Annotated in this window: 106 protein-coding genes, 3 rRNA genes and 2 pseudogenes (1 of these 111 running past the window's edge); 94 read left to right on the forward strand and 17 right to left on the reverse strand. The window is 70.6% G+C overall.

What is annotated here, in order from left to right; translation table 11 throughout:
• Positions 1-186: pseudogene (locus QN141_09185) on the reverse strand (integrase core domain-containing protein).
• Between the two features lie 118 nt (positions 187-304).
• Here QN141_09185 and QN141_09190 point away from each other — a divergent pair.
• The 8 genes from QN141_09190 to QN141_09225 all read left to right on the forward strand — a co-directional run bounded on the left by QN141_09190 (position 305) and on the right by QN141_09225 (position 8947).
• Positions 305-1339 carry an LLM class flavin-dependent oxidoreductase gene (locus QN141_09190; protein ID MDR7558651.1) on the forward strand — a complete coding sequence of 345 codons (1035 nt, stop codon included), beginning with the start codon at positions 305-307 and terminating at the stop codon, positions 1337-1339.
• The gene (locus QN141_09195) at positions 1336-2346 is read left to right on the forward strand and encodes a TIGR03619 family F420-dependent LLM class oxidoreductase (protein ID MDR7558652.1); all 1011 of its coding nucleotides are present in this window, start codon (positions 1336-1338) and stop codon (positions 2344-2346) included. Before QN141_09190 ends, QN141_09195 begins: the two co-directional genes overlap by 4 nt.
• A 2-nt stretch (positions 2347-2348) precedes the next feature.
• Positions 2349-3542, forward strand: a complete 1194-nt coding sequence (locus tag QN141_09200; protein MDR7558653.1) for a Xaa-Pro peptidase family protein — start codon at positions 2349-2351, stop codon at positions 3540-3542.
• Positions 3542-4789: a pyridoxal-phosphate dependent enzyme gene (locus QN141_09205; protein MDR7558654.1), complete on the forward strand. Its 1248-nt coding sequence runs from the start codon at positions 3542-3544 to the stop codon at positions 4787-4789. Before QN141_09200 ends, QN141_09205 begins: the two co-directional genes overlap by 1 nt.
• Before the next feature lie 65 nt (positions 4790-4854).
• The gene (locus QN141_09210) at positions 4855-6393 is read left to right on the forward strand and encodes an ABC transporter substrate-binding protein (GenBank protein MDR7558655.1); all 1539 of its coding nucleotides are present in this window, start codon (positions 4855-4857) and stop codon (positions 6391-6393) included.
• A 13-nt stretch (positions 6394-6406) separates the two neighbouring features.
• Complete coding sequence (locus tag QN141_09215) at positions 6407-7324, forward strand: ABC transporter permease (protein ID MDR7558656.1); 918 nt, start codon at positions 6407-6409, stop codon at positions 7322-7324.
• Positions 7290-8222: an ABC transporter permease gene (locus QN141_09220; protein ID MDR7558657.1), complete on the forward strand. Its 933-nt coding sequence runs from the start codon at positions 7290-7292 to the stop codon at positions 8220-8222. The genes QN141_09215 and QN141_09220 overlap by 35 nt, the downstream gene beginning before the upstream one ends.
• A 2-nt stretch (positions 8223-8224) precedes the next feature.
• Positions 8225-8947, forward strand: a complete 723-nt coding sequence (locus QN141_09225; GenBank protein MDR7558658.1) for a GntR family transcriptional regulator — start codon at positions 8225-8227, stop codon at positions 8945-8947.
• Positions 8948-8981: 34 nt separating this feature from the next.
• Here QN141_09225 and QN141_09230 read toward each other — a convergent pair whose 3' ends face one another.
• The gene (locus QN141_09230; protein MDR7558659.1) at positions 8982-9551 is read right to left on the reverse strand and encodes a YSC84-related protein; all 570 of its coding nucleotides are present in this window, start codon (positions 9549-9551) and stop codon (positions 8982-8984) included.
• Between the two features lie 246 nt (positions 9552-9797).
• Here QN141_09230 and purD point away from each other — a divergent pair, with 246 nt between their 5' ends.
• The 12 genes from purD (at position 9798) to purH (ending at position 23032) form a co-directional block, all read left to right on the forward strand.
• The gene (gene purD, locus QN141_09235) at positions 9798-11072 is read left to right on the forward strand and encodes a phosphoribosylamine--glycine ligase (GenBank protein MDR7558660.1); all 1275 of its coding nucleotides are present in this window, start codon (positions 9798-9800) and stop codon (positions 11070-11072) included.
• Positions 11072-11575, forward strand: a complete 504-nt coding sequence (purE, locus tag QN141_09240) for a 5-(carboxyamino)imidazole ribonucleotide mutase (protein MDR7558661.1) — start codon at positions 11072-11074, stop codon at positions 11573-11575. The genes purD and purE overlap by 1 nt, the downstream gene beginning before the upstream one ends.
• Before the next feature lie 25 nt (positions 11576-11600).
• Complete coding sequence (locus QN141_09245) at positions 11601-12872, forward strand: adenylosuccinate synthase (protein ID MDR7558662.1); 1272 nt, start codon at positions 11601-11603, stop codon at positions 12870-12872.
• Positions 12869-14179 (forward strand): adenylosuccinate lyase, encoded by a 1311-nt coding sequence (purB, locus tag QN141_09250; GenBank protein ID MDR7558663.1) that lies wholly within the window; start codon positions 12869-12871, stop codon positions 14177-14179. Before QN141_09245 ends, purB begins: the two co-directional genes overlap by 4 nt.
• A complete protein-coding gene (locus QN141_09255; protein ID MDR7558664.1) occupies positions 14176-15099 on the forward strand; it encodes a phosphoribosylaminoimidazolesuccinocarboxamide synthase in 924 nt (307 codons plus the stop codon). The genes purB and QN141_09255 overlap by 4 nt, the downstream gene beginning before the upstream one ends.
• Positions 15096-15431 (forward strand): phosphoribosylformylglycinamidine synthase subunit PurS, encoded by a 336-nt coding sequence (purS, locus tag QN141_09260; protein MDR7558665.1) that lies wholly within the window; start codon positions 15096-15098, stop codon positions 15429-15431. Before QN141_09255 ends, purS begins: the two co-directional genes overlap by 4 nt.
• Complete coding sequence (purQ, locus tag QN141_09265) at positions 15431-16144, forward strand: phosphoribosylformylglycinamidine synthase subunit PurQ (protein ID MDR7558666.1); 714 nt, start codon at positions 15431-15433, stop codon at positions 16142-16144. Before purS ends, purQ begins: the two co-directional genes overlap by 1 nt.
• A complete protein-coding gene (gene purL, locus QN141_09270) occupies positions 16141-18360 on the forward strand; it encodes a phosphoribosylformylglycinamidine synthase subunit PurL (GenBank protein MDR7558667.1) in 2220 nt (739 codons plus the stop codon). The genes purQ and purL overlap by 4 nt, the downstream gene beginning before the upstream one ends.
• Positions 18357-19781: an amidophosphoribosyltransferase gene (gene purF / locus QN141_09275; GenBank protein MDR7558668.1), complete on the forward strand. Its 1425-nt coding sequence runs from the start codon at positions 18357-18359 to the stop codon at positions 19779-19781. The genes purL and purF overlap by 4 nt, the downstream gene beginning before the upstream one ends.
• Positions 19774-20802, forward strand: a complete 1029-nt coding sequence (gene purM, locus QN141_09280) for a phosphoribosylformylglycinamidine cyclo-ligase (GenBank protein ID MDR7558669.1) — start codon at positions 19774-19776, stop codon at positions 20800-20802. Before purF ends, purM begins: the two co-directional genes overlap by 8 nt.
• Positions 20799-21443, forward strand: coding sequence for a phosphoribosylglycinamide formyltransferase (gene purN, locus QN141_09285; GenBank protein MDR7558670.1), 645 nt, complete (start codon positions 20799-20801; stop codon positions 21441-21443). The genes purM and purN overlap by 4 nt, the downstream gene beginning before the upstream one ends.
• Positions 21444-21508: 65 nt before the next feature.
• Positions 21509-23032 carry a bifunctional phosphoribosylaminoimidazolecarboxamide formyltransferase/IMP cyclohydrolase gene (gene purH / locus QN141_09290; protein ID MDR7558671.1) on the forward strand — a complete coding sequence of 508 codons (1524 nt, stop codon included), beginning with the start codon at positions 21509-21511 and terminating at the stop codon, positions 23030-23032.
• Positions 23033-23079: 47 nt separating this feature from the next.
• Here the strand turns inward: purH and QN141_09295 are convergent, their stop codons facing one another.
• From QN141_09295 to QN141_09305, 3 genes are all read right to left on the reverse strand, one after another.
• Positions 23080-23340 carry an AAA family ATPase gene (locus QN141_09295; protein ID MDR7558672.1) on the reverse strand — a complete coding sequence of 87 codons (261 nt, stop codon included), beginning with the start codon at positions 23338-23340 and terminating at the stop codon, positions 23080-23082.
• Between the two features lie 65 nt (positions 23341-23405).
• Positions 23406-24266: a response regulator transcription factor gene (locus tag QN141_09300; protein ID MDR7558673.1), complete on the reverse strand. Its 861-nt coding sequence runs from the start codon at positions 24264-24266 to the stop codon at positions 23406-23408.
• The gene (locus tag QN141_09305; GenBank protein ID MDR7558674.1) at positions 24263-25792 is read right to left on the reverse strand and encodes a hypothetical protein; all 1530 of its coding nucleotides are present in this window, start codon (positions 25790-25792) and stop codon (positions 24263-24265) included. Before QN141_09305 ends, QN141_09300 begins: the two co-directional genes overlap by 4 nt.
• 287 nt (positions 25793-26079) lie before the next feature.
• On the opposite strand from QN141_09305, the gene QN141_09310 reads away from it, so the two are divergent.
• The 8 genes from QN141_09310 (at position 26080) to QN141_09345 (ending at position 33626) form a co-directional block, all read left to right on the forward strand.
• Positions 26080-26463 (forward strand): cupredoxin domain-containing protein, encoded by a 384-nt coding sequence (locus QN141_09310; protein ID MDR7558675.1) that lies wholly within the window; start codon positions 26080-26082, stop codon positions 26461-26463.
• 96 nt (positions 26464-26559) lie between these two features.
• The gene (locus tag QN141_09315) at positions 26560-26742 is read left to right on the forward strand and encodes a hypothetical protein (protein MDR7558676.1); all 183 of its coding nucleotides are present in this window, start codon (positions 26560-26562) and stop codon (positions 26740-26742) included.
• A 214-nt stretch (positions 26743-26956) separates the two neighbouring features.
• Positions 26957-27490 carry a (2Fe-2S)-binding protein gene (locus QN141_09320; GenBank protein MDR7558677.1) on the forward strand — a complete coding sequence of 178 codons (534 nt, stop codon included), beginning with the start codon at positions 26957-26959 and terminating at the stop codon, positions 27488-27490.
• Between the two features lies 1 nt (position 27491).
• On the forward strand, positions 27492-29864 hold the full coding sequence (locus QN141_09325; GenBank protein ID MDR7558678.1) for a molybdopterin-dependent oxidoreductase: 2373 nt from the start codon (positions 27492-27494) through the stop codon (positions 29862-29864).
• Positions 29861-30736: a xanthine dehydrogenase family protein subunit M gene (locus QN141_09330; protein ID MDR7558679.1), complete on the forward strand. Its 876-nt coding sequence runs from the start codon at positions 29861-29863 to the stop codon at positions 30734-30736. Before QN141_09325 ends, QN141_09330 begins: the two co-directional genes overlap by 4 nt.
• 120 nt (positions 30737-30856) lie before the next feature.
• Positions 30857-32449 (forward strand): PAS domain S-box protein, encoded by a 1593-nt coding sequence (locus QN141_09335; protein MDR7558680.1) that lies wholly within the window; start codon positions 30857-30859, stop codon positions 32447-32449.
• Entirely contained in the window at positions 32437-33225 is a 789-nt protein-coding gene (locus QN141_09340; protein MDR7558681.1) for a GAF domain-containing protein, read from the forward strand. The genes QN141_09335 and QN141_09340 overlap by 13 nt, the downstream gene beginning before the upstream one ends.
• The gene (locus QN141_09345) at positions 33153-33626 is read left to right on the forward strand and encodes an HD-GYP domain-containing protein (protein MDR7558682.1); all 474 of its coding nucleotides are present in this window, start codon (positions 33153-33155) and stop codon (positions 33624-33626) included. Before QN141_09340 ends, QN141_09345 begins: the two co-directional genes overlap by 73 nt.
• On the opposite strand, the gene QN141_09350 is transcribed toward QN141_09345, so the two are convergent.
• Positions 33615-34304 (reverse strand): DUF92 domain-containing protein, encoded by a 690-nt coding sequence (locus tag QN141_09350; GenBank protein ID MDR7558683.1) that lies wholly within the window; start codon positions 34302-34304, stop codon positions 33615-33617. The two genes, QN141_09345 and QN141_09350, sit on opposite strands and share 12 nt — an antisense overlap.
• A gap of 288 nt (positions 34305-34592) precedes the next feature.
• Between QN141_09350 and QN141_09355 the strand changes: the two genes are divergently transcribed.
• The 4 genes from QN141_09355 (at position 34593) to QN141_09370 (ending at position 38354) form a co-directional block, all read left to right on the forward strand.
• Positions 34593-36134, forward strand: a 16S ribosomal RNA gene (locus tag QN141_09355).
• 266 nt (positions 36135-36400) lie between these two features.
• Positions 36401-37000 carry a GNAT family N-acetyltransferase gene (locus QN141_09360; protein MDR7558684.1) on the forward strand — a complete coding sequence of 200 codons (600 nt, stop codon included), beginning with the start codon at positions 36401-36403 and terminating at the stop codon, positions 36998-37000.
• Positions 37001-37022: 22 nt separating this feature from the next.
• The gene (locus tag QN141_09365; GenBank protein ID MDR7558685.1) at positions 37023-37844 is read left to right on the forward strand and encodes a formate/nitrite transporter family protein; all 822 of its coding nucleotides are present in this window, start codon (positions 37023-37025) and stop codon (positions 37842-37844) included.
• A gap of 51 nt (positions 37845-37895) precedes the next feature.
• Positions 37896-38354: a nitroreductase family deazaflavin-dependent oxidoreductase gene (locus QN141_09370; GenBank protein MDR7558686.1), complete on the forward strand. Its 459-nt coding sequence runs from the start codon at positions 37896-37898 to the stop codon at positions 38352-38354.
• A gap of 29 nt (positions 38355-38383) precedes the next feature.
• Here QN141_09370 and QN141_09375 read toward each other — a convergent pair whose 3' ends face one another.
• Entirely contained in the window at positions 38384-39079 is a 696-nt protein-coding gene (locus QN141_09375; GenBank protein MDR7558687.1) for a DUF5666 domain-containing protein, read from the reverse strand.
• 174 nt (positions 39080-39253) lie between these two features.
• On the opposite strand from QN141_09375, the gene msrA reads away from it, so the two are divergent.
• The gene (gene msrA / locus QN141_09380) at positions 39254-39796 is read left to right on the forward strand and encodes a peptide-methionine (S)-S-oxide reductase MsrA (GenBank protein ID MDR7558688.1); all 543 of its coding nucleotides are present in this window, start codon (positions 39254-39256) and stop codon (positions 39794-39796) included.
• Positions 39797-39827: 31 nt separating this feature from the next.
• Here msrA and QN141_09385 read toward each other — a convergent pair whose 3' ends face one another.
• The gene (locus QN141_09385) at positions 39828-40184 is read right to left on the reverse strand and encodes a hypothetical protein (GenBank protein MDR7558689.1); all 357 of its coding nucleotides are present in this window, start codon (positions 40182-40184) and stop codon (positions 39828-39830) included.
• Positions 40185-40353: 169 nt separating this feature from the next.
• Between QN141_09385 and QN141_09390 the strand changes: the two genes are divergently transcribed.
• The 5 genes from QN141_09390 to QN141_09410 all read left to right on the forward strand — a co-directional run bounded on the left by QN141_09390 (position 40354) and on the right by QN141_09410 (position 48072).
• Complete coding sequence (locus QN141_09390) at positions 40354-40854, forward strand: PaaI family thioesterase (GenBank protein ID MDR7558690.1); 501 nt, start codon at positions 40354-40356, stop codon at positions 40852-40854.
• Positions 40855-40917: 63 nt separating this feature from the next.
• Positions 40918-42219 carry a homoserine dehydrogenase gene (locus QN141_09395; protein ID MDR7558691.1) on the forward strand — a complete coding sequence of 434 codons (1302 nt, stop codon included), beginning with the start codon at positions 40918-40920 and terminating at the stop codon, positions 42217-42219.
• Between the two features lie 381 nt (positions 42220-42600).
• A 23S ribosomal RNA gene (locus tag QN141_09400) occupies positions 42601-47070 on the forward strand.
• A 159-nt stretch (positions 47071-47229) separates the two neighbouring features.
• Positions 47230-47346: ribosomal RNA gene (gene rrf / locus QN141_09405) — 5S ribosomal RNA — on the forward strand.
• 267 nt (positions 47347-47613) lie between these two features.
• A complete protein-coding gene (locus tag QN141_09410; protein ID MDR7558692.1) occupies positions 47614-48072 on the forward strand; it encodes a single-stranded DNA-binding protein in 459 nt (152 codons plus the stop codon).
• 34 nt (positions 48073-48106) lie between these two features.
• On the opposite strand, the gene QN141_09415 is transcribed toward QN141_09410, so the two are convergent.
• Entirely contained in the window at positions 48107-49183 is a 1077-nt protein-coding gene (locus tag QN141_09415) for a serine protease (GenBank protein ID MDR7558693.1), read from the reverse strand.
• Between the two features lie 144 nt (positions 49184-49327).
• Between QN141_09415 and QN141_09420 the strand changes: the two genes are divergently transcribed.
• Genes QN141_09420 through QN141_09430 form a run of 3 tightly spaced genes read left to right on the forward strand, consistent with a single transcriptional unit; the run spans position 49328 to position 50837 of the window.
• Positions 49328-50062, forward strand: a complete 735-nt coding sequence (locus QN141_09420) for an alpha/beta fold hydrolase (protein MDR7558694.1) — start codon at positions 49328-49330, stop codon at positions 50060-50062.
• Between the two features lie 11 nt (positions 50063-50073).
• The gene (locus QN141_09425; protein MDR7558695.1) at positions 50074-50640 is read left to right on the forward strand and encodes a hypothetical protein; all 567 of its coding nucleotides are present in this window, start codon (positions 50074-50076) and stop codon (positions 50638-50640) included.
• Entirely contained in the window at positions 50637-50837 is a 201-nt protein-coding gene (locus QN141_09430) for a hypothetical protein (protein ID MDR7558696.1), read from the forward strand. The genes QN141_09425 and QN141_09430 overlap by 4 nt, the downstream gene beginning before the upstream one ends.
• Before the next feature lie 10 nt (positions 50838-50847).
• Here QN141_09430 and QN141_09435 read toward each other — a convergent pair whose 3' ends face one another.
• The 4 genes from QN141_09435 to QN141_09450 form a co-directional block, all read right to left on the reverse strand.
• A complete protein-coding gene (locus QN141_09435; GenBank protein ID MDR7558697.1) occupies positions 50848-51627 on the reverse strand; it encodes a hypothetical protein in 780 nt (259 codons plus the stop codon).
• A gap of 15 nt (positions 51628-51642) precedes the next feature.
• Positions 51643-53412 (reverse strand): long-chain fatty acid--CoA ligase, encoded by a 1770-nt coding sequence (locus tag QN141_09440; protein ID MDR7558698.1) that lies wholly within the window; start codon positions 53410-53412, stop codon positions 51643-51645.
• A gap of 136 nt (positions 53413-53548) precedes the next feature.
• Positions 53549-54229, reverse strand: coding sequence for a response regulator transcription factor (locus tag QN141_09445; GenBank protein ID MDR7558699.1), 681 nt, complete (start codon positions 54227-54229; stop codon positions 53549-53551).
• Complete coding sequence (locus QN141_09450) at positions 54229-55332, reverse strand: sensor histidine kinase (GenBank protein ID MDR7558700.1); 1104 nt, start codon at positions 55330-55332, stop codon at positions 54229-54231. Before QN141_09450 ends, QN141_09445 begins: the two co-directional genes overlap by 1 nt.
• A gap of 85 nt (positions 55333-55417) precedes the next feature.
• Here QN141_09450 and QN141_09455 point away from each other — a divergent pair, with 85 nt between their 5' ends.
• From QN141_09455 to QN141_09615, 33 genes and pseudogenes are all read left to right on the forward strand, one after another.
• The gene (locus QN141_09455) at positions 55418-56413 is read left to right on the forward strand and encodes an ornithine cyclodeaminase family protein (protein ID MDR7558701.1); all 996 of its coding nucleotides are present in this window, start codon (positions 55418-55420) and stop codon (positions 56411-56413) included.
• Positions 56410-57555, forward strand: a complete 1146-nt coding sequence (locus tag QN141_09460) for an FAD/NAD(P)-binding oxidoreductase (protein MDR7558702.1) — start codon at positions 56410-56412, stop codon at positions 57553-57555. The genes QN141_09455 and QN141_09460 overlap by 4 nt, the downstream gene beginning before the upstream one ends.
• 206 nt (positions 57556-57761) lie before the next feature.
• Positions 57762-58193, forward strand: coding sequence for a division/cell wall cluster transcriptional repressor MraZ (gene mraZ / locus QN141_09465; GenBank protein ID MDR7558703.1), 432 nt, complete (start codon positions 57762-57764; stop codon positions 58191-58193).
• A gap of 33 nt (positions 58194-58226) precedes the next feature.
• Positions 58227-59144, forward strand: a pseudogene (gene rsmH, locus QN141_09470) (16S rRNA (cytosine(1402)-N(4))-methyltransferase RsmH).
• Between the two features lie 184 nt (positions 59145-59328).
• Positions 59329-59793, forward strand: a complete 465-nt coding sequence (locus QN141_09475; GenBank protein MDR7558704.1) for a cell division protein FtsL — start codon at positions 59329-59331, stop codon at positions 59791-59793.
• A gap of 25 nt (positions 59794-59818) precedes the next feature.
• Complete coding sequence (locus QN141_09480; protein ID MDR7558705.1) at positions 59819-59992, forward strand: hypothetical protein; 174 nt, start codon at positions 59819-59821, stop codon at positions 59990-59992.
• 59 nt (positions 59993-60051) lie between these two features.
• Complete coding sequence (locus QN141_09485) at positions 60052-61689, forward strand: penicillin-binding transpeptidase domain-containing protein (GenBank protein ID MDR7558706.1); 1638 nt, start codon at positions 60052-60054, stop codon at positions 61687-61689.
• A 35-nt stretch (positions 61690-61724) separates the two neighbouring features.
• Positions 61725-63194 (forward strand): UDP-N-acetylmuramoyl-L-alanyl-D-glutamate--2,6-diaminopimelate ligase, encoded by a 1470-nt coding sequence (locus QN141_09490; GenBank protein ID MDR7558707.1) that lies wholly within the window; start codon positions 61725-61727, stop codon positions 63192-63194.
• Positions 63194-64579 carry a UDP-N-acetylmuramoyl-tripeptide--D-alanyl-D-alanine ligase gene (gene murF / locus QN141_09495; GenBank protein MDR7558708.1) on the forward strand — a complete coding sequence of 462 codons (1386 nt, stop codon included), beginning with the start codon at positions 63194-63196 and terminating at the stop codon, positions 64577-64579. Before QN141_09490 ends, murF begins: the two co-directional genes overlap by 1 nt.
• Entirely contained in the window at positions 64576-65535 is a 960-nt protein-coding gene (mraY, locus tag QN141_09500; protein MDR7558709.1) for a phospho-N-acetylmuramoyl-pentapeptide-transferase, read from the forward strand. Before murF ends, mraY begins: the two co-directional genes overlap by 4 nt.
• Positions 65532-66983, forward strand: coding sequence for a UDP-N-acetylmuramoyl-L-alanine--D-glutamate ligase (gene murD / locus QN141_09505; GenBank protein MDR7558710.1), 1452 nt, complete (start codon positions 65532-65534; stop codon positions 66981-66983). Before mraY ends, murD begins: the two co-directional genes overlap by 4 nt.
• Before the next feature lie 52 nt (positions 66984-67035).
• A complete protein-coding gene (gene ftsW, locus QN141_09510; protein MDR7558711.1) occupies positions 67036-68211 on the forward strand; it encodes a putative lipid II flippase FtsW in 1176 nt (391 codons plus the stop codon).
• A gap of 4 nt (positions 68212-68215) precedes the next feature.
• Positions 68216-69310 carry an undecaprenyldiphospho-muramoylpentapeptide beta-N-acetylglucosaminyltransferase gene (gene murG / locus QN141_09515; protein MDR7558712.1) on the forward strand — a complete coding sequence of 365 codons (1095 nt, stop codon included), beginning with the start codon at positions 68216-68218 and terminating at the stop codon, positions 69308-69310.
• Positions 69307-70761 carry a UDP-N-acetylmuramate--L-alanine ligase gene (gene murC / locus QN141_09520; GenBank protein MDR7558713.1) on the forward strand — a complete coding sequence of 485 codons (1455 nt, stop codon included), beginning with the start codon at positions 69307-69309 and terminating at the stop codon, positions 70759-70761. The genes murG and murC overlap by 4 nt, the downstream gene beginning before the upstream one ends.
• Positions 70762-70768: 7 nt before the next feature.
• Positions 70769-71680: a UDP-N-acetylmuramate dehydrogenase gene (gene murB, locus QN141_09525; protein ID MDR7558714.1), complete on the forward strand. Its 912-nt coding sequence runs from the start codon at positions 70769-70771 to the stop codon at positions 71678-71680.
• A 65-nt stretch (positions 71681-71745) separates the two neighbouring features.
• Positions 71746-72564, forward strand: a complete 819-nt coding sequence (locus QN141_09530; GenBank protein ID MDR7558715.1) for an FtsQ-type POTRA domain-containing protein — start codon at positions 71746-71748, stop codon at positions 72562-72564.
• Positions 72565-72659: 95 nt separating this feature from the next.
• Positions 72660-73898, forward strand: a complete 1239-nt coding sequence (gene ftsA, locus QN141_09535) for a cell division protein FtsA (GenBank protein ID MDR7558716.1) — start codon at positions 72660-72662, stop codon at positions 73896-73898.
• Positions 73899-73961: 63 nt separating this feature from the next.
• Positions 73962-75020 carry a cell division protein FtsZ gene (gene ftsZ, locus QN141_09540; GenBank protein MDR7558717.1) on the forward strand — a complete coding sequence of 353 codons (1059 nt, stop codon included), beginning with the start codon at positions 73962-73964 and terminating at the stop codon, positions 75018-75020.
• A gap of 90 nt (positions 75021-75110) precedes the next feature.
• Positions 75111-76169: a site-2 protease family protein gene (locus tag QN141_09545; GenBank protein ID MDR7558718.1), complete on the forward strand. Its 1059-nt coding sequence runs from the start codon at positions 75111-75113 to the stop codon at positions 76167-76169.
• Entirely contained in the window at positions 76166-77407 is a 1242-nt protein-coding gene (locus QN141_09550; protein MDR7558719.1) for an ABC transporter permease subunit, read from the forward strand. Before QN141_09545 ends, QN141_09550 begins: the two co-directional genes overlap by 4 nt.
• Positions 77408-77552: 145 nt before the next feature.
• Positions 77553-78080 carry a transcriptional regulator NrdR gene (nrdR, locus tag QN141_09555; GenBank protein ID MDR7558720.1) on the forward strand — a complete coding sequence of 176 codons (528 nt, stop codon included), beginning with the start codon at positions 77553-77555 and terminating at the stop codon, positions 78078-78080.
• Positions 78081-78149: 69 nt separating this feature from the next.
• On the forward strand, positions 78150-80642 hold the full coding sequence (locus QN141_09560; GenBank protein MDR7558721.1) for an adenosylcobalamin-dependent ribonucleoside-diphosphate reductase: 2493 nt from the start codon (positions 78150-78152) through the stop codon (positions 80640-80642).
• A gap of 78 nt (positions 80643-80720) precedes the next feature.
• Entirely contained in the window at positions 80721-81581 is an 861-nt protein-coding gene (locus QN141_09565; protein ID MDR7558722.1) for a VOC family protein, read from the forward strand.
• 76 nt (positions 81582-81657) lie between these two features.
• The gene (locus tag QN141_09570) at positions 81658-82830 is read left to right on the forward strand and encodes a citrate/2-methylcitrate synthase (protein ID MDR7558723.1); all 1173 of its coding nucleotides are present in this window, start codon (positions 81658-81660) and stop codon (positions 82828-82830) included.
• Between the two features lie 84 nt (positions 82831-82914).
• The gene (locus tag QN141_09575) at positions 82915-83910 is read left to right on the forward strand and encodes a phosphate/phosphite/phosphonate ABC transporter substrate-binding protein (protein MDR7558724.1); all 996 of its coding nucleotides are present in this window, start codon (positions 82915-82917) and stop codon (positions 83908-83910) included.
• Between the two features lie 91 nt (positions 83911-84001).
• Complete coding sequence (gene phnC / locus QN141_09580; protein MDR7558725.1) at positions 84002-84772, forward strand: phosphonate ABC transporter ATP-binding protein; 771 nt, start codon at positions 84002-84004, stop codon at positions 84770-84772.
• Positions 84769-85956, forward strand: a complete 1188-nt coding sequence (gene phnE, locus QN141_09585; GenBank protein MDR7558726.1) for a phosphonate ABC transporter, permease protein PhnE — start codon at positions 84769-84771, stop codon at positions 85954-85956. Before phnC ends, phnE begins: the two co-directional genes overlap by 4 nt.
• Positions 85957-85975: 19 nt before the next feature.
• Positions 85976-86749, forward strand: a complete 774-nt coding sequence (gene pgeF, locus QN141_09590; GenBank protein ID MDR7558727.1) for a peptidoglycan editing factor PgeF — start codon at positions 85976-85978, stop codon at positions 86747-86749.
• The gene (locus QN141_09595) at positions 86727-87428 is read left to right on the forward strand and encodes a YggS family pyridoxal phosphate-dependent enzyme (GenBank protein MDR7558728.1); all 702 of its coding nucleotides are present in this window, start codon (positions 86727-86729) and stop codon (positions 87426-87428) included. The genes pgeF and QN141_09595 overlap by 23 nt, the downstream gene beginning before the upstream one ends.
• Positions 87429-87494: 66 nt before the next feature.
• Entirely contained in the window at positions 87495-87896 is a 402-nt protein-coding gene (gene sepF, locus QN141_09600; GenBank protein ID MDR7558729.1) for a cell division protein SepF, read from the forward strand.
• Positions 87897-87918: 22 nt separating this feature from the next.
• Positions 87919-88176 (forward strand): DUF167 domain-containing protein, encoded by a 258-nt coding sequence (locus tag QN141_09605; GenBank protein MDR7558730.1) that lies wholly within the window; start codon positions 87919-87921, stop codon positions 88174-88176.
• Between the two features lie 29 nt (positions 88177-88205).
• The gene (mtnA, locus tag QN141_09610; protein ID MDR7558731.1) at positions 88206-89246 is read left to right on the forward strand and encodes an S-methyl-5-thioribose-1-phosphate isomerase; all 1041 of its coding nucleotides are present in this window, start codon (positions 88206-88208) and stop codon (positions 89244-89246) included.
• Positions 89247-89250: 4 nt separating this feature from the next.
• Entirely contained in the window at positions 89251-90597 is a 1347-nt protein-coding gene (locus QN141_09615) for a glycosyltransferase family 2 protein (protein MDR7558732.1), read from the forward strand.
• Here QN141_09615 and QN141_09620 read toward each other — a convergent pair.
• The 3 genes from QN141_09620 to QN141_09630 are packed head-to-tail and all read right to left on the reverse strand — an operon-like array spanning position 90594 to position 94027.
• Positions 90594-91580, reverse strand: coding sequence for a glycosyltransferase (locus QN141_09620; protein ID MDR7558733.1), 987 nt, complete (start codon positions 91578-91580; stop codon positions 90594-90596). The genes QN141_09615 and QN141_09620 overlap by 4 nt on opposite strands.
• A 34-nt stretch (positions 91581-91614) precedes the next feature.
• The gene (gene thiI, locus QN141_09625; GenBank protein MDR7558734.1) at positions 91615-92856 is read right to left on the reverse strand and encodes a tRNA uracil 4-sulfurtransferase ThiI; all 1242 of its coding nucleotides are present in this window, start codon (positions 92854-92856) and stop codon (positions 91615-91617) included.
• A gap of 4 nt (positions 92857-92860) precedes the next feature.
• Positions 92861-94027 carry a cysteine desulfurase family protein gene (locus tag QN141_09630; protein MDR7558735.1) on the reverse strand — a complete coding sequence of 389 codons (1167 nt, stop codon included), beginning with the start codon at positions 94025-94027 and terminating at the stop codon, positions 92861-92863.
• A gap of 312 nt (positions 94028-94339) precedes the next feature.
• Between QN141_09630 and QN141_09635 the strand changes: the two genes are divergently transcribed.
• The 9 genes from QN141_09635 (at position 94340) to pyrR (ending at position 103801) form a co-directional block, all read left to right on the forward strand.
• Complete coding sequence (locus tag QN141_09635) at positions 94340-95623, forward strand: ammonium transporter (GenBank protein MDR7558736.1); 1284 nt, start codon at positions 94340-94342, stop codon at positions 95621-95623.
• Positions 95620-95976, forward strand: a complete 357-nt coding sequence (locus QN141_09640; GenBank protein MDR7558737.1) for a P-II family nitrogen regulator — start codon at positions 95620-95622, stop codon at positions 95974-95976. Before QN141_09635 ends, QN141_09640 begins: the two co-directional genes overlap by 4 nt.
• Before the next feature lie 399 nt (positions 95977-96375).
• Positions 96376-99663, forward strand: coding sequence for a class I tRNA ligase family protein (locus QN141_09645; GenBank protein MDR7558738.1), 3288 nt, complete (start codon positions 96376-96378; stop codon positions 99661-99663).
• A gap of 92 nt (positions 99664-99755) precedes the next feature.
• The gene (locus QN141_09650; GenBank protein ID MDR7558739.1) at positions 99756-100889 is read left to right on the forward strand and encodes an amino acid racemase; all 1134 of its coding nucleotides are present in this window, start codon (positions 99756-99758) and stop codon (positions 100887-100889) included.
• Complete coding sequence (locus QN141_09655) at positions 100831-101097, forward strand: TraR/DksA family transcriptional regulator (GenBank protein MDR7558740.1); 267 nt, start codon at positions 100831-100833, stop codon at positions 101095-101097. The genes QN141_09650 and QN141_09655 overlap by 59 nt, the downstream gene beginning before the upstream one ends.
• Before the next feature lie 20 nt (positions 101098-101117).
• The gene (gene lspA, locus QN141_09660; protein ID MDR7558741.1) at positions 101118-101519 is read left to right on the forward strand and encodes a signal peptidase II; all 402 of its coding nucleotides are present in this window, start codon (positions 101118-101120) and stop codon (positions 101517-101519) included.
• A complete protein-coding gene (locus tag QN141_09665) occupies positions 101516-102298 on the forward strand; it encodes a prolipoprotein diacylglyceryl transferase (GenBank protein ID MDR7558742.1) in 783 nt (260 codons plus the stop codon). The genes lspA and QN141_09665 overlap by 4 nt, the downstream gene beginning before the upstream one ends.
• Before the next feature lie 34 nt (positions 102299-102332).
• A complete protein-coding gene (locus QN141_09670) occupies positions 102333-103259 on the forward strand; it encodes an RluA family pseudouridine synthase (protein MDR7558743.1) in 927 nt (308 codons plus the stop codon).
• The gene (pyrR, locus tag QN141_09675) at positions 103256-103801 is read left to right on the forward strand and encodes a bifunctional pyr operon transcriptional regulator/uracil phosphoribosyltransferase PyrR (GenBank protein ID MDR7558744.1); all 546 of its coding nucleotides are present in this window, start codon (positions 103256-103258) and stop codon (positions 103799-103801) included. Before QN141_09670 ends, pyrR begins: the two co-directional genes overlap by 4 nt.
• Before the next feature lie 6 nt (positions 103802-103807).
• Here pyrR and QN141_09680 read toward each other — a convergent pair whose 3' ends face one another.
• Entirely contained in the window at positions 103808-105490 is a 1683-nt protein-coding gene (locus QN141_09680) for an NFACT family protein (protein ID MDR7558745.1), read from the reverse strand.
• A gap of 61 nt (positions 105491-105551) precedes the next feature.
• On the opposite strand from QN141_09680, the gene QN141_09685 reads away from it, so the two are divergent.
• The 11 genes in view from QN141_09685 to QN141_09735 are tightly spaced (at most 24 nt apart) and all read left to right on the forward strand, a layout consistent with a single transcriptional unit that may run on beyond the window.
• Positions 105552-106433, forward strand: a complete 882-nt coding sequence (locus QN141_09685) for a YicC/YloC family endoribonuclease (GenBank protein ID MDR7558746.1) — start codon at positions 105552-105554, stop codon at positions 106431-106433.
• The gene (locus tag QN141_09690; protein MDR7558747.1) at positions 106423-106692 is read left to right on the forward strand and encodes a DUF370 domain-containing protein; all 270 of its coding nucleotides are present in this window, start codon (positions 106423-106425) and stop codon (positions 106690-106692) included. The genes QN141_09685 and QN141_09690 overlap by 11 nt, the downstream gene beginning before the upstream one ends.
• Before the next feature lie 13 nt (positions 106693-106705).
• On the forward strand, positions 106706-107242 hold the full coding sequence (locus QN141_09695; protein MDR7558748.1) for an AAA family ATPase: 537 nt from the start codon (positions 106706-106708) through the stop codon (positions 107240-107242).
• Positions 107239-107799, forward strand: a complete 561-nt coding sequence (locus QN141_09700; protein ID MDR7558749.1) for a flavoprotein — start codon at positions 107239-107241, stop codon at positions 107797-107799. Before QN141_09695 ends, QN141_09700 begins: the two co-directional genes overlap by 4 nt.
• A 19-nt stretch (positions 107800-107818) precedes the next feature.
• Positions 107819-109768 carry a primosomal protein N' gene (gene priA / locus QN141_09705; protein MDR7558750.1) on the forward strand — a complete coding sequence of 650 codons (1950 nt, stop codon included), beginning with the start codon at positions 107819-107821 and terminating at the stop codon, positions 109766-109768.
• 1 nt (position 109769) lies between these two features.
• Complete coding sequence (gene def, locus QN141_09710) at positions 109770-110297, forward strand: peptide deformylase (protein ID MDR7558751.1); 528 nt, start codon at positions 109770-109772, stop codon at positions 110295-110297.
• Positions 110294-111271: a methionyl-tRNA formyltransferase gene (gene fmt, locus QN141_09715; protein ID MDR7558752.1), complete on the forward strand. Its 978-nt coding sequence runs from the start codon at positions 110294-110296 to the stop codon at positions 111269-111271. Before def ends, fmt begins: the two co-directional genes overlap by 4 nt.
• A gap of 24 nt (positions 111272-111295) precedes the next feature.
• Positions 111296-111979 carry a zinc metallopeptidase gene (locus QN141_09720; GenBank protein MDR7558753.1) on the forward strand — a complete coding sequence of 228 codons (684 nt, stop codon included), beginning with the start codon at positions 111296-111298 and terminating at the stop codon, positions 111977-111979.
• 15 nt (positions 111980-111994) lie between these two features.
• Positions 111995-113374: a 16S rRNA (cytosine(967)-C(5))-methyltransferase RsmB gene (gene rsmB / locus QN141_09725; GenBank protein ID MDR7558754.1), complete on the forward strand. Its 1380-nt coding sequence runs from the start codon at positions 111995-111997 to the stop codon at positions 113372-113374.
• Positions 113375-113376: 2 nt separating this feature from the next.
• Positions 113377-114528, forward strand: coding sequence for a 23S rRNA (adenine(2503)-C(2))-methyltransferase RlmN (rlmN, locus tag QN141_09730; protein MDR7558755.1), 1152 nt, complete (start codon positions 113377-113379; stop codon positions 114526-114528).
• Positions 114525-115343: the 5' portion of a protein kinase gene (locus QN141_09735; GenBank protein MDR7558756.1), read on the forward strand. The gene runs 1071 nt beyond the window's last position; the window shows 819 of its 1890 coding nt (coding positions 1-819); the start codon lies at positions 114525-114527; its stop codon lies beyond the right edge, outside the window. The genes rlmN and QN141_09735 overlap by 4 nt, the downstream gene beginning before the upstream one ends.

Below are 115343 nucleotides of genomic sequence, written 5' to 3' on the forward strand. Positions count from 1 at the left end.
GGTGAACCAGTGCCCGTTCAAGCACTCATCGCGTAGCTTTCCGGCGAAGCTCTCCACATAGGCGTTCTGGACCGGCTTGCCTGGCTCGATGAAGTGGAGCTTGATCCCGTGCTCGTAAGCCCACTGATCCAGGAGACGTCCGGCAAACTCTGGCCCACTATCGATCACAATGAGCTCCGGTTTCCCGTATGGGGAAGCGGTTCGTCGATTCGTTGACACGCAGAGGGAGATGCGGGTAGGAGCAGGAGCTTGGTGGATTCCGGGCGAAAAGGGGCTGTCAAACGTCTGACAAGTTTGCGTCCTGATGCGGTTCAGCCTGCTCATCCTGGGCGAACACCCGCCGCAGCCTCTGGCCGGCCTGGTCCGTCAGGCCGAGGCGGCGGGCTGTGACATCTTCTGGTACGCCGACGAGAAGTTCTACCGGGATCCGTTCGTCGGGCTGACCCTGGCGGCGCAGGCGTCGACCCGGATCCGTCTCGGGACCGGCGTGACGGAACCCTACGCCCGCCATCCCGCGCTGCTGGCGATGGCGGTGGCCTCCCTGGACGAGGTGGCCGGGGGGCGGGCGGTGCTGGGGATCGGCGCCGGAGGCAGCGGGTTTCCCCCGATGGGCGTCGAGCGTCGCTCTCCGGCCCGGGCCATCCCCGAGGCGGTGGCCATCATCCGCGGCCTGCTCCGGGGGGAGACGGTCGAGTTCTCCGGCCGGGTGTTCTCCTTCCGGCGGGGGCGCCTGAACTTTCCGGCCCGCCCTGGCATCCCCATCTACGTGGCCGCGCGCGGCCGCGCGATGTTGCGGGCGGCGGGAGCGGTCGCCGACGGGGTGATCATCGCCCCGTACGCATCGCCGCGCGGTCTGCGCTTCGCCATCGACCGGGTGGCCGAAGGGGCGGCAGGTTCCGGGCGCGCTCTCCAGGAGCTCGACCTGGTTGCCCGGGTCGACGTCTGCATCGCCGCTGACCGCGCCGCGGCCAGGCAGGCCGTGCGCTCTGCGGTGGCGCTTCCCATGTGGATCAGTTACCCCAACCTCTCCTATCTCGATCCGCTGGGCCTTCCGCCGCCTCCTGAAGACCTCGTCGCGGTCCTGGCGCGCAGGGACTACGCCCTCATCAGCCAGGCCGCCGCCCTGGTGCCCGACGCCTACCTGGATCATCTCGCCGTGGCCGGCACCCTCGAGGACGTCGTGGCGCAGCTGGATCAGATCCGACGTGCCGGCATCGCCCACATCACCCTGCGGCCCGTCCCGCCTCCCGGCGGCACCGTCCAGGGGGTCGTCGAGGCGCTGGCGCGGGATGTGATGCCGCGCTTTGGGGCCGAGGCCCCGGCGGAGAGGCGGCGGTGAGGTTCGGCGTCGGCCTGCCCACCTGCACCGAGGGGATGATGTATCCCGTGCCCTTCGCCTCTCCGGCCGAGGTGATCCGGATCGCCCGGGAGGCCGAGGCCCTGGGCTACTTTGCCGTCATGGGCAACGACCACATGACCACCCAGCGCTACGTCCGCGCCGAGTTCCCCTCCCCGCCGAACTTCTACGAACCGCTGGTGACCTATGGCGCCGTGGCCACGGCCACCAGCCGGATCAAACTCATGACCGGCGTCATCGTGCTCCCGCTGCGCCATCCGGTGGTCCTGGCCAAGCAGGTCGCCACCCTGGATCAGTTCAGCGGCGGGCGCGTCATCCTGGGGGTCGGGGTGGGCGCCTACCGGGAGGAGTTCGAGGCGTTGTTCCCGGGGTTCGGCGGCGCGCGGCGGGGCGAGATGGTCAGCGAAGGCGTGCAGGCGCTGCGGCTGCTGTTCTCGGAGCGCCGGGCCTCCTTCCGTGGCCGCTACGTGCGTTTTGAGGACGTGGAGATGTTCCCCAAGCCCCGCCAGACGCCGCTGCCGATCTACATCGGCGGCAACGCCCCGGAAGGACTCCGTCGGGTCGCCGCGCACGGCGACGGATGGCTGCCCGCCCTGCTGACCCCCGAGGAGATCCGGCGGGGGCTGCAAGAGATCCGGGACCACGCGAGGGCCCTCGGTCGCGACGTCGCGGCCCTGGATGTGGCGCCGCAGTTCGTGGTGAGCATCGCTCCGACGGTGGAGGAGGCCACGGAGAAGTTCCTGCGGTCGCAGCTGTACAAGCATCTCCTTTCCCTGCAGCGATCGACGCTGCGCGGCCAGACCGTCGAATCCTTCCAGGAACGCAACCTGCTGGGCAGCCCGGAGGTCATCCGCCGGAGGATCAGGGCCTACGCGCAGGCGGGCGTCACCCACCTCTCGGGGCTGCTGTTCGTGGCCAACACGGTGGCTGAGTTCGTGGACAGCATGCGGTTGTTCGCCGAGGACGTCATGCCGGAGTTCGCCGGCTAGGCATGGGCGGCGTCCTTCACCTCCCGCGGGCGCTGGCGGTGATGGAAGAGCGGGGCTGGGACGCCCTGCTGGCCACCTCCCACGAGAACGTCTACTACCTCAGCGGCTTCCGCAGCTTCGGCCAGCCGCTGATCCGCGGCACGCAGGTGTACGCCCTGGCGCGGCGCGACCGGCTCGATGCGCCCGTTGTGGTCGCCCCGGTGGGCGAGATGGACATGGCCGCCCAGTTTCCTCCGCGGGGCGCAGTGATCCCCTACGGGACCTTTCACATCGCGGCGCCGGAAGAGCCGGTGTCGGGCAGCGACGCCCTGCTGGTGCGGTGGGGCATCGATGAGCCCCCCAGGCCGTCGGCGATGGAGGCGCTGCGGGACGCCCTGGGCCGGCTGGACCTGACCGGCGGCGTCATCGGCGTGGACGAGCGGGGTCTGTTGCCCGCCCTCTGGCAGAGCCTGCCGGAACGACTGCCCGACGGGCTCCGGCCCGCGCCGGCGGCCGACGCCTTCCAGGTGATCCGGGCCGTGAAGACCGACCGGGAGATCGAGGTGCTGCACCGGTCGGCCTCGGTGGTCGAGCAGGCCATGGAGCAGGCCCTGGCCTCGGCGGAGGAGGGTGTGCAGGAGCAGGAGATGGCCCGGGTCTTCGAAGGCGCCCTCGTCGCCCTGGGGGCGCGGCCGCTGTTCAGCGTCATCGCCTTCGGCCCGCACGCCGCCTATCCCAACGCGGTCCCGGGGGAGCGGCGGCTGCGGCGGGGAGACCTCATCCGCTTCGACATCGGCTGTCTCTATCAGGGGTACTGCTCGGACATCGCGCGGACGGCGGTCTTCGGCGACCCCACGCCGCGCCAGCGGGACTACTACCGGGCCATCGTGGCCGGCGAAGAGGCGGCGCTGTCCGTGCTGCGGCCGGGAATCGCCGCCTCCGCGGTGTTTGAGGCGGCGGTGGAGGCCACGCGAAGGGCCGGGATTCCCCACTACCGGCGCCACCACGTGGGCCACGGCATCGGGCTGGAGATCTACGATCTGCCGCTGCTGGCGCCGGGCGCTGAGATGAGGCTGGAGGCGGGGATGGTCCTGGAGGTCGAGACGCCGTACTACGAAGTCGGGTTCGGCGGACTGCAGGTCGAGGACACGGTCGTGGTGACCGGCGCCGGCTGCCGCCTGCTCACCGCCTCCGACCGCACGCTGCGGGTGGTGTGATGTCCTCCCTGGTGGGGCTGCGGTGTCTGCGGTGCGGCGCCGACTATCCGCCCGCGGAGATGTTCGCCGGCTGCCCGCGCTGTCTGCGGGACGGACGGCCGGCCAACGTCACATCGGTCTACCGGTACGACGGCATGCCGGTCGGCCGCGAGATGTTTCGAGGACGACGGCGGTCGATGTGGCGATACCGGGAGCTTTTGCCCGTTGCAGGCGAGCCCGTCACGCTGGAAGAGGGCGGCACGCCTCTGGTGGCCCTCCCGCGGCTGGGCGCGCGGTGGGGGGTCCCGGACCTCTACATCAAAGATGAGTCGCGCAACCCCACGGGGTCGTTCAAGGACCGGATGGCGTCGGTGATCGTCACCCGGGCCAAAGAGGCGGGCTACCGGACCGTCGCCATCGCCTCCTCGGGGAACGCGGGGGCGGCTTTGGCGGCCTACGCCGCCCGCGCCGGGCTGACCTGCGTCGTCCTGACCACGGCGGGCGCGCCGGCGGCGCTCGTGGCGCAGATGCAGGCCCTGGGCGCCAGGTTGCTGGCCACCAGGACGGCCGAGGACCGCTGGACCCTGTTGCGGCTGGGTGTGGAGCAGCTGGGGTGGTACGCGGCCGGGAACTACCTGCAGCCGCCGGTGGGCAGCAATCCGTACGGGGTCGACGGCTACAAGACCATCGCCTTCGAAATCCTGGAAGCGCTGGACTGGAAGGTTCCGTCCGCGGTGGCGCTCCCCGTCTGTTACGGCGACGGGTTGTGGGGCGTGACCAAGGGGTTTGCGGAGGCGCGCCAGCTGGGGCTGGTCGAGCGCGCCCCGGATCTCCTCGCCGGTGAGGTCTTCGGACCGCTGGCGCACGCGCTGACCCACCATCTGGACGAGGTGCGCCCCGTCCCCGCGGGCCGTTCGGTGGCCGTCTCCATCGCCGCCGGGATCAGCACCTACCAGGCCCTCCATGCGCTGCGCACCGGCGGGGGCGCGGCCGTCGTCGTCGACGACGAGGAGCTGCTGGCCGTGCAGGGGGAGCTGGGCGCGCAGGAGGGGCTTTTTGCGGAAGTGTCGGCGGTGGCCGCGCTGGCGGCCCTGCGCCGCCGCGCCCAAGACGGCGACCGGCCGGCCGGACCGGTGGTGGCCGTGGTCACGGCGACCGGACTGAAGGATCCCGGGGCGGCGCCGCCGCGGTCCCGGCTCCCGGTGATCGAGCCCACCCTGGATGCCCTGCGGCAGACGCTCCGTGAGGCCTACGGGATGACGGTCTGAGAGCCGGCAGGGTGATGGAGAGCAGGGGCGACGGAGAGCAACGCGCTGAATGCCCGGAGGGGGTGATGCACGTGGCTGGATGGAGGTGGAGGTGTGTCGCGCTGGCGGCGGTGATGCTCATCGCCGGATCGCTGTGGCGCCCGGAGGCGGGTGGTGCACAGCCGCGGGCGACGCGGCTGGTGATCGGGATCGGGTCGCTGCCCAATACGCCCGATCCGCACCTGGACAGCACCGCCAACGCCCTGCCGGCCTACGCGGCGATGTTCGAGAAGCTCGTGGCCTCGGACGGCAAGGGCGGCATCGTGCCGGTGCTGGCGAAGTCGTGGCGGCTGGTGGACCCCCAGACGTGGGAGTTTGAGCTGCAGCAGGGCGTGCGGTTCCACAACGGCGTGTCGCTGTCCGCCGAGGACGTCAAGTTTACCATCGAGCGCGTGCTCGCGCCGGCGACGCGCTCGCCGTGGCTGGGCCGCATCTCGGCGATCGATCGCGTCGAGGTCGTGGATCCCACGCGGATACGCATTGTGACCAAAGCTCCCTTTGCCCCGCTGCTGCAGGGGCTTACAGTCGTCGACATCATCCCCGCCCGCTATTTCCAGGAGCGCGGCCCGGCAGGGTTCGCCGCCGCGCCGGTGGGGACCGGCCCCTTCGTGTTCAAGGAGTGGGTGCGGGCCGACCGCATGGTGTTCACGGCCAACCCGGGCTACTGGCGGGGCGCCCCGAAGGTCGGCGAGGTCGTCTTCCGCGCCATCCCGGAGGATTCCACCAGGGTGGCCGGACTGGAGACCGGCGATCTGGACGTCGCCCTGCTCATCCCCCCTGAGCAGGTCGACCGGCTGAAGGCACGGGGGCTGGAGGTGCGCGCGGTGAACCTGGGGCAGGGGATGGTGGTGAACCTGCGCTCCAACGCCGGCGGGCCCCTCGCCAACCGCAAGGTCCGCCAGGCGCTGAACTACGCCGTGGACAAGGACGCCATCTTCAAAACCCTGTTGCGCGGGTTCGGCCGCATTCTGGACGGCCAGGTGGTGGGTCCGGATGCCTTCGGGTACAATCCCACGCTTCGGCCGTACCCCTACGATCCGCAGCGCGCCAAGCAGCTGCTGGCCGAGGCGGGCTTCCCGCAAGGGTTTGACCTGGTCTTCAACGGCACGATCGGCCGCTACACCAAGGACAAGGAGATCGACGAGTTCATCGTGGGCCAGCTGGCCGAGGTCGGGGTCCGGGCCCGGCTGGAGGTCGTGGAAGGCGGCGTCTACATCCAGCGATTCATCGCCCGCCAGTTCGAAGGCGCATGGATCTGGGCCTGGCAGTACTTCCCGGCGATGGACGCCGACCTGCCGTTGAACTTCTTCGGGTGCCAGGCCGTGGGCAACTTCTTCTGCAGCCCGGCATTCGACGCCCTCTTCGCCCAGGGCCGCGCCAGCACCAGCCCGGACAAACGCGCCGAGATCCTGCGCCGTGCGGCGCGCATCGTGCGCGAGGAAGCCCCGGTGATCTTCCTGGTGCAGACGCCGGGGATCTACGGGGTGCAGCCCAGGGTCCGGGGGCTGGTGTGGGGAGCCGACTACCTGATGAACCTGCACAAAGTCGAGGTCGTCGCCCGGTAGACGGGGGTCAGCGGTGGTCGGCTACCTCGGCAGGCGACTGGTTGATCTGTTGGCGGCCGTCCTCGGCGTGTCCACGATCGCCTTTCTGGCCCTGAGGCTCTCCGGAGACCCCGTGGCGCTGCTGATCACCGAGTACGCGACGGAGGCGGAGATCGCCCGCGTCCGGGCGCTGCTGGGGCTGGATCAGCCCCTGTGGGTGCAGTACGGCCGCTTCCTCTCCGACGTCCTGCGCGGGGAGTTCGGGGAGTCGTTGCGCTTCATCAAGCCCGCGGCGACGGTGGTCTGGGAGACGCTGCCCGCCACGATGACCCTGGCCGTTGCCGCCGTGGCCATCGCCACGGTCGTCGCGGTGCCCCTGGGCATCCTGGCCGCCGTGCGGAGAGGGACGGTGCTCGACGGCGCGGCCACGGTCCTGGCCACCCTCGGCCAGTCCATGCCCTACTTCTGGCTGGGCATCCTGCTCATTCTCGTCTTCGCCGTTCATCTGCGGGTGTTGCCGCCCTTCGGCAGCGGCACCTGGCGCCACCTCGTCCTGCCGGCGGTGACGCTGTCCATGACGCCGCTGGCGCGCACAATGCGGCTGGTCCGTTCCGGGATGGTGGAGGTCCTGGGCCAGGACTACATCCGCACGGCCTGGGCCAAGGGACTGGGCTGGCGGCGCGTCCTGTTCCGCCACGCCCTGCACAACGCCGCGATCCCGGTCGTCACCATCCTGGGGCTGGACTTCGGGACATTGCTGGGCGGCGCCGTGGTGACCGAGACGATCTTTGCCTGGCCGGGCGTGGGGCGGCTGATCGTGCAGGCCATCCAGAGCCGCGACTACCCGGTGGTGCAGGCCGCCGTCTTCTACCTGGCCCTGGTGTTCGTGCTGATCAACCTGCTCGTGGATGTCGTCTATGCGCACCTGGACCCGCGTATCAAATACCAGTGACCGGCCGGCGGAGGCTCCTCTGCCCGCCGAGGGACAGGGTGCGCTTCCGCCGGCGCGGCCGCGCCGGCGACTGCGCCGATACCCGGTGGCGGCGGCGGCGCTGGTCGCGCTGGCCGCCGTGGTCCTGGTCGCCGCCGGCGCGGACTGGGTCGCTCCCTACCCGCCGCTGAAGCAGGAGATCGCCGGCCGGCTCGCGCCGCCCTCCTGGCTGCCGGGAGGGCGCGCCGGGCACCTGTTCGGCACCGACCAGCTGGGCCGCGATATCCTCAGTCGCGTCATCTTCGGGGCGCGGATCTCGCTGACGGTCGCCGTCCTGGCCGTGGGTCTGGCGGCGTCGGTCGGCATCGTGCTGGGGGTGGTGTCCGGCTACTACGGAGGGTGGGCGGACCGCGTCCTGGCCCGTCTGGCCGACATCCAGCTGGCCTTTCCCACGATGCTGCTGGTCATCACGCTGATCGCCATGGTGGGGCCGAGTTTGGTCAACCTGATCGCGGCGCTGGGGATCGGCGGGTGGGCCTCCTACTTCCGCATGGCCCGGGCGCAGGTGTTGACGCTGCGGGAGACGGAGTATGTCCTGGCGGCGCGGTGCGTGGGGGTGCCGGACCTGGCCATCGCCTTCCGGCACGTCCTCCCCAATGCGCTGTCTCCGCTGATCGTGCTGGCCTCCTTCTCCATGGCGCAGGTGATCATCCTGGAGTCGGCGCTCAGCTTCCTGGGATTGGGCGTGCAGCCGCCCACCCCGACGTGGGGCGGCATGCTGAGCGACAGCCGCGACTATCTCTCCCTGGCCTGGTGGCTGGCGGCCTTTCCGGGGGCGGCGCTGACGGTGACCGTGCTGGCCATCAACGTCCTGGGGGACTGGCTGCGCGACATGCTGGATCCCCGCCTGGTGGTGTGACGATGCCCCGGCCGCCGCTCTCCCGCCAGCTCGTGGACGACCTGCGGCGCGAGATCCTGCGGGGACAGTTCGTCGCCGCGGGTCGGCTGCCGTCGGAGGCGGCCCTGGCCCGGCGCTACGATGTCAGCCGACCGACGGTGCGGGAAGCTCTGCAGGTGCTGGAGACCGAAGGACTGATCCGGCGTCGGCGTGGGCGCGGGACGTTCCTCACCTCCAGGCCGGCCGCCGTCACCGCGGGCATCGAGCGCCTGGAGAGCTTTACGGAGACGATCCGGCGCGCCGGGTTTGAGGCGAAGGACGAGGTGCTGGAGATCCGCCCGGTCCGCCTCTTGGCGGCCGTGGCCGGGATGCTGGGCCGGACGGCGGGGGCCGCGGGGATCCTGGTGCGCAGCCTCCGCTACGCCGACGGCATTCCGGTGATCTACTGCGAGGACATCATCCCCGGCGCGCTCGTCGGCGACCCTCGCCTGCTGGAGCGGAGACGGGAGCGGGAGTCGCTGCTGGACTTCTTCACCAACGACCTGCGCATCGAGGTCCGCTACGCCCTCCTCTCCGTGGCCGCCGTCCGACCGCCACGGGGTGTCCGCGCCGCGCTGGCCCTGGCGGGACGGGCGCCGCTGATCCTGCTGCGGGGCACCGCCTACGACGGCGCGGACCGACCGCTCTACGCCTCCTTCAATTACGTGCGCAGCGACCGGTACCAGTTCACGCTCGTCCGCCGGTGAGGGGCGGACCGGGGACGGGAGAGGACGCCCTCGGTTACTTGTTGAGCTTCGTGATCTTCGAGCCCTCGAGGGTCAGGTTGACCATCAACCCCTTCTGGCCGACGACGAAGCCCACAATGGGCTGGTTGATCTTCGCAGAGTCAACGGAGGCGTTGGCGCCGGCATCGACCAGGACGATCGAGCCGTCCACGCCGACCTGCCAGCCCTCGTTGGGGCCCCTGGCCTGGAAGCGGCGGAGGGCGTCGTCGGCCAGGAAGAGGATGATGATGTCCTTCTTCTGGAATCCGACCTGCAGGCCCACCGAGGCGGAGGCGAAACTGTAGTAGGCCACGCTGCGGCCGCCGACCCGCAGCACGCCTTCGCCGTACTCGCCGCCGATCCCGACGCCGACCTTGACGACGTCGGAAAAGATGAGGACGCCTCTGGCCCGCCTGAGGAGGTCGGAGGCGCCTCTGATCTGCTGCTGGAACCGCGCCAGGGCGGCGTCCGCGCCGGCGTTGATCTGCTCGACGGTCCTGGCCTGGGCGGGGCCTGTCAGAGCGAGGGCGGCGGCCAGCGACAGCGCCACCGCGGCAAGCCTTCGCGCTTTCTTCGGTCGACCCATGTGAGCCTCCGTGTTGCGTCGGCTCTAGAGTTCGGCCGGTGCGGGCGTTTTCCCCCAAAGAGGCGTTTTCCTCCGAAGACTCGAGGTGTCGGCGAAGCGCCCCGAGGGGCGCATAAGAGCAAGAAAATACGAACATTGTTGCGCAACTCCACCAACTTCCTTTATAGTACCGTTGCATCCAAACCGATTTTGTCGCATCTCCTGCGGGTGGTAGGCCAAAAGACGAACGTTTGCTGAGGGTAGCGGTTGCGCGCGCTGGTCGTCGGATCTGGGGGTAGGGAGCACGTTCTGGCCTGGAAGCTCACCCGGGACGAGGCCTCGTGCAACCTGCACGCCGCCCCCGGCAACCCCGGGATCGCCCTGCTGGGAACCTGTCACGCGGTCGCCGCCACCGACATCCCGGCCCTGGCGGCATTGGCCGAGGATCTCCGGGCGGATCTGACCGTCGTCGGACCCGAGGCGCCGCTGGCCGACGGGATCGTTGACGCCTTCCGGGCCCGGGGACTGCGTATCTTCGGTCCGACGCAGGCCGCCGCCCGGCTGGAGAGCAGCAAGGCGTTTACGAAGATCCTCCTGCGCGCCCGCCGGATTCCCACGGCAAACTTCCAGATCTTCACCACGCCGGTGGAGGCGCTGACCTACATCCGGCGCCAGAACCGCCCGCTGGTGGTGAAAGCCGACGGCCTCGCCGCGGGGAAGGGGGTCGTCGTGGCCGAGGATCCCCGCCAGGCGGAGCAGGCCGTCCTGGACCTCATGGTCCGGCGCGTGCACGGCGATGCGGGCCGCCGCATCGTGATCGAGGACCGTCTCGAGGGCCCGGAGGTGAGCGTGCTCGCCTTCGTCCACGGTCGCCGGGTCTACCCGCTGCTCCCCGCGCGCGACTACAAGCGCGCGCTCGACGGAGACCGCGGCCCCAACACCGGAGGAATGGGGGCCCTCGCGCCGGCGCGGGCGCCGCTGGCCGACCTGGCGCAGGTGGTGGACGAGATCCTCGAGCCGGTGGCCTCCGCGATGGTGGACGCGGGCTGCCCGTACACCGGCGTGCTGTACGCGGGCCTGATGCTCACCGCAGACGGCCCGCAGGTGCTGGAGTTCAACTGCCGCTTCGGCGATCCCGAGGCGCAGGTGATCCTGCCGCTGCTGGAGGGCCCCCTGGCCGAGGCGATGATCGCGACCATGGACGGAGGCGTTCCCGACCTCCGCTGGTGGGACGGCGCCGCGGTGTGCGTCGTCGCCGCCTCCGGTGGCTATCCGGGCTCCTTCGGGACCGGCTTTCCGATCCACGGTCTGGAGGCCGTCCCCCAGGACGTGCTCGTGTTCCACGCCGGCACCGCGGTCCGGGACGGCCGGATCGTCACCGCCGGCGGGCGGGTGCTCAATGTCGTCGGCACGGGGGCGTCGCTGGCACAGGCGCGGGCGAAGGCCTACGACGGCCTGGCCAGGATCGCCTTTGACGGCATGCAGTTTCGCACGGATATCGGCGCCGCGGTCGAGCCGGCGCGGGAAGGGGTCAGCGTGTGATGAGTCGGCCCGTCGTCGGCATCGTCCTGGGGTCGGAGTCCGATCGGCCGCTGATGGAGGAGGCGACACGCACCCTGGCGGAGTTCGACCTCCCCTGCGAGGTGGTCGTGGCGTCCGCCCATCGGGCGCCCGATCTGGTTGATCACTACGCCCGAGCGGCCGAAGAGCGCGGCCTCCGCGTCCTGATCGCCGCCGCGGGCGGAGCGGCGCATCTGGCCGGAGTGATCGCCGCCCGCACGGTGCTGCCGGTGATCGCCGTGCCCCTTGCGGCGACCCCCCTGGGGGGGCTCGATGCGCTGCTCTCCGCGGTCCAGATGCCGCCGGGCGTCCCCGTGGCCACGGTCTCCATTGGGGCGTGGGGAGCGCGCAACGCCGCGCTCCTGGCCGTCGAGATGCTGGCCCTCTCGGATGCGGCGCTGCGCGCGCGTCTGCGGGAGTTCAAAGCCGCCATGGCCCGCAAGATCGAGGCCGCGTCCGGCTTCAGCCCGGGCGTCACGCGGTAGCGGCGCGCCGGAGAAGGGAGGGGGCATGGCGGTCACGGCGGTGGTCGGCGGGCACTGGGGAGACGAGGGGAAAGGCAAGGTCGTCGATGCCCTCGCCGCCCGGGCCGACATGGTGATCCGCTACAACGGCGGCAACAACGCCGGCCACACCATCGTGGGCGGGCAGGGGGTGCTGCGGCTGCACCTGGTGCCTTCGGGGATCGCCCATCCGGCGGTCGATTGCCTCATCGGTCCCGGGGTCGTCGTCAACCCGATCGCCTTGCTGGAGGAGCTCGACGCCCTGGAGCGCGCCGGCATCTCGACGGCCCGGCTGCGCATCTCCACCCGCGCGCACCTGGTCTTCCCCTTCCACATCGAGCTCGACGCCAGGATGGAGGAGGCGCGCGGCGGGCGGGCCCACGGGACGACGCGGCGCGGGATCTGGCCGGTCTACGCGGACAAGGCGGCGCGCGTGGGCGTCCGGGCGGGCGACCTCCTCGAACCGGCGTTTCTGCGGGAGCGGCTGGAGGAGATCGCCGGTCGCGCCTCGGCGGCCCTGGGCCGGACGGTGGATCCCGAGGAGCTGGAGGTTCAGGCCCGGGCCTGGGCCGAGCGTCTGGGTCCGATGATCGTCGATACGCACCCCATCGTGCGGGAGGCCCTGCGGCGGAACGCGCGCATCATCCTGGAGGGCCACCTGGGCGTGATGCGGGATCTGGATTGGGGAGTGTACCCCTACGTCACCTCGTCGACGTGTCTGGCGGGCGGGGCGTGTGCCGGGGCGGGGATCCCGCCGCAGCGCATCACGCGGGTGATCGGCGTCGTCAAGGCCTACACCACCGCGGTGGGAGCCGGGCCCTTCCCGACCGAGCTGCCGCACGCTGTCGCCGAACTGCTGCGGGAGCGTGGACAGGAGTACGGCACGTCCACGCGGCGGCCGCGACGGTGCGGCTGGTTCGACGGGGTGGCGGCCCGCTTTGCCGCCGAGGTCTCGGGGTTCACCGACCTGGCCGTGATGAAGCTCGACGTGCTGGACGGGTTCGAGACGGTGAAGATCTGCGTCGCCTACCGCGACGGCGGACGGGTCCTCGAGACCGTCCCGCACACGGCGGTGATGGAGCGCGTCGAGCCGGTCTATGAGGAGCTGCCCGGATGGGAGCGGACCTCGGACGTCCGCGCCCTGGAGGACCTGCCGGACGCGGCGCGGGCGTTCCTGGAGCGGATCGAGCAGGTGACCGGCGTGCCGGTGTCCATGGTCGGGGTCGGCCGGGAGCGGGAAGCGCTCGTTCCGATCCCGGTGGTGGGAGGCGTGGTGTGATCGACCGCTATACCACGCCCGAAATGGCGCGCCTGTGGGCGCCCGAGACGAAGTTCGGACTGTGGCTGGAGATTGAACTGCTGGTCTGCGAGGCGCAGGCGCAATCCGGCCACGTGCCCCGGGAGGTTGCCGAGCGTCTGCGCCGGACGGCCAAGGTCGGGACGCCGGCCCGGATCGACGAGATCGAGCGGACGCAGACGCAGCACGACGTCGTGGCCTTCCTGCGCTCGGTGGCCGAGGAGACCGGACCGGACGCGCGCTATCTGCACCTGGGGCTGGGCTCCTCCGATGTGGTGGACACGGCGCTGTCCGTCCTCCTGGTGCGCGCCGCCGACCTGCTGCTGACGGAGCTGCAGAAGGTCGGCGAGGCCCTGGCCCGCCTGGCCGCGGCGCACCGCCACACGCTGATGGCCGGGCGCACCCACGGGATGCACGCCGAGCCGACGACCTTCGGGTTGAAGGCCGCGCTGTGGTACGACGAGATCCGCCGGGCCGGCGAGCGGCTGAGCCGGGCGCGGGAGCAGGTCCGCGTCGGGAAGATCTCGGGCGAAGTCGGCACCTACGCCCACCTCGATCCCGCCGTGGAGGCCTACGTGTGCGAGCGCCTGGGGCTGCGGCCCGCGCCCGTCTCCTCGCAAATCCTGTCGCGGGACCGCCACGCCGAGTTCCTGGCCGCCGTGGCCATCGCCGGCGGGACGCTGGAGGAGATCGCGACCGAGATCCGCGGCCTGAGCCGCACCGAGATCGGCGAGGTGGAGGAGCCGTTTCTGGCCGGCCAGACCGGCTCGTCGGCCATGCCGCACAAACGCAACCCGATTCTCTGCGAGCGCATCACGGGGCTGGCCCGGATCCTGCGCGGGTACGCCCAGGCGGCGATGGAGGACCAGGCGCTGTGGGGCGAGCGCGATATCTCCCACTCCTCCGTGGAACGGATCGCCGTGCCGGGGGCGACCGGCCTGCTGCACTACATGCTGCGGAAGATGGCCGTCGTGCTGGAGGGCCTGCGGGTGTATCCGGACCGCATGCGCGCCAACCTGGAGCGGTCCGGAGGGCTGGTATTCAGCCACCGGGCGCTGCTGGCGCTGCTCCGGCGGGGCCTGACACGCGAGGACGCCTATCAGGTGGTCCAGCGGGCGGCTACGGCGGCGCTGGAAGGCCGGGCCTCCTTCCGCGACGAGCTGCGGCGCAGCGGGCACTTCGACGAGGCCGAGCTTGAGGCGCTCTTCGACCACGCCGCCTATCTGCGGCACGTGGACCATGTGTTGGCCCGCCTGGGGATCGGCCGGACCGCGGAGGTGAGACGATGACGACGGCGGCGACACTGACGGAGAGCCGGCTCCCGCTGCCGCTCCACACGCGGGGCAAGGTGCGGGACGTGTATGCCGCGGAGGACCGCCTGCTCATCGTGGCCACCGACCGCCTCTCCGCCTTCGACCACGTCCTGCCCACCCCGATCCCGGACAAAGGGCGGGTGCTGACGCAGCTGTCGGCCTTCTGGTTCACCAAGACCGCCGATCTGGTCCGCAACCACCTGTTGACCGTCCGGCCGGAGGAGATCGTCCGACAGCTCCCCGCGCTGCAGGCGGTCCCCCGCGACCTGCTCGACGGTCGGGTCATGCTGGTGGAGCGGTGCGCGCGGATCGACGTGGAGTGCGTCGTCCGCGGCTACCTCACCGGGTCCGCCCTCGAGGAGTACGCGCGGGACGGGACGGTCGCCGGCGTGCCCCTGCCGCCGGGGTTGCGCAACGGCGACCGGCTGCCGGAGCCCGTCTTCACGCCGGCGACGAAAGCGGCGGTGGGGCACGACGAGACCATCACCTTCGCCGCATTGCAGGAGGTTGTGGGACGCGAACTGGCCGATGCCCTGCGCACCATCAGCCTGTCTCTCTATCGACGCGCCGCGAACCACGCCGCGGCGCGCGGACTGATCCTGGCCGACACGAAGTTCGAGTTCGGGATGCGGGACGGCGAGGTCGTCCTCATCGACGAAGCCCTCACCCCCGACTCGTCGCGTTACTGGGACGCCGCCCACTACCCCGGCGCGCTGGTCGCCTTCGACAAACAGGTCGTCCGCGACTATCTCACCCGCATCGGGTGGAACCGCGAGCCGCCGGCGCCGGCGCTGCCGGCGGACGTGGTCGCCGCCACGCGGGCGCGTTACCTGGAGACCTATACCCGGCTCACCGGGCAGTCGCTGCCGGAGAGGACGACCACCGAGGAGGCATGATGGGGACGATCCGCATCATCGTCACGCTGAAGCCGGGCATCCTGGACGCCGCAGGGCAGGCCGTCCGGCGGGGGTTGCAGGCCCTGGGCTACGATCAGGTCGGCGAGGTCCGCGTCGGCCGCTACATCGAGGTTACCGTGTCCGACGGCACCAGGCCCGAGGAGATCCGGCAGATGTGCGAGCGGTTCCTGGCCAACCCGCTCATCGAGCAGTGGCGCCTCGAGCGCCACGAGCCGGCCGCCGGGCCCGCCCGGGGCCGCCCGGCGCGCGGTCCCCGCCAGGACGCCGTCCGGACGTCCGGACGCAAGACCGACCGCCCGGGAGTCCACTGATGACGATCGGCGTGGTCGTCTTTCCCGGCAGTAACTGCGACCGGGACTGCGTCCATGTGCTCCGCCACGTGCTCGGACAGCACGTCGTCGTGGTCTGGCACGAGGAGACCAGCGTGGCAGGTCTGGACGCGGTGATCCTCCCCGGCGGGTTTGCCTACGGCGACTATCTGCGCGCCGGCGCCGTGGCCGCCACCAGCCCCATCATGGCCGCCGTCCGGGCGTTCGCCGCCGGGGGCGGGCCGGTGCTCGGCATCTGCAACGGGTTCCAGGTGCTCCTCGAGGCCGGGGTGCTGCCCGGGGCGATGCTGCGCAACCGCGGCCTGCAGTTCCTGTGCCGGCCGGTACATCTCCGTGTCGAGTCCACCCGTACCCCGTTTACCCGGACCCTGAGGGAAGGCCAGGTCCTGCGCCTGCCCATCGCCCACGGGGAGGGCAACTACTACGCTCCGCCGGCGCTGCTCGAGACCGTGGAAGCGGAAAAGCAGGTCGTCTTCCGCTACTGCGATCCGGACGGGCGCATCTCGGCGGAGGCCAACCCGAACGGCTCGCTGCGCAACATCGCCGGGATCTGCAGCCCCCGGGGAAACGTCCTGGGCCTGATGCCGCACCCTGAGCGTGCGGCGGAAGAGATCCTGGGGTCGGTCGACGGCCGGCTGATCTTCGAGTCGCTGCTGGCCTCTCTGCACTCCCGCGCGCCGGTGACGGCCGGATGAGCACGACCCTGCCCCGCCTCGACCCCGCCGCCGTCGGCCTCACGCCCTCCGAATACGAAGAGATCCGCCGCCGGCTCGGCCGTGAGCCGACCGCGCTGGAGCTCCAGTTGTTCGGGGTGATGTGGTCCGAGCACTGCGGGTACAAGCACAGCAGGCTGACGCTCCGCGCGCTGCCCGCCGGCGGCCCCGGCGTGCTGCGCGGCCCGGGGGAGAACGCCGGCGTGGTGGAGATCGGCGAGGGCTGGGCGGTGGCCTTCAAGGTGGAGAGCCACAACCATCCCAGCGCCGTCGATCCGTACAACGGCGCGGCCACCGGGGTGGGGGGAATCATCCGCGACGTGCTGGCGATGGGCGCGCGGCCCATCGCCTTGCTGGATTCGCTCCGCTTCGGCCCCCTGGACGAACCCCGGGCCCGGCGCCTCGCCACCGGCGTGGTCGCGGGGATCGCCGGTTACGGCAACTGCATCGGCGTGCCCACCGTGGGCGGGGAGATCCACGTCGACCCGCGCTACCGGGGGAACCCCCTGGTCAACGTCGTCTGCCTGGGTCTGGTGCGCCGCGACCGCGTGGCCCGCGCCCGGGCCAGTGGACCGGGCAACGTGGTGATGTACGTCGGGGCCCGCACCGGTCGCGACGGGATCGGCGGCGCCGCCTTCGCCTCCGGAGAGCTCGACGAGCGCTCCGAAGGGGAGGACCGGGCCTCCGTGCAGATCGGCGATCCCTTCACCGGCAAACTGCTGATCGAGGCTACCCTGGAAGCGCTGGAGGCCGGCGGGGTGGTCGCGCTGCAGGACATGGGCGCCGCGGGGCTGACCTGCGCCGCGAGCGAGATGGCCGCCCGCGGAGGCGTCGGCATGCGCCTGGATCTTGATCGCGTGCCGCTGCGTGAGAGCGGGATGCGCGCGGACGAGATCCTGCGCAGCGAGTCGCAGGAGCGCATGCTGCTGGTCGTCCGGCCGGAGGCGGCGGACCGGGTCGCCGCGGTCTACCGCCGGTGGGGGCTGGCCGCGGTCGTAATCGGCGAGGTCACTGCCGAGCCGGTCCTGCGCATTTTCCATCGCGACGGCCTGGTGGTCTCCCTGCCGCCCTACGCGCTGGCCGAGGCGCCGGGTTACCGGCCCGCCGCGAAGGAGCCGCAGCGACCGCCGGATCTGTGGTCGCTGGATCCGCTGCCCGAGGAGCGCGATCCCGAGGAAGCCCTCCGGAGACTGCTGGCCTCGCCGGGGATCGCGAGCGCGCGGGCGGTGTACGAGCAGTACGACCATGCCGTCCAGGTCCGAACCGTGGTGCCCCCCGGAGCCGGCGATGCGGCGGTGCTGCGGATTCCGGAGCTGGCGCCGAGGGGGCTGGCCCTGGCCGTGGACGGAAACGGATCGCTGTGCGCCCTGGATCCCTACCGCGGCGCCCGACGCGCCGTGGCGGAGTGCGCCGCGAACCTGGCCTGCGCGGGCGCCGTACCCCTGGGGGTCACCGACGGCCTCAACTTTGGGAACCCCGAAGACCCCGAGGTCTTCTGGACATTCCGCCAGGCGGTGTGCGGGATCGCCGACGCCTGCCGGGCGCTGGAAATCCCCGTCGTCGGCGGCAACGTCTCCTTCTACAACGAGTCTCCCGAGGGTCCCATCCCCCCCACGCCGATTGTGGCCATGGTCGGGCTGGTCGAGGATGTTCGGGTGGTGCCGCGGATGTCCTTCCGCGGCGAGGACGACCTCATCGTGCTGGTCGGCGATCCCGCAGGCGATCTGGCCGCTTCGACCTACCTCCGCGAGGTGCACGGCCTCGATCGCGGCCGGCCGCAGGATGTGGACCTCGATCTCCACCGGCGGGTGTTGCGCGTGGTCCGGGAAGCGGTCCGGGCGGGCCTGGTCCGCTCGGTGCACGACGTCTCGGAGGGCGGATTGGCCGTGGCCCTGGCCGAGTCCGCCATCGCTGGCGGCATCGGCGCGGAGATCGTGCTGCCCGCGGCGGCGCGCCGGGACACGGTCCTTTTTGGCGAGGCCCCGTCGCGGATCATCCTGAGCCTGCGGGAAGAAGACCTCCCCGCGCTCCGTACCCTCGCCCGGGCCTCCGACGTCCCGATCACCCTCCTCGGCCGCACCGGCGGCGACCGGCTGCGGATCGCCGTGGCGGCCGAAGCCTCGCGGCGGCATGCCATCGACGTGCCGCTGGATACCCTCCGGCGAGCGTATGAGGCCCTCGCGGAGGTCTTTCGATGACGTGGTGGGAGTCCGACGCCCCTCGCGAAGAGTGCGGCGTGGTGGGCGTGTGCGCCACCGGCGGCTCGGCCGCGCCCGTCGCCCACCTCGCCCTGTACGCCCTGCAGCACCGCGGGCAGGAGAGCGCGGGCATCGCCAGCAGCGACGGGCGCGGGATCTGGGTGCACAGGGGCATGGGATTGGTCTCGCAGGTCTTCGACGCCGATCGGGTCGCCGGGCTGCCGGGGCCCCTGGCCGTCGGCCACGTCCGGTACGCGACGATGGGCAGCGCCCGGCTGGAGAACGCTCAGCCCCTGGTGGTGGCCTCCCCGTGGGGGCCGCTGGCCCTGGCCCACAACGGCAACCTGATCAACGCGCCCCTGCTGCGGGCGGAGCTGCAGGCCGGCGGCGTTGCGTTCCACTCGACGACCGACAGCGAAGTCATCGCCCAGGTCATCGCCCACGCGCCGGTCCCCAGCCTGGAGGAGGCCGTGGCCTACGCCATGCGGCGGATCGAGGGTGCCTACACAGTCGCCCTGCTCGCCTCAGGCCGGGTGCTCGGCTTCCGGGACGCCTACGGCATCCGCCCGCTGGCGATCGGCCGCAGCGCCCAGGCCTACCTCCTGGCCTCCGAATCCTGCGCCTTCGACCACACCGGGGCGACCTTCGTGCGCGATGTAGCGCCCGGCGAAGTCGTCGTCATCGACGAGCACGGGATGCGCTCGCACCGGCTGCTGCCGGCCCGGCGCGAGGCCCAGTGCGTGTTCGAGTACATCTACTTCGCCCGTCCCGACACCGTGCTGGCCGGCCGCAACGTCCACCTGACCCGGCGGCGGATGGGGCGGATCCTGGCCCGCGAGCATCCGGCGCGGGCCGACGTGGTCATCGCCGTTCCCGACTCCGGCACCTCGGCCGCCCTGGGCTTCGCCGAGGCGTCGGGGATCCCGTTCGAAGTCGGCCTGATCAAGAACCGGTACATCGGCCGCACCTTCATCCAGCCCGACCAGGCCCGGCGCGACCTGGGCGTGCGCCTGAAGCTGAACCCGCTCCGTGAGGTGATCGACGGCCGGCGCGTGGTCCTGGTGGACGACTCCATCGTCCGGGGGACCACCAGCGGGAAGATCGTCGGGATGCTGCGCCGGGCGGGGGCGACGGAGGTCCACGTGCGGATCTCCTCGCCGCCGATCCGCTTCCCGTGTTTTTACGGCATCGACACCAGCAGCCGGGGAGAACTCGTCGCGGCGTCGAAGTCTGTAGAAGAGATCCGCCGGATGATCGGCGCCGACACCCTGGGCTACCTCAGCCAGTTGGGACTGGTCGAGGCGCTGCAGCTGGCGCGAGAACGGTTGTGCATGGCCTGTCTCGACGGCGCCTATCCCACCGCTGTCCCCGAGGAAGCGCTGGCCGGGCGTCATGCGCTCGAGGGGGCCCCGGTTGGGTAGTGACGGCCTGACCTATCGAGAGGCGGGGGTGGACCGTGCGGAGATCGCCCGCGCCCTGGGCGCCGTTGCGGACCGCGTCCGCGGCACGTTCACGCCCCAGGTCCTCGGCGACCTGGGACAGTTCAGCGGCCTCTTCCACCTCCGCCGTTATCGCGACCCGGTGCTGGTCTCCACGATCGACGGCGTGGGGACGAAGGGGCTGCTGCTGCGCGAGGCCGGCCGGCTGGCCGTGGCCGGCCGCGATGCCATCGTCCACGGGGTGAACGACGTGGCGGTGCTGGGAGGAACGCCGCTGTTCGCCCTGGACTACATCGCCGCGGGGCGGCTCGAGCCGGCGGAGGTGACCGCGCTGCTGGAGGGGATGGCCGCCGCCTGCCGGGAGGAGGGCGTGGCCCTGGTGGGCGGCGAGACGGCGCAGATGCCGGGGGTGTACACGGCGCAGGGGCTGGATGTCGCGGCCTGCGTGGTGGGCGTGGTCGAGCGCGACGAAGTTGCCGACGGCGCGAAGATCAAACCCGGCCACCTCCTGGTCGGCCTGGCCGCGGACGGCCTGCACACCAACGGCTTCTCCCTGATCCGGGAGGTCATGGCCCGCCGGCGCTGGGCGCTGGACACGGTGCCCGAGGGGCTCGGCGTCTCGCTGCGGGACGCCCTGCTGGTCCCGCATCGCTCCTACCGGAAACCGCTGCTGGCCCTGGCCAGGTCCCAGTTGCTGCGCGGCGCCGCCCACATCACCGGGGGAGGCATCGCCGCCAACCTCGTCCGCGTTCTGCCGGACGGCTGCCGGGCGGTGGTGGACACGCTGACGTGGACCGTGCCGACTCTGTTCGCGGTCCTGGCCCGGGCCGGCGGCATCGAGACCGGGGAGATGTGGGGGACGTTCAATATGGGCGTCGGCGCCATCGCCGTGGTGCCGCGGGAGCGGGGGCGCCTGGCCGTGGACATCTGCCGGGCCAACGGCGCCGAGGCCTGGATCATCGGCGAGGTGGTCGCCGGCGAGAGGGGTGTTGAGATTCGATGATCCGGATCGGCGTCCTGGCCTCGGGAGCCGGAACCAACCTGCAGGCCATTCTCGACGCCTGCGCTCGGGGGGAGATCGACGGGCGTGTGGTCGTGGTCGTCTCCAACAACCCCAAGGCGATGGCCCTGGACCGGGCGCGGCGGGCGGGGATCCCGGCCGTGGCCATGCACCACCGGGCCTTTCCCGACCGCGACACCTTTGACGCCAAACTCGCCGAGATTCTCCACTCCTATGAGGTGGACCTCGTCTGCATGGCCGGCTTTCTGCGCATCCTGGGCTCCTGGTTCATCGGCCAGTTCGCCGGCCGCATCATGAACATCCATCCGGCGCTGCTCCCGTCCTTCGGCGGCCTGGGGATGTACGGCGAGCGCGTGCACCGGGCTGTGCTGGACAGCGGGGCCAAGTTCTCCGGCTGCACGGTCCACTTCGCCAATGAGGCTCCCGACGGGGGCCCCATCATCCTCCAGGCGGTCGTCCCCGTGCGCGACGACGACACACCGGAGACGCTGGCGGCGCGGATCGCCATAGAAGAGCACCGCCTCTACCCGGAGGCGATCCGCCTGTTTGCGCAGGGACGGTTGAAGGTCGTCGGTCGGCGCGTCCACATCCTGGAGGCCCGCCAGCCGGCTCCTGTGGAGTAGGGGACGCCGTGCCGCAGCGCGCCGCCTCCCCCGGCTCCGTCCACCAACCCTTCGCGCCGGGGCCGATCGCCATCCGGCGCGCCCTGATCAGCGTCTGGGACAAGACCGGTGTCGTCGAGCTGGCGAAGGCGCTGGTCGCCTTTGGCGCCGCCGTGATCAGCACCGGCGGCACGGCCCGGGCGCTGGCCGATGACGGCGTGCCGGTGACCACGGTCGAATCGATCACCGGCTATCCCGCCATCCTCGACGGCCGCGTCAAGACGCTGCACCCGGCCGTCTTCGCCGGCATTCTCGGCCGCGATGATCCGGCGCACCGGACGGCGCTGGAGGATCTAGGCATCGCGCCCATCGACCTCGTCGTCGTGAACCTGTACCCCTTCGAGGTGCGGGGGGTCCGGGCGCCGATGAGCGAAGCGGTGGAGCTCATCGATATCGGGGGGTGCGCCCTTATCCGCGCCGCGGCGAAGAACTGGGAGCGTGTCGCCGTGCTGTCCGATCCGTCCCAGTACGGTCCGGTGATCGAAGAGCTGCGCCGCGACGGCGGCCTCTCCGCCGAGACCCGCCGACGTCTGGCGGCCGAAGCTTTTGCCCGGACCGCATCCTACGACGCCGCCATCGCCGGCTATTTCCAGGCGGCCGCCGGGGGGCGCTTCCCCGACCTCCTGACGCTGGCCTTCCGCAAGGTGCAGCAGACGCGCTACGGGGAGAATCCGCACCAGCAGGGTGCGTTCTATCGGCCGACCGTCGGCTCGGGCGGGCTCGCCGACGCGCGGCAGCTGCAGGGCAAGGAGCTGTCCTTTAACAACTGGGTCGATCTCGATGCCGCCTGGGGGCTGGTGAACGAGTTCGCCGCGCCGGCCGCGGCCATCATCAAGCACGCCACGCCCTGCGGCGCGGCGACCGCCGCCACCCTTGCCGAGGCCTACCGGGCCGCCCTCGACTGCGACCGGGTCTCGGCCTTCGGCGGCGTCGTGGCCCTGAACCGGCCGGTTGACGGGCCGACGGCGTTGGCGATTGCCGGCATCTTTACGGAGGTTGTGATCGCCCCCGGATTCAGCGCCGAGGCCCGCCACGCGCTCAGGAAGAAGACGAGCCTTCGGCTCCTGGAAGCCGACCCGCCCGCGTCGCGGCCGGGCCTGGAGATGAAGAGTGTGGCCGGGGGCATGCTCCTCCAGGACCGCGATGTCGTGGACCTCGAGGAGGATGCGCTGCGCGTGGTCACCCCTCGCGCCCCGACGGCCACGGAGCTGGCCGATCTGCGCTTCGCCTGGACCGTGGCGAAGTGGGTGAAGTCCAACGCCATCGTCCTGGCCAAGGACGGGGCCACGGTCGGCATCGGGGCCGGACAGCCCAACCGGGTCGGCGCCGTGGAGATTGCCGTGAAGGTGGCCGGGGAGCGGGCCAGGGGGGCGGTGATGGCCTCCGACGCCTTCTTCCCGTTCCGGGACGGCATCGACGCCGCGGCCCGGGCCGGCGTCACGGCCGTGATGCAGCCCGGCGGGTCGGTGCGGGACGCGGAAGTCATCGCCGCCGCGACCGAGCACGGCATGGCGATGGTCTTCACGGGAATCCGCCACTTTCGGCACTAGCCGACGGTGTCACGTCCCCTTGGCCGCCGCTCCCGCGGGTTCCGGGGTCAGCCCCAGCCGTGCGGCTTCGCGGGCTTCTCCTTCACATCAAGAAGCGGACCGAGCGGCCGCGGCGTGGAGAGGGGGTCGCAGGCGCCGACGGCCACGCGGGCGATGCCCTCGACGGACTGGGCGAAGAGGCGCAGCAGGGCAGTCTTCCCGACGCCGGCTTCGCCCGCGATGAAGACGAGACGGCCATGGCCCGCGGCCGCCTCGTCCATCCATCCCTTGAGATCTTTGAGGTTCTGCTCGCGTTCGAGCAGCTTCATATGGACATCCCTGGATGCGGGATGGTTCCCGACAGTTTCTGTGGGCCGCGAGGGCAATCCTTCACCTATCCGTCGCCATCCAGCAGGCCGAGCCTGGTCGCCTCGCGGACGACCTCCGCCCGGCTGCGCACGCCGAGCTTGGCCAGCACCGACGAGACATGGTGGTCCACCGTCTTGACGGAGAGGTACATCCGGGTCGCGATCTCGGGATTGCGGAGCCCCTGGGCGATGAGCTGCGCGATCTCCGCCTCGCGCGCGGTGAGGCCCGCGGGGTGCGCGCGGGTGGCAGGACGCGGTCCGCGCGGAATGCCCCGCACGCCCATGAGGCGCAGCTTGCGGCTGACCGCGCCGGCCATCGGGCGCGCCCCGAGCCGCTCGAACTCCCCCAGCGCCTTTCGCAGCGGGCCTTCTTCCGGCGCTTCGGCCAGCGCGCGCGCCGCCTCGTAGGGACAACAGAGCCGGGTCCAGGCCTCGGCCGCGCCGGCCCAGTTCCCGGCGATCTGCAACGCGAAGGGCTCGGCGCAGGGCGTGGGCGAGCGGGGGAGCGCGTCCGCTCGCCACAGCCAATAGGCCAGTTCTCCGACGAACCAGGGATGGGCATGGCGTTGAGCGAGGTCATAGGCCGCGAGGGCCTCGGCACGCGTCGCCGCCCGATCTCCCCGCAGCCACGCGGCCTCCGCCCGGGCGGCGTGGACCGGCGCCAGCCGCTGCAGGGTCTGCGTTCCCGCAGCCAGGTCGAGCGCCTCATCAAGGAGCGGACGGGCGCCGGCATCGCCCCGCCGCGACAGCAGACGGCCCAGGGCGACGAGGGCCATGATGCGCGTGATGACGCTGATCCCCGACTCCGTTAGGGCCGCCCGGGCCATGGCCTCTGCGTCGGGCCATCGCCCCTGGTACAGATGCGAGAGCGCCTGCCAGGCCATCATGTAATGGCGTGATTGATCGAGGTCGCGCTCCAGGCAGTGACGATCCCCTCGGCGAAGTCCCGATCGGCCTCGGGGAAGGCGTACACCTCTCCCAGCGCGCTCCCCAGATTGACGTAGGCCAGGGCGACATCACCTTCCAAACCCGCCTCGCGCGCCAGACGAAGGCTCGCCTCGAGCTGCGCGATTCCCTCCGGAATCCGGCCGGAGAGCAGCAGCGCCGAGCCCATCGCGTTGTAGGCGCCGACGATGGTGGGGGTATCCTCGAGGCGCCTGGCCAATTCCACAGCCGTCTGTCCGACGACGATCGCCTCGTCGTTGTCGCGATTGAGCATGCGCAGGTACGCCTGCATGCGATAGGCGCGGGCCAGCTCGATACCTGGGGGAAGGGCTTCCAGGAGCTCCAGGGCCGCGGCGAGGGCGGCCTCGCCCTCCGGATTCCGTCCGGCGCTCACCAGGAAGACGCTCTGCCGGGCCAGCCCCTCCCCCGTCCGCAGCATGTCGCCGAGGGCGCGCCACAGGTCGGTGGCTTCGGTCATGGCACGCAGCGCCTCAGGCACGCGATCGAGCATCGCGGCTTCCTCGGCGTACTCGAAGAGCAGCGTGGCGCGCTCTCGCGGAGCCAGGGGAGCCGCCCGCAGGACGCGCTCGAACTGCGCGGCAGCCTCCCGATGGGCCCCCAGCGTGCGGGCTCGCCTCGCCGCGGCCGCGCCCCATGCCGCCAGGGTCGTCACCTCTCCCGCCGCCTCGGCGTGATCGGCGACGCGCGCGGCGTCAGGCTCGCCGTGCGCGAGCAGAGCCCGCAGCACCGCCCCGTGGAGCGCCGCCCGCCGCTGCGCGAGCAGGGAGTCGAGCACGGCCTGCCGGGCGAGTTCATGGCGAAAGGTCAGGATCTGACCCTCCGCCCGCAGCATCCCCGAGGTCACGCCCTCTTCGAATCCCGCCGGATCCGCGGCGAGGTCGCGCACCAACGCCATCTCCGCCCGCGGGCCGATCACCGCGATGATCTCCAAAGCGGCGCGTGCCCCCGCGGAGAGCCGTGAGACTCGGGCCAACACCGCATCGCGGACCGTCGGGGGGATTCCGGGAGCGGGGCTGGCCAGGATCTCGGTGACGTAGAACGGGTTCCCTCCGGTCCGGCGGTGGAGGGCCGCGGCGTCGAGGCCGCTGCCCCGGACCAGGACCGCCACGGCCGCCGGCGTGAGCGGAGGCAGCGTCAGCCGCCTAGTTCCTGTGCCGGTGGCCAGGTCCCCCAGAAAGCGGGTGAGCGGGTGCTGCGCCCCGACCTCGTCGTCGCGAAAGGTGGCGACCAGGAGCGTCCTCGTCCGCTCGATCCGCCGACCGACGAACCGCAGCAAGTCGAGCGTCGCCTCATCGGCCCAATGGATGTCCTCGAACACCGCCAGTCGAGGGATCGTCGTCAGGTCCTCGAGGACGGCACGGAACACCTGCGGCCCCGGCGCGCCGCGGGCGATCAGATCTGCCACGGCGGGGGAGAGGTGAGGCAGGACGTCCGCCAGCGGCGCCAACGGAGCGGGGGTAGAGAGCGGATCACAGGTTCCCACGACCGCCGGAACGAGGCCTTCAACCGACTGGCAGAAGGTCCGCGAAGACCAACGCCAAGACCGGGGCCGCCTTCAACTTCTGGCATCCGCCGCTGGTCACGCTGCACTTCTGGATCTGGTACCCGAATCCCAACGGCGTCTTCGGCGAGTTCAACCCGCTGCTCACGGCGTTCAACAATGAATAGTCGTCAGGGGAGGGCGTCTGCCCTCCCCTAACCGCCTCCATGGATCGGCCATTAGGCCTGTTGGTCGTGGTCGTCCTCGTTGCGATCGCCTTCGGGCAGCCATCGGCTGCGGCGGTCGCATCCGTTTCCCCGATCGTCGTCGAGATGACCGAATTCCGCTTCCGTCCCACGACCATCCTGCTCCGCGCCGGCCGGCCGGCGGTCATCCGCCTGGTCAACCGCGGACAGATCGCCCACCAGTTCCAGGCCGCCGCGTTGCACCGCCTGCCCGTGACCGTCGTCGACACGCAGACGCGCATCGAAGCGCCCGGGCTGGAGATCCTCCGCCTGCAGCCCGGGGCGACCGCCACGCTATCCTTTGTCCCCCGCGCCGGGGGGCGGATGCCCTTCGCCTGCACGATCGAGGGGCACCAGGAAGCGGGGATGACCGGAGCGCTCGTGGTTCGCTAGCGGGGGAAAGTCACCGATGAGGCCTGTGAGACGAACGTGCCGGGTATCACAGAGGTGCGGCGATCGCGGGCGCTGCCCGGCCGCCGCAGAAGACGCATGCTGAGACCCATGACAGGCCTGAGCGGATGGCTCGGACACAAGGACATCCCCCGGCCGGCTCTGGTGCGGCAGGAGTACCCCCGGCCGCTGGTGGACGGGCTGGACTGCCTGCTGGCCCTCTGGATCGCCGAGGCCATGCTCGACGGCGGGACCGGGGATGGCAGGGAGGAAGCCTCCTAGGCTCTCGCGAACGTCCTCTCTGTTCTCACTGGTCGGATCAATCGCATAACGGGTTTCGCACCCTTCGCCACTCTTCGAGACGCGCCTGACTGCGCCGCGGGATCTCCTGGGCGGGGAGCGTCATCGTGACAGTACCGGGGTTGGACGGGTTTCGCAGGGTAGCCTCCGACGCGGCCAAGCCGCGTCGTGTTGTTTTCCGAAGGGGGGTGACTAGGTGAAGCGCGCCATCACCGTCACGGTGAACGGCGTCACGCACCACCACGAGGTGGAGCCCAGACTGCTCCTCGTGCACTACCTGCGCGAGGTCCTCGGGCTCACCGGCACCCACATCGGGTGCGACACGACCAGCTGCGGCGCCTGCACGATCCTGTTCAACGGGCTGACCGCCAAATCGTGCAACCTGCTGGCCGTCCAGGCCAACGGGGCCACGATCCTCACCGTGGAAGGGCTGGCCCAGGACGGTCGGCTCCATCCCATCCAGGAGGCCTTCTGGGAGGAGCACGGGCTGCAGTGCGGGTTCTGCACGCCGGGGATGATGCTCTCCGCCCTGCAGATCCTGGCCCGGAACCCCGATCCCAGCGAGGCGGAGATCCGGCACGGCCTAGACGGGAACCTGTGCCGGTGCACCGGCTATCAGCACATCGTGAATTCTGTCCAGAACGCGGCGCGCCGCCTCAAGGCGGAGGCGGTTCCAGCGATCCCTGTGACCGCAACGGCGCAGTCTGCCGGTGGAAAGGGGGGTCGTTGAGATGGCCGTGACCAAGCTGTTCGGAGCCAAGGTCAAGCGGCGCGAAGATCCCCGCCTCATCACCGGCAAGGCCATCTACACCGACGATGTGAAGCTCCCCGGTCTCCTGCACGCGGCCATCGTGCGCAGCCCGCACGCCCACGCGCGCATCGTCGGCATCGACCTCTCCGGGGCCCGGCAGACGCCGGGGGTGGTGGCCGTGTTCACCGGGGCCGACCTCGCCGGCAAGGTGGGGCCGCTGCCCTGCGCCTGGCTGATCCCCAACGCCGACCTCAAGACGCCTCCGCACCCGGCCATCGCCACCGACCGCGTCCGCTACGTCGGCGACGCCGTAGCCGTCGTGGTGGCGGAAGACCGCTACAGCGCCCGGGACGGGGCGGATCGCGTCAAGGTGGACTACGCGCCGCTGCCGGTGGTCACCGCGGCCGAGCAGGCGGTGGCCGGCGGCGCTCCGCTCCTGCACGAGCAGGCGCCGCAGAACATCGCCTTCCGCTGGAAGGTGACCGGCGGAGACGCCGCCGCGGCCTTCGCTCAGGCCGACGCGGTCATCAGCCAGCGCTTCGTCAACCAGCGGCTTATCGCGAATGCCATGGAAACCCGCGGGGCGGTGGCCGACTATAATCCCAACACCGGCGACCTGACTCTGTGGGTTACTTCGCAGAACCCGCACATCCACCGCGTCATTCTCTCCGGCGTCCTGGGGATCCCGGAACACCGCCTGCGGGTCATCTCGCCGGAAGTCGGCGGCGGCTTCGGCAGCAAGATCTTCGTCTACCCCGATGAGGCTATTGTGGCTTTCTGCTCCCGCGAACTGGGCCGGCCGGTGAAGTGGGTGGAGGACCGCCGGGAGAACTACTTGGTCACGGCTCACGGGCGGGATCACGTCACCGACGTGGCACTGGCCGTCCGGCGGGACGGCACGCTATTGGGTCTGCGCGGCCGCACCTACGCCAACCTGGGCGCCTACCTCTCCACGGCAGCCCCAGGCGTGCCCACGATCCTCCACGGGCTGATGCTCTCCGGCGCCTACGTCCTCCCGGCCATCGACTACGAGGTCGTCGGCGTGTTCACCAACACCGCCCCGGTGGACGCCTACCGCGGCGCGGGCCGGCCGGAAGCGACGTATCTCGTCGAGCGCCTGATGGACCTGGCTGCCGGGGAGCTGGGTCTCGATCCTATCGAGATCCGCCGGCGGAACTTCATCCGCAAGGAGCAGTTCCCCTATACCGTCGTGACGGGGATCACTTACGACAGTGGGGACTACGAGCACGCCCTGGATACCGCGCTGCGGATGCTGGACTACCCGGCCTGGCGCGAGCGGCAGCGCCGCGGGCCGACCGACGGCAAGCTCATCGGCATTGGGGCCTGTACGTACGTCGAGATCTGCGGGCTCGGGCCGTCGCCGGTCGCCGGGGCGGTCGGCTTTCAGGGTGGGCTATGGGGCAGCGCCGTGATCCGCGTCCATCCCACGGGGAAAGTGAACGTCTTCATCGGCGAGAAGCCCCACGGCCAGGGCGAGGAGACCACCTTCGCCCAGGTCGTCTCCGATGAACTCGGCGTGCCCATTGACGACGTCCAGGTCATCTACGGCGACACCGCCGTCACGCCCATGGGGTGGGGCACCTACGGCAGCCGGACCACTCCCGTCGGCGCCGCCGCCTGCGCCGTGGCCGCTCGGAAGATCATTGAGAAGGGACGCAAGATCGCGGCCCACCTGCTCGAGGCTCCCGAGGCGGACGTCCGGTTCGAAGGCGGCCGGTACTTCGTCGAAGGGGCTCCCTCCCGGGCGAAGACGTTCCAGGAAGTGACGCTGCAGGCCTACCTGGCCTGGAACCTGCCGCCGGGACTGGAGCCCGGGATGGAGGCGTCCGCCTTCTACGATCCGCCCAACTTCACCTATCCCTTCGGGACGCACCTCTGCACGGTGGAGGTCGATCCCGAGACAGGGGGCGCTGCGATCACCAACTACATCGCGGTGGACGACTGCGGGCGGGCGATCAACCCGCTCATCGTGGACGGCCAGGTGCACGGCGGCATCACCCAGGGGATGGCGCAGGCGCTGTGGGAAGCGGCGGTCTACGACGACCGGGGGCAACTGCTCACCGGCACGATGATGGACTACGCGGTGCCCAAGGCCTCGCAAGTGCCGCTTTTTGTCACCGCGCGCACGGAGACGCCGTCTCCGCACCACCCGCTGGGGGTGAAGGGGGTCGGGGAGACCGGCACGATCGCCAGCCCCGCCGCCGTCGTCAACGCCGTGCTGGACGCCCTGCGGCCGCTGGGGATCCGGCACCTGGACATGCCGCTGACCGGCAACTGTATCTGGAACGCCATTCAGCAGGCCCGGATGAAGACGAAGGGGGTGAGCCCATGATCCCGGCGCAGTTCGAGTACCACGCCCCGTCGTCTGTGGAAGAGGCGCTGCAGCTGCTCCGCATGCTCCCGGACGCCAAGCTCCTGGCCGGCGGGCACAGCCTGCTGCCGCTGATGAAGCTCCGTCTCGTCACGCCAGCCCACCTGATCGACCTGGGCGGCATCGACGGCCTGCGCGGCGTCAGGGACCACGGTACGATGCTCACCATCGGCGCCCTCACCACCCACTGGACGATCGAGGCTTCCCCGGAGGTGCGGGCGAAGGCTCCCCTGCTGGCGGAGGCGGCGGGCTCGATCGGCGACGTGCAGGTGCGCAACTTCGGCACGATCGGCGGCAGCCTGGCCCACGGCGATCCGGCCGCGGACTATCCCGCTGCGGTGCTGGCCCTGGAGTGCGAGATCGTGGCCGAAGGCCCCGGGGGCCGCCGGACGATCCGCGCCGAGGAGTTCTTCACCGGCGTCTTCCAGACCGCGCTGCGGCCCGACGAGATCCTGGTCGAGGTCCGCGTCCCGGTGCCGCCGCCGCGCACGGGCGGCGCCTATCTCTCGTTGCCGCACCCGGCGTCGGGGTTCGCCGTCGTGGGGGTCGCCGCGCTGGTCACGCTCGACGAGCAGGGCGCCTGCCGGGCAGCCCGCGTCGGGGTCACCGGCGTGGGCCCCGCCCCTTACCGGGCCAGGGCGACCGAAGCGATGCTCGCGGGGAAGACGCTCACCGACGAGCTGATCGCCGCGGCGGCGGAGAAAGCCGCCGACGGGGTCGAGGTCAACGGCGACCTGTTCGCCTCCCGGGAGTACCGCGCGCACCTGGCCGGCCTCTACACGAAGCGCGCCCTGCGGGCCGCGCGGGGAGGAGTGCCCGACATTTCCGCGTGACGGGGATGTGTTATCATCGGCTAACGTTTCGGGCGGGCCGGGGCCTGGGGTGAGGAACCGCACGGCGTCCCTCGTCCACGACCCTCCGGATTAACGTCTCCTTCAGTCGGAGGCTTGATCGTGACGCGCAGGGAGGGCCCGTCCGGTCACGACCTCTTCGCGTTGCTGCGTCACCACCCTGTTCCCGTCTGGCTGTGCGATCCGGGCACCCTGGGGATCCTGGCGGCCAACGACGCCGCCGCGGCCGCCTCCGGCCACTCCGATGCGGAACTCCGCACGAGGACCCTGACCGACCTCTGCCCGGAGGACGAACGCGACGGCCTGAGGGCGCAGCTGCAACGCAGTCGCGCCACGCGCTCCGGTCCCTGGCATCTGCGGCGCCCAGAGGGCGGCACGGTGATCGTCGAACTCACCACGCATCCCGCCGTCGTCGACCGTCGCCGCCTGCTCCTGGTCATGGCCTGGGACGTGACCGCCGCCCGGCGCCTGGAGGAGGAGCTACACCGCCGCGAGGCCGAGCTGCGGGCCACGCTCTACAGCATCGGCGACGCGGTCATCTCGACCGACGCGCGCGGCACCGTGGCCGTGATGAACCCCGTGGCCGAGCGGCTGACCGGCTGGCCGGAAGGGGAGGCGCGGGGTCGGCCGCTGGATCAGGTGGTCCGCATCGTCAACGAGGAGTCCCGGCTGGCCGTCGAGGATCCGGTGGCCCGCATCCTGCGCGAGGGAGTGGTCATCGGCCTCGGCAATCACAGCCTGCTCCTCAGCCGCGATGGTCGTGAATACTCCATCGCCGACGCCGGGGCGCCGATCCGCGACCGTGAAGGCCGCTTGACCGGCGTCGTGCTGGTCTTTCGCGACCAGACGGAGGAGCGCCGCAACCGGCGCGCCGCCGAGGAAGCGCGGGCTCTCGCCGAGGGGATCGTCGCCACCGCCCGGGAGGCCCTGCTCGTCCTTGACGCCGCCCTGCGCGTGGTGGTCGCCAACCGTACCTTCTGCCGGTTGTTCCAGGTGAGCCTCGAGGAGACCGTGGGCTGGCTGGTGTACGAACTGGGCACCGGCCAGTGGGACATCCCGGCGCTGCGTCGCCTGCTGGAGGAGATCCTGCCGCTCAACACAGCCTTCGAGGATTTCGAGGTCGGGCACGACTTCCCGCAGATCGGACGGCGGACGATGCTGCTCAACGCCCGTCGGCTCTATCACGAGACCGCCGGCACCAGGCTGATCCTGCTGGCCATCGAGGATGTCACCGAGCGCCGCCGAGCCGAGGAGGAGCTGCGCCGGCGTCTGAGGGAACTGGAGGCGCTGCACCGCGTCTCCGCCGCCCTGCGCGCCGCCCAGACGGTCGAGGAGGCGCTGCCGGTCCTGCTGGACGAGACCCTCGCGGTCTTCGACACGGACAGCGGGTCGATCATGCTGTACCGTCCCGAGGATCAGCGTCTGCACGCGGTCGTCCTGCGTGGTTCCGCGCGCTCCATGACTCCTCGCTCGCCCCCGGCGAGGGCATCGCCGGAACCGTGTTCGCCACCGGCCGTCCATACCGCTCGGCCGACTTCGCCCGAGACCCCCTGCTGCCCGCGCAGGCGGCCGGCATTCCCCCGGGCTGGGGCGGCATCGCCGTCCCCATCCGGTCGGAGGCCGACACCGTCGGCGTCCTATTCGTCTCCGTGCCGGCGGCCAGGGAGACGGGCGCCGAAGATGTGGCCCTGGTGACCTCCCTGGCCGAGATGGCCGGAGCAACGCTGCACCGGTTGCGATTGCACGAGCAGACGCTGCGCCGGCTGAGTCACCTCCAGGCCCTGCGCACCGTCGACCGCGCGATCATCGGGAGCCTGGACCTGCGCGTCACGTTGGGGATTCTCCTCGAGCAGGTGATGACCCAGCTGGGGTTCGACGCGGCCGGGGTGCTGCTGATGGTGCCGCAGCTCGCCCTGCTGGAGCCGGCGGCCGGCAGGGGATTCCGCACCCGCGTGTATCAGGAGGGCCGCCTCCGCGTCGGAGAGGGGGTGGCCGGACGGACCGCGCTCGAGCGCCGCCCGGTGATCGTCGTCACCCCTGCGGAGGCTCCGACCTACACCCGCGCCGCCCTGCTGGAGGTCGAGGGGTTCCAGACCCACTTCGCCGTGCCGCTGGTTGCCAAGGCCCAGGTCAAGGGCGTGCTGGAGGGATTCCACCGCCGTCCGATCGCTCCCGACGAGGAGTGGCTGGACCTGCTGGACACGCTGGCCGGGCAGGGAGCACTGGCCATCGACAACGCGCAGCTGTTCGAGGCCGCCCACCGATCCAACCTGGAACTGACCCTCGCCTACGACGCCACGATCGAGGGGTGGGCCAGCGCGCTGGACCTGCGCGACCGCGAGACGCAGGACCACACCCGTCGCCCCTGGCGCGGATGCTCGGGATACCGGAGGAGGAGATGGTCCACATCCGCCGCGGTGCCCTGCTGCACGACATCGGAAAGATGGGGGTTCCCGACGCCATCCTCTTGAAAGCCGGCCCTCTCACGGAGGAGGAGTGGGCGGTGATGCGCCGGCACCCGCAACTGGCCTACGACCTGCTCTGGCCGATCCAGTTCCTGCGGCCGGCCCTGGACATCCCGTATTGCCACCTCGAACGGTGGGACGGCTCCGGTTACCCCCGCGGCCTGAAGGACGAAGCGATCCCCCTGGCCGCGCGGATTTTCGCCGTCGTCGACGTCTTCGACGCCCTGACCTCGCCGCGGCCCTACCGGCCGGCCTGGAGCAGGGAGCGGGCCCTGGCGTATCTTCGAGCGCAGGCCGGCAAGCAGTTCGACCCCCGTGCGGTCGAGGCGTTCCTGACCATGATCGCGCAGGCCGGGGAGGGGGACCTGCCGGGAAGGGCGCCGCGCGACCCGGGCTCACCTCAATAACAGCGCCGCCAGCGCCGAAAGACCCGCTCCGGCCAGAGTGGCGGCAAGATTTACCAGATTGTTGCCCGCGTCCGGCCGGCGGCCTTCGACCGTCGCCCCCAGCAGGCTGTCTACGACCATCGCGGCAATCCCCCCGAGCCAGACCGGCGCCCACGGCGCAAGGTGGAGAAAGGCGCCGAAGAAAGCGATGACGGCCGCTCCTCCCGCGCCGGCCAGGGTGCCCAGCACCGTGATCCCGCCCGACGTCCCGGGCGTCACGGGCTGCCAGGTGGTGATGAGTCGGGGCGGGCGGCGGCTGAGCAGCCCCACCTCGGTGGCCCAGGTGTCGGCGGTGGCGGCGGCGATCGCTCCGGCGATCGCCACGGCCAGCCCCGGCGACGGGGAGAGGGCATACCATGTCGACAGGACCGTCGCCACTCCCCCGTTGGCCAGGACCTGGGAGCCGCTCCGCCCCCGTCGATGTTCGGGGTGCGTCTTACGATCGGCGCGCCACCGGGTGAGCAGGCTGCTGGAGATGAAGAACGTGACCAGCAACGCCGCAGGAGCAAACCCTCCGAACCCGAACACCAGGGTGCCGACGGCCGCCGCGGCGATCAGGCCATCGCGCGTCAGCCATCCGGCCGCCCGGGCCGCGCCCGCCACCCCCAGGCTGAGCCCCATCCCCAGTGCGAGCGCCACACCTCTGAACAGAGACGCGTCATCCACGGGACACGTGACCAAATCTGCCCTCTCCGCGAGCTTCGACCGTGATCCCTCTTCGGGATTGACAGCCCCGCCCCTCGCTGGTATCGTCAGATGTGCGACCGGCGGGTTAGCACCCCGCTGCGAACCTTGAAAACTGCATAGTGGTAAGGGAGCCGTTTTGCACACCCACCTCTGACGATGTCTCCCCGGCGGATCGGAAGCGATCTGACGGGGTGTTGTTTCGTTAGAGGAGTGGTTCCTCGGAAACCTCCTTTGAGAGTTCCGACGGAGAGTTTGATCCTGGCTCAGGACGAACGCTGGCGGCGTGCCTCAAACATGCAAGTCGAGGGAGGGTTGGCTGTCCCGCAAGGGACGGTTTCAACTCTACCGGCGAACGGGTGAGTAACACGTGGGTAATCTGCCCTGAAGACGGGGATAACCTCGGGAAACCGGGGCTAATACCCGATACCCTCACCGGGTGGCATCGCCTGGTGCGGAAACCCCGCAAGGGGCTTCAGGATGAGCCCGCGGCGTATCAGCTAGTTGGTGGGGTAATGGCCCACCAAGGCGAAGACGCGTAGCTGGCCTGAGAGGGTGGTCAGCCACACTGGGACTGAGACACGGCCCAGACTCCTACGGGAGGCAGCAGTTGGGAATCTTGGGCAATGGGCGCAAGCCTGACCCAGCGACGCCGCGTGCGGGATGAAGGCCTTCGGGTCGTAAACCGCTGTCGGGGGGGACGAAGCCGCAAGGTGACGGTACCCCCGGAGGAAGCCCCGGCTAACTACGTGCCAGCAGCCGCGGTAAGACGTAGGGGGCGAGCGTTGTCCGGATTTACTGGGCGTAAAGCGCGTGTAGGCGGCCTGTTAAGTGGCGTGTGAAAGCCCACCGCTCAACGGTGGGAGGCCGCGCCAAACTGGCGGGCTTGAGGGTGGCAGAGGGTGATGGAATTCCCGGTGTAGCGGTGAAATGCGTAGATATCGGGAGGAACGCCAGTGGCGAAGGCGGTCACCTGGGCCATCCCTGACGCTGAGACGCGAAAGCTGGGGGAGCGAACGGGATTAGATACCCCGGTAGTCCCAGCCGTAAACGATGCTCACTAGGTGTTGGGGGGTTACTCCCTCAGTGCCGCAGCTAACGCATTAAGTGAGCCGCCTGGGGAGTACGGCCGCAAGGTTGAAACTCAAAGGAATTGACGGGGGCCCGCACAAGCGGTGGAGCATGTGGTTTAATTCGATGCTAAGCGAAGAACCTTACCAGGGTTTGACATGCAGGAAGTACCGAACCGAAAGGGGAGGGACCCGTAAAATCGGGAGCCTGCACAGGTGGTGCATGGCTGTCGTCAGCTCGTGCCGTGAGGTGTTGGGTTAAGTCCCGCAACGAGCGCAACCCCTGTCCTTAGTTGCCAGCGGGTCATGCCGGGCACTCTAAGGAGACTGCCGGCGACGAGCCGGAGGAAGGCGGGGATGACGTCAAGTCCTCATGCCCCTTATGCCCTGGGCCACACACATGCTACAATGGCCGGAACAACGGGTGGCCACCCCGCGAGGGGGAGCTAATCCCTGAAATCCGGTCCCAGTTCGGATCGCAGGCTGCAACTCGCCTGCGTGAAGCCGGAATCGCTAGTAACCGCCGGTCAGCCACACGGCGGTGAATACGTTCCCGGGCCTTGTACACACCGCCCGTCACACCATGGGAGCCGGTTCCACCCGAAGCCAGCGGCCCAACCCGCAAGGGAGGGAGCTGTCGAAGGTGGGGTCGGTGACTGGGGTGAAGTCGTAACAAGGTAGCCGTACGGGAACGTGCGGCTGGATCACCTCCTTTCTAAGGAGAACACGGTGCACCGGTCATCAGCGGTGGTGACCGGGTGTTCCACGGCCCCTTCCACTTGCAGTTTTCACAGAGGAGGGCCCTCGTGCGAGGGCCCTCCTCGCATTTCCCGGAAGCGGTCGCCCCATGGCGCCAGGAAAAAGGAAGCGGGGCCCGCTGCGCCAATCAAGGGCTTCGACGGAGGACGTACCTGCGCAGGGTCTCTCCGAGCCTGCAGGATCGCGGCGCCCTGCGCTGGGTCCCCCGGGGGTGGCCACCCGATGCGGCTTGAGGTTCGTCCGCTGACCGCCGATCGCTGGACCGACTTCGTCGAGCTGGCTCGCCGGCCTGGTGCGTCCATCCTCCGCTCCTGCTGGTGCACCTACTACCGGAAGACCGGCCGCGACTATTCACCCGAGGCGAACAGGAAACTGATGCGGGGCTGGGTGGCCTCGGGGGTCGTGCCGGGTCTGATCGCGTACCGGGACGGACGGCCCGTCGGATGGATCTCGGTCGGGCCGCGCGAGGAGTATCCTCGCCTGGCGAACTCCCCGATCATGAAACCGGTGGACGACCGGCCGGTCTGGTCGATCGTCTGCTTCTTTGTCGACGCCCGGGAACGCGGCAAGGGGATCTCGAAGGCGCTGCTGCGCGGCGCGATGGACTACGCGCGGTCCCGGGGAGCCAGGCTCCTGGAAGCCTATCCCGTGGACAAGCCCGGGCGAAGCCATCCGCTGTCGATGTGGTTCGGGGCAAAGTCCCTCTACGATCGGGCCGGGTTCAAGGAAGTGGTCCGCCGGAAGCCGACGAGACCGGTCGTGCGCCGGCGCCTGCGGCCTGCGCCCCGTCCCCGCGGGCAGCGGGGCGCCACGGGGAGATAGCCAGGCGCCGCATGGGCACGCCGTGACCGATCAGACACCGCTTCTGGCCGATGCGCTTCCGCCGCAGGAGATTGCGCGCCGGGTCGCCACCGTGGGGGTGGCGAAGGCGCGCGGCAATGCGCTGACCCTGGCCCTCCTGGCCGTGCTTGCCGGCGCCTTCATCGCCCTGGGAGCGCTGTTCTTTACCGTCGTCATCACGGGGCCCAGCCTCGGCTTCGGCATCACCCGGTTCTTCGGGGGTCTGAGTTTCTCCATGGGCCTCGTCCTCGTCGTCGTGGCGGGCGCCGAACTCTTCACGGGGAACAACCTGCTGGCCATGGCCTGGGCGAGCGGGCTGATCGGGATGCGCGAGGTCGCTCGCAACTGGGTGATCTCGTACGCCGGCAACGCGGTCGGCGCCCTGGGCACCGTGCTGCTGGTCGTGTGGGGAAACATCGGCGCCCTCGGCGGAGGGGCGGTGGGGGACACGGCGGTACAGATCGCGCGGACTAAGGTGGAGTTGACTCTGGCCGAGGCCTTCGCCCGCGGCATTCTCTGCAACGCGCTCGTCTGCCTGGCGGTGTGGTTGACCCTGGGCGGCCGCAGTGTCACGGACAAGGTGCTGGGCATCGTCTTTCCCATTGCGGCCTTCGTGACCGTCGGCTTCGAGCACTCGATCGCCAACTGGTTCTTCCTCCCCTTTGGGCTGGCCCAGGACACGTCGGGCGCCGTCTCGCTGATCGGCGCGGCGCGCAACCTCATCGCGGTCACGGCCGGCAACATCGTCGGCGGAACCGTGCTCGTGGCCGGGGTCTACTGGCTGGCCTACCTCCGCGGCGATCGGCCTGAGGGAACGCGGCGGTAGTCCCGGAATGATGCCATCGTCGGCCCTCCTCGCCGCGCGCGTCCGGCCGCGATGAGACGCCGTGCGGGGCGGAGGCTGGCGGCGCTGGCCTGGCGGCTCCACCGCTGGATCTACCGCACCAGCGGCGGCCGGCTGGGCGGGTGCATCGCCGGGATGCCGGTGCTGCTGCTTGCCACGATGGATCGGCACACGGGTCGCCGTCGGGAAACCGTGCTGACGTTCCTGCGCGACGGGGACGATCTTGTGGTCATTGCTTCCAACGGCGGCGCCCCGCGCCATCCCCGGTGGCTGCTGAACCTGCGCGCCCATCCCGCAGCGGAGGTGCGCCTCGGCGGGCGCCGGATCCCCGTGCGGACCCGCGAAGCGACGGGCCCGGAGCGCGAACGGCTCTGGGCCCGGGCGGTGCAGACGTATCGGGGGTATGCGGTCTATCAGGCCCGGACGTCCCGCCGCATCCCCGTCGTGCTCCTCAGCCCTGGGGCACCGTCGCCAAAACGGGTTTACCCGTGACGCTGCGGAGGGGGCATCGACGGAGTGAATCACCATCCGCCAGGCCCGAAGACGGGAGGGGAGACTCCTCCCGGCCCCCCGAAGCGGTGCCGCGGGCGCAGGCTGATCTCCTCGGCCAGGATCCGCCGGTCCCAGCGATCACCCAGCAGGCGCCCCTCGACTTCGACGAAGTCGCCCTCGCGGAAGATGTGGAAGATGCCCGGTCGATCCCGGACCTCGACTTCTCGGCCGCCCGGCAGTTCGACGCGGGTCCGGGCGGTCAGCCGGACGGTCCAGATCGCGGGCCGGCGGCCGAAGGCTCGGGTCTGGACCTCCAGGACGCCCCGCCCGCGGCGGTCCACATCCACGATCACACCTGCAATCTCGATCCGCCGACCGACACGGTCCCCATCCCACCGGTCCTCTTCATCGCCGCCGATGCGGATCGTCCGGGCCACGATCCGGCCTCCGTCGAGCCACCCGTGGACGACGACGACGATGCCGACCCGCAGCCTGGCACGGACGTGGTCGTCGCGCCAGCCCTCTGTGTGCCTGTTCATGCGGACGATCCAGATCCGTTCCGAAGTCCTTCCCAGACCGGCGCGCTCACGCAGGACGAACGTGTCCTCGTCCTGGACCTTCACCACAACGCCAACGATGCTGATCGTGTCCTGCGCCGCCGCCGGAGAAGGGGCGGCGACCAGCAGGAGCAGGAGGGCCGTGAGGACAAACGTACCGGCACGCATGATGATCGCCTCCGCCTGATCTGTCGGTGCTTCCCCTGCCTATACGCAGCGGGCGGAGCAGAGGTTCGATGATCGGGAGGTCGGGCCGGCAAAGACGGGCGAAGGCGCGGACCTGGGCGCGATGAGGCGCGTCCTGGCAGGAGATCGCCTAGGGATCGAACGACGGAGGGGATCATGCGCAGGGAAGTGGCGACGCTGGCCGGCGGGTGCTTCTGGTGCCTGGAGGCGGTCTTCGACCAGCTGGAAGGCGTCCTGGACGTCGTCTCGGGCTATTCCGGGGGCCACGTGCCCAACCCGAGCTACAAGCAGGTCTGCACCGGAGAGACCGGCCACGCCGAAGTGGTGCAGGTCACCTTCGATCCCGACGTCCTCTCCTACCGGGATCTGCTCAAGGTCTTCTTCACGATCCACGACCCGACGACCGTGAACCGCCAGGGCGGGGATATCGGCACACAGTACCGGTCCGCGATCTTCACCCACAGTGCGGAACAGGAACGCATTGCCCGGGAAGTGATCGCCGAGCTCAACGAGGAGAGGATCTGGGAGGATCCTATCGTCACCGAGGTGGTGCCCTTCCAGGTCTTCTATCCGGCGGAGGACTACCACCAGGAGTACTTCGCCCGTAACCCGGACCAGCCCTATTGTCGGATGGTGATCGCGCCCAAGGTGGCGAAGTTCCGCGGGCAGTACCTGAACCGGCTGAAGCCGGTCGGCTGACGCTGGTCCGGGCGATGAGGCGGGCGAAGGGCTACCGGCGTTTTGTGGCGCCGCGCAGTCGGCCCAGCAGCCCCGAGAAGGCCAGCAGGCCCCCGAGGACCATCAGCGCCACGGACCCCGCGTAGAGGGTGAAGAGGGTCTGCACCTGCTGCGCGGCCAGCAGGGGGGACTCTGCGGACAGCGGGCCGAGGTTCGCCTGCAGGCGTTCCCACTGGGGGTAGGTGTGGGTGTAGAGGAGCACGCCCAGGACCAGCACGAGGAGCCCGACCCCCTCGGCGACGACGTCGATCGCCCGGGTCAGTTCCACCCGAAACTTGAGCACGGCGGGGATGACGGCTACGGCTATGGAGATGAGCGTCTTCCACTCATCCCAGGTGAGATCGGGCATGAGCCCCACCACCCTCGCCTTCAGGCACAGGGATCGTCTTTTGGTTCCTTCCCGAAATCGGTCCCGGCAAGGCCCCGCCGGCGGGCGTCGCTCCAGGATCTTGTCTGCTCCGGCAGGGCCGGCCTCCACGATGGCTAAGGGAGAGAAGAAACAGCCTGGAGAGGACCTCATGGCGGGGGCGGGCATGCCCGAGCGGGCGGTGCAGGACTTCTATCCCGATGATCTGGCCTGGTGCTACGGCTGCGGCCGGCTGAATCAGGACGGGTATCAGTTGAAGACCTACATGGAGGGGGAGGAGACGGTCACCCGGTTCATCCCGCGGCCCTACCACATCGCCGTCCCCGGCTATGTGAACGGCGGCGTCCTGGCCTCGTTGATCGACTGCCACGGGACGGGGTCGGCGGCGATCGCGGCCTATCGGGCGGCAGGACGCGCTGTGGGCGACGGCCCCGCGCCCCGATACGTCACGGCCTCGCTCCACGTCGATTACCTGAAGCCCACCCCGCTGGGGGTCCCGCTGGAGGTGCGGGGGCGTATCAAGGAGATGAAGGGCCGCAGGGTCGTCGTGGAAGCCGTGCTGATCGCCGCCGGCGCGGTGACCGTGCGGGGCGAGGTCGTCGCCGTGCAGCTGCCCGAGCATCTCATGGCCCACCGGACACCTCCGCCCTGAGGCCTCACCGTCGGCAGGGCTTCCGGGCCGGACGGCCAACCAGATTCGGGATCGAAGATGGCCATGAGCGGAAGGCGACCGCTGACCGTCGGCATGCTGGGACTGGGGATCGTGGGGCGCGAGGTGTTCCGGTTACTTCGCGATCGCCCGACCATGGAGCGGCTTGCCGGCGTGCCGGTCACCCTGGCCCGTGTCGCCGTGGCCGACCCGGCCAAACCCCGGGACGTGGCCGTCCCGCGGGGGATGCTGGCCGCCCAGGCCCGGGACGTGATCGAGGCCGCCGATATCGACGTCGTCGTGGAGGTGATGGGCGGGGTCTCGCCGGCCCGCCAGTACGTCCTCGCCGCCCTGCGCGCCGGCAAATCGGTGGTCACCGCCAACAAGAAGCTCCTGGCTCTGCACGGCCATGAACTGCTGGCCGCCGCGGAGGCGGCGGGCGTCGAGCTCCGTTTCGAGGGCAGCGTGGGTGCGGGCATCCCCCTCATCAAGCCCCTGCGCGAGTCCCTGGCCGCGGCCCGGATCCACAGCATCACCGGGATCCTCAACGGGACGACCAACTTCATCCTCACCCGGATGGCGGACGGAGGGGTGACCTTCGCCGAAGCCCTGGCGGAAGCGCGGCGGCGGGGGTTCGCCGAGGCCGATCCGCGGGAGGACACCGAAGGTCACGATCCCGCCGCCAAACTCGCCATCCTGGCCTCGGTCGCCTTCGACGCCCGGATCACCCTGAGCGACGTGTATCGCGAGGGGATCACGCGCATCACCCCCCGGGATTTCGCCTACGCCCGGGAGCTGGGGTATACCATCAAGCTCCTGGCCGTCGGTCGGGACCGCGGCGGGGCGGTCGAGGCCCGGGTGCACCCGGCGTTGATCCCGCTCGACCACCCCCTGGCCCGGATCGCCGACGAATTCAACGCGGTCATGGTGGAAGGGCCGCGGCTCGGACAGGTCGTCTTCAGCGGCCGCGGGGCGGGGGGAGGCCCCACCGCCGTGGCCGTCGTCGGCGATGTCATCGACATCGCGCGTCGGCACCGGGCCGCCACAGGCCGCGCGGGCTCGCGATTCGGGGGGGCCGCCCGGCCGGTGCGTTCCATCGAGGAGGTCGTCCTCCCGTACTACCTGAGCCTCCAGGTGACCGACCGCCCGGGGGTCTTCGCCCGGGTCGCCCGGGTCTTCGGAGAGGAGGAGGTCAGCATCGCCTCGATCGTCCAGAAGAGCCGCGGCGCGGTTGCCGACGTGGTCCTGGTCACCCACGAGGCCTCGGAGCGTTCCGTCCGGAGGGTCCTGGCCCGGCTGCGGCGCATGGACGTCGTCAAGGCCATCCTCAACGTCATCCGGGTCGAGGCTGCTCCCGGGGGATCGTGACGGCCATCGCGACCGGTCCGGGCCGCGGGGGACGCCAAGGCTGCCGCCCGAGTCCCCATGGCGGTGCTTGACAGCGCCCTCCTCCGTGCGATAATAGGGGTTGGCCTGAAAGACACGGGAGGGACTGCGGATCGTTAGCCCGAGCGGCTAATCGAATACGCCGAATGTGATGGGTGACCCGAAGGGGATGGGAGCCCATCCCCTCTTTTTGTGTCCGCCCGGCCCAGGACCTTGACAATTGCAGAGCGCGAGGATCCCGGAGTTCCGCCGAGTGGGCGTCGTCCGGGATCGTGCCCGCAACTCCATGCGGGGCCATCGCATCTGGGTGTGCAGGTGTGATGAGGAGGAGCAGGCTCTAGACAGCTACTCCTAAGGCGGGTAACTCAAGCTACACAGGGCGCACGGTGGATGCCCTGGCGCCAAGGACCGATGAAGGACGCTGTCGGCGGCGAAAGGGCCGGGGAGGTGCCTAGCAACCTTCGATCCGGCCGTCTCCGAATGGGGTAACCCCCCGCGGGTCATGCCGCGGGACCCACCGCTGAATCCATAGGCGGTGCGGAGGCCAGCCTGGGAACTGAAACATCTCAGTACCAGGAGGAAGAGAAATCAACCGAGATTCCCCCAGTAGTGGCGAGCGAACGGGGAAGAGCCCAAACTGTGCCGGCGTGATAGCTCGCAGGCGTTGCCGGTGCAGGGTTGCAGGGCGTGGTCGGGCCGGGCTGCGACCCGGCCGGGAAGTGAGCAATCCGCGCGTTAGCCGAACTGTCCTGGAACGGCAGGCGAGACAGGGTGAAAGCCCCGTAGGCGAAAACGGGCGGACTTCCTCGACCGCGTTCCTCAGTACCACGGGACACTGGGAATCCCGTGGGAAGCCGGGAGGACCACCTTCCAAGGCTAAACATCCTTGGCGACCGATAGCGCACGAGTACCGTGAGGGAAAGGTGAAAAGAACCCCGGAAGGGGAGTGAAATAGAACCTGAAACCGTGCGTCCACAATCAGTCGGAGGGCTATGCACATCCCGCAAGGGATGGGAATGCCCGACGGCGTGCCTATTGAAGAATGAGCCGGTGAGTTGTCGCGTGTGGCGAGCTTAAGGCCGCGAAGGCCGGAGGCGTAGGGAAACCGAGTCCGAACAGGGCGACCAGTCGCACGCGGCAGACCCGAAACCGGGTGAGCTACCCATGGCCAGGGTGAAGCGGAGTTAATCCTCCGTGGAGGCCCGAACCCGTTGGTGTTGAAAAACCATGGGATGAGCTGTGGGTAGGGGTGAAATGCCAATCGAACCCGGAGATCGCTGGTTCTCCCCGAAAGGCATTTAGGTGCCGCCTCGATGCTGAGCGGCGCGGTGGTAGAGCACTGGATGGGCTAGGGCGGGAGGACCCGTACCGAACCCAACCAAACTCCGAATGCCGTGTCGTGCTCGTCGGGAGTGAGACTGTGGGGGATAAGCCTCATAGTCGAGAGGGAAACAACCCTGACCGCCAGCTAAGGTCCCGAATTGATGGCTAAGTGGGAAAGGAAGTGGTATCGCTCAGACAGCCAGGAGGTTGGCTTAGAAGCAGCCATCCTTGAAAGAGTGCGTAACAGCTCACTGGTCGAGTGGTACTGCGCCGAAAATCCAACGGGGCTCAAGCCATCAACCGAAGCTGCGGATCGTTCGCGGGTGCCGTCCCGCGGGCGGTGGTAGGGGAGCGTTCCGCTGTAGGTGAAGGCAGACCGCAAGGACTGCTGGACGACGCGGAAGTGCGAATGCCGGCATGAGTAGCGAAAAGATGGGTGAGAATCCCATCCGCCGTAAGGCCAAGGATTCTTACGGAAGGTTCGTCCGCGTAAGGTTAGGCGGGACCTAAGGCGAGGCCGACAGGCGTAGCCGATGGACAGCCGGTCGACATTCCGGCCCCGCTGCCCATCCGTCACGAGCCAAGGGGGGACGCAGAAGGGTAGGCCTACCGGGGACTGGTTGTCCCGGGTTAAGCGGGTAGGCGGGGGGTCCTGGCAAATCCGGATCCCCATCCAACGCCGAGACGCGAACACGAGCCCGAGCGCAAGCGACGGCGAAGTGGCCCAGCCCACGCTGACAAGAAAAGCCCCGTGGCCAGGATGGACGGCGCCCGTACCGGAAACCGACACAGGTGGCCGGGCACGAAACGTGCTCAGGCGCGCGAGAGAACTCTCCTCAAGGAACTCGGCAAAATCACCCCGTACGTTCGCAAGAAGGGGTGCCTCGGTAGGGTGACCGCGCACAGCGGAAGCCCGAGGAGGTCGCAGTAAATAGGCTCAGCCGACTGTTTAACAAAAACACAGGTCTCTGCGAAGCCGCAAGGCGATGTATAGGGGCTGACGCCTGCCCAGTGCCGGAAGGTTAAAGGGAGGGGTTAGCCCGGGGCGACCCGGGCGACGCCTCGAACTGAAGCCCCGGTGAACGGCGGCTGTAACTATAACAGTCCTAAGGTAGCGAAGTTCCTTGTCGGGTAAGTTGATCAACTTGCCCTTCACGGGAGCGATTCCGTGAAAAGAATCCGGCTCATATCGGTGAAGCCCCGACCTGAACGGGTCAGGGTAATACCGAGGGAAGCTGCGGTAGACTGTGTACCGTTAGCCCCGTAACGACTTCGGGAGCAATCCCGGGGTGGCGTCTCCTGGTGGGTGACCACCAAATTCATAGGCGCCACAAGACGCCGGTATCTCGCCTGGGGGGAGCCGACGATGGATCTCGGAGCCTACCTCTCCGGATACGCTGACGGTGAAGGATGTTTCTGCGTGACGTTCAACCGCAGCAGGCGGCACGCGCTGGGGTGGGACATCCGCCCAAGCTTCTCCGTCAGCCAGAATCGCGAGCGTGCGCAGATCCTTGAGCTGTTCCGGCAGTCGTTCGGGTGCGGAACCGTCAGGCCCGATCGGTCAGACAGAACACTCAAGTTCGAGGTGCGCAGCGTTCCGGAGTTGGTGAGATCGGTCATTCCGCACTTCAGACAACACCCAATGTTGTCTGCCAAGCAGCGCGACTTTGAAATCTTCGCTGAAATCTGCGAGATGATGAGTCGCGGGAAGCACCTGACGGCAGCGGGATTGAAGAAGTTTGCGGGACTGGCCGACGAGATCAATCGAAACGGCAAGAAGAAGTACCCCAGGCTGGAGATAAAGGTATAGTCTACGCCCTCTGGTAACAGGGGACGCGTGAAGTTCCGACCTGCACGAAAGGCGTAACGAGCTGAGCGCTGTCTCGAGGAGAGACTCGGCGAAGTTGTGCGACCCGTGAAGACACGGGTTACCCGCAGCTGGACGGAAAGACCCCGTGAAGCTTTACTGTAGCCTGTCATTGAACTTGGTCTTACCTTGCAGAGGATAGGTGGGAGGCTGCGAAGCCGGGGCTCCGGTCCCGGTGGAGCCGACCTTGGAATACCACCCTTGGCAAGATTAAGTCCTAACCGCCGACCTCACCGGTTGGCGAGACAGTGGCAGGTGGGCAGTTTGACTGGGGCGGTCGCCTCCTAAAAGGTAACGGAGGCGCCCAAAGGTTCCCTCAGCACGGTTGGAAACCGTGCGGCGAGTGTAAGGGCATAAGGGAGCTTGACTGCGAGGCTGACAAGCCAAGCAGGGCGGAAACGCGGGCCTAGTGATCCTACGGCGGCAAGTGGAAGCGCCGTGGCTTAACGGATAAAAGCTACTCCGGGGATAACAGGCTGATCTCCCCCAATAGTCCACATAGACGGGGAGGTTTGGCACCTCGATGTCGGCTCATCGCATCCTGGGGCTGCAGTAGGTCCCAAGGGTTGGGCTGTTCGCCCATTAAAGCGGTACGTGAGCTGGGTTCAGAACGTCGTGAGACAGTTCGGACAAAGAGCTGTCGGAAAATCCGGCTATATGCTGGGAAGCCTGGTGGATCCCACGCTACCCATTGGAGGGCCATATGGCCAGAGTGGGTGACAACGCGATGGGTGCAGGCAATCAGCAGGGAAGGCCAGATCACCTCTGCCACTATGTGGCGGGGTTCGTCGACGGAGAAGGAAGCTTCCACGTGGCGGTGCAGAGAAGTCCGAGCAGCCGCTGGAAGTGGCAGGTGATTCCGGAGTTCCACGTGTCCCAGAACGACGGCAATCAGCATGTGCTGGAGCTGGTGCGAAGCGTTCTGGGTTGTGGATACATCAAGCCGAATCACCGAGGCTCCCGAGATCGGACCTTCGTGCTAGTGGTAAGAGATCGCACCGATCTCGCGATGAAGGTTGTACCGTTCTTTCGCGAGTTTCAGTTACGCACAACGAAGCGCGCGGAGTTCGAGCGGTTCGCCCACGTCGTCGAGATGATGATGGGAGGTCACCACCTCAGCCCCAAGGGGTTGAGGGAGATCTTGAAAGTGGCCTTTCAGATGAATCAAGCAGGTGCGCGGCGCAGAATGTCGTTGGACGATATCCTCGCCGATCTGGAACCCTCAGAGACTGTACGCCGGACCCCCACGACCGTGGGGTGAAGATACAGTCCGAGCTCCCAGGCGACTGGGAGAGGCAGGCAGAAATGACCTGCCCCCTTCCTTGGTCGGAAGGAGTAACAAGACTGTCGGTCCCTATCCGCTGCGGGCGCAGGTGGTTTGAGGGGATTTGCTCCTAGTACGAGAGGACCGGAGTGAACGGACCGCTGGCGTACCGGTTGTCCTGCCAAGGGCACGCGCCGGGTACCTATGTCCGGACGGGATAAGCGCTGAAAGCATCTAAGCGCGAAGCCCACCCCAAGATGAGACCACCCACCGGGTAACCGGGTAAGCCCCCAGGTTGACGACCTGGTCAATAGGCCGGAGGTGTAAGCGCCGCAAGGCGTTGAGCTGACCGGTACTAATCGGGCGAGGGCTTGATGCCCCCTTAGGGGTAGCTGTGTGGAGCCTGCTTATGTGCAGATGGAGATGTCGAAGGACCAAGGGTCAAGGTCGACGGGCAACGCCCTCGGGGCTCATGCCCAGCCTCCTTGACCTTCGACATCCAGTTCGGCCGTCCGTCATCGGCGGCGGCCTCGAGGTTCCCGGTGCCTATGCCGGAGGGGCCACACCCGTTCCCATTCCGAACACGGCAGTTAAGCCCTCCAGGGCCAATGGTACTGTGCTGGTAACGGCACGGGAGAGTAGGTCGGTGCCGGGAGTAACGTCAGCGGCGGAAGAGGTTTTCCTCTTCCGCCGCTGATCATTTTCTCGGAGAAAGGTCGATCCCTGGGGCTCGGTGGTCATTGGACCGCAGGGGGTGATCGATCGTGCGGATGGCGCGCCAGCTCATACGCAGGACCTGAGCCCGATCCGGATGCTCCTCCCCCGCCGCCCCGACCGACGCGCGCGGTTAGCCCGTCTGCGGCATTGTTCCACCGCGCGGTCTGCCCTAGCGTGGGCTGGCGAGGGGGGAGGAGGTCGTACGATGCCGCGACAGGCGCGAACGGAAGTACCGGAAGAAGAGGCGAGGCAGCCGCTGGAGCCGGAGGCCTCCGCGGTGGAAAGCCCGCGCGAGGACGCACCGCGGGGTGGAGGGGGACGAGGGATCAATCAGGTCACGCTCGTGGGAAGGCTTGCGCGCGATCCCGAAGTGCGCATGACGGCCGAGGGCGTGGCCCGGGCCTGGTTTGTCCTGGCCGTGCCACGCGCATTCGCCGGAAGGGACGGCGAGCGGGACGCCGACTTCATCAGTATCGTAGCCTGGCGCCAGCTGGCCACCGTGGTCGGCGAGCACCTGACGAAAGGCCGCCTGGTGGGGATCACCGGCCGGCTCCAGGTCCGTCAGTTCGAGGACGGCGCCGCCGGATGGAAGACCTCCGCGGAGGTGGTCGCCGACCAGGTGGTGTTCCTGGACGCGCCGCGCCGGGGGGCGGCCGAGGAGTAGGCATCTCCCCGGCCGCCCCCGCCGGAGTGCTGGGTCAACGGCAGACGACCCCGGCCGCCGCCGCGTCGATCACGCGGAGGCCGAAGACCTGGCGCGGGGAGCCCTTGAGGAAGACGAACAGGCCGCTGTAGTACCAGCCCAGGTAGGCCTGGCCCCGATAGTCCCGGACGGACGAGCAGGCGGGCGTGCCGTAGGCCCGGATCAGGTCGGCGTCCGTGGAGCCCACGCGGATGCCTTCGGGCGTGGCGGCAGCGCGGTCCTCAGTGTCGATCATGGCTGCCCGACCGGCGGCGAAGTAGATCCACAGCGAGCGTCCCTGCCACTCCGCCCAGCCGCTCTCCAGCCGCCGGGAGGGCGGGACGCCGAGTGCCGCCTCCACCTGTGCCGGCGTCATGCCCAGCCGGACCGACCCGATGCCCCTGCCGGGGAGGATGGCTGTCTGCTCGGCCGTCACCACAGAGGCGCCGTCGGCAGACGGCGCCGCGGAGGCCACGCCGGCGAGCAGCGGAGTCACGGCGGGGGAGGCCACCGCGTGCTTGAACCCGGTGGACCCCTGGCGCCCGTCGGTCCAGGCGCCCAGGAGGATGCCGACCACCTTGCCGTCCTCATCGAGGACCGGGCCGCCGCTGCTGCCCGGTCCGCCGCTCACATCGACGACGAACGTTCCTTCCGCCGTGCCGGAAGCGCTGATGATGCCGGCGGCGAGGGTGGGCTCGGCGGCGATGCGGGTGCCGAGCGGATAGCCCCAGACCCAGACGCGGTCGCCCTGCGCCGGGGTGCGCTCCGCAAACTGCAGGGTCCGGACGCCGTCCGGGACGGCGGCGGCGATCACGCCGACGTCGTGGCGCTCGTGGCACAGCACCAGACGTCCGCTCGCCTGCCGGCCGGAGGACCAGAACCGGATCTGGATGGCCGCGGCGCCGCGCACCACGTGACAGGCCGTGACGACCAGCGACGGCGAGACGACAAAGCCCGTGCCCGTCGCGCCGCCGGTGTCGATCAGGACCACGCCGCGCTTGGCCTCGAGGTACGGCGGCGCCGGGTCCTGCGCGTACAGCGGGACGGGGGATGCGAGCAGGCCGACGATCAGGATCAGGGTCAGCGTCCTCATCACAATCCCTCCCTGGGATGACACCTCTGTCGCACTCAGCGTACCGGCGGGCCACCCAGAGGCCATCGGGCGGTCGTCCCGGATACCGGCAAGAAGTGTCCCGACTTGGGGGGACAGGCTGGGAGAAGGTCGTAGTGATCAGTGATGCCGCACGGCGCGATCTGGCAGTGGAGCGAGGGAGGGCCGGCCGGGTGTCTCCTCCTGCACGGCTTCTCCGGCTCGCCGCTCGAAATGGTGCCGCTGGCCGAGACCCTGGCGGAAGCGGGCTGGACGGTGGCCGTGGCCCGGCTGGCCGGTCACACCTCGCCAACCGATCTGGCCCGCGCGACGGCGGAGGATTGGCTGGCGTCGGGGAAGGCGGCCTACGAGGAGGTCGCGGACCGCTGCAATCGCGTCGCGGTGCTCGGGCTGTCCATGGGCGGCGCGGTTGGCCTCGTGCTCGGCGCCACCGTACGGCCCGCCGCGGTGGTGGCCATCTCCACCCCCCTACGGATGAAGCGCCTGATCGCCCGGGCCACCCGTATGGCGGCGCGGGTGGTGCCCTACGTGCCGGTGCTCATGAGGCTGGGACCGCGCGAGCAGGCGATGCGGCGGTTCCGATCGCCGGCGCAGCGCATCCCCCTCCGCGCCGCGGTGGAGGTGGACCGGCTTCTCGAGGTGATGCGCCGTGCGCTGCCGCGCGTCCGTGCGCCGGTGCTGGTGGCGCAGGGACGCCGCGACTGGATCATCCCGCGGGAGAGCGCAGGGGAGATCGCCGCAGCCACGGGGGGGCAGGTGCTGTGGCTGCCGCGCTCAGGCCATGTCGCCACGCTGGATCGCGATCGCGAGATGCTCTTCCGCGAGGTCGGGGCATTCCTGCGCGTCCATCTCGACCGCTAGGGGGGAGGAGGGTGGAGCAACAGATCGAGCGCAGCAAGGTGGTGGTGCGGTGGATCGTGGCCGCTGTGCTGTTTGCCGCAGTGGCCTATTTGAAGGCGCGGGGCCAGGTGGAGGTGACCTGGGCCACCGTGCTGCTCCTGACCGCTGCGGTCGCCGTGCTCAACCTGGGCTATACGGCCGTCCTGCGCCGGGGCGCGCCGGGCTGGTTGAAATACCTGACGACCGGGACCGATCTGGCCCTGATCTCGGTGCTGGTGGCGCTGACCGGGAGCAGCGGCAGCGTCTTCTACGTCGCCTACTTCATCGTGCTGGTCAGCAACAGCATCCGCTACGGGATGGGGATGGCGCTGTATGTAGCCGTCCTCTACAACGTGGCCTACGCCATCATCCTGCGGATCCACCCGCCGGCCGGCGACCTCACGGTGGAGGCGGTGAAGATCTTCGCCTTCTGGGGCATCGCCCTGTACGCCGGCTACTTGGCCATGCGCTTTCAGCGGCAGGCCCGCATCCTCCAGTCCTACGAGGAGACGATCGCCCGCCTGCGCCAGGAGCTCGAGGCGTTGAAGGCGCCCCGGTGAGGAGCCGTCGGACGCCGGTTCTGACCGCCCGGACGTCGGGCCTCCTGGCCCTGACGGGCGTCGTGTTGCTGGCGGTGCTCGTGGGCGTCGCCTGGCGGGCCACCTCCGCGGCGTGGTTCCTGGTCTTTCCGTTGCTGCTTTTGGGCCTGCTCGTCGCGGCTGCGGCGGCCGCGCTGTGGATCCTGCGCCACTTCTAGGGGGACCCGCTCACCGCGATCCGGCCGGGGCCGCGGCCGGGGCCGGGCGGGCGTAGGCTTCGACCTCAGCCTGCGTGGTCAGATCGTTGAGGACGTCCTCCAGCCGTCGCGAGAAGCCCTCCAGCTCCGCCTCGTCCGCATCCTCCGGAACCTCCAGCGGTTCGCCGATCGTGATCACGGCCTTCGTGAAGGCCCGGGGAATCTCGAACCGGTCCCAGGAGTCCAGCGCAACGGGGTCCCGGATCGCCGCGCCGACCGGGACGAGGGCCACGCCGGTCTTCTTGGCCACATACGCGGCGCCCGGCTTGGCCCGGAACACCGGACCTCCGGGGCCGTCGGCCGCGATCATCCCCCCGCGGCCGCGCTCCAGGTACTGCAGGAGGCGGATCACGCCGCGCGACTCGCTGCCGAATTTCGCGGCGTCCAGTACCTGGTAGCCCAGGTGCTGGAGCGAGGCCAGCGTGAGCTGCCGGACGTACCGGGAGAGGGCCGGGATCCGACCCTGGCGCGTCTGGCTGGAGTAGATCACCAGGGGCAGGCCCTGCAGGAAGAAGACCGGCAGCAGCCCCTTGCCGTGCCAGACCACGATAAGCACCGGCCGGCCGGTGCGCACCAGGACCCCGAGGTGGTCGTAGCCGAAGACGCGGAGGTCGAGGGTGGCGTCGACCAGGCGGAACAGCGCGACCGCGATCAGGGCGAACACCCAGATCGCGCCGGCTGTGAGGCGGTCGCGGACGTCGATCAGCGGACTGCTCGTCGCGTTCTGCGGCCCGGTCACGGCCCCGGCCACGCCCCCGCCGGCGGCTCACTCGTCAAGGCCATAGCCCGCAGTGCGGTGCGTCTTCAGGTACATCTCCTCAATCTGCTGGCGGTATCGCTCCGTGACGATCTTGCGCCGCACCTTGAGGGAAGGGGTCAGCTCGCCGCGCTCCAGCGTGAACTCCTGGGGCAGCACGGTGAACCGGCGGATCCGCTCGTAGGGGGCCAGCTCGGCGTTGACCTCCTTGATCGCCGCGGCGATGAGCGATTCGGTGACGGGATGGCTGGCGATCTCTTCACGGCTCTTGCCGTTGATCCCGTGTGCCGTGAAGTACGCCGCGAGCACCTCGAAGTTCGGGGTGAGCAATGCCGTGATGTAGGGGTAGTTGTCGCCGATGACCAGGGCCTGGGCGATGTAGGCGCTGGCCGCCAGACGGGCCTCGATGGGCTGCGGAGCGACGTTCTTGCCGCCGGAGGTGACGATGATGTCCTTCTTGCGGTCGGTGATATAGAGGAAGCCGTCGCGGTCCAGATATCCGATGTCCCCGGTGTGCAGCCAGCCCTGGGCGTCCACGGCCTGGGCCGTGGCCTCGGGTTTGTTCCAGTACCCCAGCATGATGTTCGGGCCGCGGGCCAGGATCTCGCCGTCGTCGGCGATGCGGATCTCCACACCCGGCGCGGCGGGCCCGACGGATCCGATCCGGTTGGACTCCAGGCGGTTGACGGCGATCACCGGCGCGCTCTCCGTCAGCCCGTAGCCGTTCAGCAGCGGCAGGCCGACGATGTCGAAGAACTCCCCGATCTCCTTGGCCAGCGGTGCCCCGCCGGAGATCGTGAACCGCAGGCGTCCGCCGAAACGCTCCAGGATCTTCCGGAAGACCAGCCGCTTGGCCAGGGCGTACTGCAGCGCGGCGCCGATGGGCGGGTGGCGGCCCTCCCGCTGCGCCGACCGGACGATCTGCCCGATCCGCATCGCCCAGGTGAACAACCGCCGCAGGCGATCCTCCTTCTGCACCCGGCTCATGATCTGGACGTAGGCGCGCTCGTAGACCCGTGGGACCGAGCCCATGATCGTCGGCCGCACCAGCGGCAGCATGGGCACGACCTTCTCCACGGCCTCGACGTAGGTGATGCGGCAGCCCGCAGCCAGAAAGATGTAGTCCAGGATGCGCTGGAAGACGTGGGGCAGGGGCAGGAAGGACATCACCTCGTCGCGATTCGTGATCGGATACAGCGGCAGGAGGGTGTTGATCTGCACCGCAAAGTTGCGGTGGGACAGCATGACCCCCTTGGGTTCGCCCGTGGTGCCGGAGGTGTAGATCAGGCTGGCCAGATCATCGGCCGCCGGGCGGTGGGCCGGAACAGCCGGCGGGACAGGCAGGTCGTTCAACGGCTCCAGCCCCAGCCCCGGATCGAGGCCCAGCAGCCGGACGTCGGGGAGGTCCTTCGCCGCCTCCGGGGCCGTCGCCGCACGCTCGCGGCCGGAGACGATGAGCAGCCTGGCTCCGGCGTCCTTGACGATATAGGCGACGGTGGACGCGGGGAGCGACGGGTACAGCGGGACGAGCGCCGCACCGCAGAGGTGGCAGGCGAAATCCACGATGTGCCACTCCGGCCGGTTCTCGGAGAACAGCGCCACCCGGTCGCCGGGGGCGACTCCGGCTGCGGCCAGGCGACCCGCCGTCTGGCGCACGGCCTCCCCGAACCGGCTCGTGGTGTAGCTCCGCCACTCCCGACCGGCGCGGGCCCGCAGCAACTCGCGGTCGGGCGGGTTGCTGCGAATGACGTGCTCAAAGAGCTCGACCAGGGTCTCCATTTCGCTCCTCCTCCGCCTGCGTCTCGGCCGCGGGTTGAGCGTACACCCCGTCGCAGCGACCCGGCATCGGGCCGCCGTCCCGCCGGTCCCCCGGCGGTGTCCCGGCTTTCCGGGACCACCCCGGCGGCCCGGCCGGTCAGCGGTCGGGCGGGTCTTGTGGTTCCGTCGGCCCCAGCCCGTGGCGGGCCGCGATGAGCGCGGCGGCGGTCCGGTCGTTGGCCTGGAGCTTGCCCAGGATGGCGCTGATGTGGTTGCGGACGGTCTTCTCCGAAAGGAACAGCCGCTGGGCGATCTGCCGGTTGCGCAGCCCCGCCGCCAGGAGTTCGAGCACCTCGGTCTCCCGCCGGGTCAGCCGGGCGAACAGCCGCCGCTGACCCCGGACCATCCGGTCGATGCGGCGGAACTCGCGGATGACACGCGCGACGAGACCGGGGGAGAGAAACCCCTCCCCCGCATGCGCCGCCCGGATCGCCGCCGTGATGTCCTCCAGCGCCGCGTCCTTCAGCACGTACCCCGTGGCGCCGGCCTTCAGGGCGGCAAACAGCGACTCGTCGTCGTCGTACGCGGTGAGGACGACGACCGCCGTCTGCGGCAGTTGATCGCGCAGGCGGCGGGTCAGTTCGATGCCGTCCACGCCCGGCATCTTGAGGTCGGTGAGCACGACATCGGGCCGGTGGGCCAGGGCCTCGATGAGCGCCTGGCGGCCGTCGGCGGCGGCGGCCACGACGTGCACGGCGGGGTCGCGCCCCAGCAGTTCCGCCAGCGTGCTCCGCAGGAGCCCTTCATCCTCGACGAGGAGGACGCGGATCGGCGGCATCAACGCCTCCGACTCACCGGGAAGGCCGCCGCCACCGTCGTCCCCTGGCCGGGCGCGGAGGTGACCTGAAAGCTGCCGCCGGCGCTGCGGACGCGCGCCTCGAGCCCGGCCAGCCCCCGGTCGCGCACGGCTGCGGGGTCGAATCCGCGGCCGTCATCGCGAATCGTACACCGCAGGTGCCCGTCCGCGGCCGCCATCGTCACCTCGACCGTTGCGGCGTCGGCGTGCTTAGCCACATTCGTCAACGCCTCCTGGATAACCCGCAGCAGCGCATGCTCCGCCCCCGGAGACAGGCGCGGCAGGGTCGGGGGCAGATCGACCTCAAGGGAGAAGGGCCACCGCTCGGCCAGGGCGGCGATCTGGTCGCGCAGCGCGGAGGAGAGGTCGCCTCCGGCCGCCGAGCGCAGGCGGCGCACCAGGTAGCGGAGTTCGTCCACGGCGCGGCGCAGCGCATCCCGCTCCCCGGCCAGGATGGCCCGCGCCCGCGGCGGCGCTTCCTCGACGAGCCGCGCGGCCAGATCCAGCCGGGCGCTCATCGTAACGAGCAGATGCTGGATCCCGTCGTGGATCTCCCGGGCCAGGGCCGCCTGATACTCCGCACGCTCGGCGGCCCGGGCCGCCTCGGTGACCGCGCGGAGCACCGCGCCGTACAGCGAGGCGATCAGGATGATGATGACCAGCCGGAAGACCAGGCCGATCGTCCACGGCGTCGCCGACCGCAGGACGACCCCGATGTAACTTGCCGCGGCGACGCCGGCCACGGCCCCGAGGTTCAGGAGGCTCAGCGAAGCCCCTGCGGAGGCCAGCGGGATGAAGTACAACACCGAGAGGGGATCGGTGGGACTGCGCAGCAGGACCAGCGCGGCGGTGACCACGGCGACGTCCAGGTACGGCCACAGGAGGGCGGTGTGGAGGCGGTCGGTGAGCGTGAGCCAGGTGCGGACGAGGAGATAGGCGCCGGCAAAGACGGCGAGCCAGCCCAGGCCGCGCAGGTCGGTCGGCGCCAGCGGCCCGCGCCAGGCCGGGCGCAGAAACCAGAGCCCGGCCAGCGGCGCCAGCGTCCAGATGTGGCCCAGGATGATCAGCTGCAGCCTGCGCTGCATGAGGTTGTCTGGCGAAGGCTACGCCGTCCCCCCGGTCTCTTCCTGCGTGCTTGACACCTTGGGGCGGCCTCACGAAGATGGGGCTGTGGCGCTGCTGCTCCGGGAGGCGGAGGTAGCCGAACTGCTGACGATGGATGCCGCCATCGAGGTGGCGGCCCGGGCGCTGGTGGCCTTCTCCAGGGGCGATGTCCTCCAGCCGGTCCGTCAGGCACTGTCCATCGACCCCCACGGAGGGTACCTCGGCCTGATGCCGGCGCACATCCGGGCGGGTGGCGGACCGGAGGCGTCGGAAGCGCTGGGCGCCAAGGCGGTGACCTTTTACGTGCGCAACGCGGAGCGCCGCCTGCCCACGCACATGGCCGTCGTCCTGCTGTGGGATCCCGCCACCGGCACGCTGCGGGCGATCATGGACGGACGGCTGATCACCGAGGTCCGCACGGCGGCGGTCTCGGCGGCCGCGACGAAGGCGTTGAGCCGGCCGGAGGCAGGCGTGCTCGCCCTGCTGGGGTCGGGGGTGCAGGCCCGCAGCCACTTCGACGCCCTGCGCCGGGTGAGATCGGTTCGGGAGGTGCGGGTCTGGTCGCGCACGCCGGCGCACCGTGAGGCCTTCGCCCGGGAGATGAGCGACCGCGGCGTGTCCGTCCGTCCCTGCGCCACCGCGGAGGAGGCGGTGCGGGGCGCCGACCTCATCGTGACGGCGACCTCGTCGCCGCAGCCGGTGCTGGAAGGGCGCTGGCTGGAGCCGGGCGTGCACATCAACGCCGTCGGCGCGCCGCGGCCGGACTGGCGTGAACTGGACAGCACGGCGGTGGCCAGGGCCCGGGTCTTCGTCGACTCGCGGGCCGGGGCGCTGGCCGAGTCCGGCGACCTCCTGCTGCCGATGCAGGAAGGCGTCATCACCCGGACGCACATCCTGGGGGAGATCGGCGAAGTGCTTGCCGGAACGATTCCCGGGCGCACCTCTCCGGAGGAGATCACCCTGTTCAAGTCCCTGGGCATGGCGGTGGAGGACGTGGCCACCGCCGCCTATGTCTACGCCCAGGCTCTGGCCCGGGGTCTGGGGCGGGAGGTCGCCCTGTGAAGATCGTGATCCTGGGCGGCGGCTTCGGCGGGATCACCGCGGCCGTTGAACTGAGCCGGGCCCTCGGGCGCGAACACGCCATCACGGTGATCGAACGAGCGCCGGTCTTCATGATGGGGCTCCGCAAACTCTGGATGGTCACCGGTCGGGGGACGCGGCGCGAAGGGGAGCGGGTCCTGGCCCACCTTCGCGCGGACGGCGTGCGCGTGGTGCAGGAGACGGTGCTGGCCATCGACAGCGATGCCCGGGAGGTCCGCACCGATGCCGGACGCCATGCCTACGATTACCTGATCGTGGCGCTGGGGGCCGAGCCGCGCCCCGACCTTGTGCCCGGTTTTTCCTCGTCGGCCTACAACCTGTACGGGGTGGCGGATGCAGAGCGTCTGGGCGCGCGCCTCAGGGAGTTCACCGGCGGGCGCATCGTCATCGCCATCCTGGGCGTTCCCTACAAGTGCCCGCCGGCCCCCTACGAAGCGGCGATGCTGCTGGACGATCTGTTCCGTCGTCGGGGCATGCGCGGCGACGTGCAGATTCAGGTCTGCACCCCGCAGCCCATGTCCCTTCCCGTGGTGGGGGCCCAGAACTGCGCGCAGGTGGAAGGACTGCTGGCGGCCAGGGGGATCGTGTTCTCGCCCAACCGCAAAGTCGCCCGCCTGGAGGGATCGACCGCCGTCTTCGAGGACGGGACCCGTCTGGCCGCGGACCTGCTGATGATCGTCCCGCCCCACCGTCCGCCCGCGGCGATCGAGAACAGCGGATTGCCGAAACGAGGGATCTGGGTGGCCGTGGATCCCGCCACGCTTCGCACGTCCGTCGAGGGGGTCTTCGCGGTGGGCGATGTGAACGAGATCCCGCTGGCCACCGGATTGCCGCTGCCGAAGGCCGGGTTGTTCGCCGAAGCGCAGGCCAGAGTCGCCGCGCAGCAGATCGTCGCCGAACTGCGGAAGGGTCCGCCTCCGTCGTCCTTCGACGGCGTCGGCTACTGCTTCATCGAAACCGGCGGGGGAATGGCCGCCCTTGTGCAGGGCCAGTTCCTGGCCGCTCCGCATCCCGCGATCACCATCGCTCCGCCGAGTGCGGCGGCCTACGCCCAGAAGATCGAGTTCGAGCGCTCGCGCCTGACCGACTGGTTCGGTCCCTGACCGCAGGACGGCCCGGCCGGGGGTCAGGCGGGGATCCCCACCGCAACCGTTCTCTTCTTCCGTCGCGACATCTGGTAGCCGGGCATGATGGCGGGGCCCGTATCTTGCGCCGCCAGCCGCAGGCGAAAAATCTTCCGCCTTTTCAGGGTCTGGGAGGAGGAGTCCGGGGGTACGGGTGGAATAGAAGTGGCGCAAAGTGGGGAACGGTGGGGAGCTTGTTCAGAGGAGAGCACCGGTATTCCCTGGACGACAAGGGGCGGGTGGTCCTGCCGCCCAGTTTCCGACGGGCGCTGGGGGGGACCGTCGTGCTGACCCGGGGGCTGGACGAGTGCGTGGCCGTCTATCCGCCCGCGGAGTGGGCGAAGAACGAACGAAAGTTGCGGCAGCTGCCCGTGAGCCGTCGCGACTTCGTGCGGTTCATGCTGAGCAGCGCGGAGGATGTGGAGCTGGACCGGCAGGGGCGGATCTCGATCCCCCAGCACCTGCGCGAGTACGCGAAGATTGAGCGCGAGGCGGTCGTCGTCGGATTGGGGAGCCGGCTGGAGATCTGGGGCCTGGAGAACTGGAAGCGCTACATCGCCAGGGTGCAGGCCGAAGCTCCGCAGCTGGCCAGTGAGCTGAAAGATCTGAGCATTTGAGCCGTGGCGGGACCGGCCGAGCCTGGAGCCGGGATGGTGCACGTTCCGGTCCTGCTGGAGGAAACGCTGTACTGGCTGGCGCCGCGGCCCGGAGGCGTCTACGTGGATGCCACGCTGGGCGCCGGCGGACATGCCGAGGCGATCCTGGAGCGGATCGGGCCCGGGGGGAGGCTGATCGGGATCGACCGGGACGACGCCGCCATCGAGGTCGCCTCCCGGCGGCTGGCCAGGTTCGGCGAGGCGGTGGTGATCGTCCGTGAGAGCTTCACGGCGATCAAGGAGGTCCTGGCCCGGCAGGGTCTCCGGGAGGTCGACGGTGTGCTCTTCGACCTCGGCGTCTCGTCGTTGCAGCTGGAAGATCGCTCGCGGGGATTCTCGTTCCTGGGCGCCGGGCCGCTGGACATGCGGATGGACCGACGTCAGGCGCTCACCGCCGCGGATCTGGTGAACGGGCTCGGCGAGCGTGAGTTGGCGGATCTGATCCGGCGGTACGGCGAGGAACGATGGTCGCGGCGCATCGCCCGGGCCATCGTCCGCCGCCGGCCGCTGCGGACAACCGAAGAGCTGGCCGCCGTCGTCGCGCAGGCCATCCCGCGTCGGCAGTGGCCCCGGGGGATCCACCCCGCGACACGGACCTTTCAGGCGCTGCGGATCGCGACAAACGACGAACTGATGAACCTTGAGAAAGCTCTACCAGATGCGGCGGAGGTACTCCGGGAGACGGGCCGACTCTGCGCGATCACCTTCCACTCCCTGGAGGATCGGACCATCAAACACACCTTCCTGCGCCTCTCCCGTGGGTGCACCCGTCCCCCCGGGGCCTCCGCCGACGTGCCAGGGGGAAGGGTCCGGCTGCGCATCCTGACGCCCAAGCCGGTCCGGCCTTCCCCCGAGGAGGTCAGGCGAAATCCGCGGGCGCGCAGCGCCAAGCTGCGTGCGGCGGAACGGATCGCGGCAACACCGGAAGAGATGTGGGGCGGGGCGGACCGGGGTCGGTCTTCGCACTTCCACTCACACCCCGAAGATCCCCTCCGCAGCAACATCTGAGCACCTCCGGCAACCGACCTCCGGTTGCCCTGCCCCGCATGCCGACGGCGGTCGCGACGATGTGGACGGCGGTGACGGGAGTAGCGCGATGCTGGCGGTAGCGACACGCACACGAACCTATCCGGTCCTCTGGCCGGAGCGGGGCGCGCCCGAGCGGCGGAGCCGCGCGACGCGGCGCCGCCGCCTTACCCCCCTGACGCGCGCGCTGGTGGCGGCGGCGCTGGTCGTCGCGTCGGCCATCGCCTATGTCGGCCAGAGTGCTTCCGCCGCCCGCACCGGGTACGCCATCCTGGCGCTGCGGACGGATGTGGAGCGGTTGCAGGCCGAACACGCCCGCCTCCTTGTCGTCGCCACGGGCCTGAAGTCGCCGGCGCGGATCGAGCGGATTGCCCGTCTGGAACTCGGGATGGTGTACCCGGCGCCGACGCAGGTCCAGGCGCTGGCGTTGCCCGCCCCGGCCGTGGCCGCCCCCGTCGCTCCTCCGCCGAGCGCATGGCAGCGCATGGCCGATCTGCTCTTCGGACGCGAGGCCGCGGCCGGCGAGACGCACTGACCGCCGTGGATGAAGGAGGTGCGTCATGACGGCCAGAGAGGCGCTGCGGCGGATCGTCGAGGCGGAAGAGTCGCGGCGCGAGCGGCGGGCGCGCGCCGCGCAGGACGCCGCGGGCCGCGAGCCCGCGTCCGACATCCCCGCCTCCGTTTCGCCGGCTCACCAGCGGTACGATCCCTTGACGTCGACCACCGCGTCCTGATCCGGCGCCGGATCACGACCCTCGCCGTCCTCCTGACGGCAGCCCTGGGGCTGTTGCTGGTGCGTCTGGTCCACCTCCAGGTGGTCCGCGGAGCGTACCTCGCCGGGATCGCCCAGCGTCAACAACTGGCCACGATCGCGCTGGAGCCTCACCGGGGCCGGCTGCTGGACCGCCGTGGGCGTCCCCTGGCGATCAACGTCGAGGCCACCAGTATCTACGCCGTGCCCGCGGCCATCTCCGACCCCGGCGCCTTCGCCGCCCGGGTGGGCCCGGTCCTCGGCCTCTCCACCGAGGAACTCGTGCGGCGTCTGGCGCGCGGCCGATACTTCGTGTGGCTGGCGCGCAAGGTCCGGCCCGAGGTCGTGGCCAGGATGAAGGCCCTGGACCTGGACGAGCAGATCGGCTACCGCGTCGAAGACCTCCGTGCCTACCCCAACGGAGCCCTGGCCGCCCACGTGCTGGGGTTTGTCGGCATCGACAACCAGGGTCTGGCCGGGGTTGAACTGCGCTACGACGGCCTGCTGCGCGGCAGGCCCGGCGAGGCGGTGGCGGCCCACGACGGGATGGGCCGCATTCTGGTGGAGACCCAGCGCATCGTGGAGGCGCCGGTGGACGGGTCGGATCTCCTGCTCACGATCGACCAGGTCGTCCAGCACATCGCCGAACGGGCGCTCGAGGGCGCGATGAGCCGGACGCACGCGCGGGCCGGGCTGGTCGCGGCCATGGATGTCCGCTCCGGCGAGATCCTGGCGCTGGCGCTGCGACCCACCTTTGTCCCCGCCGCCGCGGGCACCGCGGCGCCCGAACGGTGGGTGAACCGGGCCATCAGCGAGGTCTACGAACCCGGATCGACGTTCAAAGTGATCCTGGCCGCCGCCGCGGTGGATTCGGGAGCGGTTCGCCCCACCGAGACCTTCGCCTGCCCGGGATTCCTGCGCGTCGGCGACCGGATCATCCGGGACGCCGGGGGGCGCCGGCACGGCGCCCAGACGCTGGGCGATGTGATCAAGAACTCCTGCAACGTCGGCTCCGCGCAGGTCGCGACGCGGCTGGGCCGGGTCGTCTTCTCCCGCTACGTCCGGGCCTTCGGCTTCGGGACGCCGACGCGCGTCGACCTGCCCGGGGAGGTCGGGGGCCTCGTTCCTCCGCTCCAGGGATGGGCGCCGCCCACGCTGCAGACCATCTCCTTCGGCCAGGGGATCTCGGTGACGCCGGTCCAGCTGCTGGCCGCGGTGGCCGCCCTCGGGAACGGAGGGTGGCTGCCGCGCCCGCACGTCGTGCGGGCGGTGCGGGATCCGGCGGGCCGCCTGACCGCCGCGGCCGACGGGCGACCGGCCCGCCGCGTCGTGCGCGCCGAGACCGCCGCCGCCGTGCTGGCGATGATGGTCAAGGTCGTGGAAGAAGGCAGCGGCCGGCTGGCCCGGATCGACGGCTACCAGGTGGCGGGCAAGACGGGCACGGCGCAGAAGGCCGCCCCCCGGGGGGGCTACGATCCCGACCGCTACGTCGCCTCGTTCGTGGGTATCGTGCCGGCCGACGCCCCGCGCCTCGCCATCCTCGCCATCCTGGACGAGCCCCACGGAGCCTATTACGGCAGCGAGGTGGCCGCCCCGGTGTTCCGCGAGGTCGCATCGCAGACGTTGTGGTACCTGCGCATCCCACCGCGCACCGGGGTCGGTCGGCCGTTCCCGCCGTAGGCGTCTGGCCCGCGTCCGCCCCCGGTATAATGACGATGATGCGTCTGGATCGCCTGCTGCAGGACCTGCACGGGGCGACCGTGCGCGGGCGGACCGATGTCGAGGTCACGCACCTTGCGGCGCGCCACGACGCCGCGGGGCCGGGCGCCCTCTTCGTGGCGGTCCGCGGCTTCACCCACGACGGGCACACCTTCGTCTCTGAGGCCGTCTCCCGCGGCGCCGCCGTCGTCGTGGTGCAGGACCGGGTCGCTGTGCCCGACCCGGTGACCGTGGTCACCGTCCCCGACACCCGGCTGGCCCTGGCCCACCTCAGCTGCGCCTTCTACGGCCACCCCTCGCGGGACCTGAGCGTCATCGGCGTGACCGGGACCAACGGCAAGGGCACGACGGCCTACCTCATCGAGGCGATGCTGAGGGGCGCGGGGCGGTCCTGCGGGGTCATCGGGACGATGGGGGCGCAACTTGGAGAGCGCGTCGCGGCGCTGGATCGCACGACCCCGGAGGCCCACGACTTTCAGCGTCTGCTGCGGGAGATGGCCGACGCCGGCGCGGCGTATGTCGTGGCCGAGGTGGCCTCGCACGCGCTGGCGCTGCACCGCGTCGCGGGGACGCGCTTCTCGGCCGCGGTGTTCACGAACCTGACGCAGGATCACCTGGACTTTCACAAGACTCTGGACGACTACCGGGCGGCCAAACGGCGGCTCTTCGAGATGGTGGAACCCGACGGACTCTCCGTGGTCAACGCGGACGATCCGAGCGGCGAGACGATGGCGGCGGCCAGCCGCGCCGCCGTGGTCCGGTACGGTCTCGAGCGCCGCGCGGACGTCCGGGCCGCGGACGTCGAGCTGCGGCCGGAAGGGGCCGTCTTCACCCTGCAGACACCTCAGGGACACCGGCGCGTCCGGACGAGATTGCGGGGGCGCTTCAACGTGTACAACGCGCTGGCCGCCGCGGCCGCCGCCGGGTCCCTGACGGTCACTCTCGACGACATCGGCCGGGCGCTGGAGACGTTCCCGGGCGTCCCGGGCCGCTTCGAGCCGGTGGACGAAGGGCAGGAGTTCGGTCTGGTGGTGGACTACGCCCATACCCCCGACGGGCTGGAGCATGTTCTGCGTGCGGCGCGCGACTTCGTGCGGGGGCGCACCATCGTCGTCTTCGGTGCCGGGGGAGATCGCGACCGGACGAAGCGGCCGAAGATGGGGGCCATCGCCGCCCGGCTGGCTGATCTGGCCATCGTCACCTCCGACAATCCCCGCAGCGAGGATCCGGAGGCGATCATCGAGGAGATCCTGAGCGGCGTCGAAGACCGCCGGAACATCGAGGTGCAGCCCGACCGGGCCCGGGCCATCGCCCGGGCGATCGAGGTGGCGGGAGCCGGGGATTTCATCATCATCGCGGGCAAGGGTCACGAGCCCTACCAGGAAATCCGCGGCGTGCGGTATCCCTTCGACGACCGGCGCGTCGCCCGCGACGCGTTGCGCGCCCGGCTGGCGGCGCGACCCTGATGCGGTTGACGGTGGCCGAGATCGTCCAGGTCACCGGCGGCAGGGTGGTGGACCCCCTCGGGGACGGCAGGCGGGCGGCGGTGACCGGTATCAGCACCGACACCCGGACGCTGCGGCCGGGCGACCTCTTCGTGGCGCTGAAGGGTCCCCGCGCCGACGGGGCCGAGTTCATTCCCGAGGCCTTTCGCCGCGGAGCCGCCGCCGCGCTGGCCGGGCGCGTTCCCGGTCTGCCGCCCGGTCCGGTGGTGGTGGTGACCGATCCCCTGGCGGCGCTGGGGGCGCTGGCCCGGTTCTACCGGCGCACGCTGGAGGTCACGGTGATCGGCGTGACGGGCAGCGTGGGCAAGACCAGCACGGCGGCCATGAGCGCGGCGGTGCTGGAATCGGCGTTCACGGTGGCGCGCACGCGCGACGACTGGAACGCGGAGATCGGTGTGCCCCTGGCGTTGCTCGGTCTGACGCCCCGCCACCAGGCGGCGGTCATCGAGATGGCGATGCGCGGGCTGGGGCAGATCGCCCTGCTGGTCGAGATGGCGCAGCCGCAGATCGGCGTGGTGACCAACGTCGGCGAGACCCATCTGGAGCTGCTCGGCTCGCGCGAGAACATCGCCCGCGCCAAGGAGGAACTGGTGGCCGGACTGCCTTCCGGAGGGACGGCGATTCTGAACCGCGACGATCCGCTGGTCGCCGGGATGCGGCCGCCTGCCGGCGTCCGCATCCTCTTCTACGGTCTGGGTCCGTCGGCGGAGATCCGGGCGGGGGAGATCGTCCACGAGCCGGCGGGGGTCCGCTTCCTCCTCGTGACGGGCGGAGGGATGGAGGAGGTGCGCCTGCGGACCTGGGGGCGCCACAACGTCTACAACGCCCTGGCCGCCGCCGCGGTGGGGGTGGCCATGGGCCTGCCCGTGGGGGAGATTGCCCGCGGGTTGGGCCGCTACGTGCCGCCGAAGATGCGGCTGCAGCCGGTGAGGGCAGGGGATCTTCTGATCGTCAACGACGCCTACAACGCCAGTCCGGCGTCGATGGAGGCGGCCTTTGAAGTCCTGGAGTTCGTGGGAGGGGGGCGGCGGACGGTGGCGGTGCTGGGTGAGATGAAAGAGCTAGGGTCATGCTCCGCGCAGCTGCACCGCGACGTCGGCGCGGCCCTGGCCCGCCGCCGGATCGACCTGCTCGTCGCCGTCGCCGAAGGGGGCGCCTGGATCGCCGAAGGCGCGGCGGCGGGCGGGATGCTCCCCGAGGCGATCGTTCATCTGCCCTCCGTGGAGGCGGCGGTGGAGCGCCTCCCCGGTCTCCTCCGTTCCGGCGATGTCGTCCTCGTCAAAGGCTCCCGGGCGCTGGCGATGGAACGGATCGTCGAAGCCCTGGTCGCCTCCCGCGGCTCATGACGCCGTCTCCCGCGCTGGCCGCGACGCTGGCCGCCGTGATGACCACGGCCCTCGGCTACTGGGCGATCCCGCGGCTGCGGATGCTGCACGTCCGCCAGGCCATCCGTGAGGAAGCGCCGGTCCGCCACCGGGCGAAGGCCGGGACGCCCACGATGGGCGGCACCTTCATCATCGCGGCGATCGTTGCGGCGACGCTGCTCACCCTGGGGCGGCTGTCCCCGGGCCCGGCATTCGCCCTCCTGGTGACGGCGGGGTACGGTCTGGTCGGCGGCCTGGACGATCTCCTGAAAGTCCGCCGCCGCAGGAACATCGGCCTCCGGGCCCGCGAGCGTTTGGCGCTCCAGCTCTTCCTCGCCGCCCCGGTCGCCCTCTACGTCGCCCGCCGCCCGGACCTGGGGACGGCGCTGTCGCTGCCCGGCCTCGGGTCGTGGGACCTCGGGTGGGGGTACGTGGTCTTCGCCGTGCTCTACATCGTAGGCTTTGCCAACGCGGTCAACCTCACCGACGGCCTGGACGGCCTGGCCGCGGGGACGGTGGCCATCGCCGCCGCGGCGTACGCCGCGGTCGCCCTGCACGTCGGCCGGCCGGAGCTGAGCGCGCTTGCCGCCGCCGTCGCCGGGAGCTGTCTGGGGTTCCTGTGGTTCAACGCCCACCCCGCGCAGGTCATCATGGGCGATGTGGGCAGCAACGCCCTCGGCGCCGTCCTGGCCCTGCTGGCCATCCTGACCAAGACGGAACTCCTCCTCTTCCTGGTCGGGCTGGTCTTCGTCCTGGAGGCCGCTTCGGACATCCTCCAGGTCGCCTACTTCAAGAGCACGGGCGGCAAGCGCATCTTCCGGATGGCGCCCCTGCACCACCACTTCGAACTCTCCGGGTGGACCGAGACCCAGACGGTGACGCGGCTGTGGCTGATGGCGCTGTTCGCCGCCCTGGCCGGGCTGGCGGTGCTGGCGTGACGGCCCGGTCGCGGCTGGCCTGGTACCGCGGGAAGGAGATTCACGTCCTCGGCTTTTCCGGCACGGAGGGGTCTGCGGTGATCGACTTCCTGGTGGGGCGGGGGATCACCACGATCACCGCTCACGCCCTGCACGGTCCGGAGGAGTTCGAGCGGGAGTTCGACCGGACACACCCGTGGCTGCCGCCCGGGCCACGGCGGGAGGCCGCCGCCCGCCTGCTGGCGTATCCGATCACCTTCCGCTGGCGGGACCGCTACCTGGAGGGGCTGGAGCGCGCAGAGGTCATCTTCGTCCCGCAGTCCTGGTTCCGCTACCCGCAGAACGCCCCCGTGGCCCGGCGCGCCGAGCGCGGGGTACCGCTCAGCTCGATGACCCATCTGTTCTTCGAAGAGTGTCCCGGCCCGATCATCGGCGTGACGGGGACGAACGGGAAGTTCACCGTGGCCTATCTCGTTCACCAGATGCTGCAGCGGACCCTGGGACGGGCGTTCTTCTCGGGAAACGACCGCTCCCACGTCCCGATGCTGTACTTTCTCGACGACCTCCGCCCCACGGACTGGCTCGTCCTGGAGATCAGCAACCGTCAGCTGGTCGGGCTGCCCTACAGTCCCCGCATCGCCGTCGTGACGAACATCGCCCCGCACCACCTCGACGACCACGGTTCCTTCGAGGCGTATGTGGAGGCGAAGGCCGGGATCCTGCGGCACCAGGGGCCGGAGGACGTGGCCGTCCTCAACGCCGACAATCCCCACACGAAAGCGATGGCCGCCGGGGCCCGCAATCCCTACTTCTTCAGCCGTCTCGGTCGTGTCGCCCCGGGCGCCTTCATCGAGGCGGGGTCGATCGTGATCGTCCGCGGCCGTCTCCATCAATCCCTGCCCGTCTCCCTGCTGCGACAGCCCGGGGCTCACGCGGTGGAGAATGCGCTGGCCGCCGCGCTGACCGCCGCCCTGGCCGGGGCGTCCGCGCCGGCCATCGCCGAAACCCTCGATGAGTTCCGCGGGCTGCCCTACCGCCTGCGCCTTGCGGCGGAGCGCGGCGGCGTACGCTTCTTTGAAGATTCCCTGGCCACCAACCCGACCGCCGCGGCCGCGGCCGTCGCCAGCATGGACCGCCCCTTCATCCTCATCGCGGGTGGCGCCCGCCCGCAGGCCACCCCCGAGCAGTTCCGGCCCATGGCGGACGCCCTGCGCCGATCGCCGGTCCGCGCCGTCCTCCTCATCGGGGCCTGCGCTCCACAGTTGGCCGAGGCGCTGGCCGGGCTGCCGGTGCCGGTGCGGACGGTCGGCACCCTGGACCGCGCCGTGGCCGAAGCGACCGCCGCGGTGCGGCCCGGGGAAGCCGTGCTGCTCTCCCCGGGCTGCGAAAGCTTCGACCAGTTCCGCGACTACCGCGAGCGCGGCGACCGGTTCATCGCCCTCGTCGGGCAGGAAACTCAGAAGGTCTGACGCAACATTGCACCAGGATGTCGCTGACGACTCACCCGACGACGGACCGCCCATGGACCACCTGCACCGGCGCGCGCCGGACTACTGGCTGATCCTCCCCGTCATCGCCCTGGCCGGTTTGGGTCTGGTCATGGTCTACAGCGCCAGTTCCATCGTCGCCGGGCAGCGCTATGGCGACCCCGCCTTCTTCCTCAAACGCCAGGTCCTCTGGGTCCTGCTGGGAAGCGCCGCGCTCGGGGTCGCCCGGCACATCCACTACCCCGCCCTCCGCCGCCTGACACCCGTGCTGCTGGCGGCGGGCATCGGCCTGCTCGTGCTGGTCCTCATCCCCGGAATCGGCCGAGTGGCCGGGGGGGCGCGGCGCTGGATCACCGTCGGGGGCGCCATCGCCTTCCAGCCGTCGGAGAGCTTCAAGGTGATCCTGGCGCTGTACCTGGCCAACTTCCTCACCCATCGCGGGCCGTATCTGGACAGCTGGCGCGGCATGCTGCCCCCGGTCGTGGTCACCGCAACCGCCGCCGGCCTCATCCTGCTTCAGCCCGATCTCGGAACGGCGATGCTGCTCGGGTTGCTGACGGTGACGATGCTGTTCGTGGCCGGGGTCCGACTCCGCCACCTGGCCGCCCTCGCCGTTCCGGCGCTGGGACTGCTGGCCCTGGCCATCGGCTCGGCCGAGTACCGGCGGCGGCGCATCCTGGCCTTCCTCGATCCCTGGGCGGACGCGCAGGGGGCGGGCTTTCACATCATCCAGTCGTTGCTGGCGCTGGGATCCGGCGGCGTCCTCGGGGTCGGGCTGGGCGGGAGCCGGCAGAAGTTTTTCTATCTGCCGGAACGCCACACCGACTTCATCTTCTCCATCCTGGGAGAAGAACTCGGCCTGGTCGGCACGGGGGGCGTCGTCCTCCTGTTCGGCCTGTTCGCCCTCCGCGGCTACCGGGTGGCGCGCCGCGCGCCGGACCGCTACGGCAGCCTGCTGGCCGCGGCGCTGACCACGATGATCCTCATCCAGGCGATCATCAACATCGGCGTGACCTCGGGGGTCCTGCCGATCACCGGCGTGCCGCTGCCCTGGGTGAGTTTCGGCGGGTCGTCGATGCTGTTCACGATGATTGCCGTCGGGATCCTGCTGAACATCTCCCAGTACGGCCGGGACGCCACCGCCGCCACCGGCACCACCCCTCCCGGCGCCGCCGCATCCGACTTCGCCCCGGCGCGCGGGCCCGGCTAGCCGGATGCGTGTCGTAATCGCCTGCGGAGGAACCGGCGGCCACATCTACCCGGCGCTGGCCGTCGCCGAGGCGCTGCGCGAGCAGGAGCCTGCCGTTCAGATCCTCTTCGTCGGCGGTTCGCGGTTGGAGACGCAGCTTGTTCCCCAGGCGGGCTGGGCATTGCGCGCCGTTGCGGCCCGGCCCATCCCGCGCACCGTCACGCCGGGCGTCCTGACCGCCCTCGGAGCGCTCGTCGTCGGAACGGTGCAGTCGGCGCGGATCCTGCGGGACTTCCGCGCCCAGGTGGTCCTGGCCACCGGGGGATACGTCTCCGCCCCCGTCGGGGTGGCGGCGGCGATGCTCCGGGTGCCGGTGGTCCTGCAGGAGCAGAACCTCGTCCCCGGTCTGACCACCAGGATGCTGGCGCGCCTCGCCGCGCGGGTGTCGATCCCCCACGAGACCGTCTGGGCGCGTCTGCCGGCGGGGGTGGTCACCGGGGTGCCCATCCGCCGCGGGGCGACGGGCGGGGACCGTGCCCGGGGGGTGGCCCGCTTCGGCCTGGAGGCCGGGCGGTTCACCGTCCTGGTGCTGGGCGGCAGCCAGGGGGCGCGGAGCCTGAACGAGGCGATGCTGGAAGCGGCGCGGGCGCTGCGGGCTCCCGACGCTGTCCAGGTGCTGCATCAGGCGGGTAAAGGACAGGCTGAGTGGGTCGCCCGGCGGGCGGCGCAGATCCGGACGCCGCGCTACGTCGCCGTGGGGTATATTGAGGATGTCGCCGATGCTTACGCCTGCGCCGACCTGGTCGTCTGCCGGGCGGGAGCGGGGACGCTGGCCGAGGTGACGGCGAACGGGCTCCCGGCCGTCGTCGTGCCCTATCCCCATGCGGCGGAAGGACACCAGGACGCCAACGCGCGTCTGATGGAACGCGCCGGCGCCGCCGTGGTCATCGCCGACCGCGACCTCACGGGGGCGCGTCTGGCGGAGGTGATCGACGCCCTGCGCGAGGATGCCCCGCGGGCGCGGGCGATGGCGGAAGCGAGCCGCAGACTTGGACGCCCCGGCGCGGCCGCCGCCGTGGCCGCGCTGGTCAGGGACGCGGCCCACAAGGAGCGGGCGTGATCGATCGGCAGCAACGGGTCCACTTTGTCGGCATCGGCGGCGCGGGGATGAGCGCTGTGGCGCACGTCCTGCTGTCCCTCGGATACCGCGTCAGCGGCAGCGACCTGCGTTCGTCCGAGGCCGTTGGCCGGTTGGAGGCCCTGGGGGCGACCGTCCACATCGGGCACGACGCCGCCCACGTGGAAGGCGCCGACATCGTCGTCGCCTCCCGCGCCGTGCCCGATCTGAACCCGGAGATCGTCGCCGCGCGCTACCGGGGCATCCCCGTCCTCCACCGCGCCCAGGTGCTGGGGCAGCTCTTCACGGGCCGGTTCGGCATCGCCGTGGTCGGCACCCACGGCAAGACCACGACCACGGCGATGACCGCCCACGTGCTGGCCGCGGGCGGCTGCGACCCCACCGCCCTGGTCGGCGCGGACGTCGAAGGCCTCGGCGGCAACGTCCGTCTCGGGGCCGGTCGGCACATCGTCGCGGAAGTGGATGAAAGCGACGGCTCCCTGCTGTACGTGCGTCCTTCGGCTGCGGTCGTGACCAGCCTCGACTTCACCGACCACCGGGACTACTACGGCACCGTGGCGCGGTTGACGGAGACCTTCACGCGCTTTCTGCGCCAGTTGCCCGCGGACGGCTTTGCCGTGATGTGCAGCGACCACCCCCATGTGCGCCGGCTGGTCCCCGAGGTGACCGCGCCGGTGCACACCTACGGTCTGCAGTCGCGCGCCGGATACACCGCGGAGATCCACAGCATGGAGGGCCGCCTCACACGCTGCACCTTCCGCCGCAGGGGTCGCGCGCTGGGGGGGGTGATGCTGCCCGTGCCGGGGCGGTACAACGTCCGCAACGCCCTGGCCGCCACGGCTGTGGGAGTGGAAGTCGGGCTCACCTTCGACCAGGTGGCCCGGGCCCTGGAAACGTTTCCCGGCGTGCGCCGCCGTTTCGAGGTGCGGGGCGAGGTGGACGGGATCATGGTGGTGGACGACTACGCGCACAACCCGATCAAAGTGGCGGCCGTGCTGCGCGCGGCCAGGGAGTCCTGGCCCACCCGCCGTATTGTCGCCGTCTTTCAGCCGCACCGCTACACCCGCACCAAGACCACCTACCGTCGGTTCAGCCAGGCTTTCCAGGACGCCGACGAACTGGTGATCACGGAGATCTACCCCGCCGACGAGCCGCCCATTCCCGGCGTGAGCGCCGCGCTCATCGTCGACACCGTACGGGCCCGACGGCCGGTGACCTTCATCGCCCGGCTCGAAGCGGTCGTCGACTACCTGACGCCCCGGCTGCGCCCGGGGGATCTGGTGCTTACCCTTGGGGCCGGCGACGTCTGGAAGATCGCCGACCGGCTGGTGGCAGCCCTTCAGGCGGCTCGGCCTTACGGGGAGGGAGGCCACGAAGCAGGCGAGCCCGCCCTCGCCGTCCCCCCGCCGGCAGCCGCGCCGGAGGCCCGGTAACCCGCCCGTGGCGACCACGACCCAGGAGCTGGCCGGAATCCTGCGCGCCTTCTGCCGCGAGGTCAGGGAGCAGGAGCGGCTCAGCAGGCACGTCAGCTTCCGCATCGGCGGGCCGGCCGACATCCTCCTCATCCCCCGTTCGGTAGAGGAGCTGCGCAGGGTGGCCGGCTACCTCTTCGCGGAGCGGATTCCGTTCCTCGTCCTGGGCGCCGGCAGCAATGTCCTGATCTCCGACCGGGGCATCCGCGGCGTCGTGGTCAAGGTCGGCAAGGGATTGGATCGGGCGACGTTCAGCGGCCGACGGGTCGTCGCCGAAGCGGGGGTGGGGCTTCCCCACCTCGCCCGCGAGGCCGCCGCCCGCGGCCTCGCGGGGCTGGAGTTCGCCGCCGGTATCCCGGGATCGATGGGCGGCGCTGTGGTCATGAACGCCGGCGCCCACGGCCACGCCATGGAGGAGGTGGTCCGCGCGGTGCGGGTCATCACGCCCGAAGGCGAGCGCGTGCTGGATCCCCCCCTGCTGGAGTACGCCTATCGGTCCAGCGCGTTGCAGCGGGGACCGGCCGTCGTCCTTGAGGCCACCCTGGAGCTGGAGCCGAGTACGCCGGAGGCGGTGCGGGCCCGCACCGAGGAGTGGCTGCGCCGGCGCGGAGAAACCCAGCCCATCGGTCCGCCCAGCTCGGGATGCGTGTTCCGCAATCCTCCCGGGGATCACGCCGGCAGGCTGATCGACGCCGCCGGGGCCAAAGGACTGACCGTCGGGGGGGCGCGCGTCTCGGAGATCCACGCCAATTACATCCTGAATACGGGATCGGCCACCGCCGCCGACGTCCTCGCGCTGATGGACAAGGTATCCCGGGCGGTCATGGAGAAGTTCGGGGTAGCACTGGAACCGGAGATCAAACTCCTGGGGGAGTTCTAAACAGAAAAGCGTTGACCTGACAGCATAACAGCCGTCGCCCACTCAACGTCGCATCCATCGCCGCTATGGCCACCCTCTCCGCCGTCCGCGCCCATCCGGCCGCCTCCCCTCCCGCGGAGGACGCGGCCGTCGCCCCCCGGTTTCCCCTGGCGAGGACTGCCCGATTGCTCCGTTTCGGCACCGTGATGGCCGTGGCCCTGGCCGCGGCGTCGCTGCCGTCGTCCTCCTGGTTTGTCATCCGGGAGGTAGCGGTCCTGGGGACGACGTCGATCCCCGCCGAGACGGTGGTCGCGGCCAGCGGGCTGCGCCCAGGCGACCGTCTCCTCGGCAGCCCCCCGCAGCGGGTTGCCCGGCGGGTGGCGTCGCTGCCCGCCGTCGAAGCGGCCCAGGTGACCCTGGAACTGGGAGGACGCGCGAGGATCCGCGTCGTGGAGCGGCGGCCCTTTGCCGCGGTTCGCCTCCGCGGGCGGTATTACGTGGTGGACCCCTCAGGAGTCGTCATCGTGGGGCGGACGACCCCGGGCAGACTGCCGATCGTGGAAGCGGCAGGGCTGCACCCGGCCTGGGTGCGGGAGGGAGACCGTCTGCCCGATCCCCGGCTGGGACCCGCGCTTGCCGCGCTCTCCGCCCTTCCGGCGAAGGTGATCACCCCGGGGATCGTCCTGCATCGGGAGCACACCGGAGACCTGATCCTGGTCACCGCCGACCGCATCACCGTCAGGCTGGGGTCGCTCAAAGGTCTGCGGGAACGCGCCGCGGGACTGGCTCCTCTGCTGGACGCGGTGCGCGCCCGGGGCCTCCCCGTGCGCTCCCTCGATCTGCGCTTTGCCGGCAATGTGGTCCTGGGATCGGCTGTGGAGGACGGGGCAGGAGAACGCCGGTAGGGAGGGAATGTTGGCACAAGATCTGGAGGAGGGCACGGCCGGTCTCTACCATATCTAGCAGGGCGCTCCTGCCGGCGGAGAGCTGGTGACAGCCGATGGCATCGCGGAACGAGCATATCGTCGGGCTGGATATCGGGACGACAAAGGTCTGCGCCGTCGTCGGCGAGGTGGACGACGAGGGAGAGGTGCAGATTGCCGGCGTGGGGCTCGTCCCCTCGTCGGGGATCCGCAAGGGGGTGGTGGTCGACCTGGAGGCGACCACCCGGGCCATTGAGGAGGCCGTGGAGCGCGCCGAGCGCATGGCCGGCATGAAGATCTCCGCGCTGTACGTCGGCGTGTCGGGGGAGCACATCGCCTCGACCAACTCCCGCGGCGTGGTGGCCATCAGTCGGGCGGACCACGAGATCGCCCCCGCCGATGTGGAGCGGGTCGTGGAGGCGGCGCGCATGGCCGCGCTGCCCGCCAGCGACCGGGAGATCGTCCACCTGCTCCCGCGCGGTTTCGTCGTGGACGGTCACGACGGCGTGCGCAATCCGGTGGGGATGTACGGAGCCAGGCTGGAGGTGGAGGCGCACATCGTCACCGGCACCTCCACGGTGCTGGCCAACCTGGCGAAGTGCGTGCAGCGCGCGGGGCTGGAGATCGAGGAGGTGGTCCTCGAACCGCTGGCCTCCGCCGAGGCGGCGCTCACTCCGGCCGAGCGCGAGCTGGGCGTGGTCATCGCCGACATCGGCGGCGGCACCACCTCCCTGGGCGTCTTCGCCGGCGGCGGGTTGACCCACACGGCCATCCTGCCCATCGGCGGGCACCACCTCACCAGCGATATCGCCGTGGGGCTGCGCACGCCCGTGGCCGAAGCGGAAAAACTCAAGATCCGCTTCGGCGCGGCGACCCCGGCCGAGGCCAGCGAGGGCGAGTTGATCGAGGTGTTCAACGTCGGCGACCGGGAACCGCGCATCCTGCCGCGGCGCGTGCTGTGCGAGATCATCGAGCCGAGGCTGCAGGAGATCTGCAACCTGCTCCGGCTGCAGATCCGCCGCAGCGGCTACGCCCACCTCGTGCCGGCGGGAGTCGTGCTCACCGGGGGGACGGCGCTGTTGCGCGGGATCGCCCGTTTCGCCGGCGAGAAGCTCGAGTTGCCCGCTCGCGTCGGACTGCCCGAGCAGGTCGGCGGGCTGACCGACGCCGTGAGCAGTCCGATCTATGCCACCGCCGTCGGCCTGGTGCTCTACGGCGTGCGCCACCGCGCGGCGCGCACCGTCCGGCAGGCCAACGGCCACAGCTTCTGGGGGAGGATGCGCGGATGGGTGCGGGAGATGGTGCTGGGCGGTTGACCGCCGCACCGCTCCGGTGCCGGATGCCGCGCGGGCCACACGGTCCAAAGGGGGCAGGGGACGATGGCGCAGATTGATCGCGATCTCCGCAGGTACGCGGCGATCAAGGTGGTCGGGGTCGGCGGCGGCGGGAGCAACGCGGTGAACCGTATGATCAACGCGGGGCTGCGCGGGGTCGAGTTCATCGCCATCAACACCGACGCCCAGGCCCTGGCTATGAGTAACGCCGACAAGAAGATTCATATCGGCAGCAAGCTGACCAAAGGGCTCGGCGCCGGCGGGGATCCGGAGGTCGGGCGCCAGGCGGCGGAAGAGAGCAAGGAAGACCTCACCGAGGCCCTGGAGGGCGCGGACATGGTCTTCGTCACCGCCGGCATGGGGGGCGGGACGGGGACGGGGGGCGCGCCCATCGTCGCCGAGGTCGCCCGGCAGCTGAATGCGCTGACCATCGGCGTCGTGACCAAGCCCTTCTCCTTCGAAGGCCGGCGGCGCGCGCAGGCGGCCGAGGACGGCGTGACCCGGCTGAAGCAGAAGGTCAACACGCTGATCACGATTCCCAACGACCGGCTGCTGCAGATCATCGACCGGTCGGCGACGGTGATCGAGGCCTTCCGCACCGCGGACGACGTCCTGCGCCAGGGTGTGCAGGGGATCGCCGACCTGATCACCGTGCCGGGACTGATCAACCTGGACTTCGCCGACGTGCGGACGATCATGCACGAGGCGGGCTCGGCGCTGATCGGCATCGGTGTGGCCGGCGGGGAGGATCGGGCCATCCGCGCCGCCCAGGCGGCGATCAGCAGTCCGCTGCTGGAGACCTCGATGCAGGGGGCCCGCGGGGTCCTGATCAACGTCACCGGCGGGCTGGACCTCGGGCTGCTGGAGGTCAGCGAGGCGGCGCAGATCATCAAGGACGCCGCCGACCCCGAGGCCAACATCATCTTCGGTGCCGTGATCGACGACAAGGTGGACGGCGAGGTCCGCATCACGGTCATCGCCACCGGGTTCGACGCCGCCCGGCGCAAGGAAGAGCCGGAGCTGCTGGAGCGCGACGAGGTCGACAACGGGGTGAAGACCCTGATCAACGACCTGGACATTCCCGCCTTCCTGCGCCGCCGCTGAGGGCGGCCGCGGACAGCGGCAGGAGCCCGGGGGGGCGCGTTTCGCCCCCCTACTCCTTTGCCCGGGACACCCGTATCATGAAGGGTGCCAATGGAGACCGGGGTGTGGGTGCGGGCGGAGGAACTGCGGCGGCTGGTGGAGGCGGTGTTCCCCATCGGCGAGGTCGTCTACGACCGCGGGATGCCCGCCTTTGCCCTCCTGCCGGTTCCCGACGCCAAGGAGCGCTTCCTGGTCCTGCGCGAGCGGGTGGCGCCCCTGGGGTATCTCCCGCTGCTGCGCCGGCGTCAGGGGCGGATGGTGCTGAGCCTGGTCCCGCGTCCGGAGCCGGGACGGTGGCGGTGGTCCCTGAACCTGGCCCTGTTCCTGGCCACGCTGTTGACCACGTTCCTTGCGGGATACATGAACAGCGGCGGGCTGATCGAAGGCGGCTACCTGCGCAGCGCCGTGGGCGGCGGGCTGGCCTTTTCGCTTCCCCTCATGCTCATCCTGGTCACGCATGAGATGGGCCACAAGGTCTTTTCGATCATCCGGGGCGTGGACAGCTCCCTGCCGTACTTCATCCCCATGGGCCCGCCGTTCGGCACGATGGGCGCGGTCATCATCACCCGCACCCCCGCGCCCAACCGGGACGCCCTGCTCGATGTGGCCGCGGCCGGACCGCTGGCCGGTTTTCTCGTCTGCCTCCCCATCCTCGCCGTCGGCGTGGCCCGCTCCTTCGTCATCAGCCCGGCGGGATTCGAGGGGATCAATTTGCCCGATCCGCTCATCCTGCAGTGGCTCATCCGCGCCATCCTCCGTCCGCCGGAGGGCGCGGTCGTGCTGGGTCACCCGATCCTCTTCGCCGGATGGATCGGGCTGCTGGTCACGAGCCTCAATCTGCTTCCCGCCGGGATGCTGGACGGCGGGCATGCCGTCCGCGCCCTGCTCGGCCCGAGGCTGCACATGATCCTGTCCTGGGTGGCCGTGGCCGCCGCGGCCGTGCTCGGGTACTGGCTGATGGCCGTGGTCATCCTCCTGCTGGTGCGTCGGGGCCACCCGGGTCCTCTTGACGACGTCTCCCCGCCGAGCCCCGGGCGCATCGTCGTCGGACTGGCCCTGCTGCTGGTGTTCGTCCTGAGCGCCGTTCCCCTGCGAGTTCCCTTCCGATGATCGGCGACCGGCCCGGCAGCCCCGCGCTCCGCCGGCGCCCGGGCGAGGAGCTCCGCGTCATCGCCGCGGTGTTTGCCAAGGAGGTGCTGGAGACAATCCGCGACCGGCGGACCGTCATCGTGGCGCTGTTGCTGCCGGTGGTCATGATGCCCATCGTGACCCTGGGCATTCCCTTCCTGTCCCAGCGCCAGCAGCGCGAGCGGGAAGAGGCCCCGGCGGTCGTGGCCGTGGTGAACGGCCGCGCCGCCCGGGAGCTGGTCGGCCTGGGGGTCCGACGGCGCCTCATTGCCGTCGCCGGCGCCGCCGACCCCCGCCGGGCGCTGCTCGACGGCGAGGTGGATGCGGTGCTGCGGGTGCCCTCGGACTTCTCCGCGCGGCTGGCCCGCGGTCCGGTCCAGATCACCGTCCTCTACGATGAGGGCCGGGCGGAGTCCGTGCTGGCCCGGCAGCGCCTTCAGGAGACGGTGGCCCTGTTCAACGCCGGCCTGACCGAGCCCCGGCTGCGGGCGCGGGGGTTGTCCCGTGCGGACCTGACGCCGGTCCGGTTGAGTGCCGAAAACGTCGCCGACGAGCGGCGCCTGGGTGCCGTCCTCCTGGCCGGACTGCTGCCTTTCTTCATCTCCGTGTGGGCGGTGCTGGGCGGGCAGTACGCCGCGCTGGACCTGGGCGCCGGGGAAAAGGAGCGCCGGACCCTCGAAGCCCTCCTGGTCACCCCTCCGAGCCGGTGGCAGTTGGTCGCCGGAAAGTTCCTGGCGGTCACGGCGGCCTCGTCGGTGGCCGTGTTCATGGTCATTGCCACCACCCTGGCCACCCTGCGGTTGGGAGCGGGGTGGGGGATCAGCGAACTGGAGCGCGCGGCCGTCGTCATCTCCGCGGGCCCGGCCGTGCTGATGCTCCTGGTGGCGTTCGCCCTGGTCTCGTTTCTCAGCGCCCTGCAGCTGGCGCTGTCGATCTATGCCCGGGGGATCCGGGAGGCGCAGCAGTACTTCACGCCCGTCTACCTCCTGCTCTCGCTGCCGGCAATGGCCGCCCCCTTCCTGGAGGGGTGGGCGGAGGTGTGGTGGACCTACCTGGCGCCGGGACTGAACGCCGTCTTCGTGTTCCGCCAGATCCTCCTGGGCGGGGAGAGCTGGATCGCCCTGGGACTCACCCTGGTCACCACGGCTGCGGCCACGGCCCTGGCCCTGGCGGCCGCCGTCCGCCTCCTCCGGACGGAGGCCGCCGCCGCCCGAGGCTAGAGGACCCCGCCCGGAGGCCCCCGGCCGGGCGGCACCTCCCCCAGGCGCCCAAAGCCCCCGGCGGGCGGGTGTTTTGGGCGGTTGACACCCCATGGGTTGGGGCATAGAATCGGTACTGCTTCTATATCTTGTGGAGCCTGTCCGCATGAAGTGCCCCTACTGCGCGCACGAGGAGAGCAAGGTCCTGGACTCCCGGCCGGTGGAGGACGGCAGCGCCATCCGCCGGCGCCGTGAGTGCCTGGCCTGCTCCCGGCGGTTCACGACCTACGAGCGGATGGACCACGTGCCCGTGATGGTGGTCAAGCGCGACGGTCGGCGGGAGCCCTTCGACCGGAACAAGATCCTCAAGGGACTGGTGTTGGCCTGCGGCAAGCGGCCGGTGAGCATGGACGACCTGGAACGCATCGTCACCGAGGTCGAACGGGAGGTCATGAACCGGGGCGAGCACGAGGTCAGCACCCTGCAGATTGGCGCCCTGGTGATGGAGCGGCTGCGGCGGCTCGACGATGTGGCCTATGTCCGGTTCGCCTCCGAGCACCGCCGCTTCCGCGACGTGGACATGCTCGTGGAAGAGGCCGCCACTCTCAAGGAACGGAAGCGGCGGGAGGAAGAGCAGCGCGCTCAGGTCCCCCTGCTCACCGTAGAGGCCGGCTCGACGAAACCGACGCCGTAGGGCCCGTACGACCCACCCCCGGACACGCCGCCGGGGTGGGGCCATGATCTTGCGGAAGGGGTGACTCCCGTGGACGCCGACGCCGTCGCAACCCAGCCCACCGCCGACCTGCCCCCCGAGACCCTGGCCTATTTCCGCGGCGACGAGCTGCGGGCCCGGGTCTTCCACGACAAATACGCGCTGCGCTCGGCGGAGGGCCAGGTGCTGGAGCGCACCCCGGAGGAGATGTGGGCCCGCATCGCCCGCGCGCTGGCCTCCGTGGAGCGCACCCCGGAGCGGCGCCGGGAGTGGGAGGAGAAGTTCACCTGGCTGCTGCGCGACTTCCGCTTCATTCCCGGCGGCCGGATCATGCACGGGGCCGGGAATCCGAAGCGCGTGACGATGCTCAACTGTTACGTCATCCCCGTGCGCGACGACAGCATCGAGGCCATCTTCGACTGGATGAAGGAGGCGGCACGCACCTACTCCCTGGGCGGCGGGGTGGGGACCGACATCAGCGTGCTGCGGCCGCGGGGGGCGCCGGTCAACAACGCCGCCCGCAGCAGCACGGGCTCGGTCTCCTTCATGGAGCTGTTCTCCCTGACCACGGGGACGATCGGGCAGTCCGGCCGGCGCGGCGCCCTGATGATCACCATCCGGGACACCCACCCCGACGTCCTGGACTTCGTCCGGGTCAAACGCAACCTGGACCGGGTGCGCTACGCCAACATCAGCGTGCGCGTGAGCGACGCCTTCATGCGGGCCGTGGAGAGCGACGGGGAGTTCACCCTGGAGTTCCGCAACGAGCGGGCCGACGTGCGCCGGACCATCCGGGCCCGTGAGTTGTGGACCGAGCTGATCCGCGGGGCGCGGGACTACGCCGAGCCGGGGTTGATCTTCTGGGACCAGATCAAGCGCTGGTCCACCTCCGAGTACAACGGGATGGAGGTCATCACCACCAACCCGTGCAGCGAGATCCCGCTGGAACCCTACGGCAACTGCTGTCTGGGGAATGTGAACCTGGCCGCCGCGGTCCGCGACCCCTTCACCAGCACGGCGCGCGTGGACTGGGAGGCGCTGGAACCGACGCTCCGCTACGCGACGCGGTTTCTGGACAACGTCCTGGACTACAACGCGGACCGGCATCCCCTGCCCGAGCAGCGGGAGGCCAGCCTCAAGTCGCGGCGCATCGGGGTGGGGTTCACCGGGCTGGGCGATATGCTCATCAAGCTCGGCCTGAAGTACGACACGGACGAGGCCATCGCCTTTGTGGACAAACTCTTCGACCGTATCAAGCACATCGTCTACGACGAGAGTGTGAATCTGGCCGAGGAGAAAGGCGTCTTCCCGGCCTTCGACCTCGAGGCGCACCTGCGCTCGCCGTTCCTCCAGCAGCTGGCCCCCTCCCTGCTGGAGCGCATCCGAGCCCACGGCCTGCGCAACGTCGCCCTGCTCACCGTGCCGCCGGTGGGCAGCGGCGCGGCCCTGGCCGGGGTGACCAGCGGCATCGAGCCGATCTTTGACCTCTCCTATGTCCGCCGATCCGAGTCGCTCTCGCAGGACACCTTCAAGGTGTACCACCCGCTGGTGCGCGAGTACATGGAGCGGTACGAGGTGGAGAAGGAGACGGATCTCCCCCCGTACTTCGTCACCGCGCATCAGATCAGGGCCGAGATGCGGGTGAAGATGCAGGCCACGATCCAGAAACATATCGACCACTCCATCAGCAGTACGGTCAATCTCCCGAGGGATACCCCACCGGAAGAGGTGGAGCGGATCTACTTTCTGGCCTGGAAGATGGGGTGCAAAGGGATCACGGTGTATCGCGAAGGCAGTCGCGAAGGGATTCTGCTCACCGAGCAGCAGGCCCAGGCCGCCGGGACCCTGGCCGCCCCGGCGCCGCAGGCCGCGGTGGCGCTCTCTGAACCCGTCGGGCCGCCGCGCGCCGTCCCCCGACCCCGCCCGAAGGTCACCTCCGGCCGCACCGAGCGGATCGAGACGCCGCGGGGACGGATCTATGTCGTCGTCAACGAGGACGAGTGGGGCGTGAACGAGGTCTTCGTGCATTCCCTGGACGTCGAGGCCGAAGCCTGCGGGCGGCTGGCGTCCCTGGCCCTGCGCGCGGGGGTGGACCCCCGCGAGGTGATCGAGCAGTTGTGGCGCGTGCAGAGCAAGGAGGTCGCCTTCGACCGCAGCGCCGACGGGACCGTGGTGCGGGTCACCACCATCGCCCAGGCCGTGGGGCTGGCCCTGGGCCGGGCGCTCTACGGAGACTCCTTCCGGCCGGACAAGGAGTTCCCTCGGGCGGACGTCCTCCCCGAACCGAGCCGGGTCCGCCAGGAGTCGCTGCGGTTCGCTCCCCGCACCCTGCCGCCCGGCGCCCTGCAGGGGCAGCTCATGCCGCCCGCGCCCGTGGCCGGGGGCAACGGCGACGCCCATGGGGGAAACGGGCATGCCGAGCAGGAGCGGGCGGACCTGGCCGCGCGGCTGGAATTTGTCGGGGTCTGTCCGGACTGCGGCGACTCGCTCGTGCACGAGAACGGCTGCGCCACCTGTCGGACCTGCGGGTTCTCCAAGTGCTGACCCGCCCGACGCCGTAGGCCGGCGGGACCGCTGTGGCCCGGGGAGGGATCCCCCTCCCCCGGGCCGTTTCTTGAGGAGATGGAAACGTCGTCCCGAATGTTGCCTGCGGCGACCTCCCTGGGCCCGGTGGCCCTGGCTGTCGCCGATCTCGCCGCCGCGCTCGGGTTCTATCGGGATGTCCTGGGCTTCCAGGTAGCCCGCCGCAGCGAGGACGAGATCATCCTGTGCGCCACCGGGAGCCCTTCAGCCGTCCTCATCCTCAGCGCCGCGCCGGGGGCCAGGCGCCGGCCGACGGCGGGGCTCTATCACTTCGCCCTCCTGCTCCCCACCCGGGCCGATCTCGCCCGGGCGGTGCGCCACCTCATCGGCGCGGGGGCGGCCATCGAGGGCGCCTCGGACCACGGCGTCAGCGAGGCGGTGTATCTCCACGACCCCGAGGGAAACGGGATCGAACTCTACGCCGACCGCCCGCGGGAGCGCTGGCCCACCCGGGACGGGAGGTTGGCCATGGGCACAACGGCGCTCGATCTGGAGGACCTGCTGGCGCAGGACGCGCGCCCGTGGGAAGGGATGCCCCAGGGGACCGGCATCGGACATGTCCACCTCCGGGTGGCCGATCTGGCGCGTTCGGAGCGGTTCTACGCCGGGGTGCTGGGTTTCCAGGTCACGGTGAGGGGCTACCCCGGGGCGCTCTTCCTCTCCGCCGGCGGCTATCACCACCACATCGGCCTGAACATCTGGGCCGGAACCGGGATTCCCCCGCGGGATCCGCAGGGTCCCGGGCTGCGGTATTTCACCGTGCGCCTGCCCGACCGCGCCGACGCGCTCGCCGCCCGGCGGCGCCTGCAGGCGGCCGGCGCCCCGGTGGCCGAGGCGGGCGGGCCCGGCGGATGGTTGACGCAGGATCCGGACGGCATCGGGGTCCTGCTGGCCTGGTGATCGCACTGTCTGCGCGCATTGCGACGATCGCAGGCATTGGTACAATAGGGCGGAAGATCCTCTCGGGGGGCCGGAGATGGCGGTGGAGTTCAGGGCGGGGTTGAAGGACGTCATCGCGGTCAACTCCAGCATCTGCACCGTGGACGGGGAACGAGGTCTGCTGACCTACCGCGGATACGACATCCGGGACCTGGCCACCCAGGCCACCTTCGAAGAGGTCGTCTACCTGCTCTGGTACGGCGAACTCCCCGTGCCGGCGCAGCTGTCGGGGTTCAGCGCCGAGCTCGCCGCCGCCCGGGCGCTGCCGCCTGCGGTCCTGGACTCGATGCGGACCTACCCGCGGTCGGCGCATCCGCTGGAGGCGCTGCGGACCGCGGTCTCGGTGGCCGGCATGTCCGATCCGGACACCAGGTCCAACAGCCGCGAGGCCAACCTCCGCAAGGCCGTGCGCCTGACGGCGCAGGTCCCGGTGATGGTGGCGACGTGGCACCGGCTGCGCACCGGGCGACCTCCGGTGCCGCCGCTGCCGGAGGGGAGCGCGGCGGCGAACTTCCTGTACGTCCTCACCGGGCGTCAGCCCACGGCGACGGCGGCGCGGACGATGGACATGATCTTCGTGCTCCACGCCGACCATGAGATCAATGCCAGCACCTTCGCCGCGCGCGTCGCCGCGGCCACCTTCACCGACCTGCACTCGGCGATCACCGCCGCGATCGGGACGCTGAAGGGCCCGCGCCACGGCGGGGCCAACGAGGACGTCCTGGAGATGTTGCTCGACATCGGCGACCCCGGGCGGGCCGCGGCTTACATCGAAGAGCGCTGGGCCCAGCGGGCGCGGCTGTCCCGCGAGGAGCGCGCCCGTCCGGAGAACCGCATCCCCGGCTGGGGGCATGCCGTCTACAGGGTGGACGACCCGCGGGCCGGGGTCCTGCAGGAGATGGCCCGCCGGCTCAGCGCCGAGGCCGGGACGACGCCGGTGTACGAGACCGCGGTGCGGGTCTACGAGACGATGCACCGCATCAGCGACCTGCCGGTGAACGTGGACTTCTTCTCCGCGGTGGTCTACCACGCCCTGGGCATTCCCATCGACCTCTGCACCTCCATCTTTGCCGCCTCCCGCGTCAGCGGCTGGTGCGCCCACGCCCTGGAGCAGTACGGCGACAGGCTCATCCGACCGCGGGCGCACTACACCGGTCCGCCGCCGCGCGCCTTCGTCCCGCTGTCCGCCCGCGGCGCGCCCGATCGGTAGCGGGGCCCCGCAGAGGAATGGTCTTCTCCCGCCCAGAACACTGTCGGTGGATCCCACGCTGACGTCGTGAGGGAGGGGACAGGAGTGAGGCAGCTCAGGTACATCATGCTCCTGGCCGTGGCACTGGCCGTCGCGCTGACGGCGGTGGCGCTGCCGCCGGTTCCGGCCGCAGGCCAGACGAAGCTGGTCATGGTGTTCGTACCCTCGCGCGAAACCGACATCATCCTGTTCAGCGGGCAGCAGATCGGCCGCATGCTCGGCGTGGCGCTGGGCGTGCCGGTCGAGGCGGTGGTCAGCACCAGCTACACCGCGGCCATCGAGGCGATGTGCGCGGGGAGGGCCGACATCGGAGCGCTGAACCCCTTCAGCTACGTCCTGGCCCACCAGAAGTGCAACGTGGAGGTGGCCGCCATCTCCGTGCGCTTCGGCCTCCCCTACTACCGGGCGCAGATCAGCGTCCGCGCCGACGCCAACATCAACAAGATCGAGGACCTGCGGGGGAAGCGCTTCGCCTTTGTCGATCCCGCCTCGACCTCGGGGTATCTCTTCCCCGCGGCCATGCTGAAGAAGATGGGCTACGATCCCGACCGCTTCTTCTCCCAGACCGTCTTCGCCGGATCGCATCCCAACGTGATCCTGGCCATCTACCGCGGGCAGGTAGACGGCGGGGCGACCTTCGAGGACGCCCGCACCAACATTCAGGCCCAGTTCCCCGACGTCATGCAGAAGGTCAAAGTGATCGGCTACACCAACCCCATCCCCAACGACACCTGGAGCCTGAGCGCGCGGCTGAGCCCTGAGCTGCGGGCCAGGATCAAGGACCGTCTGCTGCGCATCGCCACCACCCCCGAGGGCAAGGAGGCCCTGCGCAACCTGTACAGCATCGAGGGGCTCACCGACCGGGTGGTGCTCAGCGAGGAGCAGGTGCGCAATCTCGGCATCCGCTTCGACGAGGAGACGCGGGCCCGGATCGTCCGCGCCGGCGGGAAGGTGACCATCCCGATCGGCGACTGGTACTTCCAGCCCATCCGCGACGCCGCCACCTACCTTGGACTGGATCTGGCCAAGCTCGCGCGGTAGGGGCGTCTCTGCTGACATAAAATGATGGGGAGGAGGGGCAGACCCTTCCTCCCCATTTTGCTGCGGAGCGACGTTCGCTGTGGAGCGACCGATGAGAGGGGCGGCGCTGCGGCTCGAGCACGTGAGCAAGATCTATCCCGACGGGACCCAGGCCCTGCGCGACATCACCTTTGCCGTGCGGCCCGGGGAGTTCGTGGTGATCATCGGGCTTTCCGGCTCGGGCAAATCCACGCTCATGCGGTGCATCAACCGCCTGATCGAACCCACGACGGGCAGGATCTACATCGACGACGTGGAGGTCACCGCCCTCTCCCAGGCGGAGATGCGGCGGCTGCGTCGGTCCATCGGGATGATCTTCCAGCAGTTCAACCTCGTGAAGCGCTCCACGGTCCTGACCAACGTCCTCACCGGCCGCCTGGGGTACCTGCCGCCGTCCTATGCGCTGATGAACTACTTCCCGAAGGACGAGGTGGCCCGGGCCATGGCCAACCTTGACCGCGTCGGCATTCCGGAGAAAGCCCAGGCCCGGGCGGACCAGCTGAGCGGCGGCCAGCAGCAGCGGGTCGGGATCGCCCGGGCCCTCATGCAGGAACCGACGCTCCTCCTGGCGGACGAGCCCGTGGCCAGCCTCGATCCGGCCACCTCCCACTCCGTGCTCAAGTACGTGGAGGAACTCAACAAGAAGGACGGGGTCACGGTCCTCTGCGCCCTGCACTTCCTCAGCCTGGCCCGGCGCTACGGCACGCGGATCCTGGCCCTCAAAGGCGGCGAGATCGTCTTCGACGGGCTGCCCGCGGAGATTGACGAACGGCGCTTCAAAGAGATCTACGGCGAAGAGGCTGAGGAGGTCGAGATCGCATGAAGCAGGACGCGCTCGCTCCCCGTCCGAGCCTGGCTCCGGCCCGCCCCTGGTTTACGAGCGGAAAGTTCCTGCTCTTCCTGACCGGGCTGTTGCTGGTCTACGGCTACGGCTGGCGGGTGACCCAGATCGACCTGCCCGAGCTGATCACCGGGGCCAAATTCGTGCAGCCGTTCATCCGCGACCTGGCGCGTCCCGACGTCCTGACCCGTCAGCGCCTGAGCCAGCAGGTCGAGGTGGCGATGTCGGTGGATCCCCAGGTGGCCCCGGAAGTGCTGCCGCCCCCCAGCGGTCCCGTGCTTCAGGTCTCCACCCGGGTGGCGCCGGTAGGCTCCCCGGTGCAGGTCGCCGGATCCGGGTTCCGGCCCAACGCGCTGGCCACCCTGTTCTGGGTGAACCCCATCGGCAATCCGCAGCAGGTCGGCCGGCTCATGACCGACGCCCGGGGCGAGTTCCGCACGACCATCATCGTGCCCGAGGCGTTCCGCGGACCGGAGGCAGGGCCGCGCGGCGCCCAGCAGCGGCTGCGCGTCGTCGTGGAGTGGACGGTCGGGCCCCTGCGGCCGAGCCGCACGGCGATCATCGTCGGGCAGAAGATCGTGGAGACGGTGTTCCTGGCCCTGATGGGCACGACCATCGCCGTCGTCGTGGCTGTGCCGCTGTCCTTCCTCGGGGCGCGCAACCTGATGACGAAGCATCCCGTCGGGACCACCGTCTACTACCTCACCCGCTCCTTCTTCAACATCATGCGGTCGATCGAGCCGCTGATCCTGGCCATCGTCTTCACCGTCTGGGTAGGCCTGGGGCCCTTCGCCGGCGTCCTGGCTCTGGGACTGCACTCCATCGCCGCGCTGGGCAAGCTGTACTCCGAACAGATTGAGTCCATCGATCCGGGACCGATCGAGGCCGTGACGGCCACCGGGGCCAGTGCCCTCCAGGTCGTGCGCTATGCCGTGATCCCGCAGATCGTTCCGCCCTTCATCGCCTTCACCATCTACCGCTGGGATACCAACGTCCGGATGTCCACCGTGATCGGCTTCGTCGGCGGCGGCGGGATCGGCTTCATCCTGCAGCAGTACATCAACCTCCTCCAGTACCGGCAGGCTGCCACCGCGGTGTGGGCGATCACCCTCGTGGTCGCCGCCATGGACTACCTCAGCGCCGTCGTCCGCGAGAAGTACGTCTGATCGGTCGGGAGCCGCGCCGATGGCCGCGCCGCCGTACCTCTTCTCGGGCCTGCTCCGCGCCGCCGGCATTCCCCACGCCTTCACCACGCGGGCCGCGGGGAACATGAGCCGGGGGGTGGGGGACGATCCGCGCGCCGTCGCCGCCCGCCGCGCCGCGGCGGTGCGCGCGCTGGGGTGCGATCCGGCCCGGCACGTCGAAGCGGAGCAGGTGCACGGCGTGGTCGTCGCCGCCGTCACCGCGGGCGACGGCGGGCGGATGGTGCCCGGCGCCGACGGGCTGGTCAGCCTGGAGCCCGGAACGGTCCTCGCCGTCCACAGCGCCGACTGCGTGCCGTTGCTGCTGGCCGATCCCTCGCGGGGGGTGGTCGCGGCGATCCATGCGGGGTGGCGCGGCGTGGCGGCCGGCATCCCGGTCGAGGCCGTCCGCGCGCTGTCGCGGTTGGGGGGCCGTCCGGCGGACGTGGTCGCGGCGATCGGGCCTTCCATCGGCCCCTGTCACTACGAGGTCGACGAGCCGGTCATCGAGCAGATGCGCCGGTGGCCGTGGTGGCCTGAGGTGGCTCGGCGCAACGGGAGGGAACGGTGGCAGCTGGACCTCCGCACGAGCTGCATCCGCCAGCTCACGGACGCGGGCCTCGCCGCGGGGCGGATCGAGGTGCTGGCAGTGTGCACCTACGAACGTCCGGAGCTCCTCTACTCCTACCGGCGGGACCGGACCACCGGTCGGATGGCGGCGCTCGTCGCCGTGCCCCGGGGCCCGGAGGGAACGGGTGGACGCCGAAGAATACCGTGACGGGACCGGGGTGGGCGCGGCGGTGTCCCGCGTCCGTGCCCGGATCGCCGCCGCGGCGGCGCGCAGCGGTCGGAGGGCCGAGGAGATCACCCTGGTCGCTGTGACCAAGGGCGTGTCCCTCGAGCGCATCCGGGAGGTGGTGGCGGCCGGGGTCGCCGACCTGGGGGAGAGCCGGGTGCAGGAAGCCGCCCCGAAGGTCGCCGCCCTCGGCGCGGCGGTCCGCTGGCACCTCGTGGGCCACCTGCAGCGAAACAAGGCGGCGCGCGCGGCGGCGTTGTTCGAGGTCATCCACTCCGTGGATAGCGCGGCGTTGCTGGCGGCGCTCAGCCGACGGGCTTCGCGCCCGCTGGACGTGTTGCTGCAGGTGAAGCTGACGGAGGAAGGGGGTCGGCACGGTGTCCCGCCCGAGGCGCTGGCCGCCCTGGCCCGCCAGGCGGTCGGGTTGCCCGGCGTCCGCGTCGCGGGACTGATGACGATCGCGCCGCCGGCCCGCGACCCGGAGGCGGCGCGGGCCGTGTTCCGCCGGTTGCGGGAGTTGCGGGGGGAGCTGGGGCGGCTCATCGGACCGCTGCCCCACCTCTCCATGGGGATGAGTGACGACTTCGAGGTCGCCGTTGAAGAGGGGGCGACCATGGTGCGCATCGGACGGGCGATCTTCGGACCACGGGTGGTCACCTGAGGCCGCGGGGGAGGCCGCTTGCGGGGAGGAGGGAAAGGCCGACAGGGGGGAATCCGATTGGGCGCGATGCAGCGGTTGATGAACTTTCTCGGCTTCAGCGAAATCGACCAGGAGGACGAGGGCGCGGCCGCCAACGGCGAGGTCGTGGAGCTCCCCCGACGGCGGACTACGCTCCTCAATCTCCACGCCCAGAAGCAGGAGATCGTCGTCCTGCAGCCCCGGACCTTCGACGACGCCCGCGACGGGGCCGACTACCTGAAGATGCGGCGACCCATCGTGGTCAACCTCCAGGGGACGCCGCCGGACCTGGCGCGGCGCATCGTCGACTTCACCAGCGGGGTGACCTACGCTCTGGACGGCCACCTGCTGCGCGTGGGCGAGCAGATCTTCTTGTTCACCCCGGCGCATGTGGCGATCACGGCGGATGCGGGCAGCGGCGACGACTCCGCCCTCTTCCCCCTCCAGTAGCCCTCCGGAGGCGGCGCTGGCCGTGCGGGTGAGCCCCCGGGCGGCGCGGGACCGCATCCGGGGATGGCGTCAGGGGCGCCTGCTCGTGGAGACGACCGCACCGCCGATCGAGGGGCGGGCCAACGACGCGGTCTGCCGGCTCGTCGCGGCGGCGGTCGGTGTGCCGCCCGCGCAGGTCCGGGTGGTGCGGGGCTTCGGCCGCCGGGACAAGACCGTCGCGGTGTCGGGCCTCCCCCCCGACAGGGTACTGCAGGCGCTCCGGCATCCCGCCTTCGTCTAGGGATGCCGCGCACCGATGGCGGGGACATGGTGAAGAGCCTGCGCTGGGAGCGCGATACGCTGTATCTGCTGGACCAGACGGCCCTGCCGCACCAGGAGCGTCTGCTGGCCTGCACCACCGCGGCGGAGGTGGTCCAGGCCATCAAAGACCTCCGCGTGCGCGGCGCGCCGGCCCTCGGCGCGGCGGCGGCGTACGGTCTGGTGCTCGGGGCCAGAGAGATCGCCGCCACCGACCTGGAGGTGTTCCTGGGCCGGCTGCGGGAGACCGCCGGCCAGCTGGCCGCCTCCCGCCCGACGGCGGTCAACCTGACCTGGGCCCTGACCCGCATGCTGCGGGCCGCGGAGCGGGCGGGCTCCGTGGAGCAGGCCCGGGCGGCGCTGCTGGCGGAGGCCGAGGCCATCGCCGCCGACGACGTGCGGGCCAACCGGGCCATCGGGGAGTTCGGCGCCGCGATGCTGCGGCCCGGTGAGGGCATCCTCACCTACTGCAACACCGGGGCCCTGGCCACGGTGGACTACGGGACCGCCTTCGGGATCATCCGCACCGCCCACGAGCGCGGGCTGCGTCCCCGCCTCTTCGCCTGCGAGACGCGGCCGGTCCTCCAGGGGGCGCGGCTCACGGCCTGGGAGGCGGTGCGGCTGGGCATCGACGTCACCGTGATCACCGACAACGCCGCGGGAGCGTTGATGCGCCGCGGGCTCGTCCAGCGGGTGATTGTGGGCGCGGACCGCATCGCCGCCAACGGCGACGTGGCCAACAAGATCGGCACCTACACCCTGGCCGTGCTGGCCCGGGCCCACGAGATCCCCTTCATTGTCGCCGCCCCCCTCAGCACCGTGGATCCGGACGCCGCCGACGGGGACGCCATCCCGATCGAGGAACGGCCCCCCGAGGAGGTCACGCATCTGGCCGGGATACGGCTCGTCCCGGAGGGGGTGGCCGCGATGAATCCGGCCTTCGACATTACCCCGCACCACCTGGTCACAGCGATCGTCACCGACGCCGGGGTCGCCACGCCCCCCTACGCCGGAACACTGGGGCGGCTGCGGGCGGCGGCGGTGGGAGGCTGACCCCGTGCGTCACCTGGTGCTGGTTACCCTGGGGCTCCTCTGGCTGGCCGCGGTGGCGGCCAGCACCCATTACCGCGACATCACTTGGCTGCAGTACCTGTTCGTGGATGTGACCTGGATCCAGGTCGCGTTGATCTCCGCCGGCGCCTACGGCGTGTTCCTCGTCCTGACGGGCGCCCTGGCCCGGTCGGCGCCCCGTCCTCCGGGGTGCCCCGAGGTCTGGCCGATGGTGAGCATCGTGGTCCCGGCAAAGAACGAGGAGGCGGTGATCGAGGGCACCGTGCGGAGTCTGGCCGCATTGGACTACGCCGCCCTGGGGCACCGCCGCTTTGAGATCATCGTCGTGGACGATCGTTCTACCGACCGTACGGCGGAGATCCTGGAGCGCCTGGCCGCGGAATTCCCCCTCACGGTGGTGAGGACCCCCGAGGGCAGCCGGGGGAAGGCGGCGGCCCTCAATCTGGGGATCGCCCGGGCCCGGGCCGACCTCATCGCGGTGTTCGACGCCGACGCCCGGGTGGCGCCGGATTTCCTCGCCAAGCTGGTGCCCTACGTGCTGGAACCCGGCGTCGGCGGCGTGCAGGCGCGGCGGATGCTCTACAACGCCGGACAGAATGGCGTCACCAAGGTCCAGGATGACGAGTACCGCCTCTTTCAGGCCAATCTCCAGCGGGGCCGCCGGGCCCTGGGCGGGCTCGTCTGCTTCGCGGGCAACGGCCTGCTGCTGCGGAGGGAGGCCCTGGATGAGGTCGGCGGATGGAACGAAGAAGCGCTGACCGAGGATATCGACCTCTCCGTGCGCTTCCACCTGGCCGGCTGGCCCATCCGCTACTGCGATGAGGCGGTGGTGTGGGAGGAGGCGGTGCCGGGACTGCGCGCCCTGCTGCGCCAGCGCACGCGCTGGTTCGAGGGGGCGATCCGCTGCCTGGGGGATCACCTCCCGGCCATCCTCTTCGGGCACGGGGCGCTGTTCAAGCGCCTGGACATGCTGTTCTTCCTCGGCGGCGCGCTGCTCGTGACCATGGCCGTCCTCACCACCTACCTCTATGCGCTGATCGACGTGGCCGGCGGCGTGGTCCTGTATCTGCAGCTTCCCCGGCGGATCACGACCCTGTCCTCCCTGGTGATGAGCACCGCCCTCCTCCTGACCGCAGTCCGCGAGTATCGGCGCCCGTGGACTGCCGCAGCGGCCCTGGCGCGGATGGCGGTGTTCTCGCTGCACCGGCTGGTGGTCTTCCCCCTCGCCGTCTACCGCTACGTGCGCAGTGCGATTACCGGGGAAGTCTCCTGGGAGAAGACCGCCCACGGCACCGGGCCGGGGATGTGGACGAAGGAGACGTCGGACCGCTAGACCAGCCGGCTGTAGATCGATCGCAGGCGCTGCCCCACCACTTCCAGCGAGTGCGCCCGGGCCAGCTCCAGCGCGCCCTCGGAGAGGCGCCGGGCCAGGTCGGGATCTTCGGCCACGCGGCGAATGAGGGCGGCGAACTCCTCCGGGGTGGTGCCCTTGAGGCAGTTGACGCCGTCGATGAAGCGGTCGGCGAAACAGGGCGCGTCGCGCAGGATGAGGGGTTTGCCGCAGGCGGCGGCTTCCAGCACGGCAATGCCTTCGTTCTCCACGGTGCTGGGGAAGAAGAAGATGTCGCCCGCGGCGTAGGCTTCGACCACGTCCTCGACGTAGCCGGTGAAGCGGACGTTCTCCGGCGCGGACTCGATGACCCGGAGGGTCTCGGGCTTCACCGCCTTGGAGATGCGCCCGAACCAGGTCAGGGTGAACTCCGGGAGCAGCCGCCCCACCTCGCAGAAGATATCCACGCCCTTGCGCAGCAGGACCAGCCCCACGGAAAAGGGGACGACGCCCTCCAGCCCGAAACGGGCGCGGCCGATGAGGCGCTTGCGCCGGCTGGGGGCGAAGCGGCGGAGATCCACGCCGTTGCTCACGACCTCAATGGGCCGGTCGAGGTCGTAGTGGCGGAGGACCTCGCGGGCGTATGGGGAGGGGGCGATGAGCAGATCGGCCTTCCCGTAGAAGAACCGCAGGTACCGCCCCAGGTACGGTGCGATCTGGTCGCTCATGCGGAAGGAGTTGGCGAAGTCCTCTGCGGTGGTGTGGCTGTGGATGACCAGCGGTCGGCGGCCGCTGTACTTCTCGGCGAGGTAGAGGGATGCCGGTCCCACCGAATGGAGGTGGAGGAGGTCGAAGGCCTCGCCGGGGTCGGTGGTCACCTGGACGCCGGCGGACTTGAGGGCTCGGAGATGGTTGTCAAAGGCCCGGCGGATTCCCCCCGACCAGTTTGAGGAATAGCCGGTCTCCAGGTAGACGCAGGCCTTCACCTGAGGACCCCCCACGTTTCCCCGGCCGCCCCGGCTATCCTAATTCCCCGCCTCGGGGAGGCGTTCCCTGCGCCGCGGCGGGCGGAGCGGCAGCGGCTTCTGCCGCACCGTGGCGGCTGATCCGGAGAGGGCGGCTGTGGGCCAGGGCATCGTCCACCAACGCCTCGACGGTGAGGCGGGCTTCGGCACGGTCCACTTCCTCCACCGTGGGCTGGGTACGCGGATGGGCCGGGACGAACAGGCTGCAGCAGTCCTCGAAGGGCCGGATAGAAATGGCATAGGTCCCGATGGCACTGGCCCGGGCCATGATCTCGGTCTTGTCCGCGCCGATCAGCGGCCGCAACACCGGCAGGCGCGTGACGGCGGAGATCGCCGCGAGCGATTCCAGGGTCTGACTGGCGACCTGGCCCAGACTCTCCCCGGTGACCAGGGCCTGCGCACCGAGCCGCCGGGCCATCCGCTCGGCGATGCGCATCATCATCCGCCGCAGCACCAGGATGCGGAAGGCGTCGGGGACCCGCTCCGCCACCGCCCGCTGGATCTCCGTGAAATGGACAACCCACAGGTCCAGCGGGCCGGTATATTCCGCCAGCACGCGACAGAGGTCGACGACCTTCTCCCGGGCGCGGTCGCTGGTGAAGGGAAAACTGTGGAAGTGCACCGCGGTGATCACTGCGCCCCGGCGGGCGGCGTACCAGGCGGCCACGGGGCTGTCGATGCCGCCCGAGATCAGCGCCAGCACGTGTCCCCCCGTGCCGTAGGGCAGGCCGCCCGGACCGGGAACGGTCTCGGTGGCGAGGTATGCCCGATCGCGCAGCTCGATCTGCACCAGGAGGTCGGGGTCGCGCATGCGGGCGGCCAGACGGGGCAGGCGCGACTGAATGGCGCGGCCGACCTCGCGACTGAGCTCCATCGAGGTGAGGGGGAACCGTTTGTCGGCGCGTCGGGTGGACACCTTGAAGGTCGCCACCTCCGGGCGGCGCCGCAGCGCCTCCTCCGCCATGGCCACCGCCGCGGTCTTGACGGCGTCGAGATCCGGGGGGACCTCGCGGGTCGGGCTGAGCGAGACGATGCCGAAGACCTTGCGCAGTCGTTCCACGGCCAGGGCGGGATCGGCGTCGATGGAGACGTAGATCCGACCGAAGCCCGTCCGCACCTCGTGGGGGCCCAGATCGTCGATCGCGCGAACCACGTTGCGTGTCAGGGCCTCGAGGAAGAGGGGCTGGTTCTGTCCCTTGAGGGCGATCTCGCCGTAACGGAGCAGAAAGGTCGGCACGGCCTCAGCGGACCGGGGCCCGGAGGTCCCGCAGGGCCTCCGCCACCGCCGCCGCGGCGTCGTCGATCTCCTCGACGGTGGTGAAGGGCGAGAGGCTGAAACGCAGGGCGCTGCGGCTCTCCTCCGGGGTCAGCCCGATGGCCTGCAGGACGTGGCTGGGGTGCGGGTCGCGGGCGTGGCAGGCCGAGCCGGTCGAGACGAACACGCCGGCCATTTCCAGGCGGTGCAGCAGCGTCTCCCCCCGCACTCCGCGGAAGGAGACGTTGAGGATGTGGGGCGCCGCGCCCTCTTCAGGGGTGTTCACGCGGACGTCGGGAAGTTGCTCCACGGCGCGGCGCAGTCGGTTGCGCAGCTCCGTCATGCGCCGGGCGCCCTCCTCCAGGTGGGCCAGGAGCAGCGAAGCGGCCGCGCCCATGCCGACGATACCGGGGACGTTCTCGGTGCCGGGACGCACGCCGCCTTCCTGATCCCCGCCGCCCAGCAGCGGGGTCAGGCGCAGCCCCCGGCGCACGTAGAGCGCCCCCACACCCTTGGGACCGTGGACTTTGTGGGCCGAGAGGGTCACAAGGTCCACCCCCCACTCCCGCGGGCGCAGCGGGATCTTCCCCCAGGCCTGCACGGCGTCCACGTGCAGATAGACCGGCCGTCCGCGCGTCGTCCGGGAGCGCAACAGTCGCCCGATCTCCTCGATGGGCTGGATCGTCCCCAGTTCGTTGTTGACCGCCATGACCGAGACAAGGACCGTCTCCGGGCGCAGCGCCGCCGCGATGCGTTCAACCGACACGCGCCCCGCGCCGTCGACGGGCACGGTGGTCACGGCGTGGCCTTCCTCGGCGAGGCGGCGCACCGGGACCAGCACCGAGGAGTGCTCCACGGCTGTGGTCACGAGGTGGCGGTGGGGTCCGAGGGTCGTGACCAGTCCGCGGATGGCCAGGCTGTTGGACTCGGTGCCCCCCGAGGTGAAGACGATCTCCTCGGGCGCCACGCCCAGGGTCTGGGCCACGGCTTCCCGCGCTCTGCGTACCAGCCGTTCGGCCGCCAGTCCCTTGCCGTGGAGGGAGGAGGGGTTGCCGTACTCCCCGGTCAGCGCCTGCGTCATCGCTTCGACGACGGCGGGGTGGGGCCTGGTCGTGGCCGCGTTGTCCAGATAGATCTCTCGTCCGACGGTCATCTGTTTCATCGTAGCGCAGCCGGTGAGACCGCTCAAGGAAACTTCCGCCGCCTCCCGCCGCGGGCGTGCGCAGGCGGGCGCCGCCTCGGCGGACACCCCGGTGCCATCGGGGGACGGCCCGGAGGATTCTGTTGACAGGACCGCCCGGTCATGCTATATACGCGATAAACAATCGATGTGATCGTTGGGCCGAGAAGCCCCGCTTCCGCGGGGCTTTTCTCGTTGCGACGGGGCCGGGACGCCTTCTGTGGGGAGGCGTTTCTTTATTCTGGTCCGGGAATCTCAGCCCGGATGACGCCTTGGGGAGATGAGATGAACGCCGCAGATACGGCCTGGATGCTGGTGGCCACCGCTCTGGTGTTGCTCATGACCCCCGCCCTGGGATTCTTTTACGGCGGGCTCGTGCGCGCCAAGAATGCGCTGAACACGCTGATGATGAGCTTTGCCGCTTTAGGCGGTGTCGCCATCGCCTGGGCGTTGGTGGGCTATTCCCTGGCCTTCGGGCCCGGGGGACCGTGGCTGGGCGGCCTCACGCGGCTGTTCCTGCGCGGGGTCGGCCTGGAGCCGAGCGGGTCCATCCCGCACGTGCTGTTCATGGCCTATCAGGGGACATTCGCCGTGATCACCGCGGCGCTGATTTCCGGTGCCATCGTCGAACGCATGCGATTCCGCGCCTACCTGCTGTTCCTGACGGTCTGGAGTCTGGTCGTCTACGCACCGATCGCCCACTGGGTCTGGGGCGGCGGATGGCTGGCGCGACTCGGCGCCCTGGACTTTGCGGGGGGCACGGTGGTCCACGTCAATGCGGGAGCGGCGGCGGTGGTGGCCGCCCTCACCCTCGGCCCGCGCAAGGACTATGCCCGCCAGGCCATCCTGCCCCACAACGTCCCGTTCACCCTGCTCGGCGCCGGCCTGCTCTGGTTCGGGTGGTTCGGCTTCAATGCCGGCAGCGCGCTGGGCGCCAATGCGGCGGCCGCCCTGGCCTTTGTCAACACCATGCTGGCCCCGGCCGCCACCCTGGTCGTCTGGACGCTGCTCGACCTCCGGCGGGGCGGGAAGGTCACGGCGGTGGGCGCCGCGACGGCGATCGTCGTCGGGCTCGTCGCCGTCACCCCGGCGGCCGGGTTCGTCAGCCCCGCGGCGGCGATCGTGGTGGGCGGGGTGGCCGCGCTGCCCAGCTACGCCGCCATCGTCTGGCGGCCCCGGACGCGCCTCGACGACTCCCTCGACGTGCTGGCCGCCCACGGAGTAGGCGGCACCGTCGGTGCCGTCCTCACCGGTGTGCTGGCCCAGAAGATCTGGAACGGGACCGCGAACGGGCTGCTCTTTGGCGCGCCACTGCAGGTCGTCGTGCAGCTGGTCGCGGTCGTTGCCGCGGCCCTGTACAGCGCCCTGGGCACCGCGCTCATCCTGAGAGTCCTGGCGCTGTTCATGCCCCTGCGGGTCGCCGACCCCAGCCATGAAGGGTTGGGCCTGGACGTCGGGCAGCACGGCGAGGAGGCCTACGGCACCGGGGAGGGGGCCGTACTGGTTCTTCCGGACGCCGGCCCCGCGGTGGCCGCGCCCGCCACCGCGCCGGCGAGGGAGCACGCATGAGACTCGTCGTCGCCATCATCCGCCCCGAGAAGTTGAGCGACGTCCTTGAGGCCCTCTTTCGCGCCGAGGTGCGCGGGGTGACCATCAGCCGGGTGCAGGGGCACGGCGGAGAGACCGAGCGCGTGGCCACCTACCGCGGGACCACCGTGAAGATGGAGCTGTCGGAGAAGGTGCGCCTGGAGATCGGCGTCTCAGATCACTTCGTCGAGCCGACCGTCCGGGCCATCCTTACGGCGGCCCGGACCGGCGAAGTCGGGGACGGCAAGGTCTTCGTCCTCCCCGTGGAGCACGTCTACCGGATCCGCACCGGCGAGCGGGACGAGGCGGCCGTGACTCCCGCCCCCGTGGCCTGAGGTCCGTCGGTACGCCCCGCGTGCGGCGGGTGCCGCCCCGCTCGCGGGGGTGCGCCGTTGACGCTCTTTTCCGCCGCGTGCTAGAATTCACCAACAACAGCGATGACGGGGACAGCGTTTCCGTCGCCGGCCCCAAGCGAGCCGGGAGTGGGTGAGAGCCGGCGGGTGACGGACGGAGGACGATCGCCCCGAAGCCGCGGACCGAACCGGACCGGACAGTAGGCTCCGCCGGACCCTCCACCGTTATACGGAGGACGGAATCGAGGTCCGTCGCCCGGTGGCCTGATCCGGGGTCGACTTCTGTTCCGGAGGAGCGCCGGCGCTGCAGCGCCGGAAGCTGGGTGGTACCGCGGTCATCCGTCCCAGGAGGGGCGGATCGTTTGTTTTCTGGAGGGGCCGATGCCGCGTTTCAAGCCCGTCTCTTCAAAAGTCGACTTCCCGGCCATGGAGCGGGAGATCCTGGCCTGGTGGGAGACGCACCGCGTCCGCGAGCAGTACCTCCGGCGCAACGAGAACGCCCCGCGGCGCTGGTCCTTTTTGGACGGCCCGATCACCGCCAACAACCCGATGGGCGTGCACCACGCCTGGGGGCGGACCTATAAAGACCTCTTCCAGCGCTACCGGACGATGCGTGGCTTCCGCCAGCGCTACCAGAACGGCTTCGACTGTCAGGGGCTGTGGGTAGAGGTGGAGGTGGAGAAGGACCTGGGCTTCTCCAGCAAGCGCGACATCGAGCGCTACGGCATCGAGCCCTTCGTCAACCTCTGCAAGCACCGCGTCCTGACCTATGCCGCGATCCAGACCCGCCAGTCCCTCAGGCTCGGGATGTGGATGGACTGGAACGACCCGCAGGATCTGGAGCGGCTGGCCGAGGCCGTCAAGACCGACCCGCGTCGGACGGTCGAGGTGCCCGTGCGGGGCGGGGGGTGGCTCCGGCAGAGCGCCGAGCAGATCATCGGCCGGCTGGGAGACCGTGAGATCGGCGGCTCCTACTTCACGCTGTCCGACGAGAACAACTACCAGATCTGGGGATTCCTCAAACGCTGCCATGAGCGGGGGCTGATCTACAAGGGCCACGACGTCATGCCGTGGTGTCCCCGCTGCGCCACCGGCCTGAGCGAGCACGAGATCGCCACGGAAGGGTACAAGGAGGTGACGCATCGGGGCGTCTTCCTGCGCCTGCCGCTCCTGGACGAGCCGCACAGCGCTCTGCTGGTGTGGACGACGACGCCCTGGACCCTCACCAGCAACGTCGCGGCGGCCGTCCATCCGGGGCTCACCTATGTGCGCGTTCGCCAAGGCGGCGAGACGTTGTACCTCGAGGAAGGAGCCCTGGGCGTGCTGCAGGGGCCGTACCAGGTGGAGGAGCGCCTGCCGGGCGCGGCGCTGGTCGGCCGGCGCTACCGCGGACCCTTCGATCACCTGCCCCCTCAGCAGGGGGTGGAGCACCGGGTCATCCCCTGGTCGGACGTGACCAGCGCCGAGGGCACCGGCATCGTGCACATCGCTCCGGGCTGCGGCGCCGAGGACTTCCAGCTGAGCAGGGAGCACGGGTTGCCGGTCATCGCGCCGATCGACGAGGACGGCGTCTTCCTCCCCGGGTTCGGTGAGCTGACCGGCCTGCGTACCGACGAGGCCGCCCGGCCGATCATCGACTATCTGACGCGCACCGGCCGGCTGTATAAGGTGGAGCCCTACACCCACCGCTATCCGGTCTGCTGGCGGTGCGGGACCGAGCTGGTCTTCCGGCTGGTGGACGAGTGGTTCATCCGGATGGATCCGCTCCGCGAGGAGTTGATGGCCATCACCCGGCGCATCCGCTGGATCCCGGGCTTCGGGCTGGACCGGGAGCTGGACTGGCTGCGCAACATGCACGACTGGATGATCAGCAAGAAGCGGTACTGGGGACTGGCTCTGCCCATCTACGAGTGCTCCTCCTGCGGCGCTTTTGAGGTGATCGGCTCCCGCGAGGAGCTACGGGAGCGGGCTGTGGCAGGGTGGGAGACCTTCGAGGGCCACAGTCCCCACCGGCCGTGGGTGGATGCGGTGAAGATCCGCTGTCCGCGGTGCGGGGCCACCACCGGCCGCATCGCCGACGTGGGGAATCCCTGGCTGGACGCCGGCATCGTCTCCATGAGCACGCTGCACTACCGCACCGATCCGGCGTACTGGCGGCAGTGGTTCCCCGCCGATTTCATCACGGAGAGCTTTCCCGGTCAGTACCGCAACTGGTTCTACTCGCTGCTGGTCATGGCCGCCGTCCTCGCCGCGGAGGAGCCCTTCCGGACCTGTCTCGGGCACGGCCTGGTGCGGGACGAGCAGGGACGCGAGATGCACAAATCCTGGGGCAACGCCATTGAGTTCAACGAGGCCGCCGATCGGGCCGGCGTGGATACGATGCGCTGGTTGTACGTGTCCCAGAACCCGGCCCAGAACCTCAACTTCGGCTATGGGATCCTGGACGACGTCCGCCGGCGCTTCATCATCCCGTTGTGGAACGTCTTCGCCTTCCTGGTGACCTACGCCAGCCTGGAGACCTTCGAGCTCGGCGACCTGCTCCGCCAGCCGCCCCAGGTGGGGACCCTGGACCGCTGGTTGCTCTCCCGCCTGACCCGTGTCGTCGGGACGGTCGCCGAGCGTCTCGACGACTACGACCCCCAGGGCGCCAGTCGGGTCCTGGAAGCCTTCGTCGACGACCTCTCCAACTGGTACGTGCGACGGTCGCGCCGCCGCTTCTGGAAGAGCGGGGCCGACGAGGACAAACGGGCGGCGTACTACACGCTGTACCGGACGATGCGGACCCTGACCCTCCTGCTCGCCCCCTTCATCCCGTTCCTGGCGGAGCGTCTGTACCAGGACCTGGTGCGGGTCGTCGAACCCGACGCCCCCGTCAGTGTCCACCTCTGCGACTTTCCCGAACCGGTGGAGGCGTGGCTCGACGACCAGCTGGAGGCCGAGATGGACGCCGTCCGCCGTCTCGTAACCCTGGGACGGGCCGCCCGCGGCCAGGCCAGACTCAAGGTCCGCCAGCCGCTGCCCGCCGTGCTCCTCGTCACGAAGTCCGCCGGGCTGCGGGAGCGGGCGGACCTGCTGGACATCCTGGCCGACGAGCTGAACGTGAAGGCGGTCCGGTTCGTGGACGACCCGGGCCGCTATGTCACCTTCGAAGTCAAGCCGCGGTTTGAGGTCCTGGGCCCTCGCTACGGCGCCGTGGTGCAGGCGATCGCCAGGCAGCTGCGGACCCTCGATCCGGGCGCGGCCCTCCAGGCCCTGGCCCGCGACGGCCGCCTCCGGCTCTCCGTGGACGGACGGGACGTCGTGCTGACGCCGGAGGAGCTGGAGATCCGGATGCAGAGCACCCGGGGCTACGCCGCCGAAGGAGCCGACGGGGAGTTCGCCATCCTGGAGACCGCGTTGACCCCCGACCTGGTGCTGGAAGGCCGGGCCCGCGAGCTGGTGCACCAGGTGCAGACCCTGCGCAAGGAGCTCAACCTGGCCGTGAACGATCGCATCGTGCTCCACTACGAGGGCCCGCTCCAGGACCTGCTCGCCGCCCACCGGGAGTACATCATGCGGGAGACCCTGACGGTCGAGGTGCGCGAGGGGGTGCCGGCGGGGCAGCCGGCCCGCACCCTGCAGCTGGACGGGGCGCAGGTCCGTCTGGCTCTGGCGCGCCACGGGCCGTAGCCTCCTGCGACTTCGGCAGGAACCCCGCGGGCAGGACAGAACACAGGACGGCGCGCGGCACGTCCGTGCCCCCGCTACCGGGAGCCATCATCGTGGCAGAGAAGATCATCGGTGTGCTCGGCGGGCTCGGCCCCTGGGCCACGGCGGACCTGTTCGAGAAGATTCTTCGCCTCACCCCGGCCCGGCGCGATCAGGATCACCTGCGCGTCATCATCGACAGCAACCCCAAGGTTCCGGACCGCTCTGCGGCCATTCTGGGCCGGGGGGAGGATCCGACCCCCGAGCTCGTCGCCACGGCGCGCAACCTGGAGCGCGCCGGGGCCGACCTGCTCGTCATCCCGTGTAACACGGCCCACGCCTTCTACGGGGCGATCGCCGCTGCGGTGAGGATCCCCGTGCTCCACATCATGGAAGAGGTGGCTGCCGAGGCGCGGCGCCTGATTCCCGGACTGCGCCGGGCGGGGGTGCTGGCCACGACGGCGACGATCGCCGCCGGGCTGTACCACCGCGCCTTCGAGGCGATCGGCGCGCAGGTGCTGACTTCGGACGAGGCCGCGCAGCAGATCGTGACCCGGCTGATCTACGGCGTCAAGGCCGGCCGGCGCGACGCGGAGGCCAGGGGGCAGGCCGCCGCGATCGCCCGGGACCTGATCCGGCGGGGCGCTCAGGCGATCGTGCTGGGGTGCACCGAACTGCCGTTCCTCCTGCAGCCCGGGGAGGTCTCCGTCCCTCTGCTGGACAGCAACCTGATTCTCGCCCAGGCCGCGGTGCGCAGTGCCCTGGCGCCCGCCGGGGTGCCGCGGCGCCAGGGCTTGCCAGGGCAGAAGTCATCGGATACACTACCGTCAGTCTGGCAGCCGGTGGCCCCCGCAGTCACCGCTGTTGCGCCTTGGAGGGGACGGGATGGCACCGAGGACCGCCAGGTCAGCTCGCACGAAGACCGGAGTGCGGCGCGGGGGACGCGTGACCACGGCAGCCGGGCCCAAGGCCGCGGGGGGGAAGAACGCCCGCCCGTCGGCGCCGGCACGGAGTCCGGCGAAGGCTCGTCCGCTCACGAAGAAGGAGCTGGCCGAGTTCCGCCGCCAGCTGGAGGAGGAGCGGACGCGCCTGCTCGAGGAACTCGAGGCCATGGAGGAGCACACCCCCGAGGTCGAGGATCAGGTGGGGATGGACATCGGGGGCGGCTACGACGAAGATCTCGCCGACGTGGCCAGCAACACCTTTGAGCGCGAGAAGGGGCTGGCCCTGGAGAGCAGTGTGCAGCAGATGCTGGCCCAGGTGGAGGACGCCCTGAGCCGGATCGACGAGGGCACCTACGGTTTCTGCCAGCGCTGCGGCGATCCCATCGATATCGCGCGGTTGCGGGTGCTCCCCTTCGCCACCCTGTGCATCCGCTGCAAGGAGCTGGAAGAGCGGTCCAACGGCGGACGCTGATCCTCCTGGGGACGGTGGTCGTGGCCGATCAGGCCGCGAAGCTCATCGTGGCCGCCCGGCTCCCCCTCGGCCACTCGGTGCCCGTGGTGCCGGGCCTGTTGGCGTTTACCCACACGCAGAATCGCGGCGTCGCCTTCGGGCTGCTGGACGGTGTCAGCCTGCTGGTCCCCGCCGCCGTGACCTTGACCCTGTTGTTGCTGCTCTTCTACAATGAGGCGCGGTGGATACGCCGCCCGATGACGCAGGCGGCGTTTGCCTTGCTGGGCGGGGGCGCGGTCTCCAATCTCACGGACCGCATCCGGGTCGGGGCCGTGGTCGACTTCATCGACGTGCACCGCTGGCCCGTCTTCAACCTGGCCGACGCCGCCGTCAGCGTCGGCGCGCTGCTGCTGGTCCTCACACTGCTGCGGGGTGAACGATGAAGCCGATCCTGATCAGGCTCGGGCCCTTTCCCATCTCTTCGTTCGGCCTGTTCCTGTTGGGCGCGTTTCTGGTGGGCATCGCCGTGGTCCGCCGCCGGGGGAAGGAGATCGGGATCGACCCTTCCCGCATGCTGGATGCGGCGCTGTACATGATCATCGGCGGCATCGTCGCCGGTCGGATCGGATACGTCCTGGCGAACCTTTCCGCCTTCGCCAGGGCTCCGCAGACCATGGTCACCATCTGGCGCGACTCCGGCCTGACCTTTTACGGCGCGCTGGCCGGAGCGGTGCTGGTCGGCGCCTTCTACGCCCGCCGACTGCAGGTGCCGCTGCGCGCCTTCCTGGACCTCTTCGCTCCGGCGCTGGCCCTGGGCTACGCCGTGGCCATGATCGGGGCGCTGCTGCACGGTCTGTACCTGGGCCGTCCGACCGGCGTCCCGTGGGCCGTCCAGATGTTTCTGGAGCGGCGCCATCCCACGCCCATCTACCTTCTGCTGGCCTCCCTCGGCAGTTACGCGGTGCTGCGGGCGCAGGAGCGGCGCGGGCCGCCAGCGGGCATGCTCTTCGTGCTGTGGGTGCTGCTGCTGGCGGTGAGCCGATTTGCCGTCGAGTTCTTCGTGGAGAGCCCGACCGTCGGTTCCTCCGGGCTCACCCTCGCCCAGGCGGTGAACGCCCTGGTCGCGGTGCTGGCCGTGGCAACGCTGGTTGTGCTGGCCCGGGTCGTCCCCGCACAGCCGGCGGCCGCGGCGGGTCCGCCGGAGATGCCTCCGGCGTCCTGAGGCGACGCCGACGCCGGAGCAACACCGCTTCCTCGTGGACGCTGTGCACGCCGGCCTCCGGCTCGACACCTTCCTGGCCGGGCGCGTCCCGCTCTCCCGCTCCCAGATCCAGGCCCTCATCGCCTCCGGGCACGTGACCCTCGACGGGAGGGTCGTCAAGCCGGCGACGAAGGTGCGCGCCGGACAGCAGGTGGAGATGGTCGTTCCGGCCCGGGAACCCGCCGCGGTCATTCCCCAGGCGCTGCCGCTGGAGATCGTCTACGAGGACGAGGACCTGCTGGTGGTCAACAAGCCCGCCGGGCTGACGGTGCACCCGGGGGCCGGGCGTCCCTCGGGCACGCTGGTCAATGCGCTCGCCGCGCGCGTCCCCGGGCTGCTGGCCCTGGGCGGTGGGTTGCGCCCCGGGGTGGTGCACCGGCTGGACAAGGACACCTCGGGCCTGCTGGTGGTGGCCAAGACCGAGCGGGCCTTCCGGGCGCTGCAGCAGCAGGTCGCCTCGCGGGCGATGCGCAGGACCTATCTGGCCCTCGTGCACGGGGTCGTGCCTTCCGAAGAAGGCACGATCGAGGCGCCGATCGGCCGCCATCCCCGCCTCCGGACGCGGATGGCCGTGGTCCCGGGCGGCCGTCCGGCCATCACGCGGTACCGGATCGTCGAGCGGTTTCCCGCCCACACCCTGATCGAGGCCGAACTGGTGACGGGACGGACCCACCAGATCCGAGTGCATTTCGCCCACGTCGGCCATCCCGTGGTGGGCGATCCCGTCTACGGCGGCCGCCGCCCGTCCCTGGGCATCGGCCGCCAGGCCCTGCACGCCTGGCGGCTGGAGGTCTCTCATCCGGTCTTTGGGCAGCTCCTGCGCTTCGAGGCCCCTCCGCCGGCCGACTTTCTCGCCGCCGTGGCGCGGGCCCGCGCGGAGGGGCCGCCGCCGCTCCGGCGAAGTGGAGGGCGCGCCCCATGAGTCCGGCGATGCGCGAGAAGGCGAAGGTGATGGACGCGGACGCCATGCGCCGCGCGGTGGTGCGGATGGCCCACGAGGTCCTCGAGCGCAACAAGACGGCCTCGAATCTGGCCATCGTCGGGATCCGGACCCGCGGCGTGCCGCTGGCCAGCAGGCTGGCCGCGGCCATCGCCCAGATCGAAGGCATCTCCGTGCCCGTGGGGGCGCTGGATACTCGCCCGTTCCGGGACGACCGTCCCACGGGCACACCCGCATCCGCTCCCGTCGTCCTCCCCTTTGCGGTGGCGGACAGGATCATTGTTCTTGTCGATGACGTCCTCTACACCGGCCGGACGGTGCGGGCCGCCCTGGACGGGCTGATCACGCTCGGGCGGCCGCGGGCGATCCAGCTGGCCGTCCTCGTGGACCGGGGCCACCGGGAGCTGCCGATCCGCCCGGATTTCGTGGGGAAAAACCTTCCCACCTCGTCGCGCGAGCACGTCGCCGTCCGGCTGGCGGAGATCGACGGCATCGACGAGGTCGTGATCGAAGAACCCGCTTAGCGGTCGTTACGGAAGTCCCGGCACCACCCGCACGGTGCGCTCCCGCTCGTAGGTCACCACCCCCGGCCGGCCGCCGGCCGGCTTGCGCACGTACCGCCGCAGGGTGCAGTCGACGGCGACGCGGCCCGAGGAGCGCGCCCGGCTGAAATAGGCGGCGATCGCCGCGGCCTGCAGGATCTCCTCCTCGCGGGCCGGCCGCCCGCCGGTGCGCAGGACGACGTGCGCACCGGGGACGCCGCGGGCGTGGAACCAGAGATCGTCGGCGCGGGCGACCTCGAAGGTGAGGCGGTCGTTCTCCCGGTTGGTCCTGCCCACCAGCACCGTGGCGCCGCCGGGGAGGGGGAAGGCGCGCGGCGCCGTCGCCGCCGCCACTCGCCGCCGGGGACGGCGCACGTAGCCTTCCTCCGCCAGCTCGTCGCGCAACGCCCGCAGGTCGTCCGCGGCGGCGGCGGACTCCACCAGGGCCAGGCTGCTCTCCAGGTAGGCGCGCTCGGCGTCCAGCTCCTGCAGCCGCCTCTCCAGCTGGGGCCGGGCCCGCCGCATCCTCGTGTAGCGGGCAAACAACGCGTTGGCGTTCTCGACGGCCGTGAGCCGCGGGTCGAGCGGGATCGCCACCGGCGCCCCGTCGTACCCGGGCACCACGACCTGCGCCGCACCGGGGGCGATCTGCGAGGCATAGGCCAGCAGCAGCTCCCCGCGCCTGCGCACCTCCTCGCCCTCTGCCGCTTCCTGCAGGTTGCGCCGCACCTCGCCCTCGGCGCGATCCACATCGGCCAGCGCTTCCCGGAGCGTCTTCTCCAGCCGGGCGCGCAGGTCGTCGACCTCACAGGAGGCGCGCGCCGCCGCCGTGACCCGCGCCACAGCCTCGCTCATCGTGGCCGTGCGCTCCATCCGCAGCCCCCTGACGTGGACCAGGGGAAAGGGGGCGTACCCGCGCAGGGTGTCTGCGGCGTAGTAGATGACCGGCTCAAAGGCGCCTCGGGCAACGAGATCGGCCAGCTCCCGCAGGACGCGCAGGAGATCCGCCGCGCGCTCGGCCGCGTCCCGGGCCGGCGCCGTCGCCGGCAGGCTGGCCCGGGCCACGACCTCCCGGGCCATCGTCGGGCTGATGCCGAAGAGGAGTGCCGGGAGCCGCTCGGCGATCGGTCCCTCCTCCGCCTCCAGGATGGCGCGGAGGACAGGCTCGCTCAGCTCCCCGGGGCTCGGGCGCCCGGCCGTCGGTGGGCGGTAGACCGACCCGGCGCTCAGGTCCCGCCCCGCAGATCGCGCGGGAGCCCTCAGCGTGCCGGCGACGACGCCGTCCTCCACAAGGATGAGGTTGCTGGCCGGGCCCCTGATCTCCGCCACCAGCGCGGGAGTCCCCAGATCGGACTGGAAGCCCAGGGTGAGGACCCGTTCAAAGGGAGGACAGCGCACCGACACGAGCCGGGCGCCTTCCAGACGGCTGTGCAGCAGCTGGGCGAACGGTCCCCGTCGGGCCTCCCCCGGCGGCGCGAGCGCGAGATGGATCCGGGCCCACTGCGGGTGGACGGAGCACAGCAGGGCGAGCGCGCGTGCGGCGCGGAACTCGAGGAGGACCTCGTGGGGGTCGTCCTGGCTGATCCGTCGCAGGCGGCTGCCGATCAGCGTGGCCAGGTCGGCGGCCACGGCGGCGAGCACGACGCTGTCGAAGGAACCGATGGGCCGCATCCCGACCTACGATACCACAGCGAACAGGACTCCCTCGCCGCCGACAAGAAGCACAGTGCTGATGATCCGCAGCATGACCGGCTACGGTCGGGCCGAGGTGCACACCCTGTTGGGCCGGTTCACCGTGGAGATGCGTTCGGTGAACCACCGCTTCGGCGAGATCCTGGTGCGGCTCCCGCGCGACCTGGCCGCGCTGGAAGACCGGGTGCGCGCGGTGGTGCAGGAGCGCGTGTTGCGGGGCCGGGTGGAGGTCACTATACTCAGGGAGGACCGCGCGCCCCGCCCCAGGTCGGTGCGCGCGGACCTCGAGCTGGCTGCGGCCTATGCGCAGGCGTTGCGGGAGCTGGCCGCCGCCCTGGGCGTCCCGAACGCGGTCAGCCTGGCCCAGATCGCCGCGTATCCCGACGTGCTCCGGGTGGAGGAGACGAAGGACGATCTCGAGGCGCTCTGGCCCGACCTGGCGACGGCGGTGCGGGCCGCCGCGGCGGACCTGGTGGAGATGCGGGAAGCGGAAGGACGCCGACTGGCCCAGGATCTGGAAACGAGACTCAGCCGCCTGGAAGAGCTCGGCGTCGTCGTGGAGCGGCGCTCCCGCGATGCGGTGGGCGAGTACGCGGCGCGGCTGCGGGAACGGATCCGGCAGTTGCTGGGAGAAGTGCCTGTGGATGAGCACCGCCTGGCCGCGGAGGTGGCCATCTTCGCCGAGCGCAGCGACGTCAGCGAGGAGGTGACCCGTCTGCGCAGCCACATCGCCCAGTTTCGCCAGGAGCTGGCCCGCGCCGAGGGCGCCGTGGGGCGGCGGCTGGAATTCGTCCTGCAGGAGATGGGCCGGGAGGTCAATACCACCGGCGCCAAGGCCAACGACCTGGAGATCACCCGCGCGGTGATCGCCATGAAGGGCGAGCTGGAAAGCATGCGCGAGCAGATCCAGAATGTGGAGTGAACCCCGCCTGATCAACATCGGCTTCGGGAACATCGTGGCCGCCAACCGCATCATCGCCATCGTCGCCCCCGACTCCGCCCCCATCAAACGCATCATCCAGGAGGCGCGCGACAAGGGTGCGCTGATCGACGCCACCTACGGCCGCCGGACCCGCGCCGTGGTCATCACGGACAGCGGTCACGTCCTGCTCTCCGCCGTGCAGCCGGAAACCGTGGCCCACCGCTTCACCTCCCGGGAGGGCGAGGAGGCGGCGGAGTGACGCCGCCCGGCGTATGATCGTCGCCATCGCCGGTCCCATCGGGGTCGGCAAGAGCACGGTGGCCCGGGCGCTGGCCGACCGGCTCGGGTACCGCTACATCTCCGGCGGCGAGGTCTTCCGCCAGATCGCCCGCGAGCGCGGCATCTCCGTGGTGGAGGTGAACAGGCTCGCCGAGACCGATCCGGAGCTGGACCGCGCGCTCGACCGGCGCCAGGCGGAGCTGGCCCGCGCGGGGAACTGCGTGGTGGAGAGCCGCCTGAGCGGGTGGATGGTGGAGGCCGATCTCAAGGTGTGGCTGCGGGCGCCCGTCGAGGTGCGCGCCGCACGGGTGGCCCGGCGCGAGGGGCTGGAGGTCACCGCGGCGCTGCGGGAGCTGGTGGAGCGCGAGCGCAGCGAGTGGGCGCGGTACAAGGCGCTCTACGGCATCGACATCGACGACCTCACGCCCTATCAGCTGGTGATCGACACGACCCGCTGGAGCGCCGAGGTGATCGCCGACGCGCTGGCCACCCTGGCCCGCACTCTGCTGCTGGAGACCCGCACGCCGTGACGGCCTCCTCGCTGGAAGGACGGACGATCGTCGTCGGCGTGACCGGCGGCATCGCCGCCTTCAAGACGGTGCAGCTGGCCAGTCGTCTGCGCCAGATGGGCGCCGAGGTGCACGTCGTGATGACTCCCGCGGCCGCACGGTTCGTCAGCCCGCTCACCTTCCGCGGGGTGACCGGGCACCCCGTGGTCGCCGACCTGTGGGATCCGGCCAACCCCTACGACGAGCCGCACGTCGCCCTCGGCGAACGGGCCTCGCTCTTCGTCATCGCTCCGGCCACCGCCCACACCATCGCCAAGCTGGCCCTGGGGCTGGCCGACGACCCCGTGTCGGCGACGGCGCTGGCCACGCGCGCCCCCATCCTGCTGGCGCCGGCGATGCACGACGCCATGTACGAGCACCCGGCGACGCAGGAACACCTCAGCACCCTGCGCCGGCGCGGCTGCCACATCATCGGTCCGGAGGTGGGCTGGCTGGCGTCGGGCAAGCAGGGCATCGGCCGGATGGCCGAACCCGACGCCATCGTGGACGAGATCCGCGCCCTCCTGGAGCGGCGCTGACCCGCGGCCTGCCGAGGCCATGCTCGTCGACGTCGCGGTGAACGCGCCGCTGCGCGCGGGGGACCGCGCCTTCACCTTCGCCGTGCCCGAGGCGCTGCAGGACCGCGTGACCGTGGGTCTGCCTGTGCGCGTGCCCTTCGGCCGGGGCCACACCACCGGCTTCGTCGTCGCCCCCGGAACCCGCACCGACCGGCCGCTGCGGCCGATTGCCGGCGTGGACGAGCGGCTCCCCCCGCTTCCCGCCGATCTGGTCGCCCTTGCCCTGTGGATGGCCGACTACTACGTCTGTTCCGTGGGCGAGGCCATCTGGGCCATGCTCCCGCCCCCCGCGGCTGCGGCGCGGGCCCGAGCGGCGGCCGAACCCCTGGGAACGCCGCCGGCGGCCGACGGGATGCCGGCCGCGCCTGAGACCGGCAGGGAACCGCCGGGCCACGGGGACGGGACCGCGCCCGTCGGCGCCCACCTGCGCCGCGACCCTGCGGCCCGGATCGCCCTGATCGCCGACGGCGCCCGCTTCCGCGGGTATGAGGAGGCGCTGCGGTGGCTGGGCGACGGCGACCGGAATGCGATCTTCCTCGTCCCGGAGGTGTCGCAGGCCGAGGCCCTGACCCGGTGGATCGCCCGCCGCAGCGCGCTGGCCACCGTCGTCATGCACGGGGAGTTGCCGGACGCGGAGCGCTGGGCTCTCTGGAGGCGGATCTCCTCCGGCGGCGTTCGGATCGTCGTCGGCACGCGCCTCGCGGTGTTCGCACCGCTGCCCCGCCTGGGCCTGATCGTGATCGACCACGAAGAGGACGCCTCATACAAGGAGGAGCGCGCACCGCGGTATCACGCGCGCCGCGTCGCCGAGGAGCGCGCCGCCCGGAGCCGCGCCGCCCTCCTCTGGGGCACCCCGGCGCCGTCCGCGGAGGTGATGCGGGAGGTCCTGGAGCACCGCGCCCTGGCGGTGGTCGTCCCGCAGGGGCGCCCTCCCGCCGTCGTCCTCAGCAGCGCCAGGTCCGAGCGCGGGCGGCCCGCCAGCCTGATCGGTCCCCGCCTGGAGGAGGGGCTGCGGCGCGTCCTGCCCTGGGGTCGGGCGATCCTCTTCGTGCCCCGACGCGGCTTCGCCGATTTCCTGCTCTGCCGGGAGTGCGGCTGGGTGCCGCGATGCCCGCGGTGCGGCGTGGCCCTGACGTACTACGCCGGACAGCGCCGGCTGCGCTGCCATCTCTGCGGTCGCGAGGAGGGGGCGCCCCAGCTCTGCGCGCACTGCGGAGGCACACAGCTGCGGCCCCGCGGCGTGGGAACCGAACGGGTGGAGCGGGCCGCGCGCCGGTTGTTCCCGTCCCTGCCGGTCTACCGTCTGGATGCCGCCGCCGCCCCGGCGGAGCCCCAGCGACAGCGGATCTGGCGGCGGTTCGGCCGCGCCGGCGGCCTGCTGATCGGCACACAGCTGCTGCTGCGCGGCGTGGGGCAGATCGATGCGGCCGTAGTGGGCGCCATCGGCGCGGACAGTCTCCTCCACCTCCCGGACTTCCGCTCCGCCGAGCGCACCTTCCAGATCCTCCGTCGCCTGGCGTTGCTGGCGCGGGAGGAGATGATCGTGCAGACCTTCGATCCCTCGCACCCGGTCCTGCAGGCCCTGGCGGCGCAGGACGCGGCGGGATTCTACCGCCAGGAGCTCGACCTGCGCCGGCAGTTCCACTACCCGCCCTACCGCACGCTGATCAATCTGGTCATCAGCAGCCCCACGCCCGAGGAGGCCCGGGAGGTCAGCGGGCAGTTCGCCGCGGCGATAGGCGGCGGCGACGTGCTCGGACCGTCCCCGGCACCGCTGGCCCGCGTCCGCGGTCGCTACCGCTTCCAGGTGCTGGTCAAAGAGCGGGACGAGCTGGCCGCGCGGCGCAGCCTAACCGATCTCGTCCGGTCGCGCCCCGTCCCGCGCGGGACGAAGGTCGTCGTGGACGTCGATCCCGTGGAGTTGCTGTAGAATGGAACCCGTGGAGATCGTGACCGTGGACAGCCCCAGGGCCGCCGTCCTGCGCCGCAGGGCCAGACCGGTGGGCAAAGTGACCCCCGAGGTGCGGGCGCTCATCGACGCCATGATCGAGACGATGCGCCGGGCCAACGGTGTCGGGCTGGCCGCGCCGCAGGTCGGCGTCAGCCAGCGGCTCTTCGTCGCCGAGGTGGAGGAGCGGCTGCACGTCGTGATCGACCCGCAGATCGTCAGGATGGAGGGCGAGGAGGTCGGCACCGAAGGGTGCCTGTCCATCCCCGGCATCATCGCCGACGTCCCCCGGGCCCGGCGCGTCGTGGTCAGGGGCAAGAACCGGCGCGGCCGCGGCATCACCCTGGAGGCGGAAGGGCTGCTGGCCCGCGTCATCCAGCACGAGGTCGACCACCTGGACGGCGTGCTGTTCCTGGACCGGGTCGTGGACCGCTCCACGATTCGCGAGGTCGGCGCCACCGCGGAGGTCGAGCCGGCGGAGTCCGCGGCCCCGGCGCCGGCTGGCGGGTGACGCCCCTCCCGATCCGGACGGTCTTCTTCGGCACCCCGGAGTTCGCGGTGCCGTCCCTGCAGGTCCTGCTGGAGACCTGTTCGGTCGTCGCGGTCGTTACCCAACCGGATCGCCCCCGGGGACGGGGTCGGGTCCTGGCCGCTCCGCCGGTGGCCCGAGCGGCCCGCGAGCGGGGCCTTCCCGTCCTGCAACCCGCCCGGCTCAAATCTCCCGAAGTCGTCGAGCAGCTCCGCTCGCTGCACCCGGACCTCATCGTCACCGCGGCCTACGGGAAGATCATCCCCAAGGAGATCCTCGACCTTCCGCCGCTCGGCGCCATCAACGTGCATCCGTCCCTGTTGCCGAAGCACCGCGGCGCGTCGCCCATCAGTGCCGCGATCTTGCACGGGGAGACCACCACCGGCGTCACCATTCTGTTCCAGTCCATGGAGCTCGACGCCGGCGACATCATCCTGCAGCGCGTGGTGCCGATCGCGCCGGAGGACACCGCGCGGACGCTGGAGGCCAAACTGGCCGCCGTGGGGGCCGAGGCCCTGGCCGAGGCCCTCCGCCTGATCGCGGAGGGCCGCGCCCCGCGCATCCCCCAGGATCACGCCCTGGCCAGCTATGCCGGAAAACTGGAAAAGGTCCACGGACGGATCGACTGGACCCGTCCGGCGCACGAGCTCGTCAGCCTCGTTCGGGCCATGGATCCCTGGCCCTCGGCGTATACCTGGCACCGCGGCCGACTGCTCAAGGTGTGGCGTGCGCAGGCGGAACCCGGGAAGGGGGCGCCGGGGACCGTCGTGGAGATCCGGCGCGGGGACGGGTTCACCGTCGGTACCGGGGCGGGCCTGCTGCTGATTCTGGAGGTCCAGCCGGAAAGCGGTCGGCGCATGTCGGCCGGGGAGTTCGCGCGCGGTGCCCGCCTGCGGGTGGGCGAGGTCCTGGCGATGTCCCCTCCGGGAAGACCCGGGTCGGCCGAACTGTTATAATGGGGGCTTGACGGAGGTGAGGCGATGTTCTTCGGGGATCCGACGTACGTCCTGTTGCTGCCGGCCATCATCCTGGCCGTGTACGCGCAGTTCAAGGTGCAGTCCACCTTCCGCCGCTACTCGGAGATCCGCTCCGCCACGGGCTACACCGGCGCGCAGATCGCCCTGGAGCTGCTGCGCCGGCAGGGCATCACCGACGTGAAGATCGAGCCCGTCCAGGGGATGCTGGCCGACCACTACGACCCGCGGGCCAAGGTGCTGCGGCTGTCGCCCGACGTCTACGGCAGCGACTCGCTGGCCGCGATCGGCGTGGCGGCGCACGAGACCGGGCACGCCGTGCAGCACCAGGTGCGGTACGCGCCGCTGGCCCTGCGGTCGGCGATCGTGCCGCTGGCCAGTTACGGGTCGAGCGCGGCCTGGATCCTGTTCCTGATCGGCCTGATCGTCAGCAACCGGGCGCTCATGGACCTGGGCATCCTGATCTTCCTGGGCTACGTGCTCTTCGCGCTCGTCACGCTGCCCGTGGAGTTCAACGCCAGTGCGCGCGCGGTGCAGCTGCTGCAGGGACACGGCTTCGTCCTGCCCCAGGAGGCCCAGGGGGTGCGGGCGGTGCTGAACGCCGCCGCGCTGACCTATGTGGCGGCCGCGGCGATGGCGGTGCTGCAGCTGGTCCGCCTGATCGCCCTGCGCAACATGCGCGACGACTAGGGCACCGGGGTCTCGATGACGACGGTCCGCCGGGCGGCTGCCGCAGCCGCCCGGCGCGCCTCTGGGAAGAGTGCGCGGGAGGCGGCCGTCCAGGTCCTGGCCCGGGTGGAGGCGGGCGAGGCCTTCGCCAACCTTCTGCTCACCTCGGCGCTGGGGCGCGCCCGCCTCGCTCCGTCCGAGGCCGGGCTGGCCACCGAACTGGTCTACGGCGTTCTGCGCCACCGCGCCCGGGTGGACTGGACGCTGGCCGGCGCGCTGCACCGGCCGCTGGAGGACCTCCCCCCGCACATCCGCGCCGTGCTGCGCAGCGGGTGCTACCAGTTGCTCTTCCTCACCCGGATTGCCCCGCACGCCGCGGTCGACGAGGCGGTGTCGCTGGCCCGGGCCTACGGACACCCCGGCACGGCGAAACTGGTCAACGCGGTGCTCCGCCGCGTCGCCGCGGAGGGGGAGCGCCCGCTGCCGGACGGGCCGCCGGCGAAACGCATCGCCGTGGAACACTCGCACCCACGCTGGCTGGTGGAGCGCTGGCTGGCCCGCTTCGGTGTCGAGGAGACCCTCGCCCTGTGCCGGGCCAACAACACCGCCGCGCCGACGACGGCCAGGGTCAATACCCTCAGGATCGAGCCGCAGAGCGCGGAGCAGCGGCTGCGCGGGGAAGGCGTGCTCGTCACGCCGACGCCGCTGGCCGAGGGGATCCGCCTGGACGGGCCGTTCTCCGCGCGGCACCGCCTGGTGGCAGAGGGGCTGCTGACGATGCAGGATCTCGGGGCGATGATCGTCACGCACGTCCTGGATCCCCGGCCGGGCGAGGTGATCATCGACGCCGCGGCGGCCCCCGGAGGGAAGACCACGCACATCGCCGAACGGATGCGGGACCGCGGGCGGATCATCGCCTGTGACATCCACCCGGGCAAGTTGCAGCGGCTCAGCGCGCGGGTGGCGGTGATGGGGCTGTCGTCCGTGGAGGCCCACCATCTGGACGCCCGCCAGGTCGGCCGGATCTTTCCCGAGCGGGCCGACCGCGTCCTGCTCGACGCGCCCTGCACCGGACTGGGGGTGCTGCGCCGGCGTCCCGAGATCAAGTGGCGCGTGCAGCCGGACCACCTGGACGCCCTCGCCCGGTTGCAGCGCGAGATGCTGGACGGGGCGGCCCAGGCCGTGCGGCCGGGCGGTGTTCTTGTGTATAGTGTGTGCAGCACCGAGGAAGAGGAAGGTCCAGGCGTGATCGACGGATTCCTGCGGGACCATCCTGATTTCGGCCTCGAGGGCTTCAGCCTGCCCGGGGACCTCCGGCCGGCCGGCGGCGAGGAGGGGATGGTGATGCTCCTGCCCCACCGCCACGGCACCGACGGGTTCTTCATCGCGCGCCTGAGGCGCCGCCCGGGTTCCTGAGGATGGCCACCTCGCTTCGGGCGCCGGTCGAACTCAAGGGCCTGACGGTGGCGGAACTGGAAGCCTTCGCCCGCGAGCAGGGCGAGCCGGCCTACCGCGGCCGGCAGCTCGCCCGCTGGCTCTACCGGGGCGGGGTCACCTCCTTCGCCGAGATGACCGATCTGCCGGGCCGACTGCGCGGCCTTCTGGCGGAGCGGGCGCATCTGCTGACCCTGTCGCCGGAGGCGGCAGTGAGCGCCGACGGTGGCGACACCGTCAAGTACCTGATCCCGCTCGGCGACGGCGGCTCCGTGGAGACCGTGTTCATGCGCTACGCCGACGGCCGCCGCAGCGTGTGCCTCTCCACTCAGGTCGGCTGCGGGATGGGCTGCACCTTTTGCGCCACCGGCCTGGCCGGTCTGACGCGCAACCTGAGCGCTGCGGAGATCGTGGAGCAGGTGCTGCTGGTGCAGCGCGAGCAGCGGACGGCCGTGACCAACGTGGTCTTCATGGGGATGGGCGAACCCCTGGCCAACTACGCCGCCACCCTGCGCGCCGTGCGCATCCTCAACGCCCCCTGGGGTCTGGGCATCGGCATGCGGCACCTCACGCTCTCCACCGTGGGGCTGGTCCCCCAGATCCGGGCCCTGGCCGGCGAGCGACTCCAGCTGACCCTCGCCGTCTCGCTCCACGCCCCCGACGACGAGCTGCGCAGTGCGCTGGTGCCCGTCAACCGTCGCTGGCCGATCGCCGACCTCCTCGAGGCCTGCCGCGACTACGTGCGTCAGACCGGGCGACGGGTCTCCTTTGAGTACGTGCTGCTGGAGGGAGTCAACGACCGGCCCGAGCAGGCCGCGCATCTCGGCCGGCTGCTCACCGCCGCCGCCCGGAAGGCCGGAGGGAGTCCGGGGCGGTACTGGCACGTGAACCTGATCCCCTGGAACCCCGTCGCCGGCCTGCCGTACCGCCGGCCGTCCCGGGCGCGGGTCGACGCCTTCGCCGCCGCGCTGGCCGCCATGGATGTCCCGGCGACGATCCGCCTGGAACGCGGCGTGGAGATCGCCGCGGCCTGCGGACAGCTCCAGCGGACGCGCGGGTTGCCGCCGGCCCCCCCGCCGCAGGGCGGACGCTCGGCGACCGGCGAACTCTCCGGTGAGGACGCGCATCAATCATGATCGCCGCGGGATCCCTGGTGGCGGGGCGCTACGAGATCCTGGACCGGATCAGCGAGGGCGGCATGGCCACCGTCTTCCGCGCCCGGCGCCTGACCGACGGCCAGGTGGTGGCCCTCAAGATCCTGCGGGAGCAGCTTGCCTCCGACAGCGAGTTCCTCGCCCGGTTCGAGCGCGAAGCCCGGGCGGTCAGCGCCCTCTCCCATCCCCACATGGTGCGTGTCTTCGACAGCGGGGCGGACGGCAACGTGCACTTCATCGCCATGGAGTACGTGGACGGAGAGAACCTCAAGGACCTCATCCGCCGGGAGGGACCCCTGCCGCCGGCGCGGGCCGTGGAGATCGCCGCGCAGGTGGCCGACGTGCTGGAATACGCCCACGCCCACGGCATCGTGCACCGCGACATCAAGCCGCAGAATATCCTGCTCACCCGCGACGGGCAGGTCAAAGTGACCGATTTCGGCATCGCCCGGGCGATGAGCGCGGCGACGATCACCCACACCGGCACGGTGCTGGGATCGGTGCAGTACCTCTCGCCGGAGCAGGCCCGGGGCGCGCCGGTGGGGCCGTCCACCGACATCTACTCCCTCGGCATCGTGCTCTACGAGATGGTCACCGGGACGCTGCCCTTCGACGGCGACTCCCCCATCGCCACCGCCCTGGCGCACGTGAACCAGCCGCCCCCTCCGCCGCGCAGCCGCGCGCCCATGCTGCCCGTGCGCATCGAGGGCATCATCCTCTTCGCCCTGGCCAAATCGCCCTCGCGGCGGTACCGCTCGCCGGGCGAGATGCGCGGCGACCTGCTGGGCGAGACCGAT

The organism is Armatimonadota bacterium (assembly GCA_031459765.1).
Classification (GTDB): Bacteria; Sysuimicrobiota; Sysuimicrobiia; order Sysuimicrobiales; family Kaftiobacteriaceae; genus Kaftiobacterium; species Kaftiobacterium secundum.

Excerpts from the sequence above, each read along its gene's own strand:
- QN141_09565 (MDR7558722.1), top strand. The coding sequence starts at position 80,721 with ATGGAAACGTCGTCCCGAATGTTGCCTGCGGCGACCTCCCTGGGCCCG.
- phnE (MDR7558726.1), top strand. The coding sequence starts at position 84,769 with ATGAAGCAGGACGCGCTCGCTCCCCGTCCGAGCCTGGCTCCGGCCCGC.
- def (MDR7558751.1), top strand. The coding sequence starts at position 109,770 with ATGGAACCCGTGGAGATCGTGACCGTGGACAGCCCCAGGGCCGCCGTC.
- QN141_09570 (MDR7558723.1), top strand. The coding sequence starts at position 81,658 with ATGGCGGTGGAGTTCAGGGCGGGGTTGAAGGACGTCATCGCGGTCAAC.
- QN141_09315 (MDR7558676.1), top strand. The coding sequence starts at position 26,560 with ATGCTGAGACCCATGACAGGCCTGAGCGGATGGCTCGGACACAAGGAC.
- QN141_09200 (MDR7558653.1), top strand. The coding sequence starts at position 2,349 with ATGGGCGGCGTCCTTCACCTCCCGCGGGCGCTGGCGGTGATGGAAGAG.
- QN141_09420 (MDR7558694.1), top strand. The coding sequence starts at position 49,328 with ATGCCGCACGGCGCGATCTGGCAGTGGAGCGAGGGAGGGCCGGCCGGG.
- QN141_09530 (MDR7558715.1), top strand. The coding sequence starts at position 71,746 with ATGGCCACCCTCTCCGCCGTCCGCGCCCATCCGGCCGCCTCCCCTCCC.
- QN141_09665 (MDR7558742.1), top strand. The coding sequence starts at position 101,516 with ATGAAGCCGATCCTGATCAGGCTCGGGCCCTTTCCCATCTCTTCGTTC.
- QN141_09640 (MDR7558737.1), top strand. The coding sequence starts at position 95,620 with ATGAGACTCGTCGTCGCCATCATCCGCCCCGAGAAGTTGAGCGACGTC.
- QN141_09450 (MDR7558700.1), bottom strand. The coding sequence starts at position 55,332 with ATGCAGCGCAGGCTGCAGCTGATCATCCTGGGCCACATCTGGACGCTG.
- QN141_09190 (MDR7558651.1), top strand. The coding sequence starts at position 305 with ATGCGGTTCAGCCTGCTCATCCTGGGCGAACACCCGCCGCAGCCTCTG.
- QN141_09385 (MDR7558689.1), bottom strand. The coding sequence starts at position 40,184 with ATGCCCGATCTCACCTGGGATGAGTGGAAGACGCTCATCTCCATAGCC.
- nrdR (MDR7558720.1), top strand. The coding sequence starts at position 77,553 with ATGAAGTGCCCCTACTGCGCGCACGAGGAGAGCAAGGTCCTGGACTCC.
- QN141_09255 (MDR7558664.1), top strand. The coding sequence starts at position 14,176 with ATGACGACGGCGGCGACACTGACGGAGAGCCGGCTCCCGCTGCCGCTC.
- QN141_09295 (MDR7558672.1), bottom strand. The coding sequence starts at position 23,340 with ATGAAGCTGCTCGAACGCGAGCAGAACCTCAAAGATCTCAAGGGATGG.
- QN141_09475 (MDR7558704.1), top strand. The coding sequence starts at position 59,329 with ATGCTGGCGGTAGCGACACGCACACGAACCTATCCGGTCCTCTGGCCG.
- QN141_09680 (MDR7558745.1), bottom strand. The coding sequence starts at position 105,490 with ATGCGGCCCATCGGTTCCTTCGACAGCGTCGTGCTCGCCGCCGTGGCC.
- purL (MDR7558667.1), top strand. The coding sequence starts at position 16,141 with ATGAGCACGACCCTGCCCCGCCTCGACCCCGCCGCCGTCGGCCTCACG.
- QN141_09375 (MDR7558687.1), bottom strand. The coding sequence starts at position 39,079 with ATGCGTGCCGGTACGTTTGTCCTCACGGCCCTCCTGCTCCTGCTGGTC.
- QN141_09635 (MDR7558736.1), top strand. The coding sequence starts at position 94,340 with ATGAACGCCGCAGATACGGCCTGGATGCTGGTGGCCACCGCTCTGGTG.
- QN141_09390 (MDR7558690.1), top strand. The coding sequence starts at position 40,354 with ATGGCGGGGGCGGGCATGCCCGAGCGGGCGGTGCAGGACTTCTATCCC.
- QN141_09325 (MDR7558678.1), top strand. The coding sequence starts at position 27,492 with ATGGCCGTGACCAAGCTGTTCGGAGCCAAGGTCAAGCGGCGCGAAGAT.
- pyrR (MDR7558744.1), top strand. The coding sequence starts at position 103,256 with ATGAGTCCGGCGATGCGCGAGAAGGCGAAGGTGATGGACGCGGACGCC.
- QN141_09415 (MDR7558693.1), bottom strand. The coding sequence starts at position 49,183 with ATGAGGACGCTGACCCTGATCCTGATCGTCGGCCTGCTCGCATCCCCC.
- QN141_09205 (MDR7558654.1), top strand. The coding sequence starts at position 3,542 with ATGTCCTCCCTGGTGGGGCTGCGGTGTCTGCGGTGCGGCGCCGACTAT.
- phnC (MDR7558725.1), top strand. The coding sequence starts at position 84,002 with ATGAGAGGGGCGGCGCTGCGGCTCGAGCACGTGAGCAAGATCTATCCC.
- QN141_09370 (MDR7558686.1), top strand. The coding sequence starts at position 37,896 with ATGAGACGCCGTGCGGGGCGGAGGCTGGCGGCGCTGGCCTGGCGGCTC.
- QN141_09690 (MDR7558747.1), top strand. The coding sequence starts at position 106,423 with ATGTGGAGTGAACCCCGCCTGATCAACATCGGCTTCGGGAACATCGTG.
- pgeF (MDR7558727.1), top strand. The coding sequence starts at position 85,976 with ATGGCCGCGCCGCCGTACCTCTTCTCGGGCCTGCTCCGCGCCGCCGGC.
- QN141_09490 (MDR7558707.1), top strand. The coding sequence starts at position 61,725 with ATGATGCGTCTGGATCGCCTGCTGCAGGACCTGCACGGGGCGACCGTG.
- QN141_09685 (MDR7558746.1), top strand. The coding sequence starts at position 105,552 with ATGATCCGCAGCATGACCGGCTACGGTCGGGCCGAGGTGCACACCCTG.
- QN141_09440 (MDR7558698.1), bottom strand. The coding sequence starts at position 53,412 with ATGGAGACCCTGGTCGAGCTCTTTGAGCACGTCATTCGCAGCAACCCG.
- msrA (MDR7558688.1), top strand. The coding sequence starts at position 39,254 with ATGCGCAGGGAAGTGGCGACGCTGGCCGGCGGGTGCTTCTGGTGCCTG.
- QN141_09345 (MDR7558682.1), top strand. The coding sequence starts at position 33,153 with ATGGTCCACATCCGCCGCGGTGCCCTGCTGCACGACATCGGAAAGATG.
- QN141_09395 (MDR7558691.1), top strand. The coding sequence starts at position 40,918 with ATGAGCGGAAGGCGACCGCTGACCGTCGGCATGCTGGGACTGGGGATC.
- QN141_09480 (MDR7558705.1), top strand. The coding sequence starts at position 59,819 with ATGACGGCCAGAGAGGCGCTGCGGCGGATCGTCGAGGCGGAAGAGTCG.
- QN141_09550 (MDR7558719.1), top strand. The coding sequence starts at position 76,166 with ATGATCGGCGACCGGCCCGGCAGCCCCGCGCTCCGCCGGCGCCCGGGC.
- QN141_09545 (MDR7558718.1), top strand. The coding sequence starts at position 75,111 with ATGGAGACCGGGGTGTGGGTGCGGGCGGAGGAACTGCGGCGGCTGGTG.
- QN141_09245 (MDR7558662.1), top strand. The coding sequence starts at position 11,601 with ATGGCGGTCACGGCGGTGGTCGGCGGGCACTGGGGAGACGAGGGGAAA.
- ftsA (MDR7558716.1), top strand. The coding sequence starts at position 72,660 with ATGGCATCGCGGAACGAGCATATCGTCGGGCTGGATATCGGGACGACA.
- rsmB (MDR7558754.1), top strand. The coding sequence starts at position 111,995 with ATGACGACGGTCCGCCGGGCGGCTGCCGCAGCCGCCCGGCGCGCCTCT.
- purQ (MDR7558666.1), top strand. The coding sequence starts at position 15,431 with ATGACGATCGGCGTGGTCGTCTTTCCCGGCAGTAACTGCGACCGGGAC.
- QN141_09300 (MDR7558673.1), bottom strand. The coding sequence starts at position 24,266 with ATGATGGCCTGGCAGGCGCTCTCGCATCTGTACCAGGGGCGATGGCCC.
- priA (MDR7558750.1), top strand. The coding sequence starts at position 107,819 with ATGCTCGTCGACGTCGCGGTGAACGCGCCGCTGCGCGCGGGGGACCGC.
- QN141_09655 (MDR7558740.1), top strand. The coding sequence starts at position 100,831 with ATGGACATCGGGGGCGGCTACGACGAAGATCTCGCCGACGTGGCCAGC.
- QN141_09720 (MDR7558753.1), top strand. The coding sequence starts at position 111,296 with ATGTTCTTCGGGGATCCGACGTACGTCCTGTTGCTGCCGGCCATCATC.
- purE (MDR7558661.1), top strand. The coding sequence starts at position 11,072 with ATGAGTCGGCCCGTCGTCGGCATCGTCCTGGGGTCGGAGTCCGATCGG.
- QN141_09220 (MDR7558657.1), top strand. The coding sequence starts at position 7,290 with ATGCGCACCTGGACCCGCGTATCAAATACCAGTGACCGGCCGGCGGAG.
- murG (MDR7558712.1), top strand. The coding sequence starts at position 68,216 with ATGCGTGTCGTAATCGCCTGCGGAGGAACCGGCGGCCACATCTACCCG.
- QN141_09360 (MDR7558684.1), top strand. The coding sequence starts at position 36,401 with ATGCGGCTTGAGGTTCGTCCGCTGACCGCCGATCGCTGGACCGACTTC.
- QN141_09630 (MDR7558735.1), bottom strand. The coding sequence starts at position 94,027 with ATGACCGTCGGACGAGAGATCTATCTGGACAACGCGGCCACGACCAGG.
- QN141_09645 (MDR7558738.1), top strand. The coding sequence starts at position 96,376 with ATGCCGCGTTTCAAGCCCGTCTCTTCAAAAGTCGACTTCCCGGCCATG.
- QN141_09210 (MDR7558655.1), top strand. The coding sequence starts at position 4,855 with ATGCACGTGGCTGGATGGAGGTGGAGGTGTGTCGCGCTGGCGGCGGTG.
- murF (MDR7558708.1), top strand. The coding sequence starts at position 63,194 with ATGCGGTTGACGGTGGCCGAGATCGTCCAGGTCACCGGCGGCAGGGTG.
- ftsZ (MDR7558717.1), top strand. The coding sequence starts at position 73,962 with ATGGCGCAGATTGATCGCGATCTCCGCAGGTACGCGGCGATCAAGGTG.
- QN141_09230 (MDR7558659.1), bottom strand. The coding sequence starts at position 9,551 with ATGGGTCGACCGAAGAAAGCGCGAAGGCTTGCCGCGGTGGCGCTGTCG.
- QN141_09410 (MDR7558692.1), top strand. The coding sequence starts at position 47,614 with ATGCCGCGACAGGCGCGAACGGAAGTACCGGAAGAAGAGGCGAGGCAG.
- purS (MDR7558665.1), top strand. The coding sequence starts at position 15,096 with ATGATGGGGACGATCCGCATCATCGTCACGCTGAAGCCGGGCATCCTG.
- rlmN (MDR7558755.1), top strand. The coding sequence starts at position 113,377 with ATGGCCACCTCGCTTCGGGCGCCGGTCGAACTCAAGGGCCTGACGGTG.
- QN141_09695 (MDR7558748.1), top strand. The coding sequence starts at position 106,706 with ATGATCGTCGCCATCGCCGGTCCCATCGGGGTCGGCAAGAGCACGGTG.
- QN141_09445 (MDR7558699.1), bottom strand. The coding sequence starts at position 54,229 with ATGCCGCCGATCCGCGTCCTCCTCGTCGAGGATGAAGGGCTCCTGCGG.
- mraY (MDR7558709.1), top strand. The coding sequence starts at position 64,576 with ATGACGCCGTCTCCCGCGCTGGCCGCGACGCTGGCCGCCGTGATGACC.
- sepF (MDR7558729.1), top strand. The coding sequence starts at position 87,495 with ATGCAGCGGTTGATGAACTTTCTCGGCTTCAGCGAAATCGACCAGGAG.
- QN141_09330 (MDR7558679.1), top strand. The coding sequence starts at position 29,861 with ATGATCCCGGCGCAGTTCGAGTACCACGCCCCGTCGTCTGTGGAAGAG.
- ftsW (MDR7558711.1), top strand. The coding sequence starts at position 67,036 with ATGGACCACCTGCACCGGCGCGCGCCGGACTACTGGCTGATCCTCCCC.
- QN141_09225 (MDR7558658.1), top strand. The coding sequence starts at position 8,225 with ATGCCCCGGCCGCCGCTCTCCCGCCAGCTCGTGGACGACCTGCGGCGC.
- purN (MDR7558670.1), top strand. The coding sequence starts at position 20,799 with ATGATCCGGATCGGCGTCCTGGCCTCGGGAGCCGGAACCAACCTGCAG.
- purF (MDR7558668.1), top strand. The coding sequence starts at position 18,357 with ATGACGTGGTGGGAGTCCGACGCCCCTCGCGAAGAGTGCGGCGTGGTG.